The sequence below is a fragment of the Mesorhizobium sp. B3-1-7 genome (assembly GCF_006439385.1).
In the GTDB taxonomy this organism is placed as follows: Bacteria; Pseudomonadota; Alphaproteobacteria; order Rhizobiales; family Rhizobiaceae; genus Mesorhizobium.
This window is the reverse complement of sequence record NZ_VFTL01000013.1, coordinates 1-113,582: the sequence shown is the minus strand read 5'-3', so window position 1 is coordinate 113,582 and position 113,582 is coordinate 1. Positions and strand designations below refer to the sequence as shown.

At 64.6% G+C, this 113,582-nt stretch carries 109 protein-coding genes and 1 pseudogene (1 of these 110 running past the window's edge); 61 read left to right on the top strand and 49 right to left on the bottom strand.

Features of this window, described 5'->3' with window-relative positions:
* The 4 genes from FJ417_RS13210 to FJ417_RS13195 form a co-directional block, all read right to left on the bottom strand.
* Positions 1–562, bottom strand: the 5' portion of a protein-coding gene (locus FJ417_RS13210; RefSeq protein ID WP_140783755.1) for a hypothetical protein. The gene continues 224 nt to the left of window position 1, outside the view; only the first 562 of its 786 coding nucleotides appear in the window; it begins with the start codon at positions 560–562; the stop codon falls past the left edge of the window.
* Positions 563–693: 131 nt separating this feature from the next.
* Positions 694–951: a hypothetical protein gene (locus FJ417_RS13205; protein ID WP_040984202.1), complete on the bottom strand. Its 258-nt coding sequence runs from the start codon at positions 949–951 to the stop codon at positions 694–696.
* Positions 952–1,304: 353 nt separating this feature from the next.
* Positions 1,305–1,682 carry a TIGR02301 family protein gene (locus FJ417_RS13200; RefSeq protein WP_140783754.1) on the bottom strand — a complete coding sequence of 126 codons (378 nt, stop codon included), beginning with the start codon at positions 1,680–1,682 and terminating at the stop codon, positions 1,305–1,307.
* 75 nt (positions 1,683–1,757) lie between these two features.
* On the bottom strand, positions 1,758–2,177 hold the full coding sequence (locus FJ417_RS13195) for an NUDIX domain-containing protein (protein WP_140783753.1): 420 nt from the start codon (positions 2,175–2,177) through the stop codon (positions 1,758–1,760).
* A 116-nt stretch (positions 2,178–2,293) separates the two neighbouring features.
* Between FJ417_RS13195 and FJ417_RS13190 the strand changes: the two genes are divergently transcribed.
* Positions 2,294–3,055, top strand: a complete 762-nt coding sequence (locus FJ417_RS13190; protein WP_140783752.1) for an SOS response-associated peptidase — start codon at positions 2,294–2,296, stop codon at positions 3,053–3,055.
* Positions 3,056–3,168: 113 nt separating this feature from the next.
* On the opposite strand, the gene FJ417_RS13185 is transcribed toward FJ417_RS13190, so the two are convergent.
* On the bottom strand, positions 3,169–3,324 hold the full coding sequence (locus tag FJ417_RS13185; protein ID WP_140644414.1) for a hypothetical protein: 156 nt from the start codon (positions 3,322–3,324) through the stop codon (positions 3,169–3,171).
* 391 nt (positions 3,325–3,715) lie between these two features.
* On the opposite strand from FJ417_RS13185, the gene cysS reads away from it, so the two are divergent.
* The 9 genes from cysS to FJ417_RS13135 all read left to right on the top strand — a co-directional run bounded on the left by cysS (position 3,716) and on the right by FJ417_RS13135 (position 11,747).
* Complete coding sequence (cysS, locus tag FJ417_RS13180) at positions 3,716–5,158, top strand: cysteine--tRNA ligase (RefSeq protein WP_140783751.1); 1,443 nt, start codon at positions 3,716–3,718, stop codon at positions 5,156–5,158.
* A 250-nt stretch (positions 5,159–5,408) separates the two neighbouring features.
* Positions 5,409–5,759 (top strand): endonuclease domain-containing protein, encoded by a 351-nt coding sequence (locus FJ417_RS13170; protein WP_246687448.1) that lies wholly within the window; start codon positions 5,409–5,411, stop codon positions 5,757–5,759.
* Positions 5,756–6,142 (top strand): VOC family protein, encoded by a 387-nt coding sequence (locus tag FJ417_RS13165; protein WP_140783749.1) that lies wholly within the window; start codon positions 5,756–5,758, stop codon positions 6,140–6,142. Before FJ417_RS13170 ends, FJ417_RS13165 begins: the two co-directional genes overlap by 4 nt.
* Before the next feature lie 33 nt (positions 6,143–6,175).
* On the top strand, positions 6,176–6,664 hold the full coding sequence (locus FJ417_RS13160) for a GFA family protein (protein ID WP_140783748.1): 489 nt from the start codon (positions 6,176–6,178) through the stop codon (positions 6,662–6,664).
* Entirely contained in the window at positions 6,664–7,140 is a 477-nt protein-coding gene (locus tag FJ417_RS13155) for a GFA family protein (protein WP_140783747.1), read from the top strand. Before FJ417_RS13160 ends, FJ417_RS13155 begins: the two co-directional genes overlap by 1 nt.
* On the top strand, positions 7,137–8,105 hold the full coding sequence (gene pip / locus FJ417_RS13150) for a prolyl aminopeptidase (RefSeq protein WP_140783746.1): 969 nt from the start codon (positions 7,137–7,139) through the stop codon (positions 8,103–8,105). Before FJ417_RS13155 ends, pip begins: the two co-directional genes overlap by 4 nt.
* Positions 8,106–8,155: 50 nt before the next feature.
* Positions 8,156–9,772 carry a citramalate synthase gene (gene cimA, locus FJ417_RS13145; RefSeq protein WP_140783745.1) on the top strand — a complete coding sequence of 539 codons (1,617 nt, stop codon included), beginning with the start codon at positions 8,156–8,158 and terminating at the stop codon, positions 9,770–9,772.
* Positions 9,773–10,071: 299 nt separating this feature from the next.
* Complete coding sequence (gene rarD, locus FJ417_RS13140) at positions 10,072–11,001, top strand: EamA family transporter RarD (RefSeq protein WP_140783744.1); 930 nt, start codon at positions 10,072–10,074, stop codon at positions 10,999–11,001.
* 59 nt (positions 11,002–11,060) lie between these two features.
* Positions 11,061–11,747: a glutathione S-transferase family protein gene (locus FJ417_RS13135; RefSeq protein ID WP_140783743.1), complete on the top strand. Its 687-nt coding sequence runs from the start codon at positions 11,061–11,063 to the stop codon at positions 11,745–11,747.
* Positions 11,748–11,758: 11 nt separating this feature from the next.
* On the opposite strand, the gene FJ417_RS13130 is transcribed toward FJ417_RS13135, so the two are convergent.
* Both FJ417_RS13130 and FJ417_RS13125 read right to left on the bottom strand, forming a co-directional pair.
* Positions 11,759–12,754 carry a transporter gene (locus FJ417_RS13130; RefSeq protein ID WP_140783742.1) on the bottom strand — a complete coding sequence of 332 codons (996 nt, stop codon included), beginning with the start codon at positions 12,752–12,754 and terminating at the stop codon, positions 11,759–11,761.
* Between the two features lie 202 nt (positions 12,755–12,956).
* Complete coding sequence (locus FJ417_RS13125) at positions 12,957–15,584, bottom strand: EAL domain-containing protein (RefSeq protein WP_226891930.1); 2,628 nt, start codon at positions 15,582–15,584, stop codon at positions 12,957–12,959.
* A gap of 267 nt (positions 15,585–15,851) precedes the next feature.
* Here FJ417_RS13125 and FJ417_RS13120 point away from each other — a divergent pair, with 267 nt between their 5' ends.
* The 14 genes from FJ417_RS13120 (at position 15,852) to FJ417_RS13055 (ending at position 28,252) form a co-directional block, all read left to right on the top strand.
* Complete coding sequence (locus FJ417_RS13120; protein WP_319022995.1) at positions 15,852–16,118, top strand: DUF680 domain-containing protein; 267 nt, start codon at positions 15,852–15,854, stop codon at positions 16,116–16,118.
* Between the two features lie 246 nt (positions 16,119–16,364).
* The gene (locus FJ417_RS13115; RefSeq protein WP_140783741.1) at positions 16,365–17,336 is read left to right on the top strand and encodes an MBL fold metallo-hydrolase; all 972 of its coding nucleotides are present in this window, start codon (positions 16,365–16,367) and stop codon (positions 17,334–17,336) included.
* Between the two features lie 36 nt (positions 17,337–17,372).
* A complete protein-coding gene (locus FJ417_RS13110) occupies positions 17,373–17,834 on the top strand; it encodes a tetratricopeptide repeat protein (protein WP_140783740.1) in 462 nt (153 codons plus the stop codon).
* Between the two features lie 147 nt (positions 17,835–17,981).
* A complete protein-coding gene (locus tag FJ417_RS13105) occupies positions 17,982–18,467 on the top strand; it encodes a DoxX family protein (protein ID WP_140783739.1) in 486 nt (161 codons plus the stop codon).
* A 73-nt stretch (positions 18,468–18,540) separates the two neighbouring features.
* Positions 18,541–19,698, top strand: coding sequence for an ROK family transcriptional regulator (locus FJ417_RS13100; protein ID WP_140783738.1), 1,158 nt, complete (start codon positions 18,541–18,543; stop codon positions 19,696–19,698).
* Between the two features lie 573 nt (positions 19,699–20,271).
* Complete coding sequence (locus FJ417_RS13095) at positions 20,272–21,351, top strand: Gfo/Idh/MocA family oxidoreductase (RefSeq protein ID WP_140783737.1); 1,080 nt, start codon at positions 20,272–20,274, stop codon at positions 21,349–21,351.
* Positions 21,351–22,178: a sugar phosphate isomerase/epimerase gene (locus tag FJ417_RS13090; protein WP_140783736.1), complete on the top strand. Its 828-nt coding sequence runs from the start codon at positions 21,351–21,353 to the stop codon at positions 22,176–22,178. Before FJ417_RS13095 ends, FJ417_RS13090 begins: the two co-directional genes overlap by 1 nt.
* Entirely contained in the window at positions 22,175–22,993 is an 819-nt protein-coding gene (locus FJ417_RS13085; RefSeq protein ID WP_140783735.1) for an alpha/beta hydrolase, read from the top strand. The genes FJ417_RS13090 and FJ417_RS13085 overlap by 4 nt, the downstream gene beginning before the upstream one ends.
* Positions 22,990–23,949: an ROK family protein gene (locus FJ417_RS13080; protein WP_140783734.1), complete on the top strand. Its 960-nt coding sequence runs from the start codon at positions 22,990–22,992 to the stop codon at positions 23,947–23,949. The genes FJ417_RS13085 and FJ417_RS13080 overlap by 4 nt, the downstream gene beginning before the upstream one ends.
* Positions 23,946–24,686, top strand: coding sequence for an ATP-binding cassette domain-containing protein (locus FJ417_RS13075; protein ID WP_140783733.1), 741 nt, complete (start codon positions 23,946–23,948; stop codon positions 24,684–24,686). The genes FJ417_RS13080 and FJ417_RS13075 overlap by 4 nt, the downstream gene beginning before the upstream one ends.
* Positions 24,687–24,706: 20 nt before the next feature.
* The gene (locus FJ417_RS13070; RefSeq protein ID WP_140783732.1) at positions 24,707–25,711 is read left to right on the top strand and encodes an ABC transporter permease; all 1,005 of its coding nucleotides are present in this window, start codon (positions 24,707–24,709) and stop codon (positions 25,709–25,711) included.
* Positions 25,712–25,785: 74 nt separating this feature from the next.
* Complete coding sequence (locus tag FJ417_RS13065) at positions 25,786–26,793, top strand: sugar-binding protein (protein WP_140783731.1); 1,008 nt, start codon at positions 25,786–25,788, stop codon at positions 26,791–26,793.
* Positions 26,794–26,843: 50 nt separating this feature from the next.
* Positions 26,844–27,326 (top strand): Gfo/Idh/MocA family oxidoreductase, encoded by a 483-nt coding sequence (locus FJ417_RS13060; RefSeq protein WP_140783730.1) that lies wholly within the window; start codon positions 26,844–26,846, stop codon positions 27,324–27,326.
* 152 nt (positions 27,327–27,478) lie between these two features.
* The gene (locus tag FJ417_RS13055; RefSeq protein ID WP_140783729.1) at positions 27,479–28,252 is read left to right on the top strand and encodes a hypothetical protein; all 774 of its coding nucleotides are present in this window, start codon (positions 27,479–27,481) and stop codon (positions 28,250–28,252) included.
* A 34-nt stretch (positions 28,253–28,286) separates the two neighbouring features.
* On the opposite strand, the gene FJ417_RS13050 is transcribed toward FJ417_RS13055, so the two are convergent.
* The 3 genes from FJ417_RS13050 to FJ417_RS13040 form a co-directional block, all read right to left on the bottom strand.
* Positions 28,287–29,069, bottom strand: a complete 783-nt coding sequence (locus FJ417_RS13050; RefSeq protein ID WP_140783728.1) for a glucose 1-dehydrogenase — start codon at positions 29,067–29,069, stop codon at positions 28,287–28,289.
* Positions 29,070–29,148: 79 nt separating this feature from the next.
* Positions 29,149–30,789 (bottom strand): ABC transporter substrate-binding protein, encoded by a 1,641-nt coding sequence (locus tag FJ417_RS13045; RefSeq protein ID WP_140783727.1) that lies wholly within the window; start codon positions 30,787–30,789, stop codon positions 29,149–29,151.
* Positions 30,790–30,816: 27 nt separating this feature from the next.
* Positions 30,817–31,860: a 2OG-Fe(II) oxygenase family protein gene (locus tag FJ417_RS13040; protein ID WP_140783726.1), complete on the bottom strand. Its 1,044-nt coding sequence runs from the start codon at positions 31,858–31,860 to the stop codon at positions 30,817–30,819.
* Positions 31,861–31,943: 83 nt separating this feature from the next.
* Between FJ417_RS13040 and FJ417_RS13035 the strand changes: the two genes are divergently transcribed.
* From FJ417_RS13035 to FJ417_RS13015, 5 genes are all read left to right on the top strand, one after another.
* The gene (locus FJ417_RS13035) at positions 31,944–32,297 is read left to right on the top strand and encodes a hypothetical protein (RefSeq protein WP_140783725.1); all 354 of its coding nucleotides are present in this window, start codon (positions 31,944–31,946) and stop codon (positions 32,295–32,297) included.
* Positions 32,298–32,309: 12 nt separating this feature from the next.
* A complete protein-coding gene (locus tag FJ417_RS13030) occupies positions 32,310–33,728 on the top strand; it encodes an FAD-binding oxidoreductase (RefSeq protein WP_140783724.1) in 1,419 nt (472 codons plus the stop codon).
* A gap of 617 nt (positions 33,729–34,345) precedes the next feature.
* Positions 34,346–35,863 carry an efflux RND transporter periplasmic adaptor subunit gene (locus FJ417_RS13025; RefSeq protein WP_246687447.1) on the top strand — a complete coding sequence of 506 codons (1,518 nt, stop codon included), beginning with the start codon at positions 34,346–34,348 and terminating at the stop codon, positions 35,861–35,863.
* 29 nt (positions 35,864–35,892) lie between these two features.
* Positions 35,893–38,994 carry a multidrug efflux RND transporter permease subunit gene (locus tag FJ417_RS13020; protein ID WP_140783782.1) on the top strand — a complete coding sequence of 1,034 codons (3,102 nt, stop codon included), beginning with the start codon at positions 35,893–35,895 and terminating at the stop codon, positions 38,992–38,994.
* Positions 38,991–42,209 (top strand): efflux RND transporter permease subunit, encoded by a 3,219-nt coding sequence (locus FJ417_RS13015; protein WP_140783722.1) that lies wholly within the window; start codon positions 38,991–38,993, stop codon positions 42,207–42,209. Before FJ417_RS13020 ends, FJ417_RS13015 begins: the two co-directional genes overlap by 4 nt.
* Before the next feature lie 6 nt (positions 42,210–42,215).
* Here FJ417_RS13015 and FJ417_RS13010 read toward each other — a convergent pair whose 3' ends face one another.
* Entirely contained in the window at positions 42,216–42,986 is a 771-nt protein-coding gene (locus FJ417_RS13010; protein WP_140783721.1) for a pyrroline-5-carboxylate reductase, read from the bottom strand.
* Positions 42,987–43,167: 181 nt separating this feature from the next.
* Here FJ417_RS13010 and FJ417_RS13005 point away from each other — a divergent pair, with 181 nt between their 5' ends.
* Positions 43,168–43,542, top strand: coding sequence for a hypothetical protein (locus FJ417_RS13005; RefSeq protein ID WP_140783720.1), 375 nt, complete (start codon positions 43,168–43,170; stop codon positions 43,540–43,542).
* A gap of 39 nt (positions 43,543–43,581) precedes the next feature.
* Here the strand turns inward: FJ417_RS13005 and FJ417_RS13000 are convergent, their stop codons facing one another.
* Positions 43,582–43,872, bottom strand: a complete 291-nt coding sequence (locus tag FJ417_RS13000; protein WP_140703091.1) for a muconolactone Delta-isomerase family protein — start codon at positions 43,870–43,872, stop codon at positions 43,582–43,584.
* 118 nt (positions 43,873–43,990) lie between these two features.
* On the opposite strand from FJ417_RS13000, the gene FJ417_RS12995 reads away from it, so the two are divergent.
* Positions 43,991–44,881 (top strand): LysR family transcriptional regulator, encoded by an 891-nt coding sequence (locus FJ417_RS12995; RefSeq protein ID WP_140783719.1) that lies wholly within the window; start codon positions 43,991–43,993, stop codon positions 44,879–44,881.
* Positions 44,882–44,912: 31 nt separating this feature from the next.
* Here the strand turns inward: FJ417_RS12995 and FJ417_RS12990 are convergent, their stop codons facing one another.
* Positions 44,913–45,524 carry a TIGR00730 family Rossman fold protein gene (locus tag FJ417_RS12990; RefSeq protein ID WP_140644448.1) on the bottom strand — a complete coding sequence of 204 codons (612 nt, stop codon included), beginning with the start codon at positions 45,522–45,524 and terminating at the stop codon, positions 44,913–44,915.
* A gap of 120 nt (positions 45,525–45,644) precedes the next feature.
* Here FJ417_RS12990 and FJ417_RS12985 point away from each other — a divergent pair, with 120 nt between their 5' ends.
* The 4 genes from FJ417_RS12985 (at position 45,645) to FJ417_RS12970 (ending at position 49,958) form a co-directional block, all read left to right on the top strand.
* Entirely contained in the window at positions 45,645–47,138 is a 1,494-nt protein-coding gene (locus tag FJ417_RS12985) for a LysM peptidoglycan-binding domain-containing protein (RefSeq protein ID WP_140783718.1), read from the top strand.
* Between the two features lie 132 nt (positions 47,139–47,270).
* Complete coding sequence (locus tag FJ417_RS12980) at positions 47,271–47,606, top strand: metalloregulator ArsR/SmtB family transcription factor (protein WP_140703111.1); 336 nt, start codon at positions 47,271–47,273, stop codon at positions 47,604–47,606.
* Entirely contained in the window at positions 47,606–49,489 is a 1,884-nt protein-coding gene (locus tag FJ417_RS12975; protein ID WP_140783717.1) for an ABC transporter ATP-binding protein/permease, read from the top strand. Before FJ417_RS12980 ends, FJ417_RS12975 begins: the two co-directional genes overlap by 1 nt.
* A 127-nt stretch (positions 49,490–49,616) precedes the next feature.
* Positions 49,617–49,958, top strand: a complete 342-nt coding sequence (locus FJ417_RS12970) for an antibiotic biosynthesis monooxygenase (RefSeq protein ID WP_140644452.1) — start codon at positions 49,617–49,619, stop codon at positions 49,956–49,958.
* On the opposite strand, the gene FJ417_RS12965 is transcribed toward FJ417_RS12970, so the two are convergent.
* The gene (locus FJ417_RS12965) at positions 49,934–50,797 is read right to left on the bottom strand and encodes an SMP-30/gluconolactonase/LRE family protein (protein WP_140783781.1); all 864 of its coding nucleotides are present in this window, start codon (positions 50,795–50,797) and stop codon (positions 49,934–49,936) included. The genes FJ417_RS12970 and FJ417_RS12965 overlap by 25 nt on opposite strands.
* Here FJ417_RS12965 and FJ417_RS12960 point away from each other — a divergent pair.
* Positions 50,709–51,707 carry a phosphatidylserine decarboxylase gene (locus tag FJ417_RS12960; RefSeq protein WP_281405921.1) on the top strand — a complete coding sequence of 333 codons (999 nt, stop codon included), beginning with the start codon at positions 50,709–50,711 and terminating at the stop codon, positions 51,705–51,707. The two genes, FJ417_RS12965 and FJ417_RS12960, sit on opposite strands and share 89 nt — an antisense overlap.
* A gap of 75 nt (positions 51,708–51,782) precedes the next feature.
* Positions 51,783–52,526, top strand: a complete 744-nt coding sequence (locus FJ417_RS12955; RefSeq protein ID WP_246687450.1) for a phosphatidylcholine/phosphatidylserine synthase — start codon at positions 51,783–51,785, stop codon at positions 52,524–52,526.
* Positions 52,527–52,554: 28 nt separating this feature from the next.
* Here the strand turns inward: FJ417_RS12955 and FJ417_RS12950 are convergent, their stop codons facing one another.
* Entirely contained in the window at positions 52,555–54,777 is a 2,223-nt protein-coding gene (locus FJ417_RS12950; protein ID WP_140783714.1) for an AMP-binding protein, read from the bottom strand.
* Positions 54,778–54,945: 168 nt separating this feature from the next.
* On the opposite strand from FJ417_RS12950, the gene FJ417_RS12945 reads away from it, so the two are divergent.
* Both FJ417_RS12945 and FJ417_RS12940 read left to right on the top strand, forming a co-directional pair.
* Positions 54,946–55,431, top strand: a complete 486-nt coding sequence (locus FJ417_RS12945; protein ID WP_140783713.1) for an antitoxin Xre/MbcA/ParS toxin-binding domain-containing protein — start codon at positions 54,946–54,948, stop codon at positions 55,429–55,431.
* The gene (locus FJ417_RS12940) at positions 55,428–55,934 is read left to right on the top strand and encodes an RES domain-containing protein (protein ID WP_140783712.1); all 507 of its coding nucleotides are present in this window, start codon (positions 55,428–55,430) and stop codon (positions 55,932–55,934) included. The genes FJ417_RS12945 and FJ417_RS12940 overlap by 4 nt, the downstream gene beginning before the upstream one ends.
* 34 nt (positions 55,935–55,968) lie before the next feature.
* Here the strand turns inward: FJ417_RS12940 and FJ417_RS12935 are convergent, their stop codons facing one another.
* Positions 55,969–56,376 carry a 4-oxalocrotonate tautomerase family protein gene (locus tag FJ417_RS12935; protein WP_140783711.1) on the bottom strand — a complete coding sequence of 136 codons (408 nt, stop codon included), beginning with the start codon at positions 56,374–56,376 and terminating at the stop codon, positions 55,969–55,971.
* Positions 56,377–56,488: 112 nt separating this feature from the next.
* Between FJ417_RS12935 and FJ417_RS12930 the strand changes: the two genes are divergently transcribed.
* The gene (locus tag FJ417_RS12930) at positions 56,489–57,340 is read left to right on the top strand and encodes a LysR substrate-binding domain-containing protein (RefSeq protein WP_140783710.1); all 852 of its coding nucleotides are present in this window, start codon (positions 56,489–56,491) and stop codon (positions 57,338–57,340) included.
* Between the two features lie 183 nt (positions 57,341–57,523).
* Here FJ417_RS12930 and FJ417_RS12925 read toward each other — a convergent pair whose 3' ends face one another.
* The 3 genes from FJ417_RS12925 to FJ417_RS12915 form a co-directional block, all read right to left on the bottom strand.
* The gene (locus FJ417_RS12925; RefSeq protein WP_246687446.1) at positions 57,524–58,441 is read right to left on the bottom strand and encodes a DMT family transporter; all 918 of its coding nucleotides are present in this window, start codon (positions 58,439–58,441) and stop codon (positions 57,524–57,526) included.
* Positions 58,442–58,481: 40 nt separating this feature from the next.
* Positions 58,482–59,375 carry a DMT family transporter gene (locus FJ417_RS12920; protein WP_140783709.1) on the bottom strand — a complete coding sequence of 298 codons (894 nt, stop codon included), beginning with the start codon at positions 59,373–59,375 and terminating at the stop codon, positions 58,482–58,484.
* Positions 59,376–59,518: 143 nt separating this feature from the next.
* Complete coding sequence (locus tag FJ417_RS12915; RefSeq protein ID WP_140783708.1) at positions 59,519–61,024, bottom strand: peptidase S10; 1,506 nt, start codon at positions 61,022–61,024, stop codon at positions 59,519–59,521.
* Positions 61,025–61,307: 283 nt separating this feature from the next.
* On the opposite strand from FJ417_RS12915, the gene FJ417_RS12910 reads away from it, so the two are divergent.
* Positions 61,308–61,949 (top strand): LuxR family transcriptional regulator, encoded by a 642-nt coding sequence (locus FJ417_RS12910; protein ID WP_246687445.1) that lies wholly within the window; start codon positions 61,308–61,310, stop codon positions 61,947–61,949.
* Positions 61,950–61,964: 15 nt separating this feature from the next.
* Here the strand turns inward: FJ417_RS12910 and FJ417_RS12905 are convergent, their stop codons facing one another.
* Both FJ417_RS12905 and aguA read right to left on the bottom strand, forming a co-directional pair.
* Positions 61,965–63,065, bottom strand: coding sequence for a polyamine ABC transporter substrate-binding protein (locus FJ417_RS12905; RefSeq protein WP_140783707.1), 1,101 nt, complete (start codon positions 63,063–63,065; stop codon positions 61,965–61,967).
* A 90-nt stretch (positions 63,066–63,155) separates the two neighbouring features.
* Positions 63,156–64,262, bottom strand: coding sequence for an agmatine deiminase (gene aguA, locus FJ417_RS12900; protein ID WP_140703138.1), 1,107 nt, complete (start codon positions 64,260–64,262; stop codon positions 63,156–63,158).
* 304 nt (positions 64,263–64,566) lie between these two features.
* On the opposite strand from aguA, the gene FJ417_RS12895 reads away from it, so the two are divergent.
* Complete coding sequence (locus FJ417_RS12895; protein WP_140783706.1) at positions 64,567–65,073, top strand: OsmC family protein; 507 nt, start codon at positions 64,567–64,569, stop codon at positions 65,071–65,073.
* Positions 65,074–65,123: 50 nt separating this feature from the next.
* On the opposite strand, the gene FJ417_RS12890 is transcribed toward FJ417_RS12895, so the two are convergent.
* The 13 genes and pseudogenes from FJ417_RS12890 to rpsF form a co-directional block, all read right to left on the bottom strand.
* A complete protein-coding gene (locus FJ417_RS12890) occupies positions 65,124–65,348 on the bottom strand; it encodes a hypothetical protein (RefSeq protein ID WP_041008353.1) in 225 nt (74 codons plus the stop codon).
* 135 nt (positions 65,349–65,483) lie between these two features.
* Entirely contained in the window at positions 65,484–65,702 is a 219-nt protein-coding gene (locus FJ417_RS12885; RefSeq protein WP_246687444.1) for a hypothetical protein, read from the bottom strand.
* 188 nt (positions 65,703–65,890) lie between these two features.
* Positions 65,891–66,631, bottom strand: coding sequence for an SDR family NAD(P)-dependent oxidoreductase (locus FJ417_RS12880; RefSeq protein ID WP_140783705.1), 741 nt, complete (start codon positions 66,629–66,631; stop codon positions 65,891–65,893).
* 27 nt (positions 66,632–66,658) lie between these two features.
* Positions 66,659–68,140 carry an amidophosphoribosyltransferase gene (gene purF / locus FJ417_RS12875; protein WP_140783704.1) on the bottom strand — a complete coding sequence of 494 codons (1,482 nt, stop codon included), beginning with the start codon at positions 68,138–68,140 and terminating at the stop codon, positions 66,659–66,661.
* A 100-nt stretch (positions 68,141–68,240) separates the two neighbouring features.
* Positions 68,241–68,921, bottom strand: a complete 681-nt coding sequence (locus FJ417_RS12870) for a CvpA family protein (RefSeq protein ID WP_140644467.1) — start codon at positions 68,919–68,921, stop codon at positions 68,241–68,243.
* 42 nt (positions 68,922–68,963) lie between these two features.
* Positions 68,964–70,367, bottom strand: coding sequence for a DNA repair protein RadA (gene radA / locus FJ417_RS12865; protein WP_140644468.1), 1,404 nt, complete (start codon positions 70,365–70,367; stop codon positions 68,964–68,966).
* A 222-nt stretch (positions 70,368–70,589) separates the two neighbouring features.
* Positions 70,590–72,080: a replicative DNA helicase gene (locus FJ417_RS12855; protein ID WP_140644469.1), complete on the bottom strand. Its 1,491-nt coding sequence runs from the start codon at positions 72,078–72,080 to the stop codon at positions 70,590–70,592.
* A gap of 293 nt (positions 72,081–72,373) precedes the next feature.
* Positions 72,374–73,341 (bottom strand): annotated as a pseudogene (locus tag FJ417_RS12850) (small ribosomal subunit Rsm22 family protein).
* Between the two features lies 1 nt (position 73,342).
* Entirely contained in the window at positions 73,343–73,666 is a 324-nt protein-coding gene (locus FJ417_RS12845) for a YnfA family protein (RefSeq protein ID WP_140783703.1), read from the bottom strand.
* A 67-nt stretch (positions 73,667–73,733) separates the two neighbouring features.
* Positions 73,734–75,020, bottom strand: a complete 1,287-nt coding sequence (locus tag FJ417_RS12840) for a cyclopropane-fatty-acyl-phospholipid synthase family protein (protein WP_140651780.1) — start codon at positions 75,018–75,020, stop codon at positions 73,734–73,736.
* Positions 75,021–75,263: 243 nt separating this feature from the next.
* On the bottom strand, positions 75,264–75,848 hold the full coding sequence (gene rplI / locus FJ417_RS12835) for a 50S ribosomal protein L9 (protein ID WP_140651782.1): 585 nt from the start codon (positions 75,846–75,848) through the stop codon (positions 75,264–75,266).
* A gap of 210 nt (positions 75,849–76,058) precedes the next feature.
* The gene (rpsR, locus tag FJ417_RS12830) at positions 76,059–76,307 is read right to left on the bottom strand and encodes a 30S ribosomal protein S18 (protein ID WP_006203718.1); all 249 of its coding nucleotides are present in this window, start codon (positions 76,305–76,307) and stop codon (positions 76,059–76,061) included.
* Entirely contained in the window at positions 76,307–76,804 is a 498-nt protein-coding gene (rpsF, locus tag FJ417_RS12825; protein WP_140644474.1) for a 30S ribosomal protein S6, read from the bottom strand. Before rpsF ends, rpsR begins: the two co-directional genes overlap by 1 nt.
* A 1,028-nt stretch (positions 76,805–77,832) precedes the next feature.
* Between rpsF and FJ417_RS12820 the strand changes: the two genes are divergently transcribed.
* Positions 77,833–79,461 carry a pilus assembly protein gene (locus FJ417_RS12820; RefSeq protein ID WP_140783702.1) on the top strand — a complete coding sequence of 543 codons (1,629 nt, stop codon included), beginning with the start codon at positions 77,833–77,835 and terminating at the stop codon, positions 79,459–79,461.
* Positions 79,462–79,614: 153 nt separating this feature from the next.
* Here the strand turns inward: FJ417_RS12820 and FJ417_RS12815 are convergent, their stop codons facing one another.
* From FJ417_RS12815 to FJ417_RS12795, 5 genes are read right to left on the bottom strand one after another with little or no spacing between them, the layout of a single operon-like run.
* On the bottom strand, positions 79,615–80,736 hold the full coding sequence (locus FJ417_RS12815) for an ABC transporter permease (protein WP_140783701.1): 1,122 nt from the start codon (positions 80,734–80,736) through the stop codon (positions 79,615–79,617).
* A 3-nt stretch (positions 80,737–80,739) separates the two neighbouring features.
* The gene (locus FJ417_RS12810; RefSeq protein ID WP_140703156.1) at positions 80,740–81,453 is read right to left on the bottom strand and encodes an ABC transporter ATP-binding protein; all 714 of its coding nucleotides are present in this window, start codon (positions 81,451–81,453) and stop codon (positions 80,740–80,742) included.
* Positions 81,454–81,469: 16 nt separating this feature from the next.
* On the bottom strand, positions 81,470–82,045 hold the full coding sequence (locus tag FJ417_RS12805) for an ABC transporter substrate-binding protein (protein ID WP_181175231.1): 576 nt from the start codon (positions 82,043–82,045) through the stop codon (positions 81,470–81,472).
* Between the two features lie 38 nt (positions 82,046–82,083).
* Positions 82,084–83,292, bottom strand: coding sequence for a sulfotransferase (locus FJ417_RS12800; protein WP_140783700.1), 1,209 nt, complete (start codon positions 83,290–83,292; stop codon positions 82,084–82,086).
* Positions 83,292–84,308, bottom strand: a complete 1,017-nt coding sequence (locus FJ417_RS12795; RefSeq protein ID WP_226891925.1) for a type III polyketide synthase — start codon at positions 84,306–84,308, stop codon at positions 83,292–83,294. The genes FJ417_RS12800 and FJ417_RS12795 overlap by 1 nt, the downstream gene beginning before the upstream one ends.
* Positions 84,309–84,652: 344 nt before the next feature.
* Between FJ417_RS12795 and FJ417_RS12790 the strand changes: the two genes are divergently transcribed.
* Both FJ417_RS12790 and FJ417_RS12785 read left to right on the top strand, forming a co-directional pair.
* Entirely contained in the window at positions 84,653–85,357 is a 705-nt protein-coding gene (locus FJ417_RS12790) for a class I SAM-dependent methyltransferase (RefSeq protein ID WP_140703163.1), read from the top strand.
* Positions 85,354–86,526: an NAD(P)/FAD-dependent oxidoreductase gene (locus FJ417_RS12785; RefSeq protein ID WP_140783699.1), complete on the top strand. Its 1,173-nt coding sequence runs from the start codon at positions 85,354–85,356 to the stop codon at positions 86,524–86,526. The genes FJ417_RS12790 and FJ417_RS12785 overlap by 4 nt, the downstream gene beginning before the upstream one ends.
* Before the next feature lie 101 nt (positions 86,527–86,627).
* Here FJ417_RS12785 and FJ417_RS12780 read toward each other — a convergent pair whose 3' ends face one another.
* A complete protein-coding gene (locus tag FJ417_RS12780) occupies positions 86,628–88,556 on the bottom strand; it encodes an LTA synthase family protein (protein WP_140783698.1) in 1,929 nt (642 codons plus the stop codon).
* 277 nt (positions 88,557–88,833) lie between these two features.
* Between FJ417_RS12780 and fabD the strand changes: the two genes are divergently transcribed.
* The 8 genes from fabD to gmk all read left to right on the top strand — a co-directional run bounded on the left by fabD (position 88,834) and on the right by gmk (position 95,734).
* Positions 88,834–89,775: an ACP S-malonyltransferase gene (gene fabD, locus FJ417_RS12775; protein ID WP_140783697.1), complete on the top strand. Its 942-nt coding sequence runs from the start codon at positions 88,834–88,836 to the stop codon at positions 89,773–89,775.
* Positions 89,776–89,805: 30 nt separating this feature from the next.
* Positions 89,806–89,994 carry a hypothetical protein gene (locus FJ417_RS12770; RefSeq protein ID WP_140783696.1) on the top strand — a complete coding sequence of 63 codons (189 nt, stop codon included), beginning with the start codon at positions 89,806–89,808 and terminating at the stop codon, positions 89,992–89,994.
* Between the two features lie 10 nt (positions 89,995–90,004).
* Positions 90,005–90,742 carry a 3-oxoacyl-[acyl-carrier-protein] reductase gene (gene fabG, locus FJ417_RS12765; protein WP_140783695.1) on the top strand — a complete coding sequence of 246 codons (738 nt, stop codon included), beginning with the start codon at positions 90,005–90,007 and terminating at the stop codon, positions 90,740–90,742.
* Between the two features lie 198 nt (positions 90,743–90,940).
* Positions 90,941–91,177, top strand: coding sequence for an acyl carrier protein (locus FJ417_RS12760; protein ID WP_006203723.1), 237 nt, complete (start codon positions 90,941–90,943; stop codon positions 91,175–91,177).
* 34 nt (positions 91,178–91,211) lie between these two features.
* Positions 91,212–92,474 (top strand): beta-ketoacyl-ACP synthase II, encoded by a 1,263-nt coding sequence (fabF, locus tag FJ417_RS12755; RefSeq protein ID WP_140783694.1) that lies wholly within the window; start codon positions 91,212–91,214, stop codon positions 92,472–92,474.
* 168 nt (positions 92,475–92,642) lie between these two features.
* Positions 92,643–93,917 carry an endolytic transglycosylase MltG gene (gene mltG, locus FJ417_RS12750; protein WP_140783693.1) on the top strand — a complete coding sequence of 425 codons (1,275 nt, stop codon included), beginning with the start codon at positions 92,643–92,645 and terminating at the stop codon, positions 93,915–93,917.
* Positions 93,918–94,164: 247 nt separating this feature from the next.
* The gene (locus FJ417_RS12745) at positions 94,165–95,055 is read left to right on the top strand and encodes a YicC/YloC family endoribonuclease (protein WP_140651805.1); all 891 of its coding nucleotides are present in this window, start codon (positions 94,165–94,167) and stop codon (positions 95,053–95,055) included.
* Between the two features lie 4 nt (positions 95,056–95,059).
* Positions 95,060–95,734, top strand: coding sequence for a guanylate kinase (gene gmk / locus FJ417_RS12740; RefSeq protein WP_140651807.1), 675 nt, complete (start codon positions 95,060–95,062; stop codon positions 95,732–95,734).
* Between the two features lie 28 nt (positions 95,735–95,762).
* Here the strand turns inward: gmk and FJ417_RS12735 are convergent, their stop codons facing one another.
* The 8 genes from FJ417_RS12735 to lptF all read right to left on the bottom strand — a co-directional run bounded on the left by FJ417_RS12735 (position 95,763) and on the right by lptF (position 104,254).
* A complete protein-coding gene (locus FJ417_RS12735; RefSeq protein WP_140783692.1) occupies positions 95,763–96,056 on the bottom strand; it encodes a type II toxin-antitoxin system RelE/ParE family toxin in 294 nt (97 codons plus the stop codon).
* Positions 96,053–96,361, bottom strand: a complete 309-nt coding sequence (locus FJ417_RS12730; protein WP_140783779.1) for a type II toxin-antitoxin system RelB/DinJ family antitoxin — start codon at positions 96,359–96,361, stop codon at positions 96,053–96,055. Before FJ417_RS12730 ends, FJ417_RS12735 begins: the two co-directional genes overlap by 4 nt.
* A 141-nt stretch (positions 96,362–96,502) precedes the next feature.
* The gene (gene rsmA, locus FJ417_RS12725) at positions 96,503–97,348 is read right to left on the bottom strand and encodes a 16S rRNA (adenine(1518)-N(6)/adenine(1519)-N(6))-dimethyltransferase RsmA (protein ID WP_140783691.1); all 846 of its coding nucleotides are present in this window, start codon (positions 97,346–97,348) and stop codon (positions 96,503–96,505) included.
* 7 nt (positions 97,349–97,355) lie between these two features.
* Entirely contained in the window at positions 97,356–98,387 is a 1,032-nt protein-coding gene (gene pdxA / locus FJ417_RS12720) for a 4-hydroxythreonine-4-phosphate dehydrogenase PdxA (protein ID WP_140783690.1), read from the bottom strand.
* Between the two features lie 36 nt (positions 98,388–98,423).
* Positions 98,424–99,347, bottom strand: coding sequence for a peptidylprolyl isomerase (locus FJ417_RS12715; RefSeq protein ID WP_140783689.1), 924 nt, complete (start codon positions 99,345–99,347; stop codon positions 98,424–98,426).
* A gap of 214 nt (positions 99,348–99,561) precedes the next feature.
* On the bottom strand, positions 99,562–101,973 hold the full coding sequence (locus FJ417_RS12710) for an LPS-assembly protein LptD (protein WP_181183209.1): 2,412 nt from the start codon (positions 101,971–101,973) through the stop codon (positions 99,562–99,564).
* A complete protein-coding gene (gene lptG, locus FJ417_RS12705) occupies positions 101,973–103,055 on the bottom strand; it encodes an LPS export ABC transporter permease LptG (protein ID WP_140644493.1) in 1,083 nt (360 codons plus the stop codon). Before lptG ends, FJ417_RS12710 begins: the two co-directional genes overlap by 1 nt.
* 2 nt (positions 103,056–103,057) lie before the next feature.
* Positions 103,058–104,254: an LPS export ABC transporter permease LptF gene (gene lptF, locus FJ417_RS12700; RefSeq protein WP_140651818.1), complete on the bottom strand. Its 1,197-nt coding sequence runs from the start codon at positions 104,252–104,254 to the stop codon at positions 103,058–103,060.
* 377 nt (positions 104,255–104,631) lie between these two features.
* On the opposite strand from lptF, the gene FJ417_RS12695 reads away from it, so the two are divergent.
* A complete protein-coding gene (locus tag FJ417_RS12695) occupies positions 104,632–106,152 on the top strand; it encodes a leucyl aminopeptidase (RefSeq protein ID WP_140783778.1) in 1,521 nt (506 codons plus the stop codon).
* A 3-nt stretch (positions 106,153–106,155) separates the two neighbouring features.
* A complete protein-coding gene (locus tag FJ417_RS12690; protein ID WP_140783687.1) occupies positions 106,156–106,605 on the top strand; it encodes a DNA polymerase III subunit chi in 450 nt (149 codons plus the stop codon).
* A 6-nt stretch (positions 106,606–106,611) separates the two neighbouring features.
* Here the strand turns inward: FJ417_RS12690 and FJ417_RS12685 are convergent, their stop codons facing one another.
* Positions 106,612–107,178 (bottom strand): T6SS immunity protein Tdi1 domain-containing protein, encoded by a 567-nt coding sequence (locus FJ417_RS12685; RefSeq protein ID WP_140783686.1) that lies wholly within the window; start codon positions 107,176–107,178, stop codon positions 106,612–106,614.
* 138 nt (positions 107,179–107,316) lie between these two features.
* Between FJ417_RS12685 and FJ417_RS12680 the strand changes: the two genes are divergently transcribed.
* The 6 genes from FJ417_RS12680 to FJ417_RS12655 are packed head-to-tail and all read left to right on the top strand — an operon-like array spanning position 107,317 to position 113,500.
* Entirely contained in the window at positions 107,317–108,306 is a 990-nt protein-coding gene (locus FJ417_RS12680) for a 3-oxoacyl-[acyl-carrier-protein] synthase III C-terminal domain-containing protein (protein ID WP_140783685.1), read from the top strand.
* A gap of 2 nt (positions 108,307–108,308) precedes the next feature.
* On the top strand, positions 108,309–109,292 hold the full coding sequence (locus FJ417_RS12675; protein WP_140783684.1) for an NAD(P)-dependent oxidoreductase: 984 nt from the start codon (positions 108,309–108,311) through the stop codon (positions 109,290–109,292).
* The gene (locus tag FJ417_RS12670) at positions 109,289–110,113 is read left to right on the top strand and encodes an MBL fold metallo-hydrolase (RefSeq protein ID WP_140783683.1); all 825 of its coding nucleotides are present in this window, start codon (positions 109,289–109,291) and stop codon (positions 110,111–110,113) included. Before FJ417_RS12675 ends, FJ417_RS12670 begins: the two co-directional genes overlap by 4 nt.
* Positions 110,110–111,366: a F390 synthetase-related protein gene (locus FJ417_RS12665; RefSeq protein ID WP_140783682.1), complete on the top strand. Its 1,257-nt coding sequence runs from the start codon at positions 110,110–110,112 to the stop codon at positions 111,364–111,366. The genes FJ417_RS12670 and FJ417_RS12665 overlap by 4 nt, the downstream gene beginning before the upstream one ends.
* Positions 111,363–112,508, top strand: coding sequence for a GNAT family N-acetyltransferase (locus FJ417_RS12660; RefSeq protein ID WP_140783681.1), 1,146 nt, complete (start codon positions 111,363–111,365; stop codon positions 112,506–112,508). The genes FJ417_RS12665 and FJ417_RS12660 overlap by 4 nt, the downstream gene beginning before the upstream one ends.
* Positions 112,505–113,500, top strand: a complete 996-nt coding sequence (locus tag FJ417_RS12655; RefSeq protein WP_140783680.1) for a Rieske 2Fe-2S domain-containing protein — start codon at positions 112,505–112,507, stop codon at positions 113,498–113,500. Before FJ417_RS12660 ends, FJ417_RS12655 begins: the two co-directional genes overlap by 4 nt.
* The last annotated feature ends 82 nt before the right edge of the window (positions 113,501–113,582 follow it).

The following is a 113,582-nucleotide window of genomic DNA, read 5'->3' as shown; positions in this document are numbered from 1 at the left end:
CCGAAAGCACCTCTTCCAGGATGGCGAGGATTTCCTGGCCGTCGCCGTCGCCCGAGAGGCTCTTCAGGAAGGTGATCGGGTCGCCGTCGATGTCGCCAAGCGACAATTGCGTCATGGAATCGCCCTTGCCGATCAGCGATCTCAGCTTCTCGATGTCACCGGTCCGGCAGGCTTCGATGATCAGCCCATGCATGCGCTTGACCGGTTCGGGAAGCGTGTTGAGGTCGTAGACGACCGCAGGCGGCGGAGCGTCCGGATCGGCGCGCGGGCTGGTGATGCCGCCATTGGCGGGCGGCGTCTCCGGCTCCGACTTGTCCGTATCGTCGGCAGGTTGGTCCGAGGGCTTGGTGCCGGGCGCCTCCGGCATCGGCACGGTGGTGCCGGGCGCGGCGCTGTCGCCAGTTGCGGGCGGGGTGCCCGGCGAAGGCAGGTCCTCGCGCTGGATTTCGCTCAGCGCGTAGGAAGGCGTGCTCGTGAGGCACAGGGGCAGCGTCAGGCAGGAAGCGGCGATCAGGATGCTGAGGGCCAGCCCGCGCGGCCGGCCTGACATCGAAAATCTCACCGCTTGCCTCTCCATGGTTCCCGGGTTCGGCCCCGGCCGGCGCTCCGAGCGTCCAGGCGCATGGACATGATGCCCAAATGGCGTGTCGCCGTCAAAACTCGTGGTCAAAAAGTCGCTGTCAAAACAGGTGGCTAATGCTTCAGCCGTTCGGGCTCGAAGGCGCCGGCGATCACCTTTTCCCGCATGCGGTCGAGGAGCGCGAGCGCAGAGGTCTCGCCATTGGCGCGCAACATCTCGCCGAAAGCGGTCTCCAGCGCTGCCTCGGCGATGATTTCCGGCTCGATGCCGGCCGATAGGCCTTCGGCCCACGCTTCGCTGTGACTCTCCACGGCGGTCAGCCGCTTTTCTTCCCTGACCAACGCGTCGATGTCGCTGACGCCATGTTCCATTGCGATGTCCACTTCTGCAAGCATCGATCCGACGAGGGATCAGGCTTGGTCTGTCAGTTCGTCCGCAGCCTCATTTAAGTCTTTGTAAATACGACATTTTTACGGTCGCAATCTACATTCCGATCGGGACTGCGCATCAATCGATGCCGAGCTTAGCCGATTAGACCGGCTTGGGGCATCAAAACCTTCAGTTTGAGTTAATTCCACAATCGCGCGCTAACGTTTCATTAACGCTGTTGCGCAAGTGCAACACATGATTGCACCAGAGCGGGACAGGACACAATAAGGCACGTCACATTGGCGCCAATTGCCCGCAAAAAATCTGCGCAAAACGCGCAGCGGCCGAGCCGGCCTCAATTCCCGTAGCGGGAAGCGATGTCGCGCGACAGCGTCTCGCCTTCCTTCATGTAGCGGGCGATGGCCTCGGTCGCCGACGGCGTGCATTGGGTGTAGGTACCGCTGAAGGAGCGGTAGCCGCGGTTGAACGATGCGATGAAGCGGGCGCGCCGGTCGGGATCGGGATTTTCCGATTCGAGCAGCTTTTCCATCTCGGCCCGCCACTGGTCGCCCCTCTCGCCGCACAGGTTGCGCAGGAAATGCAGCGATCCGAGCACTTCCGCCAGCCGCATCAGGCCGGGCTCGAACGGCGCTTCGGCGGCGGGGGCCGGGGATGCCGCGACGGCCATGCTGACAGCGAGGCACGCGGCAAGAAGAGCAGAAGCGCGGGTCATCAAAGCCTTGGCGTGAGGGAGTTAAAGCTTTGTGGCGAAACATTTTGTCGCCCGCAAGGCGATTTTTTTCGGCGTCTACGCGCCTGCGGCGGGCCGGAGCAATTCCTCGGCGACCGAGAACACGTCGCCCGCCAGCGGCATCTGCGTCATTTGCGCCAGCGTGTAGAACGCCGCCGTCTCGGCATCGTCGCTGGCCACGGGCTCGCCGCCGGCATAGGCCGCGCCGAACACCGTCAGCAGATAGTCGACCGCGTGGTTTTCACTGCTGCCGTCGATATGGATGTCGCGCAGCGGCCGGTAACCTGTCGCTTCGAGCCCGGTCTCTTCCTGCAACTCGCGCGCCGCGGCTTGGGCCAGCGTCTCGCCCGCTTCGACCTTGCCGCCGGGATAGGCGTAGAGCCCCTGCGATGGCGCCCGCGCGCGCTTGACCAGAAGCACCGTCTCGCCGCGCACGACGGCGACGGAAACGGCCGGTAAGAGCTTGCGCTGTTCCATGCGTGTCGATCTCTCCGCAGCCTTTTGTGGACCGATTGGGCGAAACAAGCTTTAGCCGTTGCGGCGTGGCGGTTCCATCGCCACTTTCATTGCACGTCAATCGAAGAGCCAGATCCATGTGCGGACGCTTTGCCCTGACCGCCACGCCGGACCAGACCGCCGCCTTCCTCGGCCTGGCCGAGCTGGAGGAATTTCCGGCGCGCTACAACATCGCGCCGACTCAGCCGGTGCTGATGGCGCTTGCCGGGCCGCAGCGGGAGCCGGGCTCGAACCTGCCGGACCGCCAGGCGATGCTGGTGCGCTGGGGCCTGATTCCTAGCTGGGTCGAGGACACCAAGGCGTTTCCGCTGCTCATCAACGCCCGCTCCGAGGGTGTGCTGCAAAAGGCTTCGTTCAAGACCGCGATGCGTCACCGCCGCGCTCTTGTGCCGGCATCGGGTTTCTACGAGTGGCAGCAGTCGGGCAGCGGCAAGGGCCAACCCTACTGGATCCGCCCGCGACGCGGCGGCGTGGTCGCCTTCGCCGGCCTGATCGAAACTTTTTCCGAGCCCGGCGGCTCGGAGATGGATACCGGAGCGATCGTCACGATCGAGGCCAATGCCGGCATCGCCCATATCCACGACCGCATGCCGGTGGTGATCGAGGAACGCGACTTCGCCCGCTGGCTCGATTGCCGCACGCAGGAGACGCGCGACGTGCTCGATCTGCTGAAGCCCGCCGAACCCGATTTCTTCGAGGCGATTCCGGTTTCCGACCTGGTCAACAAGGTCGCCAACACCGGGCCGGAGATTCAGGAGCGCGGCATCGTTTCGCCGCAGGCCGAAAAACCCGGGCGCCAGAAGCCTGGCGCGGACGAAAACCAGATGAGCTTGTTCTAGCGAAGGTTATCAGCCTTGCGAGGCTGCTTCCGGAGGCCTTCATCTCCAGGGCGCTCTCTGGCGCCCTCATCGCCGGCGTCCCCATTGTCGGGGACCGTGCCGGTCGTGCCCTTTCAGGCAACGCGCGGCGAAACGATCTTCTGCGCGGGCTTCTTCTTCTTCGCGGTGTGGAGGAGGGCCGCGACGATTGCCGCCGGGCCGATCGCGCGGTAGTGGCTGGCCAGTGCGGGCTGCGTTTGTCGGTTCTGTTCCTGCTTGGTGCGAGCCATGATTCTCTTCCCTGGTAACGGTTTCGTGTCCAGCGTTTGGCGGCCGATTCCGACCAAATCGTGACATCTGACGGTCTAGCCGGCGAATGTTTCATCACTGTGCCGACATGTTTAATAAAATGTTTCGTCCTGTCTTTACCTGTGATTCAGCCACATCTTTCCTGAGCGGAGCGACTTGACGGCAACACCTGCCAGCGCGATAAAGCCGCCCATGAAAACGTCTTTCGCCATTTGTGGCATTTGCATTATTGGCTAGCCTCGCGCTGGTCCGGACGTTTTCGCCTCATCTTTCCCCAGATCGGAAAAACGCCCCGGCCAGCAGGCTGGAGCCTGATTTGTGCCTTCGGCGCGAAGTTGGTTCCGGCAAACACAAACTAAGGACCGGGACCGCATGTCTGACGCATCGAAGGGCCTCAACCTCTACAACACGCTAACGCGGACGAAGGAGCGATTCATCCCGATCGATCCGTTGAACGTGCGCATGTATGTCTGCGGCCCGACCGTCTACGACTTTGCCCATATCGGCAATGCGCGTCCGGCGATCGTCTTCGACGTGCTTTTCCGTCTGTTGCGCCAAGTCTATGGCGAAACGCATGTCACGTATGTGCGCAACATCACGGATGTCGATGACAAGATAAATGCCAGGGCGCTGCGCGACTTCGGCGAGGCGATCGCGGCCGGCAAGCTCTCGCTCAACGATGCGATCCGCAAGGTCACCGAAAAGACCGCCGACCAGTATCACAAGGATGTCGCCGCACTTGGCTGCCTGCAGCCGACCTACGAGCCGCGAGCGACCGAATTCGTCGCGCCCCGGGCCGACGGCAAGGCCGACATGCTGTCGCTGATTTCGCAGTTGATCGCGCGCGGCCACGCCTATGTCGCCGGCGGCGAGGTGCTGTTCGACACCGCTTCGATGCCCGACTATGGCGAGTTGTCGAAGCGCAATCTCGACGAGCAGCAGGCGGGCGCGCGCATCGCCGTCGACGCGCACAAGAAGAACCCCGGCGATTTCGTGCTGTGGAAGCTGTCTTCGCCTGAGGAACCCGGCTGGGAGAGCCCATGGGGCAGGGGCCGGCCCGGCTGGCACATCGAATGCTCGGCGATGTCCGCCGCCTATCTCGGCGAGGTCTTCGACATCCATGGCGGCGGGCTGGACCTGATCTTCCCGCACCACGAGAACGAGATCGCCCAGTCGCGCTGCGCCCACGGAACCCAGGTCATGGCCAATGTCTGGATGCATAACGGCTTCCTGCAGGTCGAAGGCCAGAAGATGTCGAAGAGCCTCGGCAACTTCTATTCGATCCACGAGCTCCTAGAGACGGACACTTTCGGCGGCCGCACCTGGCCTGGCGAGGTGCTCAGGCTGGCGATGCTGATGACGCACTATCGCGAGCCGATCGACTTTTCCGTGCGCAAGCTGGAGGAGGCGGAAAACACGTTGCGCAAGTGGAAGCGCGCCGCAGACCTTGCACCGGTGGCCGCGAAGGACCTGCCGGCCGAGGTGGTGGAAGCGCTGTCGGACGACCTCGCCACCTACAGCGCCTTCCAGCGGCTCACGCAACTCGCCGGCGAGGCGGGCGATGCCGGAGGCGAGAAAGCCGCCGGGTCCTTGAAGGCGGCGCTGGCTTTCCTGGGCTTCGACGTCGGCGCGGCCAAGGTGGACGAGGAAGCGATCGCCAAGGCGATAGCCGATCGGCTCGCGCTGATCGCCGCCAAGAACTGGGCCGAGGCCGACCGCCTGCGTGATGAGTTGCTGGCGCAAGGCGTGCAGTTGAAGGACGGCAAGGACCCCGCCACCGGCGAGCGCGTGACGACGTGGGAGATCAAGCGGTGAGGGTGGATGCTCTCATAGTGGAGAGGTTTGAGCGAGGCCCCCCTCTCTGTCCTGCCGGACATCTCCCCCTCGAGGGGGGAGATTGGATGTCACGCGGGCTTTCGCCAATCGCCGACGTTGAAGACGGGGCGCCGTCGGCGAAGCTGCTGATCTCCCCCCTCGAGGGGGAGATGTCCGGCAGGACAGAGAGGGGGGCCTCGCGATGACCCATCATCGGGTATCTCCCGCCAATCGCGGCAATGCGCGCAAGATGCGCAAGGCGATGACCGATGCCGAGCTGAAGCTTTGGAATGAGGTGCGTGCTGATAGGCTGATGGGAATGGCGTTCAGGCGTCAGATGCCGATAGCTGGCTACATCGTTGATTTTGCCTGCCCCAACAAGAAGCTGATCGTCGAGCTGGACGGATCGCGACATGCTTCGCCGGAGATATCTGCTTCCGACGCCGCGCGAACCGCGAATCTTGAAGCCCTGGGCTGGACCATCCTGCGCTTCTGGAACGACGACGTGATCCGCGATATCGACAATGTCTGCCAGCACATCGTCATCGTGGCCGGCCTGGCCGTCGCGCCCGCGCCACCAACGGAGGAGTTCGTCCCGTGATCGACCATCTCGGCATCAACGTATCCGATTTCGACGCATCCAAGACCTTCTACGACAAGGCGATGGCGCCGCTGGGGGCATCGCTGCTCTACATGGTGCCTCAGGAATTTACCGGCGGCGCCAAGGTCGGCGGCTATGGCCGCGACCGGCCGGTGTTCTGGCTGAGCGACAGCACGGACAAGCCGAAATCCGCCCAGCATGTCGCCTTCACCGCGCGCAGCCGCGCCGAGGTCGACGCTTTCCACGCGGCGGCACTTGCCGCCGGCGGCAAGGACAATGGCGGACCGGGTCTGCGGCCGCATTACCACCCCAACTATTACGGCGCCTTCGTCTTCGATCCCGACGGCAACAATGTCGAGGCGGTCTGCCATGATCCGGAGTGAGCGCCAAAAGCAGCCCATGATCGGGAGTGTGTCATGAGCCTCGACAACCGGCCTGTCTACACCGGCGGCTGCCAGTGCGGCGCCGTGCGTTTCCGCGTCGAAGGGGCGCTGGGCGAAGCCTCTGTCTGCCATTGCCGCATGTGCCAGAAGGCGAGCGGGAACTTCTATCTGCCGCTGGTCTCGGTGCGTGGCGCCACGCTCGACTGGACGCGCGGCGAGCCCAAACGCTTCCGCTCGTCCAATGCCGCCTGGCGCGGCTTCTGCGCCGAATGCGGCACGCCGCTGACCTTCGAGGCCCCCGACGGCGTGGCGCTTGCGATCGCCGCCTTCGATGACCCGACCGGCATCGCGCCCACCATCCAGTGGGGGACGGAGGCAAAACTTCCCTATGTCGACGGCATCCCCAAGCTGCCGTCCGAGCACACGATGGCCGATATCGCCTCGGCGCCTTACCTCGCCGAGCTCGTCTCCTACCAGCATCCCGATCACGACACCGACCAATGGCCACCGGAGGAAAGATGATGACCGACCAAGTTCGAACCGGAGGCTGCCAGTGTGGCGCCGTGCGCTTCCGCATCAAGGGCAAGCTCGGGCGCCCCTCCATCTGCCATTGCCGCATGTGCCAGAAACAGTTCGGCAATTTCTTCGGCGCGCTGGTGACGGTGCCGAAGGACGGCGTCGAATGGACCCATGAGGAGCCGAGCTATTTCCAGTCCTCGGTCAACATCGACCGCGGTTTCTGCGCCCGCTGCGGCACGCCGCTGACCTATCGCCAGCCCGGCACGCTGGAGATCGCGATCGGCGCCTTCGACGACCGCTCCGACCTAGCGCCGCAGATCCAGGTCAACTACGCGGTTCGTCTGCCCTGGGTGGAGAAGATCTTCGAGGCGCCGATCCTCGACGATCCCGACTTCTATCGACGGCAGGAGCAGATCATTTCCTTCCAGCATCCCGACCACGAGACGGCCAACTGGCCGCAGCAGGGCTTGAAGCTATGACGGTCCACGGCAGTTCGTTGCGTATGCTCTATCCGGAGATCGAGCCGTTCGAGTCAGGCATGCTCGATATCGGCGACGGCCACACCATCTATTGGGAACGCTGCGGCACCAAGGGCGCCAAGCCCGCCGTGTTCCTGCATGGCGGCCCCGGCGGCACCATCTCGCCGAAACACCGGCGTCTGTTCGACCCGAAGCTCTACGACGTTATCCTGTTCGACCAGCGCGGTTGCGGCAAGTCGACGCCCAACGCTTCGCTCGAGGCCAACACCACCTGGCATCTCGTCGCCGATATCGAGCGCCTGCGCGAAATGGCGGGCTTCGACAAATGGCTTGTCTTCGGCGGCTCCTGGGGCTCGACGCTGGCGCTCGCCTACGCCGAGACGCATCCGGACCGCGTCAGCGAATTGGTCGTGCGCGGCATCTATACGCTAACCCGCGCCGAGCTCGAATGGTATTATCAGTTCGGCGTCTCGGAAATGTTTCCCGACAAATGGGAGCGTTTTCTGGCGCCGATCCCTGAGGCCGAGCGCGGCGACATGATGGCCGCTTATCGCAAGCGGCTGGTCGGGTCCGACCGCAAGGCTCAAGTTCAGGCAGCCCTTGCCTGGAGCCTCTGGGAAGGCGAGACGATCACGCTGCTGCCAGAGCCGGAAACCAGCACGCCGTTCGGCCAGGACGACTACGCGGTGGCCTTCGCCCGCATCGAGAACCATTATTTCGTCCATGCCGGCTGGCTGGACGAAGGGCAGCTGCTGCGCGACGCCTGGAAGCTGAAGGACATCCCCGGCACCATCGTCCACGGCCGCTACGACATGCCGTGTCCGGCAAAATATGCCTGGGCGCTGCACAAGGCCTGGCCGAAAGCGGATTTCCACCTGGTCGAAGGCGCCGGCCATGCCTATTCGGAGCCGGGGATTCTGGATCGGCTGATCCGGGCGACGGATGGGTTCGCCGGCAAGAGATGATATTACCCGGCCGCAAGGCCAGAGGAGGGTGCTGAAGCACCCACGCAGCCATGACAAAGCAACGCCTTTATCTCTTCGACACCACGCTTCGCGATGGCCAGCAGACGCCGGGCATCGACTTTTCCGTCGAGGACAAGATCGCCATCGCCAAAATGGTCGACGAGTTCGGCATCGACTATGTCGAGGGCGGTTATCCGGGCGCCAATCCGACCGACACAGCTTTCTTTCAGAAGAAGCAGACTGAGCGCGCGAAATTCGTCGCCTTCGGCATGACCAAGCGGGCAGGGATCTCGGCTTCCAACGACCCGGGGTTGGCGGCGCTGGTGCAGTCGAGGTCCGACGCCATCTGCTTCGTCGCCAAGAGCTGGGACTATCACGTGCGCGTCGCGCTCGGCTGCACCAACGAGGAGAACCTGGAGTCGATCAAGACCTCGGTGGAAACCGCTGTCGCGGCCGGCAAGGAGACGATGGTCGACTGCGAGCATTTCTTCGACGGCTTCAAGGCCAATCCGGACTATGCGCTGGCCTGCGCCAGGACGGCCTATGAAGCCGGCGCGCGCTGGGTGGTGCTGTGCGACACCAATGGCGGCACGCAGCCTTCGGAAGTGCGCGAAATCGTCGGCAAGGTCATCGCGCACGGCATCCCCGGCGACCATCTCGGCATCCATGCCCATGACGACACCGGACAAGCGGTGGCGAATTCCCTTGCCGCGGTCGAGGCCGGCGTACGCCAGATCCAGGGCACGCTGAACGGCATCGGCGAGCGCTGCGGCAACGCCAATCTCATCTCCATCATCCCGACGCTTTCGCTGAAGCCCGCCTTCGCCGATCGTTTTGAGACCGGCATTTCGGCGGAAGATCTGGCTGGAATATCCAGGCTCTCCCGCGCCTTCGACGAACTGCTCAACCGCGCGCCGGAAGCCCAGGCACCCTATGTCGGCTCATCGGCATTTGCCACCAAGGCCGGCATCCATGCCTCGGCTTTGGCCAAGGAGCCGGCGACCTATGAGCATGTCCCGCCGGAAGCCGTGGGCAACCGCCGCCGCGTCATGGTCTCCGACCAGGGCGGCAAGGCCAATTTCCTCGCCGAGCTGAAGCGGCGCGGCATCGACGTGCCGAAGGACGATCACCGGCTCGACGCGCTTATCGCCGTGGTCAAGGAGCGCGAGGCCGAAGGCTATGCCTATGAAGGCGCCGACGCCTCGTTCGAATTGTTGGCCCGCAAGATGCTGCACGGCCTGCCGGAGTTCTTCAACGTCACCTCGTTCCGCTGCATGGTCGAGCGCCGCTTCGACGCCAACGGCAATCTGAAGACCGTCTCCGAGGCGATCGTGAAGGTCGAGGTCGACGGCGAGGAGAAGATGTCGGTCGCCGAAGGCCACGGCCCGGTCAACGCGCTCGACATCGCGCTGCGCAAGGACCTCGGCAAATACCAGAGCGAGATCGCCGATCTCGAGCTCGCGGACTTCAAGGTGCGTATCCTCAACGGCGGCACCGAGGCGATCACCCGCGTTCTGATCGAATCGCACGATTCCACCGGTGCCCGCTGGTGGACCGTCGGCGTGTCGGAAAACATCATCGACGCCTCCTTCCAGGCGTTGATGGATTCGATCGTCTACAAGCTGATGAAGAACCGCGAGATGGCAGGGTTGGTGGCGGCGGAATAGGGCTCCTTTCCTCGCCCCCGCAAAGCGGGGGAGAGGTGGCCCGGCGCAGCCGGGACGGAGCGGGGGAGCGACCTGCGCGAAGCCAGAGTCCAAGAAGGAAAGGGCGCAGCAAGGTCGCTAATTCCCCATTTTCTACACTTTGCGGAAACCCCTCTCCGTCCCGGCTTCGCCAGGCCACCTCTCCCCACTGCGCGGCGCGAGGAAGCAGCGCGCAAGCCTTGAACCATCACGAAAAGTCCGTTGATCCATCATAATTTTGTGATGGTCTTGGGCGATCCGCTGGGCCATAGCGTCAGGCCATGGTCACCGCTACAGCCGATCTCGATCAGGATGCCAAGGCCCGCCGCGGTTTCCTCCTGGCGCTCGGCGCCTATTTCCTCTGGGGACTGCTGCCCTTCTACATGAAGGCGGTGGCGCATCTGCCGCTTGCCGAGGTGATCGCCAACCGCGTCGTCTGGTCGGTGCCGATCGCGGCGGCGGTGCTCATCTGGGCTGGCCGCACCGCCGACTTCAAGGCGGCGATCCGCTCGCCGAAGAGCCTTGCCATGGCGGCGCTGACGGCGGTGCTGATCTCGATCAACTGGGGCATCTATGTCTGGGCGATCGCGGTCGACCGCACCGTCGAGACCGCGCTCGGCTATTACATCAACCCGCTGGTGGTCGTCGTTGTCGGTGCGGTGCTGCTCGGCGAGCGGCTCGACCGGTTGCAGATCGCCGCGGTGGCGCTGGCCGCGGTCGCGGTGATGGTGCTCACAATCGAGTCCGGCAAATTGCCCTGGGTGTCGCTGGCGCTCGCCTTCTCCTTCGCCGCCTACGGCTTCTTCCGCAAGACACTGCCGATCGGCCCGAGCCAGGGGTTCCTGCTCGAAGTGCTTTTGCTGTCGGTGCCGGCGCTCTGCTACATCGTCTACCTGATCGCCACCGGCCAGGATCATCTGATTTCCGGCACAGGCGCCGACACCGCATTGCTGATCGGCTGCGGCCCGGTCACCGCGGTGCCGCTGCTGCTCTTTGCCTTCGGCGCCAGGCTGCTGCGCCTGTCCACCATCGGCATCATGCAATATATCGCGCCGACCATGGTGTTCCTGATCGCCGTGCTGATCTTCGACGAGCCGTTCGGCGGCACCCAGGCTGTCGCCTTTGCGCTGATCTGGGCAGCTCTGGCCATGTATAGCTGGTCGATGTTCAGGGGGCGCGAGGTCCGCCCGCCGGCTCCCGCGACGAGATAAGCAAAGTGCAAGGCGGTTTTCCGCCCGGAATTGCGTAAACGAGAAGCAGAGGGCACCCGATGTACGTTCTGCATATCGGCAACAAGAACTATTCGTCCTGGTCGCTGCGCCCGTGGCTGCTGATGCGTGTCCTCGGTATTCCCTTCGAGGAGCGGCTGACGCCGTTCCCACCCGGATCGAGTTTCGGCCTCTACCGGCAGTTCTCGCCAAATGGACGCGTGCCCTGTCTTGTCGATGATGGCTGGGCCGTCTGGGATTCGCTCTCGATCGTCGAATACCTTGCCGAACGCCACCCGGGCGTCTGGCCGTCGGAGACGAAGGCGCGCGCCTGGGCGCGCTCGGCCGCCGCCGAGATGCATTCGAGCTTCACCGCGCTGCGCAATGACTGCCCGATGAGCTGCGGCGTGCGGGTAAAGCTTTCGCCCATGTCCGGCGCGCTGAAGCACGACATCTTCCGCATGGGAGACTTGTGGAACGATGGCTTTGCGCGTTTCGGCGGACCTTTCCTGGCCGGCGACCGTTTTGGAGCCGTCGATGCCTTCTTCGCCCCCATCGCGTTCAGGGCGCAGTCCTATGGCCTGGCATTTGAAGGCGCAGCCGCCGCCTATCCGTCGCGGCTGCTCGACCTGCCGGCCATGCGCGAATGGTACGCGGCCGGACTTGCCGAGACGTGGCGCGAACCCGGCCACGAAGCCGAAGTCGCCGCCGCCGGCGCCGTCGTCGAGGATCTGCGGGCAACCGCGTAGTCCCGATTGCTTCAGACCCGCCCCAGCCGCCGCACGATCATATAGACGATGCCGGCGATGACGACCGAGATCGCCGTCACCACCCAGAATCCCAGCGGCGTGTCGACCAGCGGCAGTCCGCCGACATTCATGCCGAACAGGCCGGAGATGATCGTCATCGGCAACAGCACCGCCGTCATGACGGAGAGGATATAGAGCAGCTGGTTCGACTGCTCTGTCAACTTGGCCATCAGCTCGTCCTGCAGGAGCCTTGTTCGGGCCTGCAACTGCTCGCCGTCGTGATGCAGCGTGTGCGCCCGGTGCGATAGCCGCGTCGCCATGTCGTTGATCGGGTCCGGCAGCTCGTTGCGATGCGAATGGTCGAGGTGGCGGAAGAGGTTGGTGAGCGTCGCCATCTGCCGGTGGATCAGAACCAGCTGCCGGCGCGCATCGACCAGCGCCTGGCGCTCGCTGTGCCATGCATCGACGACGATCCGGTCCTCGATGCCGTCCAGCGTATCGCCCATCTTGTCGAGCTCGGCCGCCATGCCGTCGAGCGACTGGCCCATCACCGCCTCGATCAGCTCGGCCGGCGTGCGGAATTTTCGCGTGCCGCCCTCCACCAGCTTGCGGATCTTGTCGACCGATTCCAGCGGCTGCTTGCGGGCGCCGACCAGCATCTTGTCGTTGAAGGCGAAACGGAAATGCGTGAGCCCGCGCGCCTCGGCGAAGTCATGCCTGAGGTCGGGCAAGTCGCCATAGAGGAAGTCGTCCTCGAAATCGATCTGGCAGCCATGGCTGGGCGACAGGAAGGCATCGCGCACCGGCTGCGGCAGGGCCTGCTCGGCGCCGATCTCCTGGCGGGCGCGCATGTCGGTGATCTGGTAGCTGCGCCAGCTCCAATGCGCCTCGGCGGGATCCTTGGTGCGGGAGCCGTCGGCCTTGAAATGATAGATGAAGAACAGTCCGTGCTCGTCCGGCAGATAGGGCGAGAGGTCGGTGCCTTCGGCGGGGAGGGCGATGTTCATGGCGGCTTCGCCGGCTGTTAGTACGGTCAGGGGTCGCGGGGGGGCGGCCAGGGGCAAACCTACCATGGCGATTGCCGCCCAGTGTGACAGTTTGGTGACCGTCTTTACGGCTGCAGTCACTCTCGACAGAGCCGTCCTATCGTTGGCCGAACTGGCTGCGCAGCCGTGGCGTTGCGATCAAACGGCAGCTCGCTTCGCCTGCCTATCCAGTCGCCAGCCATTTGCGCGACATCGCGAAGGTCCTGAAAGATTTTGGGTCCATCGGACGCCCGAAAGCGTAGCCTTGCAGGATGTCGCAGCCAAGCTCTTTCAGGATGCGCGCGTGTTCCATCGTCTCGACGCCTTCCGCCACGACCCCGATGCCGAGCGATTTGCCGATCTCGATGATTGACGACACCAGCCGCCGCTGCGCCGCCGAGCCCGTTATCGGCGTGACGAGCTGCCGGTCGATTTTGAGACGGCGCGGTTGCAGTTTGAGCAGGCTGACGACGGACGCATGGCCCGTGCCGAAATCGTCGATCTCGATGTCGATCCCGAACTCCTTGATGTGCTCGATGTTCCAGGCGACAAGCTCGTCATTTTCGTCCAGGAAAATGGATTCCACGAGCTCGAACGAGACGGTTCCCTCCTTGATCGCCAGCATGCGCAGGCCGTTGATCAGGTCTTTGTCCTCCAGCCTTCGTGCTGAGACGTTGACGGAAAAGCGCGGAATGTTGAGGCCGTCGCGCGACCAGCGCTGGAAATTCTCCAGCGTTTGTTCGAGGATCGTGCGGTCGATCAGCGAGACCACATTCAATTCCTCGGCCACTTTGAGGAAGATGTCGGGGGCGAGGATGCCGCGCCGTGGATGGCGCCAGCGCGAGAGCGCCTCGACGCCGACGATCTCGAGCGTCTTGGCATCGAACTGTGGTTGATAGTAGGCGATAAACTCGTTGCGCTCCAGCCCGCTGAGGATCTCGTCAGCGGTCTGCTTGGTCCTGACGATCTCGCTCTGCAGCTCTTCGTTGAAGAACTCATAGCGGTTGCGACCGCGGCTCTTGGCTCGATAGAGCGCGAGATCGGCGTTGACCAGCAACTGCTTCGCATCGACGCCGCTAAGCGCCGCAATCCCGATGCTGACCCCAAACCGGCATTGGTGGCCTTTATAGTCGACGGGCTGGCGCATTTCTTCGATGATACGATCCGCTAGCGCGGCGAGTTCATTGTCATCGCGCCCTTGGCAAACCACAACGAACTCGTCCCCGCCGATGCGCGCCACGAAGTCGCCTGCCCGGGCGTTGGCTTTGATGACCTTCGAGGCATGCATGAGCATGGCGTCGCCCGCCGCATGGCCGAGCGTGTCGTTGATGTGCTTGAAGCGGTCGAGGTCGAGATGCAGCAGCGCAGTGCGATCCTCGGGCGAATTAGCCAGCATCTCATCGAGGTAACGGCGATTGGGCAGGCCGGTAAGTGAATCGTGCAGCGCAACATGCTCGATGCGCGCCTTGGCGGTCTTGAGTTCGGCATTCTTCGATTCCGACAATTGCCGTTCACGCACCAGATTCTCGTTGAGCAGAACGTCGCTGGTCACGTCCCATTCGGCCCCGACCATCTTCGGCGTGCCGTCGCTGTCCTGGAAGTAGCTTGCGCGCGCGCGCACATGGCGGACGGTGCCGTCTGGGCGAAGCAGTCGATACTGCGACGAGTAGGGACCTTTTGCACCCACGGCAAGGTCGAACTCGCGCCGTGCCCGCGCGACATCCTCGGGGTGGATCGCCAGTGCCCAGTCGTCATAGCCGCGCGGCTTCCCGTCGGCGGGCTTGTTGTAGATCTCATTGACGCGATCGTCCCACAGCAGCTCGTCGGTGAAGAGGTCTTGCTCCCACACGCCGATGCCTGAAGCCTCCAGCGCCAGTTCCAGCCTCCCGGACAGGCGCCTCAATTCAGCATAGTTTTTCTGCCTTTCGCCGAACAGCCGTCCGGCCACCAGGATGGGCAGCACCACCAGCACAGCGGCGAGCGCCATGAGCGCCTGCAAGCCCCGCTCGTTCTTCGGCACGGTCGGCCAACCGCCCTTGGGGATTGCTGATATGTGCCAGGAACCGAACGGCAGCTGCACGTCTGCCGTCACCGGATTGTTCTTGACGATGTCGGCGCTGCCGAAGAAGCGCTGGCCGCCACCGCCAAGCGCATCCTTTCCGATAAGCGCCACATCTATGTCGAGATCAGGGTCGGTGAGGCCGCTTGCGGCATAGAGCCGATCGATATCGATAGCCGCCGAGACAAGGCCCCAGAAGCGATCGCCGCCCCCCGCTGTCGGCACGAAGACAGGGATCCGGCCGATGAAGGCGCGCCCGCCCTGCCTGAGGTCGACGGGACCGGCAAGGACCGATATGCGCTGGTCGCGGGCCCTGAGCGCCGCCAAGCGTTGCGCCTCGTTCTTGCGGTAGTCGAGCCCGATCGCCTTCTCGTTGCCCTCCATCGGATACATCAGCGAAATGACGAGATCCGGCGCGCCGCCAACGTTGCGCAACTGCGATTTCTGCTTGAAGAGATTGGCAGCGAGGGAGGCAAATCTCTGCTGCCCCATATAGGGCTCGGTGACGATGGCCGAGACGAGGCCCTGAACCAGCTGGAGATTGCCGTTGATGTTTCCTTCCAGCTTGGCGCGGATGATATTGACCTTGTAGAGGACGTCCGCGCGCGTGAGTTGATCGGAAACCGTTTTGTTCTGCTGGTCGACGAAGATCGCGCAGATCAAGAGCACGACGAAAGCAATCGCCGCCGGCACGTTGGCGGAAGAGAAAACGGCCTGCCTGATGCGGCCGATATTGAAAATTTTCCCGGTCAATTCAACCCGAATAGCTTTTCTAGACGACGCTCCATCGATCGGAGGACGACGCCCCATCGATCGGAGTTAAAGGAAAGTGCTTAAATTAGAACTTCCATGCCAGCCTCAAATTGCGCCGTTCGCGGCCTGGAGGCTTGCCTTGAGCCAACAAACTCAAGCCATGATTAACGCCGGCCAACTGGGCCGTTCATCCCGCAAAAATCGCGATTTTCCGTTGCTCGCAAAAAATCTTCCGCGTCCGGGAATAAAGCCCGGGCCTTCCGGGTCTTGGCTGTAGCGAGGCCGTCCTCCCAAGGCACGCATCAACCAACCCGGAAGGACTACGCGTATGAACAGAACCGTCTTCACCGCTCTCGCCATCCTCGTTGCCACCGGCAGCGCCTTTGCCGGCAGCGACCGCTTCCCCGGACGAATGGCGGCCAGCAGGCCGCGTCCGTCGACTCCACCACCACTGCCTCCATCGCGAAGCCCGATATGAAGCCGGCGGCCAGGATTGCTGCGGAAGAGCCCGGCCAGGGCACCTGGGGTCGCTGAGCCGGCGGGACCGAAAGGTCCTCGCCCAGGAGGCGGGATCGAAGGACCTGATGCCGGTGTGAGGAAGGCACGCCTCGCCCTGGGTCAACGACCAGACGTCCCGATCTCCCCGGAGCCGGCCGGTCTTCAGTCGGACCGGCCGGCTCCGGTTCCGCAGCCGGCGGAGGGTCGCACCGGGCCCTCCGCCATTCTCTCATACCGCCTGAAACCTGAAGCAAACGCCCAAGCCACAAGAGGAGATTTCTGATGTTCAACATGACACGCCGCATGGTGCTCGGTTCCGCCGCCGCCGCGGCCGCCTTCGGCATTGCCGGCAAGCTGGAATTCGCGCCCGCGGCTTACGCCGAAACCCCGGTCGAGCCGCTGGTCGGCTTCTACAAATACAAGGTCGGCTCGCTCGAGGTCACCGCCGTCTATGACGGCATCTGGCGCAAGCCGCACGACCCGGCCTTCATCAAGGATGTGTCGATCGACGACACCAAGGCGGCACTCGCCAAGGCCGGACTGACCACCGAATTCATGCCGATCCCGCTCACCGTCGTGGTGCTTCAGATGAACGGCCGCACCATCATGATGGACGCCGGTTCAGGCGTCGGCCAGTGGCAGGCCAACGCCACGCATCTGCCGGCCAACATGAAGGCCGCCGGCATCGACTACAAGGCGATCGACACCATCATGATCTCGCATTTCCATCCTGACCATGTCTGGGGCCTGATGGAAAAAGGCACCAACAATCCGGTGTTCCCGAATGCCGAGCTGATCGTCAATGCCACCGAATACAATTGGTGGACGGATCCGAGCCGCCTCGCCAAGCTGCCCGAGGGCCGCAAGCCGGCGGGCAAGCGCATCGCCGAGAACTTCCCGAAATGGAAGAACTGGAAGCTGGTCGACGATGGCGCGGAAGTGGTGCCCGGCATCCGCCTCATGGCGGCGCCCGGCCACACGCCCGGCCATTCCGTCTACCATGTCGATGCCGGCTCCGAGCAGTTCCTCGTCTCGGCCGACACCATGTACGTGCCGGCGCTGCTTGCCCCGCATCCCGAATGGCAGGGCGCTTATGACCAGGATGGGCCGATGGCGATCACCACGCGCCACCGGATCATCGACCAGATGATCGCCGACAATGTCCGCATCTGCGGTTCGCACTTCCCGTTCCCCGGCACAGGCAGCTTCGTCAGGGACGGCAACGCCTACGCATTCACCCCAACCCAGATCTGATCAGAATCGGATCCTGAACAGAAAGCGACAACTCCAATGAAACACGCACTTTTCGCGGTGCTCGGCGCCATTGCGGTGCTGACCGCGACCCCCATCGCCATCGCCGTTCCGGCCTATGCGGTGGACGATATCGAGGGCGCCGACGCGCCGGACCTGACGGCCGTCAAGGCCAAGATCGAGGCCAAGGACTACAAGGGCGCGCTGGCCGACCTGCGCGACCTTGCGCAGGACACCCAGCAGGCCGACGTCTACAACCTGCTCGGCTTCACGCTGCGCAAGACCGGCGACTACCAGACCTCGCTCACTTGCTACACCAAGGCGCTGGAACTTCAGCCCGACCACAAGGCCGCGCATGAATATCTGGGCGAGCTCTATGTCGAGACCGGCGACATGGCCAAGGCGAACGAGCAGCTCGCCTCGCTGCAAAAACTCTGCCCGGCCGGCTGCGAGGAGCTTTCGGACCTCAAGCAGGCCATCGACACCAAGGTGACAAAGTAGGCGGCCCATAAGGCCTCGCCATCCTTTTGGGCGCCACGGCGGTAGCGCCCGAAAACCGGAGCCGGCGTTCCTCTCCCTCGCGCCGGCTCCGACCTTTCAACCTCGGGCGCGCGGCGCCAACCCCTTTTCCAAAGATTGGAGCCGACCATGACACCGATCGAACTTGCCGGAAAACTTCACGCCAGGGACGCGGTCCTGCTGGCCGGCCGCCTGCTTCTGTCGCTGATCTTCGTGCATGAGGGACTGGAACTGGCGACCCATTTCGAAGGCGCTCAGAAGGCGATGACCGCGCTCGGCGTCGGCACGCCGCTGCTTTTGGCCACCATCGCGCTGCAGCTCGGCGCCGGCCTCTCCGTGGCGCTAGGCATCCTGGCGCGGCTCGGCGCGATCGGCCTCGGCCTGTTCTGCCTGATGACGGCAACTCTCTTCCACACCAATTTCGCCAGCCAGAACGAATTGCTGCATTTCGAGAAGGATCTCGCCATCGCCGGCGGCATGTTCATCCTGGCGCTTTCCGGTTCCGGCAGGCTGTCGGTGGACAGGGTGTTGGCCGCCGGGCTCGCGAAGGACACCAAGATCGATCCGCCTATTGAGCAGCATCTGTCGGTGGGGGAGACGAGCCTGCCGGTTTGAGGCGGCACGGAAACCTCTTTGGATTGCTGGCGCCGGATGCTATTTGCTCGGGTCCCAAACTGAAGACGTCGCCTTGAATACGACAAGCCTACTGCGCCATATCAACGCCAGGCGTTGCCTGAGACTGCTGCAAAACGGCCGGCAGCTCTCGCGCGCCGACATGGCCCGCCAGCTCGGCCTGACAAGGGCCACGATCGGCAACGCCATGCGCGTGTTGCTCGATGCCGGCCTGGTCGTCGAGAGCGCCGAAATGTCCCCCGAAACGCGCAAGGGCCGTCCGGGCGTGGGCGTGTCGCTCAACCCTTCGGGGGCGTATTTTGTCGGCGCCGATGTCGGCACGCGTTCCTTGACCGGGGTGCTGCTCGACCTGCAGATGAATGTCGTCAGCCGCATCGTCGAGCCGACCGGTCCGCGCTACCGCGACGCCGGGCATATATCGGCAAGGCTGCTCTCCCTGATCGAGAGGCTGCTGAATGAAAATCCCGCTCTGCAGGACAAGGTGGAGGGCATCGGCATTTCGGTGCCAGGCCTCGTCGGCCGCGACGGCAGCGTGGTCCACGCGCCGTTCCTGGAATGGCGCAACTATCCCCTGCAGACAGAGCTGACGGCCAAGTCGCCGGCCGACTGGTCGGTCATGGTCTGCAACGACGCTTTCGCCTTCGCCAATGCCGAGCTTGCCGCCTCCGCCACGGCGAAGGCCGGCAGCATGCTGGTCGTTCTCCTGGCCGAGGGCATCGGCGGCGCCATCATCGATGACGGCCGTGTCGTGATGGGCGGGCACGGTTACTCCGGCGAAATCGGCCACACCATCGTTTCCGCCGGCGGACGCGTCGATACGTTCGAGATGCTGGCCGGCGCCAAGCATTTCACGCGGCTGTTCGAAGAGGGCCAGCCTGTGGCCGACGGCGTCCAGATGCTGCTTGCAAGCGTCGGCAGCAAGGACGTGGACGCCGCACTCGACGCCTGGGTCAGCGGCCTTTCCGCCGGCCTCGTCAACGCCATCCATCTGCTCGACCCCGGGCGCATCGTGCTCGGCGGCCCGCTGGCCGGACTCTATCCCAAGCTCGGCCGGCGCATCCAGGCCGATATCAAGCGGCGGCTTCTGGCGGGCTTCGCGATGCCCGAGATCAGGGTGGCGCAGTTCGGCGCCGACGGCGCCGCGATCGGCGCGGCGGCGACCATCCGCGACACGCTTTTCGCTCTCCCGGACCTCGAGGCCAGCACGCTGTAGTTCCCCAGTCGGCTATGTCTGCGTTGGCAGGTGGTATGCCTTGGAGATTGGCCGAACCGGTCCGGCCTCGTCATCCACGGGCGGAGCAAGGAGCGTAGCGACGCGCGCAGACCCGAGGATCCATTCCGTGACTCATGAGCGCTGCTGCGGTCCAGAATTCTGCTCCGCTACGTTCTTCGATCAAAGTAACCGAATGGATCCCAGGGTCCCCACGACGCCGCTTCGCGGCTGCTCCGCCCAGGGATGACGACGTTGGGGAGGCTTCCGCCAATCTCCGGCGTTTGCGCTGATTTCATGGAAATAGACGGTGAAAATCCAGTCCCTGTGCTGAGGAACTGGCTGTCATTTCCAAGGTTTTTTCTTGCACGCACTGGCGAACAGCGGGGCGCTGCGACAGTCCATTTTGGGGAGCCAACTCAAAGCACTAGCGCCGACCGCGACCATGCGAAGTCGATCCATCGTCGCATCCTGCAAAACAGCAATCGTAGAAATCCTAATCAAGCGCCTTGACGTGGGGCGGTTTGTGATATTTGTTTTTGTATAAGACAAAAACAAATATCAGGGAGCGAGCCTGTGCCCGTCAAGAAAGACGCCCGTTGTCTGCGCATCGGTATCCTCGGCTGCGGCCCGATCTCGCAATTCGCGCATCTGGAATCGGCGCAGAAGGGCAGGAACGTCGTCCTCCAGGCCGTCTGTGATGCCGATGTCGATCTGGCGCGGCGGTTCGGCTCCTTCTACGACGCGACAAGCATCTACAACGACTACGACCGCATGCTCGCCGATCCCGAGGTCGAGGCGATCGTCATCGGCATTTCAGATGCCTTCCATGTTCCGGCGGCGATCAAGGCTCTCTCAGCCGGCAAGCACGTTCTTTGCGAAAAGCCGATCGCCATGTCGGTCGAGGAGGCGGAGGAGCTGAGAGGCCATGTCGAGCGCACCGGCCTGGTGCTGCAGATCGGCCATATGCTGCGTTTCGATCCAGGCATCCAGGCAGCGCACGAATTCGCCACCAACGAGATGGGCTCGCTGCTGGCGCTGAAGGCCTGGTACTGCGATTCCACCCATCGCTACACCATGACCGATGCAGTGCAGCCGGTGCCAAGGACCGGCGCCAAGGCGCTAAAGCCGGCCGGCGACCAGAAGGCCGATCGCCAGCGCTATTTCATGCTGGCGCATGGCAGCCATCTCGTCGATCTCGCGCGCTATCTGGCGGGGCCGATCAAGTCCGTCCAGGCCCGCCTGCTCGAGCGCTTCGGCGCCCATTGCTGGTTCGTGGACACGGAATTCGAAAATGGCGCGCTCGGCCATCTCGATCTGACGCTGCCGGTCCGGATGGATTGGCACGAAGGCTTCCAGCTCTATGGCGAGAACGGCAGCGCCATCGGCAAGATCTTCAATCCCTGGTACTACAAGTCGAGCGAGGTCGACATCTTCCGCGAGAGCAGCGCTTCCTCCGAGCGCGTACTGGGCGCCGACGGGCATTTCTACCGCCGCCAGCTCGAAGGCTTCGCCGACGTCGTGCTCACCGGCGTGCCGATGAACGGCGCTTCGGTCGAGGACGGCGTCGCTTCCATCCGCGCCATGGTGGCGATCGGCCAGTCGGTCCGCAGCGGCAAGCCCGTCGATCTGGCGGACGCCTCGGGGCCGGTCTGATGTATCCCGCAATCTTTGCCCGAACCTATCCGCTCGGCCCCGTCGACCAGCTGCTCTGGGCGATCGGGCAAGACGGCTATGAGGGCATGCAGTTCAACCTGTCATGCCTGGGATTGGCCAGCCTTCCGGACACCGTACCGGCCGCCGAGCTCACGGCCTTCGCCGAAGCCGCCCGCGCGCAGGACCTGGCGATTGCCGGCCTCTCCGGCACCTACAACATGGCTCATCCCGATGCGGCGGTGCGCCGTGCCGCCCGCGCCCGCTTCGCCAATGTCGTCGCCGCAGCGCCGCTGCTTGGCGCGCCGATCGTGACGCTGTGCACCGGCTCGCGCAACGCCGGCGACATGTGGGCAGCCCACCCCGACAACGCCTCGCCGGCCGCCTGGGCTGATCTGCGCGCCGAGCTCGATGCGGCGCTCGAGCTTGCCGAGAAGCACGACGTCAGGCTCGGCATCGAGCCCGAGCCCGGCAATGTCGTTGCCGACGCCGTTCTCGCGCGGCGGATCCTCGACGAGGTCAGGAGCCCGCGCCTCGGCATCATCCTCGACGCCGCCAATCTTGTCGGCGACCGACTGAGCGATCAGGCCCGCGTCATGGAAGAGGCGGTGGACCTGCTCGGCGAGCACATCATCCTGGCGCATGCCAAGGACATCGACCGGGCCGGCACGGTTGTGGCCACCGGCGCCGGCGCCGTCGACCTCCACCGGTTCCTGCGGCTGCTGCGCTCCTGCGGCTACGGCCAGGCGGTCGTCGCGCATGGCTTCGAGCATAAGGATGCGGCCGCGTCGGGCGCGGCTCTGCGCACGCTTCTTGAGGACGTGTCGTGACCGCCGGCACCTTCACCACCGCTGACGGCTGTGCGCTTGCCTTCGATGCCGCGGGCAAAGGATACCCGGTGCTCTGGCAGCACGGGCTCGGCGCGCCTCTCGACCAGCCGGTCGAGGTGTTTTCCGAAGACACCGGTCTGCAACGCGTCACGCTGATGTGCCGGGGCCACGGCGCCTCCGCGCTTGGCGATCCGTCGCGCCTCTCGATCGCGCAGTTCGCCGACGATGCCTTGGGGCTGCTCGACCATCTCGGCATCGAGCAGGCTGCGGTCGGCGGCATCTCGCTGGGCGCGGCGATTGCGCTGCGGCTGGCGAACTTTCATGCTTCGCGCGTGGCGAAGCTGGTGCTGGCGCGGCCGGCCTGGGTGGATGGGCCTTCCATCGAGCGCCTGCACGGCTATCACGTCGCGGCGCAATATCTCGAAAAATACGGCGCCGAAGAAGGCGCGGAGCGTTTTCGCGTATCGCCGGAGTTCCTTGAGGTCCTTGCGGCCTCGCCGGACAATGCGGCCTCGCTCATCGGCTTCTTCAAGCGACCGCGGCCCGATACCACAATCGCGCTTCTGACGCGCATTCCGCTCGACTGGCCGGGCGTGAGCCGCGCCCAAATCGCGACGATCCGGCAGCCGGTTCTGATCATCGGCAACGACCAGGATTACGTCCACCCTCTGGCCTATGCGCGCGAGCTGGCCGGTCTCATCCCGGGTGCCCGGCTGGCCGAGATCACGTCGAAGACGGTCGATCGCGCGGCCTATGTCGCCGAGTTCCGCAACGCCTTGGCAGACTTCCTTTCGGACAGGGGAGGTGATCGATGACGCGAGCCTCGATCCGCTCGATCCTGGTCGTCGATGTCGGCGGCACGTCGGTCAAATGCGGCATGGTCGTCGACCGGGTTCCGCAGGCCGGCGAGCGGCTCTTCCCGTCCGCCTTGATGCGCAACGCCGATCCCGTCGGCAGCTTCGCCAGGCTCGTCAGGGAGTTCTGCGCCGAGGCGGGCCTCACCCCCGACCTGATGGTCTCGACCGTTCCCGGCTTCATCGATACCGACGGCGACCGCGTTCTGTTCGCCGGCAATGTCCCCGAGCTCAACGGCCATCATCTGGCGAGCGAGCTTGGCGCGCTGCTTGGCTTCCCCGTCATCATCGAACGCGACTCCGTCCTTGTGCTGGCGGGTGAGGTGATCGCGGGCGCTGCGAAAGGCGCCGACAGCGTGCTTGGCCTGTTCTTCGGCACCGGTGTCGGCGGCGCTTTCCTGCAGGGAGGCGAGGTTTTTCGCGGCGGCGGCTGGGCGCTGGAGATCGGCCATATGCCTTTCGGCAATGAGGGCAGGACGCTGGAAGGACTGCGCACGGACTGCCTGGAGACCTACGTCTCCGGCCGTGCTCTGGAAGTCATTGCCGCCAGGCACGGCGTTCCAGTCACCGAGGTTTTTGTCCAGTCCCGGCGCATCCCCGGGCTTGGTGCGGACGTCGACCGGTTCGTGCGCGATCAGGCGCTCGCCATCGGCACGGCGGTGGCGCTGTTTTCCCCGGCCACGGTCGTGCTCGGGGGAGGGGTCTGCGCGATCGAGGAATTTCCGCGCCGGCAATTGGAGGAACTGGTGGCGCTCCGGGCGCCCTTCGCCGAGACGGGCCGCCCGATGGACCTACGCTGGGCCGGGCTCGGCTGGCGCGCCGTCCTCTATGGCGGCCTCAAGGCCGCCGACGACTATGCCGCGGCTCGATCGATGCCTGCATCCGAAGCGAAGCAAGAACGGGAGTCCCTGCCATGAGCCTGTTGGAGCTGAAGACCATCTCGCGCCAGTTCGGCGCTATCCACGCCGTCGAGGACGTGTCGTTCAAGATCGAGCCCGGCGAGATCGTCGGCCTGATGGGCGACAACGGCGCCGGCAAGTCGACGCTGGTCAAGATGATCGCCGGCAACTTCCCGGCCTCGTCCGGCAAGATGGTGTTCGACGGCAAGGAGGTGCAATTCAACCAGCCGTCCGACGCCCGCCGCGCCGGCATCGAGATCGTCTACCAGGACCTGGCGCTTTGTGACAATCTGAGCGCCGCTGCCAACGTCTTCCTCGGCCGCGAGATCATGCGCTCGGTCGGCCCGTTCAAATTCCTCGACCATCGCAAGATGCGCGAGCGCGCCGCCGAGCTGTTCCGCGAGTTGCAATCGGAGACGCGGCCGCGCGACGTGGTCAAGCGCATGTCGGGCGGCCAGCGCCAGGCGGTCGCGATCGCCCGCACCCGCCTGGCCGACGCCAAGCTGGTGCTGATGGACGAGCCGACCGCCGCGATCTCGGTGCGCCAGGTCGCCGAGGTGCTGGCGCTGATCAAGCGCCTCAAGGAGCGCGGCGTCGCCGTCATCCTGATCTCGCACCGCATGCCCGACGTGTTCGGCGTGTGCGAGCGCATCATGGTGCTGCGGCGCGGCCACCTGGTCGCCAACAAGCTCGCTTCGACCAGCTCGCCCGAGGAAATCACCGCCTTGATCGTCGGCGCCAAGGCCGCAGCCTGAAGGCAACAGGGGAGGATGGAATGAACAAGTCTCCGGACGCCAGCAACCTGGATTCGGTCTTCAACCTGTCGGAACGCAGCAAGCTCGGCGAGATGCTGCGCAGCCAGGAATTCTGGATCGTCATCGCGGTGCTGATCATCGGCGCCGTGGTGGGCATGATCGCGCCGCGCTTCCTCACCGGCGCCAACATGGCCAACATACTGCAGAATTTCTGCTTCACCGCGCTGATGGCGATCGGCATGACGCCGGTGATCATGACCGGCGGCATCGACATCTCCGTCGGCTCCACGCTGGGCCTGACCGGCGTGCTGCTCGGCCTGTTCTGCGCCAGCGGCTACCCTTTCGCCGTCGTCGTGTTGTTCGTGCTTCTCGTCGGCGCCTTCGTGGGCATCGTCAATGGAGTGCTGGTCTCGTACCTGAAGCTGCCGCCCTTCATCGTCACGCTCGGCATGATGAGCCTCGTGCGTTCGCAGACGCTGGTCGTCACCAACAACCAGGTCGTCTACGATTTCGGCCGCGCCGGCGACACGCTGCTGGCGCTTGGCAGCGGCTCCTTCCTCGGCGTGCCGAACGTGCTGTGGGCGGTGATCGTTTCGGCCGTCGTCATGCAGTGGCTGCTGTCGATGACCAAATGGGGCCGCTACGTGCGCGCCATCGGCGGCAATGAAAATGCCGCGCGTCTTTCCGGCATCCCGGTCGATCGCGTCAAGGTTTCGACCTACGCGCTGCTCGGCGCCATGACCGGCATGACGGCGATCTTCCTCGTCGGCTGGATGGGCGCCGCCACCAACGCGCTCGGCCAGGGCCAGGAGCTGCAGGTCATCGCCGCGACCGTCATCGGCGGCGCCAACCTGCTCGGCGGCTTCGGCACGTCCTTCGGCGCCGTCATCGGCTCGGTGCTGATCGAAGTGATCCGCAACGCCCTTTTGCTCGCCGGCGTGAACCCGTTCTGGCAGGGCACCTTCGTCGGCCTCTTCATCCTGTTCGCGGTACTGCTTGAACGGTTCCGCTCCAGCCGCGTCTAGAACCTGTCCGGACAGGGGGCCTGTCCGGAAGGTTCGCGCACTTTCGTGCACATAACATCAGAGAGGAGAAAACCATGAGAAGCATCGACAGACTGACCGCCCGAATGGGCGCGACCGTGATCGCGGCGGCATTCGCCGCGGGCATCAACGCGGCGCCGGCTTCCGCCGAGACCTATGCGGTGATCGTCAAGACGGTGAACGACGTCTTCAGCGCCCCGGTCAAGGAGGGCTGCGAGAAGGCCGCCAAGGACCTCGGCGTCGAGTGCTACTATATCGGCCCGTCGGAGGTGAACGAGGCTCAGCAGCTTCAGGTCATCAACGACGTGCTGACCAAGGGCGTCGACGGCATCGCGGTGTCCGCGACCAATCCGAAATCCGTGGCCCGGCTGCTGGCGAAGGCGAAAGCGGCCGGCATCCCGATCGTGACCTTCGACGGCGATCTGCTGCAGGAAGACGCCGGCCTGCGCTCGACCTTCATCGGCACCGACAATTACAATTTCGGCGTCGAGCTGGCCAAGAAGGTCGTCGAATACAAGCCGAAGGGCGGCACGGTCTGCATCCAGACCGGCACGGCCGGCTCGCTCAATCTCGACCTGCGCGTCCAGGGCATTCGCGACACGCTGGCCAACGTCTCCAAGGACAAGCCGGTGAAGCGCCTGGCCGGCGAGAACGGCTGGACCGAGGTCGACGGCTGCCCGATCTACAACAATGACAACATCAGCCTCGCCGCCCAGCAGATGAACGACGTGCTAGTCGCCAATCCCAAGCTCGACGCTTTCGTCGCCGTCGGCGGCTGGGCGCAATATGCGCCGTCGGCCTACCGGCAGGCGGTCGGGCGCGTGAAGGACCGCGTCGATTCCAAGGACCTCGTCATCTCCTTCGGCGACGCCTTCGCGCCGCAACTGCCGCTGCTCAAGGATGGGCTTGCCCACTACCTTGTCGGCCAGAGCCCGTACAATATGGGCTACAAGTCGATCGAGGCCCTGCATGATTTGAAGCAGGGCAAGACGGTGCCGCCCTATATCGACACCGGCTTCGTCAAGTGCACGCCCGACATGGCCGACACCTGCGGCAAGAACTGATCTTTAGACGGGCCGGCGGGAATCCCGCCGGCCCTTTCCAGGATGGCGCGGTGAAGAAGCTCAGGCTTGCCGTCCTCGGCACCGGAATGATCGTGCGGCGGGCCCACCTTCCCGCATTGCTCGGCGATGCCAGGGTCGACGTGGCGGCGATCTATGGCCGCAACAAAAAGACAGCCAGCGAGCTCGCCGCCGAATTCGGGATTCCGGCGATTGCCGAGACCATCGAGGACGCGGTGAACATCGACGCCTCGATGCCGTGGCCGTCGCCTTGCCGAATTTCCTGCATCGCCATGCGGCCGAACTACCTGTTGCTCGACCGCGCTCCCTGGTCCGGCCTTGCCCGCCTGTTCGACCTGACGGTGTTCCTCACCGCGCCGCGCGCCGAGTTTGAACGAAGGCTGCTGAAGCGCTGGACGGACCTGAGCTACCCGGATGAATATGCGGTGGCCAAGGTTCGCGGCAACGACATGCCCAATGTCGACCTCGTACTGGAGCACAGCATGCCGGCGGATGTGACGTGGGAGTCGGGGTGAGGGCTGGAGCGAGCCATGGGGCTACGAAGGACCGACACTGCGACCTGGCGCACTGGTGGAGTGTATTTTCATGTTGCTGAAGCATTGCGTTGTACTTGTGTCTCTTCTTGATGCATCCCATATCTTGCTTGGGCATTTAACGGGGGCGACGAGTGGCGGACGAGGCACCAACAAAAGTAGTGGACGTGACCGAGGCGCTCCCGTTGCCTCCTGACGAGATCAGCTTTCGCAATTACGTTGAGGGCCAATGGAGGTCGATCATCAAAAGTTGGAAACGTGGATGGGCTGCGGAATCAACTTTATCTTCGCTTGAAAATACAATTGAATTTAACAGGTCCCAGATATTTGACAAAAAAGTAATCGATGCAAGGCCGTACGATTGGGAACGAGATTGGTTAATTGCAAAAAATATCCACATGAATCATTTAGATCTTGTGAAAAACAATAAGCAGCATATCGACGATCTTAAAAAGATGTGGATGGAGTGGTCTGATCGGAGTTACAAGTATTTTGAAGATCTCAGCCTTGAGGCTCTTCGCTCTATGGTTTTGATCAATGGAGCGGCTATCATCGCTGCGCTTACGGTTCTCTCGGGTCAGATAAGTCAGCCATGGCCTGCTGCGGTTCTTGTCGCAAAGCTCACAGTTTTTACATCGGTGATAAGTTTGCTAATGATGGGTGCTGGACACTCCTTTTTGTTTCTAAGAATTAGCGATCTTGTTGGAACCGTTCGAGGAATGCTGGTCGGGCACACCAAGCACCACAAGCTTTATGCCGTAGGTCGATACCTTAGGAGATATGCTGATCGTTTTATAAAGTTGGCCAACGCGATGATCTTCGGTTCTATCGTGGTTTTTGGCCTCAGTGCATTATTCTCAGCGTTGATTCTTCTGTTTTCTGCAGGGCCTTCCGCAGTGCAGCCCTAGCTGGCACTGTAGTCTTGCGTAGCCTCATTTGCCTCTACAACACGCTCGTGATCCCGCCATCCACCAGCAGCGTCTGTCCAGTGACAAAACTCGCGGCGTCCGACGCCAGGAACACCGCGGCGCCCGCCAGTTCCTCGACATCGCCCCAGCGCCGCATCGGCGTGCGGCCGGTGAGCCAGGTGGAGAATTTCTCGTCGGCGACCAGTGCGGCATTCAGCTCGGTCTTGAAATAGCCCGGCGCGATGGCGTTGACGCGCACGCCGTGCTCGCCCCATTCGCCGGCCATCGACTTGGTCAGCATGGTAATCGCCCCCTTGCTGGCCGCGTAGGGCGCGATCGAGGGCCGAGCGAGCGCGCTCTGCACCGACGACACGTTGATGATTACGCCCCTGCGGCGTTGGATCATACCTTTCACCGCGGCGCGGCTCACCTTGAAGACGCCGTCGAGATTGGTCGCCATCAGCGCGTCCCAGTCGGCATCGGAAAAAGTCTCGAGCGGCGCGCGGCGCTGGATGCCGGCATTGTTGACCAGGATGTCGATCGGTCCGGTGCCGGCTTCGCTCGCCGCAATCGCCGCATCGACCGACCGCGTGTCGGTGACGTCGATCAATGACTCCGCGACCGTGTAGCCGTTGCCGCGTAGCCTGTCGCCGGCGGCCTTGAGCTCGTCGGCCTTGCGGCCGCCTATGGTGACGCGCGCGCCGGCGGCGGCCAGCGCCTCCGCGAAGGCGAGGCCCAGCCCGCGGCTGGCGCCGGTGATGAAGGCATGCCTGCCTTCGAGGCCGAAGAGACGGCCGAGATAATCAGTCGAACGCAATTTGCACCTTCATCGATGTGTCGACGGGCATTGTCACCCTGCCCAACAGCTCAAGCAAGCGCAAGGCGTCGGCCCTGCCTCAAGCGGCGAGCCACACGTCGGTGAAATCCAGCTCGTATGTCGGATGTGCGTGGCGGTTCATCACCTGCTTGGCCGAGTGGCAATAGAGCTTCATCCAATAGGGCTGGATGATCACGCCGGACCGCTGCAGGATCGTCTCGACGTCCGTCATCACCGCCTTGCGCTTCTCGACATCGGCGGTCTTCAGCGCCTCGTCGAGCTTGGCGTCGAATTCCTTCGAGGCGAAGCCGCTCTCGTTCCACGCCTCGCCCGTGCGGTAGGCGAGGGCCAGCACCTGCACGCCCAGCGGGCGCATCGCCCAGTTGGTGGTCGAATAGGCGAATTTCGCCCAGCCGTTCCAGTAGGTCGAGGCCGGCAGCACAGTGCGCTTCACCTTGAAGCCGGCTTCGCGCAACTGCGAAGCGATCGCGTCGGCGGTGTTCTTGCGGTAGTCGTCGTCGATCGAGAACAGCTCGTGCTCGTAGCCCATCTGGCCGGCCTCGGTCATCAGGCGCTTGGCCTCGTCGAGATCGCGCTTGATCGGCGGCAGCTCCGCATATTCGGGATGGATGCGGCAGACATGGTGGTTCTCGCCCACTTCGCCGGCGCCGGCCAAGCCGAGTTTCAGCACCACCGAATTGTCGACGGCAAGCTGCAATGCGCGCCGCACGCGCTCGTCCGTATAGGGCGCGGTCGTCGCATTGGCGCGGGCGACCACCGTCGAGGCCGACAGGATCTCGCTCTTGGTCAGACCCATGCCGTCGAACACCGCGATGAAGTCGCCATTGCTGTCGAGATTGGTATGCACCTCGCCGGCCTCGAAGGCGCTGACCAGCGCGTTGGGATCGACGCCGTAATCGATCATCTCGATGCCGTCGAGCAGCGCTTCGCCGCCCCACCATTTGCCGTTGGCGCGGCGCTTGAACACCGCGCGCTGGCCGACATCGAGCGAGACCAATTCGAAGGCGCCGGTGCCGATCGGATGCTTGGCGAGATCGCCGCCGCTGGCGTCGAAATCGCGATGCACGAGCAGCGCCGGATAATCGGCGAGATTGGGGATCACCGTCACGTCCGGCGCCGAGAGGTTGAGCACGATCGTGTGGTCGTCGACCTTCTCGATGGCGCCGGCGCGCAGCCTGCCGCTGTCGCCCTCGGTGAGGCCGGCAAAGCGCCGCGCCATCGAATTGCCGGCGGCCGCGGTATCGCACCAGCGGGTGAAGTTGAAGATCACGTCGTCGGCGCTGAAGGCATTGCCATTGTTCCAGGTCGCGTCCTTGCGCAGATAGAGCGTGTAGCGGGTGGCGTCGTCATTCACCTCCCAGCGCTCGGCAAGCATCGGCTTGAAGGTGAAGGTTTCCGTGTAGCGCACCAGCGGCTCGAGGAACTGCCGGCCGATATTGCCAAGGTCGGAGGAATCGAACGTGCGCGGATCCTTCAGCCCCGGCACCAGCATCGCAACTTTCAGCACGCCGCCGCGCTTCGGCTCGTCGGCTCGTGCCTCGGTCGGAGCGACAAGGCCCGCCATCGCATAGGCCGCTGCGGTGGAGGCGCCGAGCGCGCTGGCCACCGCCAGGAACTCGCGACGATCGACCCTGCCTTGTCTCACCGCGGCCTCCCATCCGCCGAGGATGGATGGCAATTTGCGCGTTTCGGTGCTCATTGTTTGGTCCCCTGTTGGTTGGTGCGCTCAAGCGGCGGCCGCCCGCCTTGGCTTCCGCAAAGTCTTGACGCCGGCCATTTCGACGAAGTTGGTCGCCGACTCCCACAGATAGTCGCCGTAGAGGAACGACGCGAAATCGCTGGCGCCCTTGATCGGCAGCGGCGCGATCTCGGCGTCGACGCGCGGCTCGTAGAAGAAGGGGATGGAGTAGCGCGCCGTCTTCGGCGCGATCACCCGATGGCGCGTCGCCTGCACCACACCGCCCGTCCAGCGCTCCAGCAACTGCCCGAAATTCACTGCCAGCGTGCCGTCTGCGGGCGGCACATCGATCCATTCGCCGGCATGGTTCCTGGCCTGCAGGCCTTCGACGCCGTCCTGCGCCAGCAGCGTCACGAAGCCGGAATCGGCATGCTCGCGGCCGATGACCAGCCGCCGCTCGCCCTTGTGCATGACCGAATATTCAGGCTTCGACAGGTCGACCGCGCCATCCTCGGTGCGCAGCGGATAGCGGATCAGCCTGAGCGTCGAGATGCCGCCCTGGAAATGGCCGTCGAAAATGTCGTCATCGAGCCCGAGGCTGCGCGCGATCGAGGCCATCAGCGCCGCGCCGACCTTTTCCATCGAGCGGTAGTAATGCGCTGCCGCCGCCTTCCATCCTGGAACATCGTTCTCGGCCGGCAGCGGCGTGCGTTCGAGCAGCGGATCGTCGGCCGTGAATTCGGCGTCGGCATGCGCGATGTCCGGCCCCATGTCGATGCCCTCCTTGTAGGACACCGCGGTCGGCTGCAGCGGGAACCAGCCGCGATAATAGTTCGATTTCGACGGATCGAAATTCCAGCGCAGCAGCTTCTGCTTTTCCGCGTCCGGCAAGTCGAAGATCTTCAGCAACTCGCCGCGCCGCTCGCGCGTCAAAAGCTCCGCGCCCGGAAAGCCGCGCGCGGTCATGAAGCCGATGCCGGAGGCAGCAGTGAAGATATGGCGGTCTGCCTCGTCGCGGGCAGGCGACGGCGGGCTGAACAGCGGCGCGATGTCGATGGCGGGGATGCCCCCGGTGGTGGTGTCGTCGCTCATCTCATGATCCTTGCGATGCTTGGGACCGGGCGTGCCGCAGTCGAATCCGCCGACAGGCGCGAGCACGCCATGAGGCGCGGCCCTTGCTCATTGTCTGGAAGGATTTCTGGATTGCCTGGCATCGCGATCCGTTTCGTTCCGACGCCTTGCCGGTCGGAGAAAAGCGGCTCGAACCCGGTGCCATGGTGGGAATAAACGTCCAACAGGCAGGCAGCTTTGTCAAGCGTGGGCTGGGGGTTGACAGACCGTCCGGCCTGAACGACAGTCACGCCACCCCATGGCACAGGGCTTTCAAGGGAACGAGCCGCAATTCGACAGGTCGCAGCGCGACCCAGCGGAGAAGCGAGATGCTCGACGAAAGCCGTATCGATCCAACCAACTGTGATTTTCGCGGACGCCCATTGGCACGTGTTCGTTTCGCTGCGAACCAACGTTAGGCGAGGGCGTTCATGTCCATCTCAGGCAAGAACGACATCGACTGGCAGGCCTTCGCCAAGGCGCTCGATGGCATCGAAACCTTCGACACGCCGTCGATCGTCAAGAAGCGCTCGCGCGATTTCTTCTGGTACAGCCCGATCCTCAGCCGTGAATTGTCGTCCTGTTTCGGCGATCTCGTCGCCGCGCCGGTTACGCTGGACGAACTGGCGCGCTGCCTGGCGGTGGCCGCCGAATGGCGGGTACCTGTCGTCATCCGGGGCGGAGGCACCGGCAATTATGGCCAGGCGGTGCCGGTGGATGGCGGGCTGATCGTCGACATGACCGGCATCTCGCGCGTGCTGGAAATCGGTACCGACACGGTGCGCGCCGAGGCCGGCGCCCGCATCGGCGATATCCACGCCGCACTCGGGCGCCACGGTCGCGAGCTGCCGATCGTGCCCTCGACCGAAGCGGTCGCCACCATTGGCGGTTTCATCGCCGGCGGCTCCGGTGGCATCGGTTCGATCCGCCACGGCATGCTGCGCGATGGCAAGAACATCCAGGCGATCGCGGTGCTGTCGATGGAGAAGCTACCGCGGCGCCACGTCTTCACCGGCCCCGAAATCCTCGCCATCCATCATGCCTGGGGGCTGAACGGCGTCATCACCGAGGTGACGCTCGGCACCGTCGCGTCGCCGCGCTGGCGCAACATCATCGCTTCGTTCGACACTTATCGGCAGGCCTTCGAGGCCGGCATCGCGCTCGGCAACGCGCGCTCGCTGAACCTCAAGCTGCTGACAACGATAGACGGCCGCATCGCGGCTTCGATAACCAAGCTCGGGGAACTCGCAAGGCGCCGGCGCGACCTCGCCATCGTCATCGTCGCCGAGCCGGATGCGGCGGCGGTTCGCGACGTGCTGCGCGACCATGGCGGCACGGTCGAGATCGACCTCGACGCGGATGGCATCGCTGCCCCCGGCCTGCCGGCGCTCTCCGAATTTTCCTACAACCACACCACGCTGCAGGTGTTGAAGCAGGATCGCACTGTCACCAACCTGCAGGTGACTTGTCCTGCGCCGCTCGATAGCGGCCTGATAGAGCCGCTGCAGGAAATCTTCGGCGACGAGGTGCTGATGCATCACGAATTCGCGCTGCTCGACGACCGGCTGGTCGCCTTCGACCTGCCGATCCTGCGCTACACCGAAGACGCGCGCCTGACGGAAATCACAGCCATCTATGAAGCGCATGGACTGGGCACTTCAAACCCGCATGTTCCCTATGTCGAAGGCGGCAGCATGAAGCCGGATTTCAAACATCTGGCGTGGAAGAAGCGGCTCGACCCGGACGGTCTGCTCAACTCGGCGAAATCGCGTTTCTGGAACGAGGTGAAGCATTTGTCGGCCGAAGAGATCGAGGCCTTGCCTCGCCGGCGGATGAAGGATCGCAAATAGACTGGTTTTGGCGCCTGCGCGACTTGTGCCGCGCAGGCAGGTTCCGCTGCTAGTGCAAGTAACCGAGCAGCCAAAGAATAAGGATGACGGGCAAAGGTATCCCGATAAGCCAAAGCAATCCGCCTCGCAGCATGACGATCTCCAAAATGTTGCTATGTGAGGCAACGCTAATGCGCGATCTTGGTTCCTCGCCCGCGTTTCGTACGCTCGCGGCTGGCAGATATTCACACCTTCGCGAGAATCGTCTCGGCGATCCGGAGTTGGTCGTGAAGCCGCTACGCCGCAGCAGCGCGCCGCCGTTAGCCGTTTGTGCTGACCCCCTAAGACCTTGTGGCCATTTGTCTAAAGGCGATGAGAAGCCCGCAATTTCGTCCTTGAAAATCGCCTCTTTTTTCTCGCGGAGACGAAGCTGATTTATGGCTCTAACCCATTCAATTTCTTACAGGAATTTAATGTCTGCCGGAATTGCACGATAAAATCCGCGCGCCTATGCTTCGAATAGGATCGCGCCATTGTACCTGCCTTGGGCATGTCTGACGGCGCGATCGGCGAGGGTTCGACAAGCGGCTCTGCGCGGCGAACCTTCCTGGATGCGGCTCGAAGGACAGGTGAGAGAAGTGGACGACGAAGTCGTCAGCAGGCGCAAGCGCCGCAATGTGCCCGCGCCCCCGAGCGAGCCGCTGGCCGAGGTCCGGCCGCCGGTCGCGCGCCGCTCGCGGCGCGGCTGGATTGTCGCGCTGCTCTTGGTCGTTGCGGCGGCCGGGGTCGCGTTCTGGCTGCATCCTGTTCAGGTTCAGCAGCAAGGCCGCCACCGTGGCGGCCGTTTCCGCGGCGGCGATCTTGCGCAGCCGGTTGCCGTTGCGCCCGTGGCGCAGGCCGATATTCCGATCGTGCTCGAGGCGCTGGGCACCGTCACCCCGCTCTCGACCGTGACGGTGCGCGCGCAGGTCAGCGGCCAGATCACCCAGATCGGCTTCACCGAGGGCCAGAACGTGAAGAGAGGCGATTTCCTCGCCCAGATCGACGACCGCACGCTGAACGCCTCGCTGCATCAATGGCAGGGCCAGCTGGAGCATGACCAGGCGCTGCTTGCCGATGCCAAGCTCGACCTCGACCGCGATTTGAAGCTCACCTCCAACGCCATCACCCAGCAGGCGGTCGACCTGCAACGCGCGACGGTGCAGTCCGACGAGGGCACGGTGATGTCCGACCAGGCGCAGATCGAGGCCGTGCAGGTCAACATCGCCAACAGCCATATCACCGCGCCCGCCGACGGCCGCATCGGACTGCGCCTGGTCGATCAGGGCAACTACGTCACGCCGGGCGACGCCACCGGCATCGCGGTAATCGCTGAGATGCAGCCGATCTCGGTTCTGTTCTCGCTGCCCGAGGACAGCCTGGCGCAGGTGCTGGAGCAGACGCATGGCAATGCCGGGCTCAAAGCCACCTTGTTCGACCGCAACGACACCAAAGAGATAGCCGAAGGCACGCTGCAGACGATCGACAACCAGATCGATCCGACCACCGGCACGGTGAAGCTGCGCGCCGTCTTCCCCAACACCGACGGCGTGCTCTATCCCAACCAGTTCGTCAACGTGCATCTGCTGGTGCGCACGCTGACCGGCGTCAGCGTGCTGCCCAACGCGGCCATCCAGCACGGCGCGCCAGGCACTTTCGTCTACCAGCTCAACGACGACAGCACCGTCTCGGTGAAGACCGTTATGCTCGGCCCGGGCAACGCCACCGTCACGCAGCTGCTCTCCGGTTTGGCGCCAGGTGCCAAGGTCGTGGTCGACGGCGTCGACCGGCTCAAAGACGGCGCCAAGGTTACGGTGCCCGACAATGCCGCGCCAGCCTCGGGAACAGCGCCGGCCGCCGGCGCCGCGCCCGCGCAGCCGCAAGCAGCTGCGGCGAGCAGCCCGGCTGCCGGCACGCCGCCGGCCAGCTCCGGCAACACGCCCGCCAATTCCGGCAACGCCGCCGCGGTCACCAATGGCCAGGGCGGCCGGGCAGGCGAGGGCGCGGACGCATCGGGCGATGCTTCCGGCCGTAAGCATCACCGCCATCATCGCCGCGACGGCGGCGCCAATGCCGGCAGCGGCGACAATGGCGGCGACAATGGCCAAGGCCAATGAGCACGCCGAGCGGCCTCGTCTCCGGCTGGTTGAACCCGTCGCGGCCGTTCATCCTGCGGCCGGTGGCCACCACGCTTGTCATGGCGACCATCCTGATCGTCGGCATGATCGCATACTTGTTCCTGCCGCTCTCGGCTTTGCCCGAGGTCGACTATCCGACGATCCAGGTTCAGACCTTCTATCCCGGCGCCAGCCCGGAGGTGATGACGACATCGGTCACGGCACCGCTGGAGCGCCAGTTCGGCCAGATGCCTGGGCTGGAGCAGATGTCGTCGGGCTCTTCCGCCGGCGCCTCGGTCATCACGCTGCGCTTCAGCCTCGACCTCAGCCTCGACATCGCCGAGCAGGAGGTGCAGGCGGCGATCAACGCGTCGGGCAATCTTCTGCCCGCCGACCTGCCGGCGCCGCCGATCTACGCCAAGGTCAACCCGGCCGACGCGCCGATCCTGACGCTGGCGATCACCTCGAAGACGCTGCCGCTGACGCAAGTCGAGAACTATGCCGAGACCCGGCTGGCGCAGAAGATCTCGCAGCTTCCCGGCGTCGGCCTGGTCAGCATCTCCGGCGGCGAGCGGCCGGCCGTTCGCGTGCAGGTCAAGCTCAAGGCGCTGGCCGCCATGGGCCTCAACATCGACGATCTGCGCACCACCATCGGCACGCTCAACGTCAACACGCCGAAGGGCAGCTTCGACGGGCCGGCGCGCTCCTACACCATCAACGCCAACGACCAGGTCGCCGATCCCAAGACCTATGCCGACATGGTGATCGCCTATCGCAACGGCGCGCCGGTGCGGCTGGGCGAGGTGGCCGACATTATCGAAGGCCCCGAGAATTCCAGGCTGGGCGCCTGGGAAAACCGCACGCCGGCAATCATCCTCAACATCCAGCGCCAGCCGGGCGCCAATGTCATCCGCGTCGTCGACGGCGTGAAGGCGCTGCTGCCGCAATTGCGCGCCGGCCTGCCGGCGGCGCTCAGCGTCGAGCCGCTGACCGACCGCACCACCACCATCCGCGCCTCGGTCGACGACGTCCAGTTCGAGCTGGCGATGGCGGCGCTGCTGGTCGTCCTCGTCACCTTCCTGTTCCTGCGCAACATCCCGGCGACGATCATCCCCAGCCTGTCGGTGCCGCTCTCCTTGGTCGGCACTTTCGCGGTGATGTATCTGTGGGGCTTCAGTCTCGACAATCTGTCCTTGATGGCGCTCACCATCGCGTCCGGGTTCGTCATCGACGACGCCATCGTCATGATCGAGAACATCTCGCGCTTCATCGAGCATGGCGACGATCCGGTGACCGCCGCGCTCGAAGGCTCGGCCCAGATCGGCTTCACCATCATCTCGCTCACCGTCTCGCTGATCGCGGTGCTGATCCCGCTTCTGTTCATGGGCGACGTCGTCGGCCGCCTGTTCCACGAATTCGCCATCACTCTAGCCATCGCCATCGTCATTTCGGCCATCGTCTCGCTGACCTTGGTGCCGATGCTCTGCGCCAGGCTGTTGAAGCCGCCGGCCGAGCGCAGGCCGGGCGCGCTGTCACGCTGGAGCGAGGGCGCCTTCCACGCGGTCGCCAATGGCTATGGCGCTGCGCTGCGCTGGGTGCTCGACCGCCAGGCGCTGACATTGCTGGTGGCGGTCGCAACGCTGGCGCTCACCGTCTATCTCTACATCGCCATCCCGAAGGGCTTCTTTCCCGTGCAGGACACCGGCGCCATCTCGGCCATCACCGAAGCGGCGGGTTCGGCTTCCTATGCCGACATGGCGGCGCACCAGCAGGCGCTGGCCGACGCGATCCTGAAGGATCCCGATGTCGCCAGCCTGTCGTCCTTCATCGGCGTCGACGGCCAGAACATGACCGCCAACAGCGGCCACATGCTGATCAATCTGAAACCGCGCGACGAGCGCACTGACGACGCCAGCGCCATCATCCGCCGGCTGACGCAGGAGACGGCCCAAGTCACCGGAATAGCGCTGCACATGCAGCCGGTGCAGGACCTGACGGTCGATTCCACGATCAGCGCTTCGCAATACCAGTATGTGCTGCAGGATTCCGATCCGGTCGAGCTGGCGGCATGGACGACCAAGCTGACCGACAGGCTCACGGCGCTTCCGGAACTCGCCGATGTCGCCAGCGACAGCCAGCAGAGTGGGCTTGCCGTCGACGTCACCATCGACCGCGCCACGGCGGCGCGCTTCGGCATCACGCCGGCAACGGTCGACAATGCGCTTTACGACGCCTTCGGCCAGCGCATCATCTCCACCATCTTCACCCAGTCGAACGAATACCGCGTCATCCTCGAAGCCGATCCATCGGTCGGCCAGACGCCGGCCTCGCTGGGCTCGATCTATTTGCCGTCCTCGGGCGCCGGCCAGGTGCCGCTGTCGGCGATCGCCAGCATCAATGTCCGGCAGGCGCCGCTGCTGGTGAACCACCTGGCGCAATTCCCGGCCGCGACCATTTCGTTCAACCTTGCCCCCGGCGTCTCGCTCGGTGATGCCACCGCGGCGATCACCGCCGCCGAGAAGGACATGCAGCCGCCCGCCGGCCTGACGACCGGCTTCCAGGGCGCCGCCCTTGCGCTGCAGAGCTCGCTGTCCAACGAATTGCTTCTGGTGCTGGCGGCGGTCGCCACTGTCTATGTCGTGCTCGGCGTGCTCTACGAAAGCTTCATCCATCCGCTGACCATTCTGTCCACGCTGCCCTCGGCGACCGTCGGCGCGCTGGTCGCGCTGATGCTCGCTGGCCATGACCTCGATGTCATCGGCATCATCGGCATCGTGCTGCTCGTCGGCATCGTCAAGAAGAACGCCATCATGATGATCGACTTCGCGCTGCAGGCAGAGCGGCTGCAGGGGCTCGATCCGCGCGAGGCGATCTACGAGGCGTGCCTGCTCAGGCTCCGTCCGATCCTGATGACGACGTTCGCCGCGCTCTTCGGCGCGCTGCCGCTTCTGGTCGGCGGCCTGGCCGGCTCGGAATTGCACCAGCCGCTCGGCATCACCATCGTCGGCGGCCTGATCGTCAGCCAGGTGCTGACGCTGTTCACCACGCCGGTCATCTATCTTGCCTTCGACCGGCTGACGCGGCGCGGCTCCGGCGTCGTCGAAGCCTCCGCCGGCGGGTCCGCGCCGTGAACCTCTCGGCCCCGTTCATCGCGCGGCCGGTCGCCACGACGCTGCTCGCGATCGGCCTCGCCGCCGCCGGCCTGATCGCCTATTTCAATTTGCCCGTGGCACCTTTGCCCAAGGTCGATTTCCCCACCATCTCGGTGCAGGCCTCGATGGCGGGCGCCAGCCCCGACACGATGGCGACCGATGTCGCGGCGCCGCTGGAGCGCCATCTCGGCCAGATCGCCGGCGTCTCCGAGATGACCTCGCGCTCCGGCACCGGCTCGACCAATGTCGTGCTGCAATTCGACCTCGACCGCGACATCAACGGCGCCGCGCGCGACGTCCAGGCCGCCATCAACGCCGCGCGCGCCGACCTGCCGTCGGACCTGCGCAGCAACCCGACCTATCGCAAATACAATCCCGCCGACTCGCCCGTGATGATCCTGGCGCTGACCTCGCGCACGTTGACGCCCGGCCAGCTCTACGATGCCGCCGCGACCGTGCTGCAGCAGCGCCTGTCGCAGGTCGAGGGCATCGGCAATGTCGACCTCGGCGGCTCGTCGCTGCCGGCAGTGCGCGTCGAGCTCAATCCCGGCGCGCTGTTCGACTACGGTATCGGCCTGGAGGATGTGCGCGCAGCCCTTGCCTCGGCCAATGCGCGCAGCCCGAAAGGTTTCGAGGAAGACGGCGCGCTGCGCTACCAGCTCTACACCAACGACCAGGCGAGCCATGCCGCCGATTTTCGCGATCTGGTGATTGCCTGGCGCAACGATGCGGCGGTCAGGCTGCGCGACATCGCCGATGTCGAGGATTCCGTTGAGGACGTGCGCAATCTCGGCCTCGCCAATGGCGAGCCGGCGGTGCTTCTGGTGCTCTACCGCGAGCCCAACGCCAACATCATCGAGACCGTCGACCGCGTCCGCGCCCTGATCCCGACGCTGCAGGCCTCGGTGCCGGCCGACGCGCGGCTCGGCATCGCGACCGACGGCTCGACCACCATTCGCGGTTCGCTGCACGACACCGAGCTGACGCTGGTGCTGGCGGTGCTGTTGGTTATCCTCGTGGTGTTCTGCTTCCTGCGCGACTGGCGCGCGGCGCTGATCCCGAGCGTTGCGCTGGTGGTCTCGATCCTCGGCACTTTCGGCGCCATGTACCTGCTCGGCTTCACGCTCGACAATCTGTCGCTGATGGCGCTCACGATCGCCACCGGCTTTGTCGTCGACGATGCCATCGTGGTGCTGGAAAACATCACGCGCCACATCGAGGACGGCATGCCGCGCGGCAGGGCGGCGCTGGTCGGCGCCAGGGAAGTCGGCTTCACGGTGCTGTCGATGAGCGCCTCGCTGGTCGCCGTCTTCCTTCCGATCCTCCTGATGGGCGGCATACTCGGCCGCCTGTTCCAGGAATTCGCCCTGACGCTGTCGCTCTCGATCGCGATTTCGCTCGTCCTGTCGCTGACGGTGACGCCGATGATGTGCGCGCATTTCCTGCGTCCGGGCGCGACCCCGTCGACCGGACGCTCGATCCTTGCCCGCTTCGGCGAAGGCGTCTTCGAACGCGTCCGCGCCTTCTATGGCCGCTCGCTGGCCTGGTCGCTCGACAATTCGGAAATCATGCTGGTGGTGCTTCTCGCGGCCATCGTCTTCAACGTCTATCTCTATACGGTGGTGCCGAAGGGCTTCTTCCCGCAGCAGGACACCGGCGAGCTGATGGGCGGCCTGCGCGCCGACCAGGCTATCTCCTTCCAGCTGATGCGCCAGAAATTCGAGCGGCTGGAATCGATCCTCAAGAGCGACCCGGCGGTCGAGAACGTGGTCGGCTATATCGGCGGCCGGCAGACCAATTCCGGCTTCGTCCAGGTCGCGCTGAAGCCGAAGGGCGAGCGGGCGCCGCTGCAAATGGTGCTGACCCGGCTGCGCGCGCAACTCGGGCAGTTGCCCGGCGCGGAGCTCTTCCTCAATCCGCGCCAGGAGATCAGGGTTGGCGGCCGGCAGAGCCTTGCGACCTACCAGTACACGCTGCAGGCCGACACCACCGCTGATCTCGACGAATGGACGCCGAAGCTGGTCGATCTCCTCAAGCAGTCGCCGGAGCTCACCGACGTCAACTCCGACCGCGACGAGGCCGGGCTCGAAACCAACATCACGGTCGATCGCGAGAGCGCTGCGCGTCTCGGCCTGACCCCGGCCAGCATCGACGCCACGCTCTACGACGCCTTCGGCCAGCGCCAGGTGTCGACCATCTTCAACGCCCGCAACCAGTACCATGTCGTCATGGAGGTGGCGCCGCGCTATCTGCAGGATCCGAGCGCGCTGAACGGCATCTATGTCAGCACCTCGGGCGCTGCGGCCAGCGGCACGCAACAGACCAACGCGCTTGCCGGCAGCCTGACGGGCTCGCTGCGGAACCAGGCTACCAACGCCATCGCCGTCACCGGCCATGGCAGCGCCTCGAGCGGCGCGGCGGTCAGCACCTCCGCCGAAAAAATGGTGCCGTTGGCCGCCTTCAGCACCTATGGACCGGCGACCATGCCTTTATCGGTCAACCACCAGGGCCATTTCGTCGCCACGACCATTTCGTTCAATCTCGCCGACGGCGCGACGCTCGGCGACGCCTCGGCCGCGATCGACCGCGCCATGGCCGAGCTGAAGATGCCGGTCACGATCCATGGCTCACTGGCCGGCACAGCGCTCGCCTTCCGCGCCAACCTGCTCAACGAATTGCTTTTGATCGCAGCCGCACTTGCCACGATCTATGTCGTGCTCGGCGTGCTCTATGAAAGTTATGTCCACCCGATCACCATCCTGTCGACGCTTCCTTCGGCCGGCATCGGCGCGCTCTTGGCGCTCATCGTCACCGGCATGGAGTTCGACGTGATCTCGCTGATCGGCATCATCCTGTTGATCGGCATCGTCAAGAAGAACGCCATCATGATGATCGACATGGCCTTGCAGGCAGAGCGGCTGGAAGGGCTCTCGTCCCGCGACGCCATCCACAAGGCCAGCGTCCAGCGCTTCCGGCCGATCATGATGACGACCTTCGCGGCGCTGCTCGGCGCGCTGCCGCTGGCGATCGAGACCGGCACGGGCGCGGAACTGCGCCAGCCGCTCGGCGCGGCGATCGTTGGCGGCCTCATCGTCTCGCAGTTGCTGACACTCTACACGACGCCGGTCGTCTATCTCTATCTCGACCGTCTCAGCGCGAGGAAGCCATCGCTGCGACTCGCTCCGGCGGAGTGATCCCGATCACTCGCCGGTGATGCGCCGGTGCACGCGACCGAGGCTCTCCGCGAAGGCCTCGAACGTGCCCCGCTCGGTCAGTTCGCGCAGCACCTGCTCGTTGATGCCGCCGCGCGTCGCATAGTCCTGCGCAAGATGCATGAAATCTTCGTCCGGCGCCGTATCCGGCGCGTTGGCCAGCGCCTTGTAGATGCTGGTGATGTAGTCGCGGGCCTTCTCGCCCGGCACACCCTGGCCGCGCACCCAGGTGTGGATCGTGTCGAGATATTTGAAATAGCTGGCATAGGTCGCGGTGACGACGCTCAACGCATCGAACTCGCTTTGGTCCTCGACTTCGATCACGCCGCCCAGCCGGCCGAAGAACGCCGCCATGATCGGGTCCGGCGGACAGACGATCGTCGCGCCCTGCAGGCTGGCGATCATCGGCATCGGCAGGGCCTTGCCGACATGCGCAGCCGGCGCCACCAGCGCGGCGATCTCCTCGCGCGATATCGTGGCGATCAGGCTGACGACATGATGGTCCGGCCGGAACCGCAGTTCCTTCAGCACCTCGTGCGCGATCTGCGGCCGCACCACAAGCATGACGGTGTCGCACTGGTCGAGCACGGCCTGGTTGTCGGCGGCGATGCGCACGTCCGGAAAGCGCCGGGCAAGCTCCGCGGCGATCTCTTCGTTGCGCGGCGAAACCGCCACCGAGGTCGTCTCCCCCGGCAGCGATTTCAGCCCGGTGACGATGGCCGAGCTCAACGCGCCCGTGCCGACAAAGCCAAGTCTCATGGAAGTTTTCGTCCTGTTTCGGATTGCCGCCGACAATAGCGACGGTTCCGTTGCCGGCAAGGGGAGGCGACGTTCCGGCCATGCCCGCGGCCGGACCGCGCCTTGAAGATGGGCCTGGGCTGTTACCCGCGATTAAGGCCGGACTGATACATTCCGCCGCGTTCGATCGGGGAATGTGGCCGTGAGCCAGCGCGCGTTCATCACTCTGCTCATTCTGATGGCGGTGCTCGTGGCACTGTCGGCGACATCGTTCCCGGGCGCCCTGATCGGCTTCCTCTTCGGCATCGCCATTGCCTTCTTCGTCGCCGGGCCGGTCATGCTGATCGGCAAGGTGCTCGATAATAACGGCATTACGATATCCGGTCAGACAGCCCTGTGGGTGCTCGCCGGCTTTTATGCGCTGCTCGTTCTCGCCGCGGCATTCCAGATCTGGCGCCGGCTTCAGCGTCAGGAACCCGATCAGGCGCGATCCGCGGGGCTGCGGCTGGGGCTGCTCGTCGCACTCCCCGCGATGGCGTGGCTGTCGGTGAACGCGATGAAGGACGCCTGGCCTTGAGGCTGCCGCAACTGCGGCAACCTCATTGACGGGCTCGGCTCACCGCTTCGGTCCAAAGCCCGGATAGGGGTTGAGCGGCACAACGGCCGCGATGTCCATCATGCCGGCCTCGATCAGCGGCAGCGTGGCAAGGTGGCCGCGCACTTCGGCGTCGTCCGCCGCCTCGAACATGATGCCGGTGCCGGGAATGTCGCCGCGGTTCCAGATCTGGCGCACGGCGCCTTGCGCGTAGAGCGTCTTGCGTTGCTCGGATTCGGGCGGCAGCAGCGGCGCGAAATCGGCGTCGCTGAACTTTTCGGTGTTGCGGGTGAGCAGGGCAAAGAACTGCATGGCGGTCTCCTTTGTGGCAAGTTGATGCCGGCAGGTATCGCGCTGGCTGGCCAGACTGTCCAAGACTGATTAGGCTATAGTTGAGACTGAAAAGGTCTTGACCGTTGAAGGCGAAAAAATGCTCGACCTGCGCCAGATCAGATACTTCGTCGCCGTCGCCGAGGCTGGCAATGTCGGCCGCGCCGCCGCGCAATTGCACATCTCGCAGTCGCCCTTGAGCCGGCAGATCATCCAGCTCGAGGAGCAGCTCGGCGTCGCCTTGTTCGAGCGCGCGAAGCAGCGCGTCCATCTCAACGCCGAGGGCAGGGCCTTCCTTGCCGAGGCCCGCGCCTTGCTTGCCAATGCGGCGCGGCTGGAAGAGCTCGGCCGCAACCTCGCCAGCGGCGCGACCGGCAGCCTCGCCATCGGCTATGTCGAGGGCGCGGTGCATTCCGGGCTGGTCGCCGCGATGCTGCGGGATTTTCGCAGAGAGCGGCCGGATTTCCATCTGCAATTGCGCAGCCGGCGGACAGCGGCGCAGTTCGAGGATCTGCGCCAGCGCGCGCTCGACCTCGGCTTCGTCTATTCGCCAGCGCCGGAAGGCGACCCCGATCTTGCAAGCATGCTGGTGCGGCGCGAGCCGCTGGTGCTGGCAATGCCGGAGGGTGATCCGCTCGCCGATGTCGCCGACATCCAACCTAGCCAGCTCGACGGCCGCGTCTGGATCACTGTCGTGCGCCAGCCTGGCGACACCAACCGCGCGCAGTTCCTGGCGGCTTGCGCCGAATCCGGCTTCATGCCCGATATCGCCTATGAGACGGCCGATCCCTTGACCTCGCTCGGCCTGGTCAGCGCCGGCCTCGGCCTCGCCACGGTCCAGCAAAGCCTGCGAAGCGCGACACCCCCGGGCGTCGTCTTCCGCGACCTGCCGTGGTTCAAACGCAGCGTTTCGATCCACCTCGCCTGGCGGCGGAATGACCGGCGGGCGGTGATTGGGGATTTGAGGAGGGCAGTAGGCAGTAGGCAGTAGGCATGCTTGCCTATTGCCTATTCCCTACTGCCTACATCTTGTCTATCAACGACCGCACGCCTTCCGTCGGCGCGTCGACCGACGATCCGGCCACCATGATGGCGGCGACGATCGCCTCCGGGTCGTCGACGACCAGCGGTTTTACCCGCTGCGCGGTGTGGATGAAGCCTTCGGCCGCCATGTGCTCGATCAGCGCCAGCATAGGGTCCCAGAAACCCTTGACGTTGGCAAAGACGATCGGCTTGCGGTGATGGCCGAGTTGCGCCCAGGTCATGATCTCGACGATCTCCTCCACCGTGCCTATGCCACCGGGCAGCGCCACAAAGGCGTCGGATTTCTCGAACATGCTGTGCTTGCGCTCGTGCATGTTGTCGGTGATCAAGAGTTCGTCGAGCTTGTCGAGCGCGGTCTCGGTCGCCTCCTTGTTGATCAGGAAGCGCGGGATGATGCCGGTGACCTTGCCGCCGGCCTTGAGCGCGCCGTCGGCGACAGCGCCCATGATGCCCTTGGTGCCGCCGCCATAGATGAGGCGCAACCCGGATTTGGCAAGCGAGCGGCCGAGCGTGTGGCCGGCCTTGATATAGGCCTCGTCGCGGCCCGGAGACGAGCCGCAATAGACGCAGACGGATCGAATCGTGTTCATGGCGATGATTGGTGATGGGGACGGTTGGCCGGGTCAAGCCCGCGGACGGGCTTTTTCTTGTCGGACTCGGGAAAACAGGCTAGACCGGGCGTTAGGTGGCTAAGGGGGCAATACGGAATTATGGCTATCAATCCTTCTAAGGCGTTTTTGTTCGCGGCGGGCGGCGTTGTCGCCGTCGCGGCGGTCGCCTACGGCTCGGGCGCGCTCGACCCTTATATCAACAACCAGAAGCCGGCGCAGGTCGCGACGCTGCCGCAGACCGCTGCGAAACCGGCTGAATCCTCGAGCACGAGCACAGAGGCGCGTGTGCCCCAGGCTCCTTCAAACACAATGGCTCCGGCGAACACGATGGCGCCCGCCAATAAGATTGCGCCGGCCAACAACGCCATGGCGTCGGCCGCCCAGGCGCCCGCCGCCGCCGGTCCGACGCTGCCGACCTTCGATGTCGTGCGCGTCGAGGGCAATGGCTCGATCGTCGTCGCCGGCAGCGCAGCGCCCAACGCCAAGGTCGAGATTTTGAATGAGGGCACGGTGCTCGGCTCGACCGATTCCGGTCCCGACGGCGCCTTCGCCATCGTGCTCGACGATCCGCTGAAGCCGGGCGACTATACGATCACCCTGCGCCAGACGGTTGGCGGCACGACCGTCGCCTCGGCCCAGACCGCCGTCGTCTCAGTGCCGCAGAGCCCGACCGGCCAGGTGCTGGCCATGGTCGAGGAGCCGGGCAAGGCCTCGCAGTTGATCACCGTTCCTGAGGCCGAGACCAAGCCGGCGGCGCCGGCCGCTAGCGATCAGGCGGCGGCGCCCACGGAGCAGGCTCCGGCACCGACCGCGTCCAGCACGGCGCCGACCGCGCCCGCCGCCACCGACCAGGCTCCGGCGACCGCGCCGGCTGTGGCCGCCGCGGCGGAGCCCAAGATCGCCGTCGAAGCGGTCGAGATCGACGGCAGCAAGATCTTCGTCGCCGGCACGGCCGATCCCGGCCGCAAGGTGCGCGCCTATGCCGACGCCATCCTGCTCGGCGACGCCAAGACTTCGGCCGACGGGCATTTCCTGATCGAAGCGACGCGCGACATTCCGGTCGGCAGCTACACCATCCATGTCGATGGCCTGGACAATGATGGCGTCAAGGTCGTCGCCCGCGCTGCCGTCCCGTTCGAGCGCGAGCCCGGCGAGTCGGTCGCCGCCGTCGCCCCAAGCGAGACAAAGCCGGCGCAGGCCAAGCCGGCCGAGACCAAGACCGCCGAAACCACGACCGAGACAGCAACGGCCGAAGCGGCCAAGCCCGCCCCGGCCGCCGGGGCTGCTGCCAAGGTTGCCGAGGCGGCGCCCTCGACCGACGTGCCCGAAACGGTCGCGCCGAAGCTCGAACATGCCGACGGCTCCGTCATCATCCGCCGCAACGACACGCTCTGGCGCATCTCGCGCCGCGTCTACGGCCATGGCACTCGCTTCTCGACGATCTATCTGGCCAACAAGGACCAGATCCGCGATCCCGATCGCATCTGGCCGGGCCAGGTGTTCAAGGTGCCCTCGACTTCGAAGGAAGGCGAGGCCGCCGACATGAAGGCCATGGGCGAGCAGATGACAGCCACGCCGGCGAAGACGGAGTAGGCGATTAGCTGATCTCCCTCCTTGCGGGGGATGCCCGGCAGGGCAGAGGGGGGTGCTGTCCCGCCAGCACCTCAAATCTACCCATCCGTCCAGCTTGCCCCATTCCCCTTCATCGTCTATCGCCGATGGACGATGGCCGAATCCTCCGAAATCCGCTGCAGCGACAGCCACGCCATGGCGCTCCGCCTGGCAGCGCTCTCGCATCCGGCGCGCATCGAGATCCTGAAGCGCCTTTCGGCCAGCCGCTGCTGCTCGTGCCGTGAGGTGGTCGACCATCTCGACCTCGCACAGTCGACCGTCTCGCAGCATCTTAAGATCCTGGTCGAGGCCGGGCTCGTCAGTTTCGAGGCCGACCGCCAGCGCTCGCGCTATGCCGTCGACCACGCCGCGCTTGAGGGCGTCTCGGCCTCGCTCACCCGACTCGTCAACTTCTGCTGCCCCAGCGGTTTACCCAAAAGGCAAGACTAGTGGCCGAAAAGACCGTATCCGCCGAAGCCGGCACCCTCACCACGCTACGTAATCTGTGGCCCTATATGTGGCCGGCCGAACGCGCCGATCTCCGAGCCCGCGTCACCTGGGCGACGCTGCTTCTGGTCGTCGCCAAGCTGACGCTGGTCGCCGGCCCCTATTTCTTCAAATGGGCGACCGACGCGCTGGCCCACGCCTCGAAGACGCCGCCGCCGCTGCCGTCCTTTTTGCTGGCGCCGGTGGCGCTGGTCATTGCCTACAACGTCCTGCGCCTGATCCAGCTCGGCTTCAACCAGCTGCGCGACGCGCTCTTTGCCCGGGTCGGCCAGTATGCGGTGCGCCAGCTCGCCTTCCGCACCTTCGTCCACATGCACCAGCTGTCGCTGCGCTTCCATCTCGAGCGCCGCACCGGCGGCCTGTCGCGCATCATCGAGCGCGGCACCAAGGGCATCGAGACGATCGTGCGCTTCATCATGCTGAACACGGCGCCGACGATCCTCGAATTCGCGCTGACCGCCGGCATCTTCGCCTTCACCTACGGCTGGAAATATGTGGCCGTGGTGGCGCTCACCGTCAGCCTCTATGTCTGGTTCACCGTCAAGGCCAGCGACTGGCGCATCTCGATCCGCCGCGACATGAACGACAGCGACACCGACGCCAACACCAAGGCGATCGACTCGCTTCTTAACTTCGAGACGGTCAAATATTTCACCAATGAACGCATGGAGGCCGAGCGTTTCGACCGCTCGATGGCGCGCTACGAGATCGCCGCGACGAAAACCTGGACATCGCTCGGCTGGCTGAACTTCGGCCAGGGCGTCATCTTCGGTCTGGGTACCGTCATCGTCATGTGCATGTCGGCGCTGGAGGTGCAGGCCGGCAGGCAGACGGTCGGCGATTTCGTCTTCATCAACGCCATGCTGATCCAGCTTTCGGTGCCGCTCAACTTCATCGGCTTCATCTACCGCGAGATCCGGCAAGGGTTGACCGACATCGAGCACATGTTCGACCTGCTCGACGTGCCGCAGGAGATCGTCGACAAGCCGGATGCGAAGCCTTTGAAGGTCGGCCCCGGCAAGGTCGAGTTCCGCGACGTGCATTTCTCCTATGATCCCAACCGCAAGATCCTGAAGGGCGTCTCCTTCGAGGTTCCGGCCGGCAAGACGGTGGCGATCGTCGGCCCGTCCGGGGCCGGCAAGTCGACCATTTCCAGGCTCCTATTCCGCTTCTACGACGTGCAGGGCGGCCAGGTGCTGATCGACGGCCAGGACATCCGCGACGTCACGCAGGAGAGCCTGCGCGCCGTGCTCGGCATGGTGCCGCAGGACACTGTGCTCTTCAACGACACCATCGCCTACAACATCCGCTACGGTCGCGTCGGCGCCAGCGAGGAGGAAGTGCGCAAGGCGGCCGAGCTCGCCCAGATCGGGCCGTTCATCGACAAGCTGCCCGAAGGCTACCGCGCGATGGTCGGCGAGCGTGGGCTTAAACTGTCGGGCGGCGAGAAGCAGCGCGTCGCGATCGCCCGCACCATCCTCAAGGCGCCGCTGATCCTGATGCTGGACGAGGCGACCTCGGCGCTGGACAGTCACACCGAGCAGGAAATCCAGGCAGCGTTGGACCAGGTCAGCAAGGGCCGCACCACCATCGTCATTGCCCACCGGCTGTCGACGGTGGTCTCGGCCGACGAGATCATCGTGCTCAAGGACGGCCAGATCGCCGAGCGCGGCACCCATGCGGCGCTGCTGGCCAAGCACGGCCTCTACGCCTCGATGTGGGACCGCCAGCGCGAAGCGACCGAAGCCGAGGAGCGCCTGCGCATCGCCCGCGAGAGCGACGAGCTTGGGGTGATTGTGCGCAGGAGGACTTCGGAGGTTGGCTGAGGCCTCTTCCTTCTCCTGCAGGGTGAGAAGGAAGAGCCAAATTCCCCTTGACCTCAACTTACCTTGACCTTGCAAACCGTCTCCGAGCCTCCTGCCAAGCAACCCTTCCAAACGGAGATGGATCGAAATGAGCACCAGAAATCACCGCACCGGTAGCGTGTTCCGGGTCGACAAATTCGTCGTGCCGGCGGAGGCACGCGCGGAAATCCTCGGCAAGGTCTTCATGACGCACGAACTGCTGCGCCAGCAGGATGGCTTCGTGCAGGATTTCCTGCTCGAACAGTTCTCCGGCCCCGGCGAGTTCAACATCGTCACCATGGTCGAGTGGGAAAGCCAGGATGCCGTCGACAAGGTGGTGCCGATCGTCAGGGCCGCGCATGAACGCATCGCCTTCAGCGCGCAGGAAACCATCGCGCGCCTCGGCGTCAAGGCCGACATCGCCAACTACCAGCGCGTACCGGAGCTGTAAGGCCATCCGGCTCCGGACACGGAGACAGCGGCGCTCAGCACCTGACCGGTGCGGGCGTCGCTGACCATATGCTCGAAGCCCCGCCATTCGGCGGCGGTGATGAACAGCGTCCTGCCGTCGGCGCCGCCCAGCATGCAGGCAAAGCAGCCGCGATCGGTCGCGATCCCGTCGAGCTTCACGCCGCCCTCGCGCACACGCACGCAGTGCCGGTTGGGCACATCAGCGTACCAGACACAGCCTTCCGCATCGATGCAAATGCCGTCGGGATAATCGTTCCCGAGGCGCGCCCAGACGCGGCGGTTGAAAAGGCCGCCATCGGTGGCGATGTCGAAGGCGGTCAATCGGTTAGCGTGGGATTCGGCGACGATCAGTGTCTTGTTGTCCGGCGTCACCGCCATGCCGTTGGCGAAGGCGATGTCCTCGGCGACCTGCCGCACGCTGCCGTCCGCTGCGACCAGCACGATCGTGCCCGGCCCGAAATGCTCGCCCGGCGCCGGCGCCGGACCGCCTCCATTGACGTAGCCGCGCCCGTCGACGACGATTTCGTTCCAGGGGTTCTTCGACAGATGTCTGAGATCGGCATGGGTGACGAGCGTCCCGTCTGCTTCCTGCCTGAGCAGCAGGCCTTCCCGGCCCGAGACGATAAGCAGCCGGCCATCCGGCAACCAGTCGATCGAATAGGGCAGGATGGCCGGCACGGTGAGCATGACTTCGCTCTGGCTATCCTCGTCGACAGCGACGATCTCGCCGGTGCCCCAGTTGCAGAGCCAGAGCCGGCCATCATGCCAGCGCGGCGACTCGCCGAAGGCGAGGCCTGTTGTGACGATCTTGGCACTCATTGCAGGCGATTTCGGCGAAGGCATTGCGGGCTCCTTGGGTGTCCTCTCGCCAAGGACGCGTGGCGGAGCCGAGTTCCGACAGCAGGAGCAAAAGTCAGGTTTGCGCGCCGGCGCTGCCGTCCAGGCTTGTCCTCCCTCCATTGTTGCGTTGCGGGGAGGGGGGCTTTCCGCTATTGAGGCGCAACCTGAAACAGGGACCGTCCCAAGCCCTATGACGCTTCTCGACTCGGTCAAGAATACGTTCGTTCCCATCCATCGCGAAGGCTATCCCTTTATCGCCGCCTTCGCCGCGGCGACGCTGTTTCTCGGCTATTTCTCCTCGATCCTGTTCTGGATCGGGCTGATCCTCACCGCCTGGTGCGTCTATTTCTACCGCGATCCCGAGCGCGTCACGCCGGTCGACGACCGGCTGGTGGTGAGCCCGGCCGATGGCGTGATTTCGGCGGTCGGGCCCGCCGTGCCGCCGAGCGAGCTTGGCCTCGGCTCCGGCGAAATGACCCGCATTTCGGTGTTCATGAACGTGTTTTCCTGCCACATCAACCGCGCCCCGGTGCGCGGCCGGATCACGCGCATCGAGCACAAGCCCGGGAAATTCCTCAATGCCGAGCTCGACAAGGCAAGCGCCGAGAACGAGCGCAACGGCCTGGTCATCGACAGCCCGAACGGCACGATCGCCGCCGTCCAGATCGCCGGCCTTGTGGCGCGCCGCATCGTCTGCTGGGCCGAGACCGGCGGTACGATCGCGATCGGCGAGCGTTTCGGCCTGATCCGCTTCGGCTCGCGCGTCGACGTCTTCCTGCCGTCGGGCGCCGTGCCGCGCGTCGCGGTCGGCCAGACGGCGGTCGGCGGCGAGACCGTGCTTGCCGAATTCGGCGGCACCGCGGTCACGCCCTTGGTCAGGATTTCCTGAGCGTTGGGCGCGCCGTTCAAGAAATTCGAGGCGCATGCCAGCGGCGGTCCGCGCATCCGCGAGATCCCGATGCGCATGGTGCTGCCCAACCTGGTCACGGTGCTCGCCATCTGCGCCGGCCTTTCCGGCATCCGCTTCGCCTTCGAGAACCGCTTCGAGATCGCGGTGGTCATGGTGCTGCTTGCCGCCTTCCTCGACGGTATCGACGGGCGGCTGGCGCGCATGCTGAAGGCGACCTCGAAATTCGGCGCGCAGATGGATTCGCTGGCCGACATCGTCAATTTCGGCGTGGCGCCGGCGCTGGTGCTCTACGCCTTCCTGCTCGATCGCGCCGGCTCGCCCGGGTGGATCGCAGCACTTCTCTTCACCATCGCCTGCGGCATGCGGCTTGCCCGTTTCAACGTGCTGGCCGACGACACCGACCAGCCGGCATGGCAGACCGAATATTTCGTCGGCGTGCCGGCCCCGGCGGGTGCTGTGCTGGTCATGCTGCCGCTCTATCTTTATTTCCTGCGGCTTGGGCTGGAGCCCACCCGGCCGGCCGCCTTCATCGCCTCGGGCTTTACCGTATTGGTGGCGTTCCTGCTGGTCAGCCGCCTGCCGGTCTATTCGGGCAAGAGCGTCAAGATACCCGGCGATCGGGTGCTGCCGGTGATCCTCGGCGTCGTGCTCTACATCCTCTTGTTGATGGCCTATCCCTGGTACACGCTGACGGCTTCCGTCGCCGGCTATCTGCTTTTCCTGCCACTCTCGGTGCGCGCCTATTCGAAGCGGGCCATGCGCGAAGGCGAGAAGGTGCCGCCGTCGGATATCGGGTAGCTGGTAATCTTCCCCCTTGAGGGGGAGATCAGGCAGCGGCGCTCAGCCCCAGCCGGTCGATCGCCAGCTTGCGCGCCGATATGTAATCCGTCTTGCCCGAACCCAGCACCGGGATCTCGTCCACCTTGATGATGTCGTTCGGCACCATCAGCTCGGCCGCGCCGGCCTTCTTGCCGAACTGACGCAACTCCTCGGCGCTGGCGTCGTCGGCCGTGGTCACCAGCACAATGCGTTCGCCGCGCCTTTTGTCCGGCACGGCCACCGCCGCGTGGCGCTCTTCCGGCCATAGCGACTGCACCAGCATCTCGACGGCGCCCAGCGACACCATCTCGCCGGCGATCTTGGCGAAGCGTTTGGCTCGGCCACGAATGGCGATGAAACCCTCGCGGTCGATCGAGACGATGTCGCCGGTGTCGTGCCAGCCTTCCAGCGGCTGCAATTCGCCCGGCCTGTCGGCGGTCATGTAGCCCATCATCATGTTCGGCCCGTCGAGCCACAGCCGGCCGCCTTCGGCGATGCCGTCGACCGGCTCCAGCTTCATGCGGATCGCCGGCAGCGGCCGCCCGACCGTGCCGTCGCGGCCGTGGATGGCGGTGTTCACCGCCACCACGGGTGCGGCCTCCGTCAGCCCGAAACCTTCGACGATCGAGGCCTGGAAACGGTCGCGATAGGTGCGCCGCGTCTCCGGCTTCACCGCTTCGGCGCCGGCCACGACGAAGCGCAGGCTGGAGAAGTCGCCGTCCTTGGCGGTTCGGGCATAGTTGGCGAGGAAAGTGTCGGTGCCGAACATCACGGTCGGCTTCACCTTGCGGGCGATCTCGGGGATGATCTTGTAGTGCAGCGGCGAGGGGTAGAGGAACAGCTTTACGCCCAGGACCAGCGGCAGGATGGTGCCGCCGGTCAACCCGAAGGAATGGAACGCCGGCAGCACGTTGAGCAGGATGTCGGCCGGCGAGACGGAGACGCGTGCCTCGGCCTGCATGACATTGGCAAGCAGGTTGCGGTTCGACAGCACCACCGCCTTCGGCGTGCCTTCCGAGCCGGAGGTGAACAGGATCACAGCTGGTTTGCCCGCCTGCTGCCGCTGCAGCGGGAAGCGCCACAAAAGCGCGGCCGCGACCTTGTCCAGGGCCGTCACGCCGGCGCGCACATCCTCCAGCCACAGCATCTTGGCGCCGCCCGCTTCGACCGCGGCGACGATGTCGTCGATGGCGGCCTTTTCGATGAAGGGGCGGGATGAGACCACGGTGCGGATCACCGCGGTGCGGACCGCCGCGGTCACGCTCGCCGGACCGGCGGTGTAGTTGATCATCGCCGCGACGCGGCCCGCTGAGATCAGGCCGACGAAGGTGAGCACCACGCCATTGGCGTTGGGTAGGAGCACGCCGACCGCTTCGCCGGGCGCCGTCACCACCTCGAAATGGCGGCCGAGGACGCGCGCGCCGATGAACAGCTTGCGATAGCTGAGCGAGCCGGAAATCACGTCCTCGATGATCGGATGCGAGGGGCCGACGCGATCGGCGGCATCGCGCATGGCAAGGAACAGCCCGCGGTCGAGATTGGTACCGTAGAGCCGCGCTTCGGCGAAACGGTCGAACAGCGCGTTGGTGTTGGAGGCCATGTCCGGGTTGCGCGCCACCAGCTCGGCGATGGTCATCGGCTCCAGCACGCTCACCGAAAGCCGCGGGAACCAGTGGCGCGGCGCTTTCTCCTTCGGCGTCAGCGACACCGGCAGGTCGCGCGTGCCGGCGACGAAGATCGGCACGATGCGTGCGTCGGCCTGCATGGCGATGCGGGTGATGGCGCGAAACAGCCGGAAGGATTTGACGTCCGGCTCGACATCGTCGGGCAGGTAGACGGCGAGCCGCCCCTTGCCCTTCAGCACGCGCACCAGCCGCCGGCTGACGAAGACATGCTCGGCGTTGAAGGCGATGGTGCGGGCAAGCTCGCGCCAAGGCTCCAGCCAGGGCGAGCCTGCCGAGGCTTCGTCCAGGATATGCAGCGTGTCGTCGGGAAGCAGCGACAGCATCAGCGCCGGCTCGATGCGCGACTGGTGCGAGACCACATAGATCACCGGCGTCTTCGCGCTGCGGGCAATGCGGATGCGGTTGTCGGCGACGCGATAGGCGAGCTTGAACGGCACATAGAGCAGCGCCTGGGTGAAGCGCAGATCGAGCCGGAACCGTTCGATCACCGCGATCAGCAGCCAGGCAAGGACAAGGCCCGCCAGCAGCGCCAGGGTCAGGATCATGCCGCTCTCTCCCAGTCTCCTCGGCGCGGCTCTTGAGCGGCCGCTTCGGTGGCAGAGGGTAGCGGAAGTGGGGGCAAGGTCAATGCGGACTGAAGCAGTGCCTCCATCTCCACTTGAAAGGCTCTGACACATGTCGTAAATAAAATGACACGTGACGGAGAGGTAGAGATGGCCAGTTTCCCGACGGGGTTTGCCGAAGCACCACACATGGAGCCGGAGTTCGAACGGCTGATCGACCTGTTCGGCGGGCCGAAGGTTCTTGGATCCTCGGTATCCAGCCCGCTCGAGGCGCATGAAATGATCCTGCATGGAATTCCAAGCCAGGCTCTGGAAAGCCTCGTCAGGCAACTGACCGTCATCGAAGCAGATGCCTTCGAGGCGGCATTCGGCATGAGCGAGCGGACATTTCAGCGGCACAAATCGGATCACTCCCGGACGCTCAATCGGGAGCAAGGTTCAAGAACCTGGAATTTCGCCAGGGTTCTCACCAAGGCCACGTCTGTTTTCGGAAACCAGGAAGCGGCCGAGAAATGGATGATTGAGCCCGCCATGGGGTTGGACAACAGGCGACCGATCGATCTCTTGGCCACAGCGGCGGGTACCATACTTGTGCAGGAATTTCTCGAACGGCTCGACTACGGTGTCTACGCGTGACGCCTTTGCCAGGTTCTCTCGGAACGGGCGATGTCCTCGGCTGGAGACTTGATCACAAACGCTTCCAGGCAAGCTCGGACAGCGGCGAGGGAGCCTTCAAACTCGGGGGAAGGTGGAACAGCAAAGGCGTCAGGGCCGTATATGCGTCCGTTGACCCTTCGACCGCCATTCTCGAGATGGCGGTCCACAAGGGATTTCGCACGCTCGATACAGTCCGCCACGTGCTGACGGCATTCGAGATCGCCGATCCTTCGAAAATTCATGTGGTGGAAATCGGCGATATTCCAAACGCAAACTGGCTTCGGCCAGGCATTCCAAGCGCAGGGCAGCAACAGTTTGGCGACGGTCTCTTAGCGGAGCACCCCTTATTTCTGATTCCGAGCGCCGTGTCCCAGCATAGCTGGAACCTGGTGTTCGATCCCGGCCGCGCGAGCGGCCTCTACAAGCCGCGCCTGCAGGAGGATTTCGCGCTGGATACCAGGCTTCATCCTCCCGCGAGATAGCGTACCGTGCAGACAGGCGGCGGAGCGAAACACCCTATACTGCCTTCAGCCTCCCGCTGATGAACCGGAACTCCTGGCTCTTGCCGCCATAGCCATAGGCCGCCGCCGGCACCTCATGCACGAAGGCATAGCTTTCCTCATGCACACCGCCAAGCAGCCGGCCGAAAGCCTCGAAGATCGCCTTCAGATAGGCTTCGAGCTCGAGCTTGGTGTTGGTGCCGTCGACGACCTTGATGTCCAGCCAGAACGTGTTGGCGCCGTGCTCGGCCAGCGACTTGCCGCCGGCGAACCAGTGCTGCGGGTCGATGTAGTTGACCGCGACCGCGGTGATCGTCGGATCCTTGCGCAACTCCCTGGCGGTGATGTCGGTGGCCTCCTTGGCGATTGCCGCGGACAGCTTGGCGTCGGGCTTGCCGGTGATGCTGATGTTGATGATCGGCATGTCTTCTCTCCTTCGGTTTCGCGCGTCGCGCCTTCGATGGGAGAGATATGGGCGTATCCATTCGTCAATAAAATCGAATTGTTTTTGATAATTACTTCGATATTGTCGAAGTATGGAAACGCTCGATCCCGATCTTCTGAAAACCTTCCTCGCTTTCGTCGACGGCGGCTCGCTGGCCAGGGCCGCGTCCACTGTCGGGCGCACGCCGTCGGCGGTGACCGCGCAGATGCAGCGGCTCGAAGAGATCGTCGGCGAGCCGCTGCTCACCCCGCAGGGCAGGGGACGCGGGCTGACCCCGGCCGGCGAGGACCTCGTCGGCCATGCGCGGCGCATCCTTGCCGTACACACCGAGGCCTGGCTGGCGCTGAAGGGCGCGCGCGCCGGCGGCCGCATCGCCATCGGCACGACGCAGGATTTCGCCGATCAGGGCCTGCCGGACCTGCTCAGGGCCTTCGCCGTCAGCCATCCGCGCGTCAGGATCGAGCTGCGCGTCGGCCGCTCGCTGGAACTCGGATCGGCGCTGCAGGCGGGCCAGTTGGACCTCGCGATCACGATGCGCCATGCCCCGTCGCCGGATGAAACGGCCGTGATCAGCGAGCCGATGCTGTGGCTCTGCTCGGAAAAAGGCCTAGCAGCGCGGCCCGAAGCGGTGCCGCTGGCGCTGCTCGATCCCTATTGCGGCTTTCGCGAAGCCGCGCTCAATGCGCTCGACGCGGCCGGCCGCCGTTATCGCATCGCCGCCGGCAGCGCCAGCCTTGCCGGCCTGCGCAGCGCGGTCAATGCCGGCATCGCGCTGACGCCGCGCACCCGGCGTTTCGCCCATTCCGGCATCGTCGAGGCATCCGCCGATCTCGACCTCCCGCCGCTGCCGATGGCCGATTTCGCCATCCGGCTCGGCCGCGAGGCTCCTCGCCCGGCGCGGGATTTGGCGCAGCTTCTCGGCGACGGCCTGGCTTTGGCCTGAATGGAAACCGTGCCGCCATGTCCCGGGAGTTCCCCGAAGCAAACAATTCCCAAAGAAAAAGCCGACCTTTTTGCGGGTCGGCTTCTAGTCGGACGGGTCGAGGGGTTTGGGGGGACTTGGGGGGTGACCCGTCGAACCAACAATGCCTGACTCGGATGATGGTTCCATGACTGCGAAAATAATTTACGATCGCGCCGATTTCGCCTTCAACCAGTCGCGGCCGGCATGCGCGAAGACCGCGCAAAGCACGATAGCGCCGCCGATGATGCTGGCCATCGGCGGGATTTCGCCGAGGAACAGCAGGGCAAAAAAGATGGCGAACGGCACCTCGGCCGAGCCCAGCAGCCCGGCTTCCGCCGACGGGATGAGCCGCGACCCTTCCGTCCACAGGATCGAAGCCAGCGCGAAAGAGCAGCCGAAAGTGGCGAGCAGCGCCATGTCGCGGGTGGACACGGCCAGCGGATCGGTGACGAACCAGCCGAGCACGAAAAGCAGGACGGCCGAGACAGCACCCGCCCAGACGACCGGCGAATCGCGAAAAGCGCGCACCATGATCATGTAAAGCGCGCTGCCGGCGGTCATCAAAAGCGCCAGCCCATCCCCGAACAGATGCCCGTTGCCGAGGCCGGCGCCCACCATGATGGCGACGCCGCAAAGCGACACCGCCGCCGCCAGCATCGTCTGCAGCCGGAATTTCTCCCGCACCAACAGGAAAGCGAGCAGCGCCGCGATGAAGGGCGAGGTCGCGTAGATGACGGCGACATTGGCGACATAGGTGAATTTGAAGGCCGAGATGAAGGCGATGCTGGCCGCTGCCCCTTCGACTGCCAGCAGCCAGCCGCGCCAGCCGAGTTTCAGGCTTTCGCGCCTGCCTGAGCGGCGCCGGCGCCACAGCACGTAGAAGCTGATCAGGATCGAGCCGAAAAAACCGCGCCAGCAGGTAATGGTGAGCGGATCGGCATGGATCGACTTGGTCAGCACGCCGGTCAGCGCGAAGGCGATCGCCGAGGCCGACACCAGGATGATGCCGAGCGTGCGCTCGGCGGCGGCCACGTCGGCGGCAGGCGCAAGCTTTTCCGGCATGTCGAGCGTGTCGGTCATGGCGCCGGCTTACCCCATTGCTCCTGACAGCCTTCTGTCATCAGGCCTGCTCCCGTTTGCGGAAACGCTCGTTGCCGACGATGAGCAGGCCGGCGCCGATGATCAGCGCCGCGCCCATGAACACTTCCGTGCGCGGCAGGTCGCCCCAGATGGCGTAGCCCAGCGCGAAGGCCCAGACCAGCGATGTGTACTCGAACGGCGCCACGATCGACACCGGCGCGCGCTTCATGCCTTCGAACAGCATGTATTGCGCTACGCCGCCGAGCGCGCCGACGCTGATGAGCAAAAGGAACTGCGTTCCGTCCGGCATATGCCACCAGATCAGCGCCGGCACGGTCGAAAAGAGCAGGAAATAGAAATTGTTGAGCACGAGCTGGATCATGGTGCGCTCCTGCATGGCGGTCTTGCGCAGCAGCACGACGGCGATCCCCCAAAGGACGGCCGCCGCCAGCACCAGGAGCACCGGCAGCGAGAGGCCGAGCCGGGTTGGATCGCAGGCGATGAAGACGCCGACGAAACCGATGAACACCGCCAGCCAGCGCAGCAGCGGCACCGTCTCGCCCAGGATCAGCACCGACAGCACGGTGACGATGATCGGTGCTGCGTAATAGATGGTGGTGAGCTCGGCGAGCTGCAGCGAGCGCGCGGCGTTGTAATAGCAAAGCCAGGCGGCCAGCGTGAAGGCGCTGCGCACCAGCATCGGCTTGACGATCGGCGAGTCGATCGTTTCGGCGAACAGCCGCCTGCCGCCGATCGCGCCGCAGGCGACGAGCACGGTGATCGAGCGGACGAACATGATCTGCCAGACCGTCATGCCGACGACCAGGAGCTTGATCGAGGCATCCTGCGCCGAAAACAGGAAATAGGCGGCGGCCGTGAACAGGATCCCGGCCAGCACCCTTTCGCGGCTTTCGAGGACGACGATATCGGCCATGCGGTTTCAGCGTGGTTGCGTGGAAAGCGGTTCCGCACCAGTCGGGACCGTTGCTCCAGCTATACGGGCGAAAGCTTGCACGGCGCTGCTCCACCGCAGCACTTGCGTTGGCGCAGGTCGTTCGCCGAAGGCCGCTCGGGGGACTACTGGGTCGCTTGATAGAGCTCCGATGCCGCGTCCTTCAGCGCGCGTCGCCCGTCCGGCCGCAGATACATCATGTGGCCGCCCTCGACGACGTCGAGGCGGATCGGCTTGGCGTCGGCGAGCGAGGGAACCTGGTTCACCAGGTAGCGCGAGGCGAGATAGGGTGTGACGAGGTCGGTGTAGCCGTTGACGATGACGACGCCGAGGGCAGGGTTGAGCGAACGCGCCCGCTGCAGGTCGTTCATCACGCCGGCATAACCCTGGCCCGATGTGCCGTAATCCCAACTGCGGCTGATCTCGCCGTTGAGCAGCCGGTAGCTGACATCGGTGCGGTAGTTGAGCTCGTCGCGAGCATAGGCGACGAAGGCGGATGTCAGCGCTGGAATGCTGCGGTCGAGCACCGGGTCGGGGCCCACGTCACGCGCGCTTTGCGGCGCGATGTCGGCGGTGCCGATGGTGGCGTCGTAAGGGCTGAGCACCTTGCCCGTGGCGCGCTGGAATTCCTTGGCGAAAAGCCCGATGGGGATGCGGGCGAAATTGCGTTGGACGAGCTCGAGCGGCAGGCCGGTGATCTCCGAAACGCGACCGCTGGCGAGCTTGCCGCCTTGCTCCAGCCCGCTGTTCAGCGCCGTCAGGTAATCGCCGAGCGCGTAGTGCTCGACCTCGGCCAGCCTGTCGCGCAACGCATCACCGCTGACGCCGTCGCCCCTCAGGCGTGTCGCCGCCAGCGAAGGCAATTCCAGCGCCCAATGCAACTGGTCGAACTGGTCGGGGCGCACCAGCATGAATTCCAGCGCCGGCGAGATCAGCACGACGCCGCTGGGGCTCAACCCAACATCCTCCTGCAGTGTGCGGGCGAGCAGCGCGGCGCGAAAACCGCCATAGCTCTCGCCGGCGAGGAACAGCGGCGATCCGGTGCGGCCGTTCTGCGCCAGATAGAGGCGGATGAAGGCGCCGACCGAGCTGGCGTCGGCGTCGACGCTCCAGAATTCCTTCGGCTCATGCCCCGGCGCCTCGCGGCTGTAGCCGGTGCCGACCGGATCGACGAAGACGAGATCGCTCATGTCGAGCCAGCTGTCGGGATTGTCGATGAGCTTTTGCGGCGGCCGCAGGAACTCGCCGTCGGCGGCGGTCTCGACGATGCGCGGGCCGATCGCGCCGAGATGCAGGTAAGCCGATGCCGCGCCCGGTCCGCCGTTGAAGACGAAGGTGATCGGCCGGTCCTTCGCCGGCGCAGGCGATTGCTGCGTGTAGGCGACATAAAAGATCTCGGCGGTGACCTCGCCCTTGCCGGACAAGAGCGACAGCGTGCCGGCCTTGGCCTGGTAATCCAGCTTGCGCCCGGCGAGCGTGATCGAATGCTCGGTCACCTGGGGCGGCGGCAGGAGAGAAAGCACACCACCCTCGGGCGCCGGGCGCTCGGGTGCTTCGGCGGCGAAGGCCGGCTGTGAGAAGGCGGCGAACGCCAGCAGGATGAAGGGGACGAGTCTCAGCTTGGACCTCATGATGCCTCCGCAAAGGGGTTTCGCAATAGGTATGGCCTGGGTCTGTGAAGTCAAAGCAACTACTCGCTCTCGCGATCCGTCACGGTGCCTGAGGCAGCCATACCGGTCCCCGCCTTGCCGCCATTTCGCCAGGTTGAACTTGCGGCGGCATGCGCTAGGCTAGGCGCGAATGCTCGCGAATTTTTCCCTGGACCGATTTGCAAGCTGGAGCGGCGGCGTCGCCGCCGCGGCCGGCGCTGCAACGCCCGAGGAATTGTCGGCTCGCTTCACCGCGGCGGCAGGCGTGCTGCTCGGCTCCGATCGCGTCTATGTCGGCTTCTATCGCCGTGACATCACCTCCCTGACGATCGATGACGCCGGCCCCGATCGCTGGAACCGCGACTACGACGCCCGCGTCTACCGGCTGGATCCCTTCTTCCAGCGGTTCGCCAGCAGCCGGCAGGATTTCCTGTTGCCGTTATCGGCTCTCCGCAGCGGCGATTTTCAGCGCTCGCCCTATTACCGCGAATTCTATGGCCCCTCCGACAGCTTCGACGAGATAACCGGCGTGTTCAATCTCGACAGGCTGACCGCTGGTTATGTCACCTTTCTGCGGCGCAACGGCGCGCCGCCCTTTGGCGAGCAGGACCTTGCGCTCGCCTGCGCCGCGGGCGGAGCAACGAAGCTGGTTCTGGAAAGATTGTTTCACTTGTGCCGCCTCCGGGACAAGGGCGGGGCAGTCGAGGCCGCGCGGTCCCTGCTCAGCGCGCGCGAGAGCGAGATCGCGCGGCACCTGATCGACGGCGGCAACGCCAAGACCATCGCGCGGAGCCTTTCCATTTCGCCGGGCACGGCCCGCAACCACATCAAGCAGGTCTACCGCAAGCTCGGTGTGCACTCCCAGGTGGAACTGCTGGCAGCCGTTCGCGAGGCCGCGCGCAACTGATGTTGCGCGCCGGTCCTACTGCCCCGTCACCACACGCGTCCACATACGATTTTGAGACCGCAGCAGCTTCGCGTCGCTGTTGTCGACCACGAACAGCTTGGCCTTTACATCGTCGGGAGGAAAGACGCCGGGGTCGCTGGCTATTGCCTTGTCCATCAGCGGCAGGGAATCCGGTATCGCGTTGGCATAGGAGACATAGCTGGAGTTGGTCGCGGCGATATCGGGCCGCAGGTTGAAGTTGATCCAGGCCATAGCGTTGTCGCGGTGCGGCGCATCCTTCGGTACCGCCATCGTATCGAAGTTGATGAGCGTGCCTTCCTTCGGAATGGAATAGGCGATCTCCAGCTTCTTGGTGGATTCGGCGGCACGCGTCCTTGCCTGAAGTATGTCGCCCGACCAGCCAAGCACGACGCAGATGTCGCCGTTCGCCAGGTCGTTTATGTATTTCGAGGAGTGGAAATAGCGGATGTAGGGCCGCACCTTGGCCATCAGTTCCTCGACCTTGGCAAGGTCGTCGGGACTGGTCGACCGGGGGTCGATATGAAGATAATTCAGCGCCATCGGAATGACTTCAGCCGGCGCGTCGATCATCGCCACGCCGCAATCGGAGAGCTTCTTGACGACGTCGACGTCGAAGACCATGGCGAAGGAATTTGTCGGCGCGTCCGGCAGCCGCTGCTTCACCGCGACGACGTTGTAGCCGATGCCGTCGGTGACGGCCATATAGGGCACGGCGTGCTTGTTTTGCGGGTCCGCGCCGGCGATCAGCGAAAGAGCCTGCGGATCGATCTTCGCGTGGTTTGCGAGCTTGGACGTGTCGAGCTCCAGGAAGGCCCCCGCCTTCACCTGGTTCTTCAGGAACGGATAGGCCGAAGGATAGACCACGTCATATCCGGAGCCGCCGGTGAGCAGCTTTGTCTCGAGCACCTCGTTGCCGTCATAGACATCGTAGCGAACCTTGATGCCCGTCTCCTTCTCGAACTTCTCGGCGGTGTCCGGCGCGATGTAGTCCGACCAGTTGTAGACGTTGACGACTTTTTCCTCGTCCGCCGAAGCCATGCTGGCGATGCCGCAGGCGAGGCCGGTAAGCAGCGTTGACAGGATCAGGGCGCGCATGAATCTCCTCCTTTTCGCCTGGGCTGGCACCGATGGATCGCTCAGCCCTCAGTTCCGTTTCGCGGCCGGTTAGCCGGCGTTGGCCTTCGCTCAACGTCGTTGTGGGGCATAGACCGGCAAGGTGATGCAGGCGACATTGCCGCCACCCAGCAAAATCTCGCGGGAGTTCTCGATGCCGACTATTCTGTGGTTGGGGAACAGCTCGGCCAGCTTTGCCTTTGCCTTCACATCGAGGCCGGAGCCGAACTCTGGCACGACCACGACGCTGTTGCCCGGATAGTAGTTGATGTAGCTCGCCGCGATCCGGTTGCCAGCCGGTCGCGCCCAGGTCGAATCGAGCCGATCCAGGCTCTCGCTTTCTTCCGGCGTCATCTCGATCGGCATGGGATGAGGCAGACGATGCACCTCGAGGGCATGGCCACGCGCGTCGCGGGCCGAGCGCAGCACTTCCTCGGCTTCCCGCACGATCTCATATTGCGGATCGTCGCGATTGTCGGTCCAGCTCAACGCGACCACGCCGGGGCGCACGAAGCAGCAGACATCGTCGACATGGCCGTCCGTCTCGTCGAAGGCAAAGCCGCGGGGCAGCCAGATGATGGTGTCGACGCCGAGATAGTCGCCCAGTTGCCGTTCCACCTCGGCCTTGCCGAGATGGGCGTTGCGATTTCGATTGAGCAGGCATTGCTCCGTCGTGATGAGCGTGCCCTGTCCGTCGCATTGCAGGCCTCCGCCCTCGGCGATCAGCGGCGCGCGATAACGATCCATCCTCTCGATTTCGAGCACCTTTTGCGCCGCCAGGTCGTCCAGGTCCCATGGCGCGTAGAGCCCGCCATCGAAACCGCCATAGGCGTTGAAGGTCCAATCGACGCCACGCACGGAGCCTTGATCGTTGACGACGAAATTCGGGCCGCTGTCGCGCAGCCAGGAATCGTTGGTGGACATCTCCACCACGCGCACATGCTCAGGCAACCGGGTCCTGGCGTTCTGCCACTGCCGGCTGGATGCCGCCACCGTCACCGGCTCGCTTTGCGCGATCGCCGCGGCGACATTGGCAAACAGCTTCTGTGCCGGCTTGGCGCCGAGGCGCCAGGTGTCCGGCCGCTCCGGCCAGATCAGCCAACACCCCGATTTGGGCTCGAACTCGCCGGGCGCGCGAAATCCGTCCTGTTTCGGCTTCGTCGAAAGGGTACGTGGCATGTGGGGGCACCGGAAAATGGCGGACGACACTCGCCCGGATCAGACTTTTTCGGGGCGTCGTCCGTCAATGTCCCATTTGGGATAGCCGGATGCCGGCTGGAACAAGTCCAGCAGAGGGAATGGGGGGTGTTTTCGCGGATTGCCACGGACCAAGCAAGCAAGGCCGCCCGCCGTTTCCTGCAATGGCGAAGACCTGGGCCGGAACGGCGGCGGGATAAATGCATTGCCTTGCCGATCGATCGGGGCAAATCTCGATCGGACGGCGAATGCCGATGCAGCAACAAGTCGACGAAAAGGACAGGCAATGGACGCGACCGCACTCAAGGCCATGCAGGCTCCGCTGAAGGAAGCCTATCGCGACGACGCCGCCAAGGCGCTGATCACGCTCAAGGCGCGCGGAACGCTCGACGACCAGTCGATCGCCTGCAAGGTGGAGACGGGCAGGGCGCTTGCTGTCGCCGGGCTTCATCCGGCCACCGGCGGCTCGGGCCTCGAGCTATGCTCGGGCGACATGCTTCTGGAAGCGCTGGTCGCGTGCGCCGGCGTGACGCTGAAAGCTGTGGCGACAGCGCTGGAGTTCAAGCTCGGCAACGCCACGGTCGAGGCCGAGGGCGACCTCGATTTCCGCGGCACGCTCGGCGTCGCCCGCGACGCGCCGGTCGGTTTTCGCGAGATAAGGCTGAAGTTCGATCTCGACACCGACGAGCCGCAGGAGCGCATCGATTCGCTCATGAAGCTCACCGAGCGCTATTGCGTGGTGTTCCAGACGATCAACAACAAGCCGGTGTTGGGTGTGAGCGCAGGGCGTTGACACTGCTGATCTCCCCCAAGGGAGGAGATCAGCAGCGCCGACGCCTCGCGCTACTGAGCCGACGGCGTCTCCGCATCCCCTTCATCGGTGAAAGGCGAGGCGCTCGGCACGCATTGCACGGCCCAACCCTGAGGCGTCGGCTGCTTCTGATATTCGGTGATCGCGTTGGTGCACTGTTCGCGGGTGTCGAAGGTGCTGGGCAGCACCACCATGCCGCCTTGCGGGCCGGCAATCACCAGATACCAGACCAACGCTACGCTGGGAGTAGCAGCCATGGGAATTCCTCGCTTTGCTGAAATGTCGGAGTCGGACCGATCCTAGCAACTCCCTTGGGGCGGCGAAAGCGGGGCGGCGGCACACGCTTTCGCCGCCCCGGTCACAGACCCGTGAATAGAGGGTCGCGACCCGGCTCACTCGACCGCGAAGCAGTAGAACAGCCCGTCGCCACCGGTGCCCTTGAGCGCCTCCTGGCTGCAGCCGCCGCGCGAGGCGCGCGAGGAATTCCACGACTTCGCCGCCGCCGAATCGTCGAGCCCGGTGCGATCGTGATGGCCCATCATGGCGGCGCCCTGGCGCCGCTCATCGTCCAGTCGCCTCCTGGCGCCGTCTGGCTTGGAGCCGGTCAGCATGTCGTGGCGGTTCGGCGTGTCGCCGCGGCCGTTGATCGTCTCGCCCTATTCAGTCAGCGCCGTCTGCTTGGTGATGCCGGCGGTGGCGGCAACGAGAAGAAGTCTGCGCATGTCGGCACTCCGGCTTCGAATGTTCTACATTCGAAGAACGTAGCCGCAGCGCTATTTCATCCGCCTAACACTCAAGGTTATTCCGGCTGACGGTAGGCGACGAAGCGGTTGTGCTTGGCCTGGAAGATCAGCCCGGTTTCCTTCAGTTCCGGGCTTGCCAGCGGCACGATGCGCCTGGCGATCTCGGACGGATGCGGCAGCGTCTCCGGGTCTTCGCCGGGCATGGCCTGCGCGCGCATCGCGGTCCGGGTCGCGCCCGGATCGGCGGCGTTCACCCTCAGCGGCAGGGTCTCGGTCTCATGCGCCCACGAACGCATCATCGTTTCGACCGCCGCCTTGGAAGCCGCATAGGGCGCCCAGAAGGCGCGCGCCGAATGCGCCGTGTTGGAGGAGAGAATGATGGCGCGGCCGGCATCGGAGAGCCTGAGCAGCGGGTCGACCGAACGGATCAGCCGCCAGGTCGAGGTGACGTTGATGGTCATCACCTTCTCGAAGGTCTTGGCTTCGACATGGCCGATCGGCGAGATCACGCCAAGCACGCCGGCATTGGCAACCAGGATATCCAGCTTGCCCCAGCGCTCGTGGATGGCGCCGCCCAGACGGTCGATGCCGGCCATGTCGGCAAGATCGAGCGGCACCAGCGTCGCCTGGCCGCCATCGGCCTTGATCTGATCGTCCAGCTCTTCCAGCCCGCCGACCGTGCGCGCCACCGCGATCACATGCGCGCCGGCTCCCGCCAGTTCCCTGGCGATGAAATAGCCGATGCCGCGCGAGGCGCCGGTTACGACCGCGACGCGGCCGGAAAGGTCGAGGGTCATGCAGGCAGTTCCGTAAGGTGATGCGGCCTACGCCCCGCTATTCGCCAGCAGCGACAGCGTGCGCACATTGTCGTGGCCTTCGAAGTCGAGCAGGCGGGTGGGGTATTGTCCGGTGAAGCAGGCGTCGCAGAATTGCGGTTGCTCATTGTCGCGGCCGGCCTCGCCGACGGCGCGGTAGAGCCCGTCGATCGACAGGAAGCCGAGCGAATCGACGCGGATGAACTCGGCCATCTCCTCGACCGACATGCGCGATGCCAAGAGCTTCGACTTCTCCGGCGTGTCGACGCCATAAAAGCAGGACGCGCTGGTCGGCGGCGAGGCGATGCGCATATGCACTTCCCTGGCGCCGGCATCGCGCACCATCTGCACGATCTTCTGGCTGGTGGTGCCGCGCACGATGGAATCGTCGACGAGCACCACCCGCTTGCCCTCGATCATGCGGCGGTTGGCGTTGTGTTTCAGCTTCACGCCCATGTGGCGGATGGAATCGCCCGGCTGGATGAAAGTGCGCCCGACATAATGGTTGCGGATGATGCCGAGCTCGAAGGGAATGCCCGCGGCTTGGGAAAAACCGATCGCGGCCGGCGTGCCGGAATCCGGCACCGGCACGACAATGTCGACCTCGACCGGGTTTTCCTGCGTGAGTTCCGCCCCGATGCGCTTGCGCACTTCGTAGACATTGCGGCCTTCGACCGACGAGTCTGGCCGCGCGAAATAGACATATTCGAAGATGCAGAAGCGGGTCTTCTGCGGCTCGAACGGGAACAGGCTCTCGATGCCCTTGGCGGTGATGACCACCATTTCGCCCGGCTTGATGTCGCGCACGAAGCGGGCGCCGATGATGTCGAGCGCGCAGGTTTCGGAGGCGAGGATCCAGGCGCCGTCGAGGTCGCCCAGCACCAGCGGCCGGATGCCGAGCGGATCGCGGCAGCCGATCATCTTCTTGGCGGTCATCGCCACCAGCGAGAAGGCGCCTTCGACCTGCCGCACCGCGTCGATGAAGCGCGAGTTGAGGTCGCGCTCCTTGCTGGTGGCGACCAGATGCAGCAGCGTCTCGGTGTCGGAGGTCGAGGAGAAGATAGCGCCTTGCTTCTGCAACGCGCGCTGCACGGTCATGGCGTTGGTCAGATTGCCGTTATGGGCGACGGCAAAGCCGCCATCGGCAAGCTCGGCGAAGAAGGGCTGGATGTTGCGCAGGCCGGCGCCGCCCGTGGTGGCGTAGCGCGTGTGGCCGATGGCGCGGTTGCCCTGCAGGCTGTCGATGACGCGCTGTTTGGTGAAGGTATCGCCGATCAGGCCGACATGGCGTTCGACATGGAACTGCGTGCCGTCATAGGAGACGATGCCGGCGGCTTCCTGGCCGCGGTGCTGCAGGGCGTGCAGTCCGAGTGTGACGATGGCTGCCGCGTCCTGCCGGCCGAAGATGCCGAACACGCCGCATTCGTCGTGGAAATGGTCGTCGGCCTCGGCGGAAAGGACTTTGCCTCTATCTGCCGTTGAGTCTGCCATCTGGTGCTCAAGCTCCGCTAAAGCCGCCATATAAGGCGATCGCGCGCCGAACGCAACGCACGCTTTCTCGCATTCACAACCGGCACAGGCCGGCTCGCGATCAGTTTGCCGGCGCTGGAGCCGGGGCAGGGGCTGGCGCGGGGCTGGCCGGCTCGTTGTCGGCCGGGGCATCCCCTTCGCTGTCGTCGGGCGCCGGCGCGTTGTCGTCACCGGCCGCCGGCGGTTCTGCGGCGGGCTGGTCGCCAGTGGCCGGCGCGCCGGCCTGCGGCGTGCCCTTATGCGTGTATTTGTTGACCAGTTCCTCGGTGTTTTCCGGCAGCACGCTTTCGAGCTTGGCGCCGATCGTCTCGAGCAGCGGTCGCGACTTGGCGTTGGCGATCCAGGCAGGCGCCTTGGCGCCGGCCAGCCAGTTGAAGAACAGCAGCGCCACCGCGACCACCAGGATGCCGCGCGCCGCGCCGTAGAGGAAGCCGAGGGTGCGGTCGAGCGCGCCGATGCGCGAATCGATGATCCAGTCGGCGAGCTTCATGGTGATGACGGAGACGACGATCAGCGCGATGAGGAAGACGACGCCCGCCGAAGCCGCCATCGCGATCTTGTCGTTGTCGACATAGGGCTGAACATAGGGCAGGACAGGCTTGTAGAAGAAGAACGCCGCGGCCGCCGCCGCCGCCCAGGAAACCACGGAGAGCACTTCGCGGGAGAAGCCGCGCACCATGGCGAGCATTGCTGAGACCAGGGTGAAGCCGACGAGGATTCCGTCAAGCAGCGTAATCGGCATGGTTCTCGCCCCACTTCCTGTCTTACGGCCCGACGAGCCGCATCACTCCGCGTCGTCGGCACGGCCGCGCCGTGAGCCGGCTATGCGCGCCACAAGGTCGGCAAGCTCGGTGGGCTGAAACGCGCCGGCCCCGATCCCCCCGGCAAGTTCCTCGCTGCCGAGCGGCAGCACCGCGCTTCCAAAACCCAGCTTTTCGGCTTCCTTGAGGCGCTGCTGCGCATGCGCAACCGGCCTCACCGCGCCCGATAGGCTGATTTCGCCGAAATAGACGCAATCGGCGGGAAGGGCAAGACCGGTGAGCGATGAAACCAGTGCGGCGGCGACCGCGAGATCGGCCGCCGGTTCCGAGATCCGGTAGCCGCCGGCGACGTTGAGATAGACGTCGTGCTGGCCGAAGCGGACGCCGCAATGCGCCTCGAGCACGGCGAGCACCATCGACAGCCGCGCGCCGTCCCAGCCGACAACGGCGCGGCGCGGCGTGCCGAGCGAGGAGGGCGCGACCAGCGCCTGGATCTCGACCAGCACCGGCCTGGTGCCCTCCATGCCGGCGAAAACCGCGGCGCCCGGCGATTTCGAGTGGCGTTCGCCTAGAAACAGCTCGGATGGATTGGAGACCTCGCGCAGGCCCTTGTCCGACATTTCGAACACGCCGATCTCGTCGGTCGGCCCAAAGCGGTTCTTCACCGTGCGCAGGATGCGGAAGTGATGATTGCCCTCGCCCTCGAAATAGAGCACGCCGTCGACCATGTGCTCGACGACGCGAGGGCCCGCGATCTGGCCTTCCTTGGTGACATGGCCGACGAGCACGATCGCCGCGCCTGTGGATTTCGCGTAGCGGATCATCGCCTGGGCGGCGGCGCGCACCTGGGTGACGGTGCCCGGTGCCGAATCGGCAAGGTCCGTCCACAGCGTCTGGATCGAATCGAGGATGACGAGGTCCGGCCGCTTGCCGTCGGCGATGGTCGCGAGGATGTCCTCGACATTGGTTTCGGCGGCAAGCTCGACCGGCGTCGAGGCGACGCCGAGGCGTTGCGCTCTCAGCCTGATCTGCGCCACCGCTTCCTCGCCCGAGACATAGACGATGCGATGGCCCTTCGAGGCAAGTGCCGCGGCCGCCTGCGTCAAGAGCGTCGACTTGCCGATGCCGGGATCGCCGCCGACCAGAAGCGCCGAGCCGCGCACGAAGCCGCCGCCGGTCGCGCGGTCGAGCTCGCCGATGCCGGAAACGATGCGCGGCGCGTCCTCGATGTCGCCCGACAGGCTGGTCAGCACCACGGCGCGGCCCTTGCGGGCGTTGCGCGCGTTGGCCGGCCCCGAGCCGATGCCGCCTGACGTGCCTTCCTCGACGAGCGTGTTCCACTCGCCGCAGGCATCGCATTTACCGGCCCAGCGCTGATGCACCGAGCCGCAATTCTGGCAGATGAACTGGACGCGGGACTTGGCCATTAGGGGCGCCAACCGTCGAAGGTCGGCGTTCCTTCACACCCCCCTCTGTCCTGCCGGCCATCTCCCCCGCAAGGGGGGAGATCAGCAGCTTGGCCGCCGGCATTCTTCTTGCAACGCCGGCGATTGGCGAAAGTCGTGGCGACGGTCAATCTCCCCCCTTGCGGGGGAGATGTCCGGCAGGACAGAGGGGGGTGTGACAGAGCGCGACGGTGGGTCAAAAACCTACTCAAACCTCTCCGGCAGATGGTGCTCCTCGGCCAGATCCGAGAACCGCGTGAACTCGCCGTGGAAGGCGAGGCTGACGGTGCCGGTCGGTCCGTGGCGCTGCTTGGCAACGATGCACTCGGCCTTGCCGCGCGCCTCGTTCATCTCGTTTTCCCACTTGACGTATTCCTCGGTGCCGATCTTCGGTTCGCGGTTCTTGAGGTAATATTCCTCACGATAGACGAACAGCACCACGTCGGCGTCCTGCTCGATGGAGCCGGATTCGCGCAGGTCCGACAGCTGCGGGCGCTTGTCGTCGCGGCTTTCGACCTGGCGCGACAGCTGCGACAGCGCGATGATCGGCACGCCGAGTTCCTTGGCCAAAGCCTTCAGGCCAGTGGTGATCTCGGTGATTTCCTGCACGCGGTTCTGCGAGGCGCGGGCGGAGGAGCCCTGCATCAGCTGGATGTAATCGATGACGATGAGGTCGAGGCCGCGCTGGCGCTTCAGGCGCCGCGCGCGGGCGGAAAGCTGCGCGATCGAGATACCGCCGGTCTGGTCGATGAACAGCGGGATCTTCTGCATCGTCTGCGAGCAGGCGACGAGCTTCTCGAAATCCATCTCGGTGATCTCGCCGCGGCGGATTTTTGACGACGAGATCTCGGTCTGCTCGGAGATGATGCGGGTGGCGAGCTGCTCCGACGACATTTCGAGCGAGAAGAAGCCGACGACGCCGCCATTGGCGGCCTTGAAGCTGCCATCGGCCTGCTGCGCCGGAACGTAAGCTTCGGCGATGTTGAAGGCGATGTTGGTGGCCAGGGAGGTCTTGCCCATGCCCGGACGTCCGGCGAGCACGATCAGGTCGGAGGGCTGCAGGCCGCCCATGCGGCGATCGAGATCGCGCAGGCCGGTGGCGATGCCCGACAGATGGCCGTCGCGCATATAGGCGGCGTTGGCCATGTCGACGGCGGTCTTGACCGCGTCGTTGAAGCTTTCGAAGCCGCCGTCATAGCGGCCGGTCTCGGCGAGTTCGAACAGCCGCCGCTCGGCGTCCTCGATCTGGTCGGAGGGCGACATGTCGACCGGCGCGTCATAGGCGATGTTGACCATGTCCTCGCCGACGGTGATCAGCGCGCGGCGCGTCGCGAGGTCGTAGATGGCGCGGCCATAGTCGGTGGCGTTGACGACGGTGACGGCCTCGACAGCAAGCCGCACGACATATTGCGCCACCGTCATGTCGCCGACCTTCTCGTCGGCCGGCAGGAAGGTCTTCAACGTGATCGGCGTCGCGATCTTGCCCATGCGGATGAGCTCGGCCGCGACCTCGAAGATGCGGCGGTGCAGCGGCTCGTGGAAATGCGCCGGCTTCAGGAAATCCGAAACCCGGTAGAACGCGTCGTTGTTGACGAGGATGGCGCCGAGCAACGCCTGCTCGGCCTCGATGTTGTTCGGTGCCTCGCGATAAAGCGGCGTTTCCGCCGCGCCGAATTTCAGTGCCGCCTCTGCCATGATATCCCCGATTTCGATCCCGCTTTCCTCGATACCAGAACGGGAAGATTCGGTGCTGACCTTTCTGCAACACTCCTCGGTCCAACCAGCTTGATGCCCCAATGTTCACAGGATCAGCAAACCATCCACAGGACAGTATTCCGGTGGCCCGATTCCATTTGACTCGGCAAGCCGTGATTCCTATCGGCGGTTGCCGAACAAAGCAAGAACAATTTCATCGAGCAAGATCGCATGGGGGCGCGCCTGCCAGTGGCTCAGTGGTTCGACGACGCGGTGCCGTCGGCCTACGCAGCTCAGTCCAGCGTGTCGCCCCAGTCAGCCCGCCGCGCCGCCTTGAAGGCATCGCCGTCGCGCTTGCTGAACAGGCGCTCGCCGGCGCTGCCGTCAGGCGCCGGCACAGTTTCAGCACCACCTTGCCGGAGCCGCCTTTAGGCGGCGCGATCACCCGTGCGGCGCGCGCCGGCGCCGGCTGCCGGGAAGCGGCGAGATAAATGAACTTCTCGTCTTCCCACGGCACCTCGGCTTCCTTGACGAGACGATGCAGGCGCGAACGCGCGACGCGGCGTGCGAAATGGCACCAGTCGGGCGGCGTGAGCGGGCAGGGCACCGCATGCGGGCAGGGCACCAGCAGGTGCGCTCCCGCCTCGATCAGCTGTTGCCGTGCCGCAAGAATGCGCCGCCAGCCGGCAGGCGTGCCGGGCTCGACGAGGATGAGCGTGTCGGCCGTGAGCCGCCAGAGGCGGTCGATGAGCTTCGGCAGCGACAGAGGCACGATCTCGTCCAGCACATAGGCGGCGCTGACGAGGTCGGCGGGCATGATGCCGTCGAGATCGATGGTGACGTCGCCGGCGATCCATTCGGTGCGGGCGGTAATTGCGCCTTCCGCGAGCGACTGGCCGACCTTGCGCACGGCAGCGCTTGCCTCGACCAGCACCGCCCGTTCCAGTTCAGGCCAGGCGTCAGTCGTGGCCCAAAGCATGGTGCCAGGTCCGGCGCCAATGTCGAGCAGGCTCGCCGGCCGAAAGTCGGGGCGGGCCTCGCTCAACGCCTCGAGGCTGGCGCGCACGGCGGCATAGGTGGCGGGCAGCCGAGTCGCCAGATAGGCCTTGACCGCCATCTCCTCGCCCATATGCAGGCGGCCGTCGCGCAACTCGGCGCGGTAGCGATCCGACAGCGTCTTGGCGGCCTGCTTGAGCGCCGGCAGCGGCACCTTCTCGAGCAAGCCGTCGACGCCTTGCCGGAGCGGGGCGGGCAGTTCCATCTCAGGCTCCCCGCGGCGCGAGCAGGATGACCGAGGCTCCGGCGATGCAGAGCGCAGCGCCGGCCAGATCCCAGCGGTCGGGGCGCACGCCCTCGACCAGCCACAGCCAGCCGAGCGAGGCGGCGATGTAGATGCCGACATAGGCGGCATAGGCGCGGCCCGCCGCATCCGTGTCGGCCAGCGACAGCAGCAACGCGAACAGCGCCAGCGAGGCGAGGCCGGGGAGAAGCCAGAGCGCCGACTTTTCCAGCCGCCACCACGCCCAGAAGGAAAAGCAGCCGGCGATTTCGGCAAGCGCGGCTGCGATGTAGATGAGATAGGTCATGAAAAAGGTCTCGCGAACGAGACCTTTTTCATGGCGTCAGGCCGCAATGGCAAGCGGCAATGCGTGTCTACTCCACCTTCTTGCGGCGGGTCGGCTTGGAGGGCGCCGGCGCCGCCGGCTCCTTGTGCCCGATATCGCGCAGCTCCAGGGCTTTCTCGCATTTGGCCATGTAGTCGCGCGTCACCGGCAGCGTGTCGTTCACCTTGGCGAGTTGGAACTGGAAGATCACCAGGTCCTGCCAGCGGAAGGCAGCTTCGGAGGCGGCGAGATAGAACTCCCACATGCGGCAGAAGCGTTCGTCATAGATCGCCTTGGCCTTGTCGCGGTTGGCGGCGAAGCGCTCGCCCCAGTGCTTGAGCGTGTCGGCATAGTGCAGCCGCAGGATTTCGATGTCGGTGACGACGAGGCCCGATTTCTCGATCGCCGGCATCACCTCCGACATCGCCGGGATGTAGCCGCCTGGGAAGATGTATTTGCGGACGAAGGCGCTGGTCGCCCACGGCACACCGGAACGGCCGATCGTGTGCAGCAGCATCACCCCGTCCGGCTTGAGCAGAGTTGAGGCCTTGTCGAAGAAGGTGCGGTAGTGGTTGACGCCGACATGCTCGAACATGCCGACCGAGACGATGCGGTCGAAGCGTTCGTTCAGCGCGCGGTAGTCTTTGAGCTCGAAATGCACCCGATCCTGGAGACCCAGCGCGTGGGCGCGGTCGGTGGCGACACCATGCTGTTCGGTGGACAGCGTGACGCCCTGCACGTCGACGTCGAAAGCTTTGGCGAGATAGAGGCCGAGGCCGCCCCAGCCGGAGCCGATGTCGAGCACGGTCTGGCCTGCCTTGAGCCGGAGCTTGGCGGCGATATGGCGTTTCTTGGCGGCCTGCGCTTCGTCCAGCGTCATGTCCGGCTGCTCGAAATAGGCGCAGGAATATTGCATGTCCTCGTCGAGGAAGAGCTTGTAGAGTTCGCCGGAGAGATCGTAATGGCGCTGCACGTTGCGGCGCGAGCGTGTTGCCGTATTGATCTGCTGCAGCCGGCGGAAGGCGTGGCGCAGCCCCTCGATCGCCTTCGACCACGACACGTCGATGCCGCTCGAGCCCATGTTCTGGAAAGCGATGCGCATCAGCCCGAGAACGCCGCCCTCGGGAACATCCAGTTCACCGTCCATATAGGCTTCGGGCACCGCCAGCATCGGATCGAAGGTGATGGCGCGCTCGGCATGCATGGTCTTGATATGGATATGCACCGGCTCGCCGCTGCCGTCGCCGAATTTGTGCGTCGTGCCCTTTGGGCCGGTCACCTTGAGGTCGCCGACCCGAACCAGGCGTTCGAGAACGTGTTTCAACAGGATATTCATGACCAAATGTCCCCTCAGTCGGATCACCCGGTAATCGGACTGGAATGCCAGATCGAATGCCTCAGCGCGTCGCCCGCGTCCAATCGACGCGCCACGCTGTAATGTGCACAAGATATAGGGTGTCGAAAAGTTCCTTTTGGCACAAAAAAGCCCGGGTCGGAGACCCGGGCGTTGGTCCAGAAATCCTGGACGCCTGCGAACCGAAGCGACGCTTCGGAGGATGTGCTGGTCAGACCCCGAAAATCAGGCGTTCTCTTCGCCGCCTTCGAATTCGGCGTTCGGGTCGAAGAAATTCTCCGGCCGGGCGTTGTCGTTGATGTCGTCACCATAGATGGCTTCGGCTGTGGTCAGCATCTCGCCCTTGGACTGGCGCTCCGCCTCGTCGGCCGAACGGGCGACGTTGAGCGTAACGGTGACCTCGACTTCTGGATGTAGCGCGATCGCCACATTGGAGAGGCCGATGGTCTTGATCGGCTGGTTGAGCTCGATCTGGTTGCGGTTGACGGTGAAGCCTTCGGCGATCAGCAGATCGGCGATGTCGCGCGTCGACACCGAGCCGTAGAGCTGGCCGGTCTCGCCGGCCGAGCGCACGACGATGAAGCTCTTGCCGTCGAGCTTCTCGGCGACCTGCGTGGCTTCCGACTTACGCTCCAGGTTGCGGGCTTCGAGCTGGGCGCGCTGGCCCTCGAACTTCTTCTTGTTGGCTTCGTTGGCGCGCAGCGCCTTGCCCTGCGGCAGCAGGAAATTGCGGGCGAACCCGTCCTTGACCTTGACGGTCTCGCCCATCTGGCCGAGGCGGGAAATGCGCTCGAGGAGAATGACTTCCATGGTTTCGTTCCTTCGGTTGGCGCCGGCCGAAAGACTGGCGCAATGATCTGGAACAGGTCAGGAAGCTTGGTGCGGCATAGCCGCTCTTGTCGCTGTCCTGCCTGTCTGGGCAGTTAGAGGCAATTGGCCCCAACTCGGGATTTGATGCTCAATCCGACACGCCCGTCGCGCCGGTGAAAAGAGCGGGCGGCTAACCGCCCGCTCGAAATATCAGCGAACCACGTAGGGCAGCAGGCCGAGGAAGCGGGCGCGCTTGATCGCCTTGGCGAGCTCGCGCTGCTTCTTCTGGCTGACGGCGGTGATGCGCGAGGGCACGATCTTGCCGCGCTCGGAAATGTAGCGCTGCAGGAGACGCACGTCCTTGTAGTCGATCTTCGGAGCGTTGGCGCCGGAGAACGGGCAGGTCTTGCGGCGGCGATGGAACGGACGCCGGGTCGGGATCTGGTTGATGTCGACCATTATTCTGCAGCTCCTTCAAAGCCTTCGCGCGGACGGCGCGGACCACGATCGCCACCGCCATCGCGGTCGCCGAACGAACGCGGACCACGGTCGCCGCGGTCGCGGTCGCCGAAGGAACGCGGGCCGCGATCGCCACGGTCGCGGTCGCCGAAGCCGCCGCGCTCGGAGCGCTCTTCGCGCTTCTGCATCATCGCCGAGACGCCTTCCTCATGCGCTTCCACCTTGATGGTGAGGAAGCGAAGGACGTCTTCCGACAGGCCCATCTGGCGCTCCATTTCGTTGAGCGCGGCCGGCGGGCAGGTGATGTCCATCAGCGTGTAGTAAGCCTTCCGGTTCTTCTTGACCCGGTAGGTGAGGGACTTCAGCCCCCAGTTCTCGATCCGGCCGACCGATCCGCCATTCGCCGTGATGACGCCCTTGTACTGTTCGACAAGCGCATCAACCTGCTGCTGCGACAGGTCCTGCCGGGCAAGAAACACATGTTCGTAAAGAGCCATTATGTTTTAGTGCCTTTCTTCGTTTCTCTCACACCGGCCCTCGCGGCTAAGCCTCTGCAACTTGTCTGACCCGGTCGCGAAAGAGCGGGGAAGAAAGGAGCATCACGAGACGGTCGAGAGCGGAGACACGGGAGGCTGGAAGCCCTTCTGGCTTCGTGTCGCGACCTTCGAAAAGGCCACGGCCCTCCGTTCAGCCCCCAGCAAGGACCGGCAGATTGCGCGGGTCTATACAGCAATTTCCAGCGAAGGCAAGGCCACGTAGTGCCTCAGCCTTAAGCGGGGGCCGTTGCCGAAGCCGGGAACGCGCGGTCCTGCAAAAGCGAGTTGCCGAGTGACGGCAGCCGATCGGACCTATGCGCCTATCGATGCGACCTCAGTATAAATATTAGCAATCCATAATATGCTATAGGCAAAATGTGAGGGCCTGAAATCCATGGGGCGGCTGCAACGGCGTATCGCCTTTATATGTCTTACTTTGGTGGGCGACGCCAACGCCCATAGCTGGTATTCGGGTAAGACTGATCCTGTTCTTAATCTCAAATGCTGCGACAATCATGATTGCCGTCCTATCGCGTCAAGCGATGTCAGATCTGCCAGACAGGGCTATTACGTCAAGCAACCCGAGCCTTACTCTCGGAACGATCCGCCTACAGGCGAGTGGTTCATTCCATGGAACCGCGTGCAGGCAGCGCCTGATGACCAGTACCATATCTGCGAAAATCTCTACCCGACATTTCGCGTAGGCGGATATCGAATGAGATGGACGTGCTTCTTTGCACCGCGAGCGACGGGTTCAATTTCAGACTGAGGCACTGGCCACAGTCGGGAGTTCCCTGCATGGCTGGAGAAGGCGCCGCAGTTTCGGAAGACGCCGGCCGTTGTCCGATTTTATCGATTTTCCAGTAATCGAACTTTAACCACCCCCATAAGGTTGTAGCGGGTTGTAACCACCCGTTTATCATGAAAGGCGCATGAGAGGCACGCGGGCCGCAAGGCGGCGGAAAATCGAGCAATTCCAGGGGTAGGGAATGCTTCTCAGGCAGTTTTGGCGCTCAAGGCGCGGCAATTTCTCGTTGATGCTGGCGGTGGGCGTGCCGGCCATGCTGGGCGCGGTGGCGTTTGCCACCGACGTCTCCACCCTGATGCGTGCAAAAAGCAATCTGCAGAACGCGCTGGACGCCGCGAACCTCGCCTCTTCGCATCTCGGCGACGCCGAGACGACACGCAATGATGCCTTCAACAGCTATTTCCAGGCCAATGTCGCCAGCCACGGTGAACTCTCCAACGCCAAGGCCACGCTCACCGTCGACAGGGGCGTCAACTTCGTCAAGACCAGGGCCACGGCCTCGGCCGACGTCAATCTCAACTTCGCGTTCCTGTTTGGCGCCGAAAAGCATATCAGCGTCGACGCTTCGGCGGTCGAATCGAACAATCAGCTCGAAGTGGTGCTGGTGCTCGACAACACTGGCTCGATGGCCGGCGCGCGTATCGCCGCGCTCCGGACGGCGACCAAGTCGCTGCTCGATTATCTCGAGGCGGTCAAGTCGCCGACCCGGTCCGTGCGGGCCTCGCTGGTGCCCTTCGTCACCGCCGTCGACGTCAACGGCCCCGAATTCGATCCGTCCTGGATCGATATGGACGGCAAGTCGTCCACCAACGGCGTCAACTTTCCGGTCATCGACGGCAAGCGGCCGAACCACATGGCGCTGTTCAAGCAGCTCGGACAGACGGGCGGCTGGAACAATACGGGCTGGAAGGGCTGCGTCGAGGCGCGGCCCGGCGCCTTGAACATTTCCGATACGCCGCCGGACCCGTCGAAGCCCGATACGTTGTTCGTGCCCTATTTCGCGCCGGACGACCCGGACGTCGCCAGGAAGCCGTCGGCCTCGTATGGCAATTCGTCGACCGGCTACAACAATTCCTATCTCAACGACACTATCGATAAGACCAAGCTGAACCAGAACATACTGGGCATAGATCTGAGCGGGCTGCTGACGGGCGTGCTCAACGCGCTGCTCAACGCGGATTTGACGACGATCGCCAAATACGTCGCCTCGACCGGCAAGGAAATCACCGAGGCCGGCAATCCGATCACCATCGGCCCGAACCGCGCCTGCCCGACGCCGATCATTCCGCTGACCGACGACTTCGACAAGCTTCGCCAGGCAGCGAGCCAGATGAGCGAATGGAACGGCTCCGGCACCAACGTGTCGGAGGGCTTGAGCTGGGGCCAACGAGTGCTGTCGCCGCAGCCACCCTACACCGACGCCGCCCCCTATAAGACGGCGGGCGTCACAAAGGTGGTGATGCTTCTGACCGATGGCGAGAACGTCGTCTACGGCGCATCGAACACGCCGCAAAAATCGGACTACACTTCCTATGGCTACCTCGCCAGCGGCCGTTTCGGTTCGAGCAACCAGACGGCGGCGGCGCGCAATGTCGACGGCTGGACCAAGGATGTCTGCACACAGCTGAAGAACCAGGGTGTGCAGATCTACACCATGGTGCTGCAGGCCGACACGGCGGCCAACCGTTCGCTCTACAGCGCCTGCGCTTCCGACCCGAGCGACTATTACGCCGTCGAGGACCCGGCCAAGCTGCCCAACGTCTTCCAGACCATCGCCAACAAGTTCTCCAGGCTGCAGCTCACCAACTGACGAGGGTGGGCGCCGCGGCACGGGAACGGTCGTATACCGATCGCTTCTGTGCGCCCGTCCGGCGAACAGAGCCAGACCTCCGCCGGACAGGTCGATGCTTTTGCCGGCGCCATCGGCACCGGAACGCCCTCCCGGCCGACAAGGCAAGTCGCGTCAGAGCCTGCGGAGCGCTTCAGCGGGGAGAAGGCGCGTGGCGCGCCAGGCAGGGTAGAGCGCGCCGAGCGGCCCGGCGATGAAGACGAAGATCAGCGCCTGCGCGATCGACCAGCCTGAAAAATAAGGGACGATTAGGCCCGCCGCGAACTTTGTCTTCGCCGCCAATTCCATGGCAAGGGCGCCGAGAATAATGCCGATGACGCCGCCGGCTGCGCTCATGAAAACGCCTTCGATGAGAATGAGCCGAAGAATCCGCCCCGGTGACCAGCCCAGTGCTGCGAGAACCCCAATCTCGAACGTCCGTTCGTTCACGGCCATCAGAAGTGTGTTGGCAACGGCGACAGAGGCCATCATCATGACAACCAGTGAAATTGTCCGGGCAATCGCCTGAAGCAGATCGAAGATGCGAATGCTGTTGGCAAACTGCTCGGTGTCGCCCACCTCGAACCCCGGTGCGGCTGCGATAAGCCGGGTGCGGGCAACAGCGATGTCGGTGTTGTCGAGCGGGCGCTTCAATCTCACCTCGAACAGAGTGAACACATCCTCCCGCGACAGGAGTTGCTGCAGCCCTTCGAGCGGAACGATGGCGCTGTTCTGGTTCAGCATGGACGAGAACGACGCGATGCCGACGATCTGATAGGGCTGGAACTGCAGCTCGACGGTTTCGCCGACCCGCTTGCCCAATGCGCTGGCAATGGATTGGCCAAGGACCACCGGCCACTGGTCCCCCGGCGCGGGGATTCGCCCCGCCACGAGGGGTACGCCTTTCCATAGGAAGCTGCCGCTCGGCCAGCCGGCCATCACGATATTCGCGTCCTCGTCGGCGGTGGTGATGTTGAGGAGAACGCCCGACACGGCCTCGACTTCAGGCACAGCGGAAAGCGCCGGGCCTAGCGACCTGGGCACGGTGCTGCTCACCAGGTTGAACGAGCTGCGCTGGCTTACCACCAGGTCCGCACCGTTCTCGTCGATTCCCGACGCAAACGATCGCTGGACGCCGGCGGTCAGGCCGGTAAGTGCGACAAACCCGGCGACCGCCAAAGCGATGCCGAGCACCGTGAGCAGGGTGCGAAGCGGACGCGCAATAAGACCGCGCAGGGGAAGTGTCAGCTCTGTCATGGCTTAGCGGATCCGCGAAGCCGGCGCAGGCGCCGACATCGCCGCCATTCGGCTGTCCGAACGGATGCGTCCATCCGAGATCTCGACGCGCCGGCCGCACAATGCGGCCACGTCCTCGTCATGGGTCACCACGATCACTGCGGTCCCGAATTCGCGATGCGCATCGCCGATGATGCCCATGACCGATTGGCCCGTCTGCACGTCGAGGCTTCCTGTCGGCTCGTCCGCAAGGAGAAGCTTCGGACGGTTGCCAAGCGCCCGCGCAATTGCAAGCCGCTGGCGTTCGCCGCCGGAAAGCTCGGCCGGCCGTAGCGTAGCGCGATCGGCAAGACCGAAATGCGCCAGCAGTTCCAGCGCGCGAACGCTGCGCTGCCGCGCTCCGCCGAGGTTTCCCAACAGCGCCACCTCGATGTTCTCGCGGGCCGACAAGGACTGGAGCAGGGAGAAATTCTGGAAAACGATACCGATCCTGCTGGCCCGGACGGCTGCCCAGGCAGCCCTTCCATTGACGGCCCGTCCTTCGAACCGGACTTCGCCGCGGGTCGGCCGGTCGAGCCCGCAGATAAGGTTCAGGATTGTGGACTTGCCGCTGCCACTGCGGCCGACAATGGCGACGGTCTCGTTGGTCCCGATGGCCAGCGACACATCCTCAACGGCGACAATGCGGCCGCCGTCGAAGTCGCGGCCGACGTTGCTCAATTCGACGAGGGCGGACATGAGCACCGGCGAGGAGTCATACTCGGCCTTTCCTGAGATCGGCGACAAGCGCGGGGATCGAGCCGCCATTGCCGGCGAGCAACTGGCCAATGCGATCCCGCTGCTGCACAGTCACCGAGCCGCCGTCGACAAAGACATCGCCGATGCACAATTGTCCGCGGCAGTGGCGCACACGCCAGTCCACGGAGGTCGGGCCGTGGAGCGGCCGGCGGAATTCGCTACGCACGAGGATGTCGCCGTTGGCCAGGGCCTTTGTGCCGAGCACGGTGAAACTCTTGTCCTGCGTCCGCTCGAGCTTGTCGGCCAGCCTGTGGGCGATGGCATAAAGCAGCGCATCGACCACGGCGGCGCGGTCGTCCGCACTGGCGCTGCGCCAATGCGCCCCGAGCACGGCTTGGGCGATCCCCTTTCCGTCGAAGGCAGCGGAGATCGAACGCAACTGCGCCTTGGCGGGTCCACCGTGCCCAAGCACAATCGCCGCCTGGCGCACGGTCTCAACCAGCTTGGCAGCATCGCTCTGCTCATCGGCAGATGCCGAAAGCGGTGGGGCGCAGATGGCGAGCAACAAAGGGACAACCAGCAGCCGCGCCAAAGCTGCCCAGCTTGTCTGCGACCATAGGCCTGCTGTCATCATCCCATGTCACCCAATGCGCGGTTGACTGTCAATATTGAGCGCGCATCCCCGAAGCTGGAAGCGAGCGGTTCGAGGCGGGCTACGCGCGCTTTCTGCCCTTCCGTCAGGTCGGGATGGCGGTTGCGCAGCTGTTTGCCAAACGTCGCGGCGACTTGCAGCATGCGCTCCTCGCAGCCGCGGGAAAATGGCAGGTCCAGTTCGCGGTAGATCCGCTTCATCTCGCCCATCGGGTCGGCAATGAGATCCTGTAGCCGCACCTCTGCGAAGTCGGCGGCTGGAATCCGGGCTCTATCTGCCAGATAGTGCATCTCCGTCGCGAGATAATCGCGCGTGATGATCTCCTCCTGCTCGTCCTCGGGCAGCGGCGACTGAAGGGCGAATGCCCGTTGCAATTCTCGCACCAGAAAGATGTTGGACCGGAATACCGCTTCCGGCGAACGGGAGATGTGGACAAACTTGGCGCCCGGGAACAGTTCCAGCAGGGTGCGGACGCGGGCCGTATGGCTCGGCGACTTGAGCAGAAGTCGCCGCCCGCCTGCGACGAGAGTGAGCTTTTGGACGAATGCGAATTGATGTGAGCGCCAGCGGCTCAGCTCGTCCGCCGAAAGCGCGTCGAGATCGTGATATCGATTGAAGAAGGCTTGCCGGCGGGGAAGCACGGCGCGTCCAGCCAGGATCGACATCCCACCCAGATTGTTCAATGCGAAGTCGTCCTCCGCCGGCAGCCTGGCGCCCACCGGCACGACCGCGTCGAGGCGCGTCAACGGCAGCAAGGGCACGAAAAGAGTGCGCAGGAGAGCCCAGCCAAGGACGAATGTCTGAGGCGCCAGGACCTGCGGCCAGCTCGGCGATCTCAAACTTGGGTCTGCTGCCAGCAGGTTCTGCAAAAACGTCGTCCCGGATCGGAAGTAACCAAGGACGAACACGGGCGCGTTGTCCCGCTCCATCCGGGGAGGCCGCAGCCGCAGCCATGCTGCAAGGATCAGGCGCTCCGGCAGGGAGGCGATCGTGTTGATGCCGGAAAGCAGAAGCAGGAGCACCAGGCGGGGCCAGTAAGCGGGAGGGAACTGGCCTTCCGCGCGCCACAAGACCCGCAATACGGCGTCAAGCGGCGCTACGCACATGAAGTGCGGATACGGCAAGTAGGGCACCAGCCAGCGGGCTGCGGAAGCACGGACGCGGTGCCGGATAGTGTTCGACTTCATCAGGCAGTCCGGAACATCATGGTCTCTGTCGTCAATCCGGGCCCGAACGCCATGCCGCAGCCGAGCAAGCCCGACGGCTCCTTCAGCATTTCGGCCATCACGAACATCACGGTTGCTGACGACATGTTGCCGTATCGCCGGAGCACTTCGCGCGATGCTGCTAGCGCGGTCGGCTCCAGTTTGAGTGCCCGCTCGACTGCGTCGAGCACCGAGCGGCCGCCAGGATGCACCGCCCACAAATCGATCTCCTTGGCGGGCCTGCCGCCGAGGATGGCCGGATGCTCGTTGCGCAGCGTCTCCCGGACGGCGCCGGGAACCTGGCCGGACAGCACCATGTCGAACCCGTCGTCGCGGATGTGCCAGCTCATCAGCTCCTTGCGCTCCGCCGCCACGATGGCGTGGAAGCTTTCGAGCAGGATGCCATGCGGTTCGGCCGTCACCAGCGAGGCCGCGCAACCGTCGCCCCATAGGCAGAACGAGATCAGCTTCTCGAGCTTCGTGGCTTCCTTGAAATGCAGCGTGCACAATTCGATGTTGACGACCAGCACGCGTGCGCTCGGATCCGAGCGCACGATGTGGCGTGAAAGCTTCAAGGCATTGATGGCGGCATGGCATCCCATGAAGCCGACGATGGTACGCTCGACCGACGTCGACAGGCCGCATCGCTGCACCAGCTCCAGGTCGATGCCAGGCGCCGAAAAGCCAGTGCAACTTGTCACGATCAAATGCGTGATCAGCGAGCGGTCGTCGTTGGCCAGAAGTTTGTCGACGGCCTTTTGCGCGAGTTCCGGCGCGGCGGCTTCGTACATCCGCATACGGATTGCGGTGCTGGCGAACGAGCCTTTGACCGAGGTGCCGTCGCGGTCTATTGCCCCGCCGTGCGGATCGTCGGCAGGCGCAAAGCAGGAATAGCGATGTTCGATCCCGGCCAAAGCGACCATCCGCTCGAAGAGCGCAAGGCCTTGCGCATCGTTTTCAAGCAGCGAGGCTCCATAGCCGAGGAAGAATTGATGCACGTCGTGTTCGGGGACACACGTGGCAATGCCATTCAGATACGCTTGAGGGGACAAGATAGCTCCGAGAATGAGCCCAATCGGGTCTCATAAGAGGTCTGCGTATTGGGGAAGCGTTCATAAGGTAAACGCCTGCATAGGGCATTTTATTGCGCGGCGCCGATATTTCTCATTAGCAAACTGTGATATCAGCCTCCGATCTTGCATGAAGGGACCGACCTTCGCTTCGCCATCCGGGTTGAGTTCACATGCGAGTTCCGCGATGAACAGTGCGCGCGGCCATGAAGGTACGACCGAATTCTATTGCCGGATTGCCCCGCCGAGGCCCTAGATTTCCGATCCAGCGCATGACCGACATAAACATCCGGCATCTAGAGCCAGAACTCCTTGACGGCCTTCCCGCCGATGATCCCCGTGCGATTGCATCCCGTCGCGACCTCGTTCGCATCAATGCATTGATGTTCCAGGCCAGGATCATGGCATCGCTGATGCGAGCGAACGTGCAAAAGCCACCGCTGCGCATCCTCGAAATAGGCGCCGGCGATGGAAAGTTCATGCTGACGGTGGCGCGGCTGATGGCGCGCTATTGGCCCGACGTCGAGATCGTCATGGTCGACAGGATCGGCCTGATAGGCGAGGACTTGCGCAACTCTTTCGCTGAATTGGGTTGGCGGGCGCAACCCGTAACTGCAGATCTGTTCGATTGGACACAGGACAGGCCCTTCGACCTTGTTTGCGCCAACCTTGTCCTCCATCACTTCGATGACATGCGCCTGCTGGAGCTATTTTCTCGGATCATGACGATGGCCCCAATACTCGTCGCGACGGAGCCATTGAGAGCCAAGGTGCCACTTGTGGCGACACGGTTCCTGCGATTGATCGGCGCTTGCGCAGTAACGCTGAACGATGCGGCGCAAAGTGTCCGCGCCGGTTTTCGCGGCACGGAACTTTCACAATTGTGGCAACTGTCAGGTGGAACGCCTGTGATGGAGGGCCGCAGAGGCCTGTTCACGCAAGGTTTTGTCGGTGGCAGCATGCACGACACGAAATGATGCATGACGCAATTGTCATCGGCGCCGGCCCTGCCGGCAGCTCCACCGCCATTGCGCTCGCCCAACGGGGTTGGTCGGTGGCAATGGTGGAGAAGGTGGTATTTCCTCGCCGAAAGGTCTGCGGCGAGTTTATGTCAGGCACCAGCCTTGCCTTGCTCGATCAGTTGGGCGTTGGCGAGAGCTGGCGCGCGGAAGCCGGCCCCGAAATACGTCGGGTCGGGTTCTTTTCGGGCGATGTCTCTGCGCAGGCCCGAATGCCGACCGCCAGGACGGGTCTTGGCCGCGCGCTCGGCCGCGATCGTCTGGACACCATCCTGCTGCAGGCCGCCGAACGTGCGGGCGTCGAAATTCTCCAACCTTGCAAGGCGGTCGCGGTTCGTCGGCGCGATGACTTGCAATTTGTGACTGTGGAGTCGGGCCAGCAACAGAAGGTCCTCAGCGCAGCTGTCATCATTGCCGCGCACGGATCCTGGGAAAGCGGGAAACTCCCGAGCCAGCTTGAAAGAACGAGCCAACCTTCCGACCTTTTCGGGTTCAAGGCGCATTTTACCGGCGCCGCGCTGGCGCCCGACCTGATGCCGCTGCTCGTATTCCCAGGCGGATATGGTGGGATGGTGACGGCGGACCATGGCCGGGTTTCAATCTCCTGCTGCATCCGCCGCGATGTTCTATCCGGGCTTCGCCAGCGCTTTGGAAATATTGCGGCGGCGGATGCGGTATCGCGCCATGTCCTGGCCTCATGCCGAGGCGTAGCAACTGTGCTGGCCGGTGCCGAATTGGATGGCCCCTGGCTGGCTGCGGGACCGATTCATCCCGGTATCCGGGCCGGCTACGATCAGGGCATCTTCCGCGTCGGCAACATCGCAGGTGAGTCGCATCCCGTCATCGCCGAGGGGATTTCGATGGCGCTGCAATCGGGCTGGCTGCTTGCGCGAGAGCTGATCGCATCGGGCAAAGGTCACGAGGACCGCGACGCCGCCGGTCATCGCTACGAACGCGAATGGCGGCGGCAATTCTCGACGCGTCTGCGTGCCGCGGCCTTGATTGCCCGGATAGCGCTTGGGCCAGGTGGCGCGACGGCCATGCGCGCCGTGATCAAGAGTTTTCCGGCGGCTTTGACGATTGGCGCGCGACTGAGTGGAAAGACCCAGCCCGTTCCAGGCTTTTGACGTCCAGATTGCGGCGGCGAAACCTTCCGAGGCTCCGGAATTGGAGCATCGCTTCCCGCCAATGGCCGGGATGGCTGTGATCAGCTTTGACCGCCTTCGCCTCAGCTCGTATGCGCGACCAGCTTGTCCACCGTCTCGGGGAAGAAGTCGGGCGCCGAGCGGCGCTTGCCGAACATCATGTCGTATTGGATGAGCCGGAAATCGTTGATCTTCGGGTCGATCTGCTTCTGCCTCGCCCAGTCCGGGGTGGCTTCGCCCGAGGGCGACAGGAGCAGGTTGCGGTCGACCACCCGGTAGTGTTCGCGCAGCGCGCCGAGGAAACCGGTGTAATAGGGGTGGGTGATGCCCGCGGTGGTCAGGATATGGTAGGGCAGGAAGGCCGGGCTTACCGAGCCCAGGTTCTGCACCGGACCGGAGCGGTTCGACCAGATGACCAGCGGCGTGTCGTGATGCTCGATCGCGGCGCCGGCGTTAGGTTCCCTGCGCGGCGCGACATTGTCCTTGAGATAGCCCGTCTCGACATAGACCGGTCCCAGCGGCGGCAGATGGTCGCCGAAGAAGGCGATGATCGTCGGCCGCTGGCGCGCCTTCGCCCAGTCGATCAGGCGCTTAAGGCCATGGTCGGCGTCGGCCGAGCCTTCGGCATAGGAGAGCAGCGATTCCCGCGCCCAGGAGCTGATCGGCGCATCGACCGAATGCGTCGGGTTGCTGTAGCGGTAAGGCTCGTAAGGCCCATGGTTCTGCAGGCTGACCGCAAAAAAGAACACCGGGTCGTCGCTGGCATCGGCCTCGCGGATGATCTCGTCGGTCATTGCCGCGTCGGAGGCAAGCGGGCCGCGCTTTTCCATCGACGGCAGCGTCTCTTCAGACTTGAAGTCCTTGAAGCCGAAATCGGCATAGACCGCGCCGCGGTTCCAGAACCAGTTGGTGCCAGGATGGATGGCACGCGCATAGTAACCTTCGCTCTTCAGGAAGGTGGCCAGCGACGGGGTCGGGGTGCGCACATATTGCTGATAGGGGATCGAGCCGGCCGGCAGGAAGGCGTTGGAAAAGCCGGTCAGCGCCTCGAACTCGATATTGGCGGTCATGCCGCCGAACTCAGGCGAGAACATCGAGCCGGAGCGCAAGGCGCGCACTGTCGGGATCGGGTCGGGCTTGATGGTGACGCCGGGCAACTGCGTCGGATCCCAGAAGGATTCGCTCATCACCACCACGATATCCGGCTTCTCGTCCGGCACCGAAGCGGCGACGTCGGGGCGCTGGATCGCGGCCATCGCCTTTTCGGTGTAGCCGGGCGGCGCCGAGACATGCGCCATCGGCACATTCATCGCGAAAGCCAGCGCAAAACCGTTGGAGGCGTAGTTTTCCTTCTGGTCCCACATGATCGGGATGATCTGCAGCCGGTCGCGCGTCCACGAGAAGGTGGCATAGTCCATGATCGAGACGAAGAAGGCGAGCAGCGGCACGGCAAGCGCCAGCCGCGCCAGGCGGCCTTTGCGGCTGAGGATCGGCACCCGCCTGCGCCAGGTCCGCCAGCCGTAGACAAGCAGCGTCAGCCCGCCGACGATGCCGACCGCCAGCATGACGGCCGTCCACGGCCGCTCGCGCACCAGAAGCGGCATCAGCGCCACGATCTGGCGGGCGAACAGGAAATCCGTCGGATAGAGCGGATCGCCGAGATAATGCGATTTCTGGTGGCCGACAAAAGCCAGCGCCAGCGTCAGCGGCGCCACGATCATCAGGCTCTGGTGACTGCGCCCGAGTATGGCGTCCAGCCCGACCAGCACCAGGGCGAAGACGATGATGGTGGTCCAGCCCGGCTTGAACGGCTGCAGGAAGAAATCGACCGTGCCGAAGAAATCGCCGCGCACGATCAACTCGATCGCGAATACGAGCAGGGCGGAGACGAGAAGCGTCGTCAGGCCGTAGCGTACAGTCGGCCAGGCCCGTCCCGGCAGGTAGCCGGTGGACGGATCGTCTTCCAAAAACTGCGGCACGGGCTTGGCCGCGCCTTTTCTGATCCTTGCCACTCTACTTCCCCCGGCCAACGCGACACGCCTTCCACGCCCGTCACGCTTCTGTCATCGAAATGTCACGCAAAGCTAGCGCCTGTGGCGGAAATAAGAAGAGCCAGCAAACTAAACGTGAGCGGTTTTCATCAGGTGTGATCGCCAAAAAGCCTTTCGGAACAGGGAGTCAGCTGGGTTTTCCGGCTGAAATGCTGGCTGAAGAGGCGCCGGCGGGCTTGACTTGGCTGTGCGCCTTGCGCCAGAGGCAGGGAAAAACCAGCCTCTGGAGAGACCCAAAATGGCCGTCGCATTCACCTTTCCGGGACAGGGCAGCCAGGCCGTCGGCATGGGCAGGGACCTCGCCGATCAATTCCTCGAAGCGCGCCGCGTCTTCGAGGAAGTGGACGCCGCGCTCGGCGAAAACCTGTCGAAACTCATCTGGGAAGGACCGGAAGAGACGCTGACGCTGACCGCCAACGCCCAGCCGGCGCTGATGGCGGTGTCGCTGGCGGCGATGCGGGCGCTTGAAGCGCGGGGCTTCTCGCTGAAGGACAAGGTGGCCTATGTGGCCGGTCATTCGCTGGGCGAATATTCCGCGCTTGCGGCGGCCGGCTTCGTTTCGGTCGGCGACGCCGCCAAGCTTTTGCGCACCCGCGGTAACGCCATGCAGGCTGCGGTGCCGGCCGGGGAGGGCGCCATGGCCGCCATCATCGGGCTGGAGCAGGTCGATGTCGAAGCGGCTTGCGCGGAAGCGGCCAAGGGCTCCGTCTGCCAGGTCGCCAACGACAATGGCGGCGGCCAACTGGTGATTTCGGGCGCCAGGGCGGCGGTCGAACTGGCGGCGAAGCTGTGCACCGAAAAGGGCGCCAAGCGGGCGCTGATGCTGCAGGTGTCCGCGCCTTTCCACTCGGCGCTGATGGCGCCGGCGGCAGATATCATGCGCGAGGTGCTGGCGGGTGTGGCGAAGCAGGCGCCGGTGGTTCCGGTCGTCTCCAACGTGACGGTGACGCGGACCAGCGACCCGGATGAGATCGCTCGCCGCCTGGTCGCGCAGGTGACCGGCCGCGTGCGCTGGCGCGAGACGGTGGAATGGTTCGGCGCCAACGGCGTCGCGACGCTTTACGAGGTCGGCGCCGGCAAGGTGCTGTCGGGCCTGGCGCGCCGCATCAACCGCGACATCGCCACCGGCGCCATCGGCACGGCGGCGGAAGTCGAGGCGGCACTGGCGGCGCTTGGCTAAGGATCGCTCGAACGTTACCGGGGGTGTCGAATGTCTCCTTCGAAGATTGGTCGAAGCAAAACCGAGCACATGGAGGAGGACTATCGCATTGCAGCTGAGGTTGTGGAACGCATTCGGCGCGGTGACGAGGATGTCCTGACGACCGAAGATTTCTGGCATGGCCTGGATAATTTGACGTATACGGAACCGGGATCGCCCGCGGCGCATTCGGAAAAATGAGGTTGAGAAAATGTTCGAACTGACCGGCCGCAAGGCGCTCGTCACCGGCGCATCGGGAGGCATCGGCGAAGCGATCGCCAGGGTGCTGCACAGCCAGGGCGCTATCGTCGGCCTGCACGGCACGCGCGTTGAAAAGCTCGAGGCGTTGGCCGGCGAGCTCGGCGATCGTGTAAAACTGTTTCCGGCGGACCTGACCAACCGCGACGCGGTCAAGGCGCTCGGACAGAAGGCTGAAGCCGACCTCGAGGGCGTCGATATCCTGGTCAACAATGCCGGCATCACCAAGGACGGCCTGTTCGTGCGCATGTCGGACGCCGACTGGGATTCTGTGATCGAGGTCAACCTCACCGCCGTGTTCCGGCTCACCCGCGAACTCACCCATCCCATGATGCGCCGCCGCCATGGCCGCATCATCAACATCACTTCGGTGGTCGGCGTCACCGGCAATCCCGGACAGACCAATTACTGCGCATCCAAGGCCGGCATGATCGGCTTTTCCAAGTCGCTTGCGCAGGAAATCGCCACCCGCAACATCACCGTCAACTGCGTCGCCCCGGGCTTCATCGAATCGGCCATGACCGACAAGCTCAACGACAAGCAGAAAGAGACGATCATGGCCGCGATCCCGACAAGACGCATGGGCACCAGCGTTGAAGTGGCGTCGGCCGTCGCCTATCTCGCCTCCAACGAGGCGGCCTACGTGACCGGCCAGACCATTCACGTCAACGGCGGCATGGCGATGATCTGAGGCATGGGCGGGCGCCTGTGAAAACAGCCATTTCGGCTTGGACGCCCGCCATTTTTCGTGTAATGCGGCCCGCAACCCGGCGGTTCGGGCAAAAACCGGTCCTGTTGCGTGCGTTGCTCGCAAGACCATCTTTCAGCTTGATTAGCGGCATTCCGCCCGCTAACGAAGATAGACAACTTAAGACGAGGATTGCCCCAAATGAGTGACACCGCAGAGCGCGTCAAGAAGATCGTCATCGAGCATCTCGGCGTCGACGCCGACAAGGTGACGGAGCAGGCGAGCTTCATCGACGACCTGGGCGCGGACAGCCTCGACACGGTCGAACTCGTCATGGCGTTCGAAGAAGAGTTCGGCGTCGAGATTCCGGACGATGCGGCCGAGACCATCCTGACCGTCGGCGATGCCGTGAAGTATATCGACAAGGCCTCGGCCTGAGTTCTTTCGCAGGCATTATCGGGGAGGACCTGCGATGAGGCGTGTCGTCGTCACGGGCCTTGGCCTGCTTTCGCCGTTTGGCATGGGCGTCGAGCACAGCTGGCGGGAATTGCTCTCCGGCCGCAGCGCTTGCCGCCGCGTCACCGAATTCGAGGTGGACGATCTTGCCTGCAAGATCGCCCACGTCATCCCGCGCGGCGACGGCTCGAACGGCACCTTCAATCCGGAGGCCGTGCTCGAGCCGAAGGAACTGCGCAAGATCGGCGAGTTCATCCTCTATGGCATCGCCGCCGCCGACGAGGCGCTGGCCGATTCCGGCTGGAAGCCCCAGACGCATGAGGACCAGTGCGCCACCGGCGTGCTGATCGGCTCCGGCATCGGCGGCATCGACGGCATCGCCGAAAACGCGATGATCCTGAAGGAACGCGGCCCGCGCCGCATCAGCCCCTTCTTCATCCCTGGACAGATCATCAATCTAGTCTCGGGCCAGGTCTCCATCCGCCACGGCCTGAAAGGCCCGAACCATGCGGTCGTCACCGCCTGCTCGACCGGCGCGCACGCCATTGGCGACGCCGCCCGGCTGATCATGTGGGGCGATGCCGATGTGATGCTGGCCGGCGGTGCCGAGGCGCCGATCACCCGGCTGTCGATTGCCGGCTTCGCCGCCTGCCGGGCGCTCTCCACCGAGCGCAATGACAGCCCCGAAACAGCTTCGCGTCCCTATGATCGCGACCGCGACGGCTTCGTCATGGGCGAGGGCGCCGGCGTTGTCGTCCTGGAAGAGCTGGAGCATGCCAAGGCGCGCGGCGCCAAGATCTATGCGGAAGTCACCGGCTATGGCCTGACCGGCGACGCCCATCACATCACCGCGCCGGCCGAAGACGGCGATGGCGCCTTCCGCTGCATGACGGCGGCGCTTAACCGGGCGAAGCTCTCGCCGGCCGACATCGACTACATCAACGCGCACGGCACCTCGACCATGGCCGACACGATCGAGCTCGGCGCGGTCGAGCGCCTGGTCGGCAATGCCGCCTCGAAGATCTCGATGTCGTCGACCAAGTCGTCGATCGGCCATCTGCTGGGCGCCGCAGGTGCCGCGGAAGCGATCTTCTCGATCCTGGCCATCCGCGACAACATCGCGCCGGCGACCATCAATCTCGACAATCCGGAACGCGAGACGGCGATCGATCTTGTGCCGAACAAGCCACGCCAGCGCCAGATCGACGTCGCGCTGTCGAATTCCTTCGGCTTCGGCGGCACCAACGCCTCGCTCGTGTTCCAGCGTTACAATGGCTGAAGGGCCAGCCGGAGCAATTCCAGGAAAAGTGCGCAGCGGTTTTCTACCCGGGATTGCTCAGAGACAGACAACCAGCCGGCAGTTCCGCCACCTGCCGTCATTTTTGCCAAATTCTCCCCTAGCTTTTTGCCGGGGGATTCGTTGCAAGATCAGACGGTAGGGCGCGCCATGAGCACAAATCCGGGCAGCACAAATCCGGGCGGCGACGGGGAATTCGGACGGCAAGGCACAAAGGGGCCGATCAGGCCGAAGACCGCGGCTGAGGCGTTGCGCCCGGAAGCCGGCACGCCGCCGCCGTCGAAGCGCTCGCGCGCCTCGCGCAGCCAGGTCGTCGTCTTCCTCAATTTCTTCCTCTCCATGGTCATCCTGGTCGTGCTCGCCTCGGGTGTCGCGCTCTATTTCGGCATGCAGGCTTTCGTCGAGCCCGGCCCATCCGCCAATGGCGACACCTTCCTGATCAAGCCGAGCACCGGCGTGCAGGAGATCGCCGACCAGTTGGAACGCCGCAATCTGATCAGCGATGCCCGCGTCTTCCGGCTGGGCGTGCGCGCCACGGGCAATGAATCGGCGCTGAAGGCTGGCGAGTACGCCATCAAGCCGCGCGCCTCGATGCGCGACATCATGGAGCTCTTCAAGAGCGGCAAGTCGGTCATGTACTCGCTCACCATTCCCGAAGGGCTGACGGTCGAGCAGGCGCTGCAGCGCGTCGCCGATCAGGAGGCGCTGACCGGCGATATGCCGCCGGCCTTGCCGCCGGAGGGCAGCATCGCCACCGACACGCTGCGCTTTACCCGCGGCGCCACAAGGCAGCAGATGGTCGATAAGCTGATCGCCGACCAGAAGAAGCTGGTCGACGACGTCTGGTCGCACCGCGCGCCCGACCTGCCGATCGCCAACATCGACGACTTCGTCACGCTCGCCTCGATCGTCGAAAAGGAGACGGGCAGGAGCGACGAGCGCTCGCGCGTCGCCGCGGTGTTCCTCAACCGCCTGGCCAAGGGCATGCGGCTGCAGTCCGACCCGACCATCATCTACGGCCTCTTCGGCGGCAAGGGAAAGCCGGCGGACCGGCCGATCTACCAGTCGGACCTCGACAAGCAAACGCCCTACAACACCTACATGATCAAGGGCCTGCCGCCGACGCCGATCGCCAATCCGGGTCGCGCGGCGCTCGAAGCGGTCGCCAATCCGTCGAAGACCGACGACCTCTATTTCGTCGCCGACGGCAATGGCGGCCATGTCTTTGCGGCGACGCTGGAAGAGCATAACCAGAACGTTGCCCGCTACCGGGCGCTGCAGAAGAAGCAGGCGGACGCCGCCGCCAAGGCTTCCGGCCAGACGACGGCGCCGGCCGCTCCCGATGGCAACGGCGACAGCGGCGATGCCGGTGCCAATGGCGGCAGCGGCGAGAACGGCGACGCCGGCGGCGGCGACGCGCAATAGGCGCAATGCATGTCGCCCAAAAGTGCGCAGCGGTTTTGGGAAAACGACTTGCATCAAACGCACTGCATGTCGCTCAAAAGTGCCTAGCGGTTTTGGGAAAACGACATGCATCAAACGGAAGTACGCGTCCTTTGACGCGAGGCCGTATTCATGTTTTGAGGGGGCGCCGGCCTTTCGTCCGGCGATGTTTGGCGCGCGCAGCGCTGGGCCAAGCATGCCTTGGCTGTGACAGGGGGACGACAGGGCAATGAGCCTGCAAAGCATGACCGGTTTTGCGCGGTCCGCCGCCGAAAGTGATGGCACCTCGATCGCCTGGGAGGTGAAATCGGTGAACGGCAAGAGCGCCGAGGTGAGGCTGAGGTTGCCGCAGGGTTTCGACCGGCTGGAGACGGCGGTCCGGCAGACGATTCAGAAGGGCTTTGCGCGCGGCAACTTCCAGGCGACGTTGACCGTCGGCCGCGCCGCCGCCAGGCAAGTCCAGCCGGTGGTCAACGAGGCGTTCCTCAAGGATCTGGCGGGGTTGGCCAAGCGTTTGCAGGATCAGTTCGGCACCGAGCCCGCCACCGCGGATGGCCTGCTTTCCCTGCGCGGGGTGCTCGACATCCCCGAGGCCGTGGAGACCGAGGAGGAGCGGGCTACCCTCGATGCCACGATCCTGTCGGCGCTCGAGGCGGTGCTCGCCGGCCTTGAACAGGCGCGCCTCGGTGAGGGCGCGGCACTTGGCGCGCTTCTTTCCGGCCATGTCGACACCATCGAGACGCTGACGCTGAAGGCGGAGGCCGACCCCTCGCGCGAACCCGCGGCGATCCGCGCGCGCATCGCCGAGCAGATGCGTCTGTTGATGGATGCCTCGGCCAATCTCGATGCCGTCCGGCTGCACCAGGAAGCGGCCTTCCTCGCCACCAAGGCCGATATCCGCGAGGAGATCGACCGGCTGAAGACACATGTCGCTTCGGCGCGGGCGCTGCTCAAAAGCGGTGGCGCCGTTGGCCGCAAGCTCGATTTTCTCGCGCAGGAATTCAACCGCGAATCGAATACGTTGTGCTCGAAGTCCAACGCCGCCGCGGTCACCGCGATCGGGCTGGAGCTCAAAGCGGTGGTCGACCAGTTTCGCGAGCAGGTCCAGAATCTGGAGTGACGGGATGGTTGCCAAGGAACCGACGGCCGCCAGGGATCTGGGGTCCCGCATCCGCCGTCGTGGATTGATGCTGGTGCTGTCGTCGCCGTCAGGCGCCGGCAAGTCGACGATCGCGCGCAATCTTCTGGAAAGCGATGGAAGTCTCGAGCTTTCGGTCTCCGTCACGACAAGGCCGCGCCGCGGCTCGGAAATCGAGGGCGTCCACTACCATTTCCGCACCATGCGCGAGTTCGAGCGGTTGCGCGACTCCGACGCGTTGCTCGAATGGGCCGAGGTGCACGGCAATTGCTATGCGACGCCGCGTGAGCCCGCGGAAATCGCGCTGGCCGAAGGCCGCGACATGCTCTTCGACATCGACTGGCAGGGCGCCCAGCAGCTCAAGGAGAAGATGCGCGCCGATATCGTTTCGATCTTCATCCTGCCGCCGTCGATGAAGGAATTGAAGGCGCGCCTGAAGCGTCGCGCCGAGGACCAGGAATCCGTCATCGAGACCAGGCTGAAGAACGCCCGCCTCGAGATCGAGCATTGGAAGGAATACGACTTCGTCATCGTCAACGACGATCTCGACCGCGCCTTCGCCGAGGTCCGCGCCATCGTGACGGCGGAGCGGCTTCGGCGCGACAGGCGCCCTGGCCTGTTCGATTTCATTTCGGGGTTGCTGGACGAGAAGACGACATAGGCTGGCCGGACAAGCCGGATAAATAGCGTCAGCTGTCTGCAAGATCGTCCGGCCAGCGCTGTGCTCCATGAAGCACACGCAGGATTCGAATCCTGCTCTCAGCTATCTGATAGGCCGCGACATATGGCGTGCCGACGATGACAAGCTCTCGTGTTCCTGAAAGCCTGCCGGTACGGCCGCTCTCGGGAAAGTCACGGAGACGGCCTATCGCGGCGACAATCCGCTCATCGATCGCGACCGCGGCGGCAGGGTTGTCAGCCTCGATATGCGTGAATATCCCATCGCGATCCGAAAGTGCGAATGCCGACCATACTATCTTCAAGATCTAGGCTCGTTGACCTTGCGACGTGCTGCAACGCGTCTTTCGGCAAAATGCGCCTCGACTTGCTCGTCAGGAATGTCGGCTCGGGTGTCGTCCAGAGCCTCGCGCACCTTGGCGCGAAACCACACATCGTAAGCCTCACTGTTTGCGAGCAGATCGATGGGCAACGCGCCCTCGTTGGCGGTTCGGGTAAGAAGTATCCGCACCGCATCCGAAACCGTGAGTCCCATGCTTTCGAGCACCGCGGAAGCCCGATCCCGGATATCGGCGTCGATACGCGTCTGGACAAGTGCGTTCGTTGGCATGGCCATCTCCTTGCCATGAATGTAATGCGTTTGAATGACGGTTGCCAGCGCAACTTTCCCCTTAGGAGCGCCATACTGCAGGTTCGCGCCGCCCCTCATCTGCCTGCCGGCATCTTCTCCTCGTAAACGGGGCGAAGAGAACTACACCGCGTTCGTCAACCTGACGAACTCCTCGACGCTCAGCGTTTCCGCCCGACGCGTCGGGTCGATGCCGGCGCGGGTCAGCAGCGCCTCACCACCCAGGCTCTTCACGCTTTGCCTGAGCATCTTGCGGCGCTGGCCGAAGGCGGCCTCGGTGACGCGGCCCAACTTTCTGGCGTCCACGGGCAGGGGAGATGGGCGAGGCACCAGATGCACCACCGATGAGGTGACCTTCGGCGGCGGCGTGAACGCCTGCGGCGGCACGTCGAAGGCGATCCTCGCCTCGGTGCGCCAGCCGGCAAGCACGCCGAGCCGGCCATAGGCGTCACTGCCAGGAGCCGCGGTGATGCGCTCCGCCACCTCGCGCTGGAACATCAGCGTCATCGATTGGTAGAAGGGCGGCCAGTCGGCCACCGTCAGCCAGCGGATCAGAAGCTCCGTGCCGATATTGTAGGGAAGGTTGGCGACGATCTTCACAGGCGCGCCGTTCGCCGCGCCGGCGAGGGCGGCAAAATCCGTCTTCAGCGCATCGCCGGGAATGACCTCGAGCCGGCCGGGATAATGGCTGGAAACCTCGGCCAGCGCTTCGAGGCAGCGCTCGTCGCGCTCGATGGCGATCACGCGCCGCGCGCCGTTAAAGAGCAGTGCCCGCGTCAGTCCGCCCGGGCCCGGACCGACCTCGATCACTGTCGTCTCGCCGAGATCTCCGGCGGCGCGCGCGATCCTGCCTGTCAGGTTGAGGTCGAGCAGAAAATTCTGCCCGAGCGCCTTCTTGGCCTGCAGGCCATGCCGCTCGATCACCTCGCGCAGCGGCGGCAACCCGTCGATTGTGGTGCGTCCGCTCAATGCATCCTCACCCGGCGGCCTGCCGTCCGCTGTCGGCCAGCCGGCGCGCCAGCCTCAACGCGGCGATCAGGCTGTCGGCGCGCGCGATGCCCTTGCCGGCGATGTCGAAAGCGGTGCCGTGGTCGGGCGAAGTGCGGATGAAGGGCAGGCCGAGCGTAACGTTGACCGCCTCGTCGAAGGCTAAAGTCTTGGCCGGGATCAGCGCCTGGTCGTGATACATGCAAAGCGCCGCGTCATAGCCGGCGCGCGCGCGCGGATGAAACATCGTGTCGGCCGGCAGCGGTCCGATCGCGTCGATGCCTTCCGCCTGCAACATCTCGACGGCGGGAGCGACGATCGCTGCATCCTCCAGCCCCATGGCGCCGCCCTCGCCGGCATGCGGGTTGAGCCCGGCGATCGCAAGCTTTGGCCGCGCGATGCCGAAGCGGCTCTTGAGATTGGCGGCGGTGATGCGCGCGGTTGCGACGATCAGCTCCGTCGTGAGCATTTTCGGCACGTCGGCCAAGGCGATGTGGATGGTCACCGGAACGGTGCGCAGGTCCGGTCCGGCTAGCATCATCACCGGCGTCACGTCCCTGCCGGTCTGGCGCGAGGCCAGATGCGCCAGAAACTCTGTGTGGCCCGGAAAGCCAAATCCGGCATCATAGAGCGGCTTCTTGGCGATCGGGCAGGTGACTATCGCCGCAGCGCGGCCGGCGAGGCAGTCCGCGACGGCGCGGTCGATGGCTTCGATCGTGCCTGCGGCATTGGCCGGGTCCGGCTCTCCCGGGCTGTCGACATGGCGCGCATAGAGCGGCACGACGGGCAGCGCGCGGGAAAAATGATGCGCTGCCTGTCCTGGCAGCGTCTCGGCAATCGCAACATTTGCGCCGACCAGGCGGGCGCGGGCTTCGATCAAAGCGGGGTCAGCAAGCAGGTAGAAGGGCGGCACGCCGGCGCTGTCGCCGGCCTGCCAGGCGGCGATGGCGATTTCGGGCCCGATGCCCGAGGGATCGCCGACGCTGAGCGCCAGCGGCGCATCGGTCTTCTGCGCGCTCATGCGGTGGGCCAGCTGCGGTATCGCACGCCTGTCGCTCTAGCGTTCGACGATCTTGGCCTTCTGGCGCAGCTCGGCGACATATTTCTTGCTGAGTTCGTCGGCGTCCTTGTCGTTGCTGCCTTCTGCCTGGAACACCATCTGCGCGGCCTTGTCGTCGGAAACATCGCGCGAGGAGCAGACGCCGATGAATTCGACGCCGCGCTCGGTCTCGCGGGTCGGCGTCGCGGCGCCGACCTTGGTCGCCTTGATCTGCTCGGCCCAGTCGGACGGCAATTGTGGCGCCAGAAAGCGGCCGAGATCACGCACGGTGACGTCGAGCAGGCCCTTGGCGAAGTCGCGCGTGGTGTTGCAGCCGCTGAAGCGGGCGCGCATGGCGTCGGCCTCGCGCTTGCGTTTGGCGAGCGTGGCGGCGCGCTCTGACGCGGGCACCACGAAGATCACCTGCTGCAGCATGTATTCCGTCGCGGTCGGCTTGGCGCCGCCCTTGTCCAGCATGCGCCGCACGGCATCCTGCTCGGTCACCGAGCCGCCTTCGCCGGAGCGGTAGCGCGCGCTGAGCGCCTGGTTCCAGGCCATCTGGGCACGGATGAATTCCTTGAAGTGTTCCTTGGTGACGCCCGATTGCGCCATGATCGCGTCGAGTTTCGCCAGCGGCATCTTGTTGCCCGAAGCGAAGCGCTGGTAGGCGGCGTCGACCTGCTGGTCACTGATGCGGATGCCGAGCCGCTTGGCCTCGGCCAGCCGCAGCGTCTGGTCGATCATCTCCTGCGCGGCATCGCCCTTCTTGTGCTGCAGCTTGAAGAAGGCTGCGCGGTGCGCGATGTCGCCGGTGGTGATCGCTATGTTGTTGACGACATACTTGATCTCAGCGGCGAAAGCAGGCTGCACGACAGCCGTGACCGAAACCGAGGCCGCTGCCACCAGAAGCGCGAATCCCGCTGAAAACAGGTATTTCCTCATCTTACCTTCCCAATCTTCCCCACCATGACGGCGCCGCGCGTCCTCCGAACGCCTGCGCGATGCGGTCGACCCCATTGCCCGTCTTATGCGGCGAAACGATGTCGCCGGCTCATGACGCCTAGAATCGAGCCTATACTCAGGGGATCAGGCGCCAAATCAAGACCAAACCACCATCAGCGCCGAGCGACGCACGGCTCCGTACGCCCACCCTTGGTCATTGGATGGTATCGACCGCGCTTGTTGACGAACCGAAATCGCCGAGCGTGCGGAACGACAGGTTGAAACCGATGTTCTGCGACACTTCCTTGGTGACGGTGTCACGCGTCTGCGAATACGTCATGATGTAAGTGAAGCAGGAATCGTTGTAGGCGAAGCCGACACCGTCCTTGACCAGCACATTTGTCTGGATGTCGTAAGTGCCGGTGCCGAACAGCCGCCAGTTCTGCGCCACATGGGTCGAGGCGCCGAGCGTGAGCTCATGGCGGTCGGTGGTGAAGCCATAGAGCGGCTGCGCCTCGATGAAGGCATATTTGGCGCTGAGCGATATCGGCAGGCTGGAATAGGCGGCCTTCACTTCGGCGCGCCTGACCTCGAAGGTCTGCTCGTCGAAACGCCCGCTCAGCGAGCCGGAGAAACCGCTCGGGCTGTTGAAGCCGACAAGGCCGACATAATCCGAGGTCGGCTTGTCCAGACCGGACTCGGCCCCGACATTGACGAGATCGGGCGCGGCAAAAGAGTTTTCGCCCGCGAGCTGATAGGACTGGCCGAAGATGGCGTTCGTGCCCCAGCCATTGTCATAGGCGCCCGAATAGCGGAAGCCGACATTGGCGCGCGTGCCGCCTTCTATGCGGTCGTAGCCCGAGAATTTGTCGCGCTCGAACAGCGTGGTGGCGTCGAAGACGAAGCTCTGCGCGTCTTCGTTGGGGATCGCCAGTCCGCCGACATATTGCTCGTTCGGGCGCACGAAGACCTGCGCGGTCGGTTCCAGGATGTGGCTGGAACTGGGCATCGAGAACAACAGCGGCCAGCGCGCCTCGAGCCCGAGCGTGGCCATGTAGCGGGCAAGCGACGAGCGCATGTCCACGTCCTGGCCGAGATTCGTCGCCATCTGGTTGACGGCATCGAGCGAAGCCGAATTGGCGTTGACATAGCCGGCGTCGCCGCGCAACGCGAGCAAAGGCGTCAGTTGCAGGCCGTTATCGGTGGTGAAGGTGCGCTTCCACTCGGCTTCCGCCGTCAGCCGGCTCGACTCGCCTTCGATGCCGCGCACGTTGTTGATCGAATTCGGATCGCTGCCATCGGCGAGCACGGCGTCCAGCCGGTTGCGGCTGATCACGCGCGCGTTGACGTTGAACGACAACTGGCCGCCGGCCACCGAGGTGTCGGGGATATAGGCGTAGTCGAGCGACGGCAGCACCCAGGGTTGCTTGGCAGCGCGCGCTGTCGGGTCGCTGGAGAGCGTGTCTTCCTGCACCTCGAAGCGCATGGCGCGGACGTCGAAATAATTGCGGTCGCTCAAGCCCGTCAGATAGATCGACGACTGGTGGACGAGGTCGCTGAAGCCGTCGATGTTGTAGGTGCGCGAGAATTCCTTGTCGGTCTGGAGCAACACGTCCCAGCCGAAATTCCAGCGCTCGTTGATGGCGAACTGGCCCTTGGTGCCCATCATGCCGCGGAACTTGTTCGGATCGTTGGCAGGCCCGGAATTCACATTATGGCCGGCCGAATCTACAAACGCATCGGGATCCTGCTGGTTGATGCCGGCGATCTTCAGCGTGTACTGGCCGTTGTTGAAGCGCTGGCGCCACTCGGCCTCGCCGAGGAAACCCTGCTTGGTATAGCCGCTGCCGGTGACGGTCAGGTCATAGGTCGGAGACAGCGCGAAATAATAGGGGACTTTGACGCCGACGCCGAGATGGTTGTTGTAGACGATTCCGGGGATCAGGAAGCCGCTCTTGCGCTTCACCGTCGGGTCGGCGATCTCGAAGGCCGGCAGGTAGGCGAGCGGGAAGCCGAAGAACTCGAAATTCGAGTTCTCGAAGCGGACCGTCTTCTTCTCGCCGTTCCAGATGATCTTGCGCGCCTTGACGCGCCAGGTCGGCGCTTTGTCCGGCTTGTCCTCGCAAGGTTCGCAGGCGGTGTAGACGCCGTTGTGGAAGGTGGTGAGCACGCCGCCCATGCGCTCGGCGCTCTCGGCGGCGAAATAAGCCTTGTCGATCGTCTCGACACGCAGCGCGTTGAGAAAACCGTCGGCGAAATCGTCGGTGATGTCGATATGGTCGGAATTGACCTTGGTGCCGTCGCTGTTGATCAGCTCGACGGCGCCGCTGGCGACGAGGCGCTTGGTGTCGCGATTGTAGACCACGCGCTGGGCGACCAGCTTGTTGCCGCCATAGTCGATCTGCACGCCGCCGACGGCCGTCACCGTATGCTTGTCGTTGTCATAGACAAGCGTATCGGCGGCCAGCAGCATCTGCGTGCCGGAAGGGACGGACTTGGCAGCGATCGTCTGCGCCAGCGCGGGCACCGTCGGCGCCGCACAGGCGAACAGACACGCCAAGGCGGTCGCCCCATAGAGGCGTGCCAGACCGGCCTGCCTATGGCTGCGCAAAACCGCCTCCCTCACTAGCCGTCTTCCTTGTATAGCAGAAACGTCACCCCAAAGAACATAGCCACGACAACCGGAACCCATGCAGCCACCACAGTAGGCACGAATCCGGCGACACCGAATGCCTTGACCAGTACCGAAACGACATAAAGCAGAAAGCCGGCCACGACGCCACCCAGAATCATCGTTGCCGACTGCCCCATTCGCGCAAATCTCATTGAAACCGTTGCAGCAATCAGCGTCATGGCGACGAGAAGGAACGGCAATGCCACAAGCGAATTAAATTGCATGGCGAAGGCGTTTGCCTTGAGTCCGAAGGAACGGGCGACCTCGATCTTGCGCGGCAGCTCGTAGAAGGGGATGGTTTCCGGACGCGCCAGCCGCTCCTGCACGAATTCCGGCTTCAGATTCGTCGGCACCTTGTCGGACGCCAGCGTCTGGATATTGCCGCCCTTGAAGACCTTGACGTCCTGCAATTCCCAATAGCCGTCGCGCAGGAAGGCCTTGGCGGCATCCTTGCGCTCGGTGATGTTGCCCTCATGGTCGAGGACGAAAAACACCGCATCCGCCATCTCCAGCCCCTGATTGAGGATGGCACGGGCGCCGATGATGGTGTCGCCCGATTCGGTCTTTTGCCGAAGCCACGGCGTGACATTGGTGGTGACGGCATTCGATTTGCCGGCCCGCAGGTCGTTCTCCATCTGCTCGGACCAGGAAAAGCCATGCGCGGCGATCGGGTTGATGATGGCGACCGACAGCACGCCGAACATCAGCGCGCCGACGCAGCAGGGGAACAGGAACTGCCAGGCCGAGACGCCGGCCGAGCGCGCAATCACCAGCTCGTAACGGCGGTTGAGCGACACCAGCGTCGCCATTGCCGAGAACAGCCCGACGAACGGCACCGTCTGCAGCATGATCATCGGCATCCTGAGCGCCGAAATGGCGAAGGCAATGCCGTAGGTGAAGCCGGGCAACCCGGTCGTGCGGCCGGAAAGCTCGGTAAAGTCGATCAGGAACACCAGCGCCAGCAGGCCCAGGAAGAACCAGAAGGTGATCGAGACGTAGCGGAAGAAGAAATAGCGGCCCAGCGTCCAGCCCATGGTCAGGCTCCCTGGCCGGAAGTGCGCCGGGCGAGCCAGAGCTTGAATGCCGTCCAATTGTCGCCAGTGCGCTTGGCAAGGTTCGTCAGCCAGTCGGCCCAACTGACCGGCAATTCCATGGTGCGCGAGGAAACGATGAACCAGATCGAAACCGCTGAGGCGATGATGGGTATGCCGTAGAGCAGGTAGACGTAATACCAGACCTTGTCGGCCTTGCCGGCGGCGAAGAAGCCCAGCCATCGCACGAAAAGCGCGATTGCGATCGCCGTGATCAGCGGATTGATGCGCGACTCGCGATGCGAGCGCGCATCGCCCGCGACCGCAAGCGCGATCAGCGCGAACACAAGCGAATAGGACCATTCGGCGAAGCGCTGGTTGAGTTCCGCCCGGTAGCTGCCGGGTTCGCGCTGGAACATCTTGTCGTTGGGATCCGGGTTGAGCAGATACGCCGTCGTCCGGTCCTTGGGCAAAAGCGTGATGTCGTTCGCCGCCGACATGAAGGCCGACATGTCGAAGGCGTAAGAGGTGAAGCGGATGACGGAGAGGTCGCCGGTCACCGACTTGCGGTTGATGACGCCGTCATTCATCATCAGCACCTTCTCGTCGCCCTTTTCGACGATGCTGCCGGTCTTGGCGTAATAGGTGAGGCTGGCCCCTTCCTCGCGCGAATCGGCGACGAAGATGCCGCCGAGCCGGTTGCCGGGAAGCCGTTCGCCGACCTGCAGGTAAAGGCCCTCGTCGATCTTGCGGAACGTGCCTTCCTGGATGATCAGCGACACGAGGTCGGCGCGCGAGGCCGCCACCAACTGGCGGTTTTTCTGCCTGGCATAGGGGTCGGCGGCGTTGTCGACGATGAAGGAAAACGCGCAGGCAAAAGCCGCGAGCAGCAGGATCGGCCGCGCGATCGTCCAGCGCGAGGCGCCCGCGGCGCCGAGCACGGCCAGCTCCGAATCGGTGTTCATCGCGCTCAGCGTCTGCGCCACCGCCACCACCAGGGCGAACGGCACGACGATCGGAATGATGGAGGGGATGATGAGCGCCGCGACTTCGAAGAAGGTCAGCGCCGACTGGCCGTTGTCGGTGACGAGATCGATCTTGGCCAGCACCTGCGTGGTCCACACGATCGCCAGCGTCCACACCAGCGATGCGAGGAACATCGTCAGCGCGCGGCGCATGATGTAGCGTTCAACGACCTTCATGAAGGCTTTTCTCGATTTTGCCGAACGGCATCATGCCCGCCGACAAGGTAGTGATCCGGCAACGCCCGCACAACTGGGTCATAGGCGGCTCGCTCCGGTTCGTCGCCCCACGCCGCGTGCCCCGGCGCGGCGGAGTCTCCGCGTCAATGGATAAGAAATGCAAAACATCGATGGTTAACAGCACGTTACGGCAGCAAGCTAAGGTCGTGCCGGGGCGAATCCTTTGTCTATGGTGGCGCTGATATAGACAGCGATTTCGGCCAAAGTCTTGCCAAATGGCTGAAAACGACCAAATGTCGCGCACGCTTGCCAACGCGTTGCTCGCCAAGAAATACCCTTTGCCGGCACCTTCCGGCCATCCCCGAAAGCAGGACCTGATGACGTCGAGACCTTCCATTTCTTTCGCCAAGTTTGCCGCGCCGAAAAAGGGCAGCGTCTTCGTGTTCGCGGCCGACGGCGGCGGGCTCGGCGAGGCGGCGAAGGCCTGCGATCCGGCCGGCGCGCTGGCACGCGCCTTTCCGGTCGCGGATTTTTCCGGCAAGTTCGCAAGCTCGGCAGAGGTGCTGGCGCCGGAAGGAACTTCGGTCGACCGGCTGGTGGCGATCGGCGCCGGCAAGATCTCGAGCCTCGACGACAATGCCTGGCTGAAGCTCGGCGGGGCCATTGCCGCTTCGCTGCGCAAGGCGGCCGAGGTGGCCGTCATCCTCGATCTGCCCGAACTGCAGCCCGACGGCCGCCAGGCGGCCAACCTAGCCGCCGGCATGCTGCTGCGCAGCTATTCCTTCGACAAATACAAGACCAGGAAAGACAAGGAAGACGGGCAATCTGACGCGAAGGGCGCCAAGAAGGCCGAGGCGGCGAAGCCCGCCAGGATAACCATCCAGTGCGCCGACCCCGCGGCCGCGAAGAAGGCGTTTGCGGGCGAGGAAGCCGTGACCGACGGCGTGCTGCTTGCGCGCGATCTCGTCAACGAGCCGGCCAATGCGCTCGGGCCTGTCGAATTCGCGGAACGCGTCAAGGCGCTGGAGCAGCTCGGCGTCGAGGTCGAGATCCTGGCTGAAAAAGAGATGAAGAAGCTCGGCATGGGTTCTCTGCTCGGCGTTGCGCAAGGCTCGCCGCGCGGCGCGCGCTTGGCGGTGATGCGCTGGAACGGCGGCAAGGCCAAGGACGCGCCGCTTGCCTTCATCGGCAAGGGCGTCACCTTCGACACCGGCGGCAATTCGATGAAGCCGGCCTCCGGCATGGAGGACATGAAGGGCGACATGGGCGGCGCGGCCGCCGTCACCGGCCTGATCCACGCGCTCGCCGCGCGCAAGGCCAAGGCCAATGTGGTCGGCATCATCGGCCTGGTCGAGAACGCCGTCGACGGCCATGCCCAGCGCCCCGGCGACATCGTCACATCGATGTCTGGCCAGACCATCGAAGTGCTCAACACCGACGCGGAAGGCCGCCTGGTCCTGGCCGACGCGCTCTGGTACGCCAACGACCGTTTCAAGCCGAAATTCATGATCAATCTGGCGACGCTCACCGGCGCTGTCATGGTGGCGCTCGGCCAGCACTATGCCGGCCTGTTCTCCAACAATGACGAGCTTGCCGGGCGGCTTTTCGGCGCCGGCCAGGCCAGCCAGGAGCGGCTGTGGCGCATGCCGCTCGGGCCCGAATACGACAAGCTGATCGATTCCAAGAACGCCGACATGAAGAATATCGGCGGCCGCTATGGCGGCGCCATCATCGCCGCGCAGTTCCTGCAGCGCTTCGTCAAGGACACGCCCTGGGCGCATCTCGACATCGCCGGCACCGCGATGGGCGCGCCGTCGAGCGAGATCAACCAGTCCTGGGGCTCGGGCTTCGGCGTGAGGCTGCTCGACAGGCTGGTGCGCGATCACTACGAAGGGTAGGGGATGGCCGAAATCCTGTTCTACCATTTGACCGAATCGACGCTCGAGGAGGCGCTGCCCGGCCTGCTCGAGCGCAGTGTCGAGCGCGGCTGGCGCGCGGTGGTGCAGACCGGCACCGAGGAGCGTCGCGACGCGCTCGACCAGCATCTGTGGATTTTCCGCGACGATTCCTTTCTGGCGCATGCCACCGACCGCGAGGCCTATCCGGCCGAACAGCCGGTCCTGCTCACCACGGGCCAGGGCAACCAGAACGCCGCGCAGATCCGCTTCCTGGTCGACGGCACAAGCCCGCCCGAACTATCGGGCTACGAGCGCGCCGTCTTCCTTTTCGATGGCCATGACGCCGCGCAGCTCGAAGGCGCGCGGACGCATTGGAAGACGCTGAAGGAAGCCGGCCACGCCGTGACCTACTGGCAGCAGACGCCCGACCGTCGCTGGGAGCGCAAGGCGTGAGAGCCGTCAGCGATCGCCGATCGTTACCTTGTTGATTTTCGTACCGTGCGGAAGGTCTTTTACGTGCCGGTGAATCTGGCCGGCTATGTGCGCTTTGACCACGAAGAAAGTCTTGTTGATTTGCTTAACGGACATTTCGCCACCGAGCACGGGCGGCTTTTCGAAGTCGTAACATTCGTCGACCCCCAAGACCAATCCCTTTTTTCGTGCCGTCGTCACTAATCCAGCCAGCAACAGTTCGTCGCGACGATCAGGATCATTGAACTGGGTTGTAAGTTCCGGCCACGTTTCCGACACTTGGGTCAATCGGCCTCCGACCATGTCCAGCAATTTGACGGAACCATCGGGAGCGCGGAAGAAAATGTCGCCGAACGCAGAGACTGCGCCGGGCTCCAAGCCATCAAGCCCAATCCACTTCCAGCCGTCCAGCGCTTCCCAGATATCCTTCTTTGATGGCTCGATAAACAGATGCTGGAGACCGCTCGGCCACGGGCTTCTGACAGCGTCTGCATTTGGCTTAGAAACAGAATTCCCAAAGATAAAAGAAATAAAGCGAGAAAAAGAATTAGCCATACCTCACCCCCTGGAAGCATCGCATACTTACAGCAGAATGATCGACGATCAAACATGGTCGCGCAGACGCCGATGATGGCCGTCGCCTCGAACCGCTTTTTGCGTTAGATAGGGCCAAGCTCACGCGGCGGGGGGAGAATGCGGATTAGGATCGTCGGAACCGGCAGGGCGGTACCGGCTGAGCGCCTCACCACACGCGCCCTGGAGGCGAAGCTGAGCCTTGGCGAGGGCGCGCTTGAAACCGTCACCGGTGTCGTCGAGCGCTATGTCTGCAATGCCGAATCGCAGATCGATCTCGCCTGTGCCGCCGCGCGCCTTGCGCTTGAGGATGCCGGCCTAGAGGCCGGCGCCGTGGACCTGATCGTCGGCGGCTGCGGCGTGCCCTACCAGCCGCTGCCGGCGACCGCGCCGCTGGTCATGCAGTGCCTCGGGGTGGCGGACGGCTCGGCCGCCGCCTTCGACGTCAACAGCACATGCCTTGGCTTCCTCACCGCCTTCGAGACCGCGGGCCGCATGATCGAGGCAGGGCAGTGCGAGACGGCTCTGGTCTTCTCGTCCGAAGTCGCCTCGCGCGCTTTGCCATGGCAGGACGCGCCGGAGATCGCCGCGCTCTTCGGCGACGGCGCGGCGGCGGCCGTGCTGCGCAAGGCCAAGCCAAGCGAGGGAAAGGTGGCGGCGAGCCTGATGCGCACTTATCCGTCGGGCTGGGAAGCCTGCGGCATTGGTTCGGGCGGCACGCGCTTCGATTTCCGCAAGGAGCGGGAAGCGTTTGCCGCGCACAGCCTGTTCCACATGGACGGCAAGGAACTGTTCCGGCTTACCTCGCGCCACTTCAACGGCTTCGTCGATGCTCTGCTCGGGCGCGCCGGCTGGCGGCATGACGATGTCGATCTCGTCGTGCCGCATCAGGCGAGCCCCTTCGCGCTTGCCCATATGGCGCGCCAGACCGGTTTTGCGCCGCAAAAGCTCGTCGACATCTCCACCCGCTTCGGCAACCAGATCGCGGCTTCCATTCCCTTCGCGCTCGACGTCGCGCGCCGCGAGGGGCGCGTCGCGCCAGGCATGAAGCTGCTCTTCCTCGGCACGTCGGCCGGCGTCTCCTTCGGCGGCATGGCGCTGGAGACCTAGGGATGGCTGTGCTCGTCACCGGCGCCAGCGGCTTCCTCGGTGCTCATGTGCTCGAGCGGCTTGCCGCGTCCGGCACGCTGGCGCTCGGGCTCGGCCGCGATGAAGCGCGCTGCGCCGCGCTGGAGGCCGCCGGCCATCGCATCGTCCGCCACGATCTCGCGCAGCCGCTCGATGGCGCGCTCGATCCGAGACTTGGCAGGGTCGAGCGGATCATCCATTGCGCAGCGCTCTCTTCGCCTTTCGGACGCCTCGCGGATTTCGAGGCGGCCAATGTCACGGCGACACGGAACCTGCTCGACTTCGCCGAGCGGCAAGGCGTCGGCCGCTTCGTCCACATCTCCAGCCCGTCCGTCTGCTTTGCCTTCCGCGACCAGCTTGGGCTCGCCGAGGATATGGCCTTGCCGGAGCCCGTCAATCATTATGCCCGCACCAAGCGCGAGGCTGAAAAGATCGTGCTCGGCCAGCCCGCCATCCATCCGGTGGTGCTGCGGCCGCGCGGCATTTACGGCGCCGGCGATCGGGCGCTGCTGCCGCGGCTGATCAAGGCCGCGAGGAGCCGGCCTTTGCCGCTGTTTCGCAATGGCCGGGCGGCCATCGACCTCACCCATGTCGACGACGTCGTCGACGCGGTGCTGGCGGCGCTTGCCGCGCCCAGGGAAGCGGAGGGCCAGGTCTTCAACATCTCCGGCGGCGAAATGCTGCCGATCCGCCGCATCGCCGACGAGGCCTGCAGCCGCGCCGGTCTTAAGGCGCGCTGGCGGCCGACGCCGCTCATGCCGGCGATGCTGGCGGCCGGCCTGATGGAAGCGGTGGCGCTTCGGTTACCCGGGCGGCCCGAGCCGCCGGTCACCCGCTATGGGCTCGGTCTCTTCGCCTATGCGCAAAGTCTCGATCTTTCCAAGGCGAAGCGGATGCTCGGCTGGGCGCCGAAAATCTCGTTCGAACAAGGGCTTGATCGCACGTTTGCCGGCGAGGCCGGGCCATGAGGATCGTCTTCGCCAACAGCGCCTGGGTGAGCGCCGCCGAGCGGCTGATCCTGCGCGGCGGCGGTTGGCAAAGTGTCAGGTTGCGTGTCCGCTACGGGCTGATTTTTCACCCGGTTGCCGGGCCGGTGCTCATCGATACCGGTTATACGCCGGAAGCACTGACAGGCGAGGGGCGCGGGCGGATGCTGCGGCTCTATGGTGCGCTGCTGAAACCGCAGCTCAACACCGCGGAGCAGGTCCTGCTGGTGCTCAAGCTCTTCGGCCTGTCGCCCGATGACATCCGCACAATCGTCGTCACGCATTTCCACGCCGACCACATTTCGGGCCTGTCGCTGTTCCGCAACGCCCGCTTCATCGCCAGCGATGCCGCCTGGGCGCGGGTCAAGGCGCGCAGCCCGAGGCACAATCTGCGCCATGGCGTCTTTGCCGAACTCTTCCCGCTGGATTTCGAGGCGAGGCTGGAGGGCCTGTCCGCGAAGCGGAGGGTCGAGTCGCGCGAGGATGTACCCGGCGGCGCCGATCTCTTCGGCGACGGCAGCGTGATCGCGGTCGATCTGCCTGGACATGCCGATGGCCAGTTCGGCCTGCTGTTCAACGGCCTGGAGCGGCCGCTGCTTTATGCCGTCGACGTGCAATGGCTGCTCGCAGCCTTGACCGAAAACCGCGCGCCGGGTTTCCCGGCCACGCTGATCGCTGAGGATGCCGCGGCGATCGAGCCGACCAGCGCCATGCTGCGCCGCTTCCTCGCCGTCGGCGGCGAGGTGATGCTCTGCCATGATCCCGCTCCGACATCTTATGATCTCGCGCCGGAGGCCGCATGAACGGGCTGGCGGAAGCGGCAGGCTGCTTCGCCCTGACACACTGGGTCTCGCGCAAGACCCGGCCCGGCTTCGAGCGCTGGCAGGCGGCCGCCTTGCGGCGCTTCCTTGACCGCGACCTGCCGCGCGCGTCCTTTTACGGCAAGGCGCCGGCGCACCTCACCGACTTGCCGATCACCGACAAGGCGCTGCTGATGGCGCGCTTCGACGAATTCAACATCCACGGTCTCACCGCCACGCAAGCCTGGGCGGCCCTGGCGCGCGATGGCCGCGCCGGATCGCTCACTGTCGGCGCCAGCACCGGAACATCGGGCAATCGCGGCTTGTTCGTGATTTCCGGGGCCGAAAAATACCGCTGGCTGGGCGCGATTCTGGCCAAGGCGGCGCCGGATCTTCTGTGGCGCGGCATGCGCGTCGCCGTCGTCCTGCCGCAGAACACAGGGCTTTACGACAGCGCCCGCAAATCGCGCCTGATCCAGCTCGCCTTCTTCGATCTGACCGCAGGGCCGGAGAGCTGGCGCGGCGCGCTCGAAATGTTCGACCCGACGGTCATCATCGCGCCGCCAAAAATCCTGCGCCATTTCGCGGCCGAAAACTTCCGGCTCCGGCCGAAGCGGGTTTTTTCCGCCGCCGAGACGCTCGATCCGGTCGACCGTCCGGTAATCGAAAATTTCTTCCAACTGCCGCTCGACCAGATCTACATGGCGACCGAAGGCCTGTTCGCGGTGACCTGCCGGCAGGGCGGACTGCATCTTGCGGAAGACTCCGTCTTCTTCGAATTCGAGCCGGCGGGCGAGGGGCTGGTGACGCCGCTGGTGACGGCCTTTCGGCGCCAAACCCAAATCATGGCGCGCTACCGGATGAATGACCTTTTGCGCCTGTCCGGACAGGCCTGCGGCTGCGGCTCGCCGCTGCGCTGCGTCGTTGAGATCGTCGGCCGCATGGACGATGTCTTCCGTCTTATGTCGCAGGATGGCCCGATCCTTGTCACGCCGGATGTGCTGCGCAACGCCGTGCTCAAGGCCGACCGCCGCATCGACGATTTCCGCCTCGTCCAGACCGGGCCGGACAGGGTCGAGCTCCGGCTTCCACCAACGCTCGCGGAGGAAGCGGCGGAGGCCGCTCATCAGGCAGTCCGCGCGCTGCTGGAAATGCGAAAGGCGGTCGCCACCGTGACGCTCATCCGCGCGCCGCTGCCGCTGGAAACAGGCCGTAAGCTGCGCCGCGTCGAATGCCGCCTGGAGCCGGCGCGATGAGCGGCGCGGCGACGGCGGAAAGGCCTGCGCAGCAGGCCGACCGGGTCAAGAACAAGCCGGCAAAGGTCGAGGCTTTTGTGAGGCTTTTCAACGAGGTGTCGGTGCGCGATCTCATCGCCAACCTGAAGACGAAAGTCGAGACGTTCGAAGTCGCCGGGCGTATTTTTCCGTTGACGCTGAACGACGCCGATGAAGCGCCCAACTGCTATGTCTGCTGCCCGACCTGCGCCTATATCGACTATGCGATGGACGAGACGCGCAACTTCGCCGCCCATCCGCTGCTGCAACGCGCGCTCAACGCCCTGATTGGGGCGTGCGCGCCGCTTGTCAGGGCAAGCGGCCTCGACCATCAGGCGCAGGTCAACAACTGGCTCTATTCGACCAACCCGGTGCCGCTGCTCGACCGGCCGGCGGTCGCGTCGCTGCGCGCGGCCCTGACCGCGCGTTTTCCCGATCGCGCCATCGTCATCCGCTCGTTGAACGATATCGCCGATCCAGCGACCATGGCCGCCTTGAAGGCCGAGGGGTTCCGCATGCTGGCGGCGCGCCAGATCTACATCTTCGCCGACCGCAGCGCATCACCCGCAATGACGCGCGACATGAAGCGCGATCGCGCCCGCCTGCGCGCGACGCCGTTCGAGCGGGTCGGCAATGGCGATTTCACCGAGGCCGATTATGCGCGCGCCGAGCAGCTTTACAATCTGCTCTATCTCGACAAATACACGCCGCTCAATCCGCACTACACGGCTCGCTATATCGCTGAAATGCACCGGCGCGGCATCATCGGCCTGGCGGGGCTGCGCAGGCCGGGCGGCGAGCTGGTCGCCGTCACCGGCCTGTTCGAAAACGGCGGTACGCTGACCCAGCCGATCGTCGGCTACGACACGGGCTTGCCGGTGGCCGACGGGCTTTATCGCATGATGATGACGATGGCGCAGGACCACGCCACGGCGCGCGGCCTGTTCTTCAACATGAGCGCGGGTGCCGCCGATTTCAAACGCTGGCGCGGCGCGGTCGCCGCGATCGAATACAACGCCGTCTATGCCGGGCATCTTCCGCTTCGCCGGCGCCTGGCGATCCGCGTCATGGAGACCGTGCTGGCGCTGGTCGGCATTCCCCTGCTCAGGAGGTTCGAATTGTGAGCGAGCGGCGTGGGAAGGATCATTGGCAGGCGGCGGCGCTGTCCGCCGATATCGGCAAGCGGCCGAAGCGCATTCTGTTCGACGGCGCGCCGGTGGTGCTGTTCCGCTCGGCGCAGGGCATCGCCGCGTTGTTCGACCGCTGTCCGCACCGGCTGGTCGAGCTGTCGACCGGCAAAATCGTCGGCGGCGAGATCGAATGCCCCTATCACGGCTGGCGTTATGACGGCGAAGGCCGCTGCACCGCGATCCCCGGCCTTGTCGGCGCCATGCCGCACTACCGGGTCCGCCGCTACGCGGCGATCGAGCGCGACGGCGTCGTCTTCATCTCGTCCGGCACGCCGCGGGGCGAGCCTTACCTGCACTGCATGCAGGGCAGGGACATCATCGCGCGGCGGGTGCGCTCATCGACGCAGTCGACGGTGATCGACGCCGCCGAGAACATCCTCGACGCCACGCACACCCACTTCACCCACAAAGGCCTGCTGCGCGGCCTCAGCTCCAAGCGCCATCTGGTGCGGGTCGAGGTGACCGGTGGCGAGGGCTGGGTCGAGGCCAGCTACACCGGCGAGGACCGCCAGCAGGGCCTCATCAGCCGGCTGCTCGAAGGCGAGCGCGCGAAAACGATCGGCCGCTTCCGCCATCCCGGCATCGCCGAGCTCGAATATTGGGGCAAGGACGGGCTGGTCCTGGCCACCACCTTTCACCTCCGCCAGGCCGACGAACGCACCGTCGAGGGCGTCGGCTGGCTTATCGGCCGGCGCCAAGGCTTGTTCGGCGAACTCAAGGCGCTGGCCTTCAAGCCGCTCTTCACCGTCGCGCTGCACCAGGACCGCCGGGTGCTGAAATCGGCCAGCGACAACGCTCGGCTGCCGCCGCAGGCCCTGCCGGTGATCGGCCCGCTTGATTTCCTGCGCCGCGACATCGCCGCGATCATGGAGGGTAAGATGCCGGCGGCGGCAGGTGAGGCAAGGGTGCATGAGATTGAGCTGTGATTGTTTGCCGATAAGGCGGCAGGTCGCGTTCCTTCGCGCCCCCCTCTGGCCTGCCGGCCATCTCCCCCACGAGGGGGGAGAT

Excerpts from the sequence above, each read along its gene's own strand:
- FJ417_RS13205 (WP_040984202.1), bottom strand. The coding sequence starts at position 951 with ATGGAACATGGCGTCAGCGACATCGACGCGTTGGTCAGGGAAGAAAAG.
- FJ417_RS13200 (WP_140783754.1), bottom strand. The coding sequence starts at position 1,682 with ATGACCCGCGCTTCTGCTCTTCTTGCCGCGTGCCTCGCTGTCAGCATG.
- FJ417_RS13195 (WP_140783753.1), bottom strand. The coding sequence starts at position 2,177 with ATGGAACAGCGCAAGCTCTTACCGGCCGTTTCCGTCGCCGTCGTGCGC.
- FJ417_RS13190 (WP_140783752.1), top strand. The coding sequence starts at position 2,294 with ATGTGCGGACGCTTTGCCCTGACCGCCACGCCGGACCAGACCGCCGCC.
- FJ417_RS13185 (WP_140644414.1), bottom strand. The coding sequence starts at position 3,324 with ATGGCTCGCACCAAGCAGGAACAGAACCGACAAACGCAGCCCGCACTG.
- cysS (WP_140783751.1), top strand. The coding sequence starts at position 3,716 with ATGTCTGACGCATCGAAGGGCCTCAACCTCTACAACACGCTAACGCGG.
- FJ417_RS13170 (WP_246687448.1), top strand. The coding sequence starts at position 5,409 with ATGCGCAAGGCGATGACCGATGCCGAGCTGAAGCTTTGGAATGAGGTG.
- FJ417_RS13160 (WP_140783748.1), top strand. The coding sequence starts at position 6,176 with ATGAGCCTCGACAACCGGCCTGTCTACACCGGCGGCTGCCAGTGCGGC.
- FJ417_RS13155 (WP_140783747.1), top strand. The coding sequence starts at position 6,664 with ATGACCGACCAAGTTCGAACCGGAGGCTGCCAGTGTGGCGCCGTGCGC.
- pip (WP_140783746.1), top strand. The coding sequence starts at position 7,137 with ATGACGGTCCACGGCAGTTCGTTGCGTATGCTCTATCCGGAGATCGAG.
- cimA (WP_140783745.1), top strand. The coding sequence starts at position 8,156 with ATGACAAAGCAACGCCTTTATCTCTTCGACACCACGCTTCGCGATGGC.
- rarD (WP_140783744.1), top strand. The coding sequence starts at position 10,072 with ATGGTCACCGCTACAGCCGATCTCGATCAGGATGCCAAGGCCCGCCGC.
- FJ417_RS13135 (WP_140783743.1), top strand. The coding sequence starts at position 11,061 with ATGTACGTTCTGCATATCGGCAACAAGAACTATTCGTCCTGGTCGCTG.
- FJ417_RS13130 (WP_140783742.1), bottom strand. The coding sequence starts at position 12,754 with ATGAACATCGCCCTCCCCGCCGAAGGCACCGACCTCTCGCCCTATCTG.
- FJ417_RS13115 (WP_140783741.1), top strand. The coding sequence starts at position 16,365 with ATGTTCAACATGACACGCCGCATGGTGCTCGGTTCCGCCGCCGCCGCG.
- FJ417_RS13110 (WP_140783740.1), top strand. The coding sequence starts at position 17,373 with ATGAAACACGCACTTTTCGCGGTGCTCGGCGCCATTGCGGTGCTGACC.
- FJ417_RS13105 (WP_140783739.1), top strand. The coding sequence starts at position 17,982 with ATGACACCGATCGAACTTGCCGGAAAACTTCACGCCAGGGACGCGGTC.
- FJ417_RS13090 (WP_140783736.1), top strand. The coding sequence starts at position 21,351 with ATGTATCCCGCAATCTTTGCCCGAACCTATCCGCTCGGCCCCGTCGAC.
- FJ417_RS13080 (WP_140783734.1), top strand. The coding sequence starts at position 22,990 with ATGACGCGAGCCTCGATCCGCTCGATCCTGGTCGTCGATGTCGGCGGC.
- FJ417_RS13075 (WP_140783733.1), top strand. The coding sequence starts at position 23,946 with ATGAGCCTGTTGGAGCTGAAGACCATCTCGCGCCAGTTCGGCGCTATC.
- FJ417_RS13070 (WP_140783732.1), top strand. The coding sequence starts at position 24,707 with ATGAACAAGTCTCCGGACGCCAGCAACCTGGATTCGGTCTTCAACCTG.
- FJ417_RS13065 (WP_140783731.1), top strand. The coding sequence starts at position 25,786 with ATGAGAAGCATCGACAGACTGACCGCCCGAATGGGCGCGACCGTGATC.
- FJ417_RS13045 (WP_140783727.1), bottom strand. The coding sequence starts at position 30,789 with ATGAGCACCGAAACGCGCAAATTGCCATCCATCCTCGGCGGATGGGAG.
- FJ417_RS13040 (WP_140783726.1), bottom strand. The coding sequence starts at position 31,860 with ATGAGCGACGACACCACCACCGGGGGCATCCCCGCCATCGACATCGCG.
- FJ417_RS13030 (WP_140783724.1), top strand. The coding sequence starts at position 32,310 with ATGTCCATCTCAGGCAAGAACGACATCGACTGGCAGGCCTTCGCCAAG.
- FJ417_RS13010 (WP_140783721.1), bottom strand. The coding sequence starts at position 42,986 with ATGAGACTTGGCTTTGTCGGCACGGGCGCGTTGAGCTCGGCCATCGTC.
- FJ417_RS13000 (WP_140703091.1), bottom strand. The coding sequence starts at position 43,872 with ATGCAGTTCTTTGCCCTGCTCACCCGCAACACCGAAAAGTTCAGCGAC.
- FJ417_RS12995 (WP_140783719.1), top strand. The coding sequence starts at position 43,991 with ATGCTCGACCTGCGCCAGATCAGATACTTCGTCGCCGTCGCCGAGGCT.
- FJ417_RS12990 (WP_140644448.1), bottom strand. The coding sequence starts at position 45,524 with ATGAACACGATTCGATCCGTCTGCGTCTATTGCGGCTCGTCTCCGGGC.
- FJ417_RS12985 (WP_140783718.1), top strand. The coding sequence starts at position 45,645 with ATGGCTATCAATCCTTCTAAGGCGTTTTTGTTCGCGGCGGGCGGCGTT.
- FJ417_RS12980 (WP_140703111.1), top strand. The coding sequence starts at position 47,271 with ATGGCCGAATCCTCCGAAATCCGCTGCAGCGACAGCCACGCCATGGCG.
- FJ417_RS12970 (WP_140644452.1), top strand. The coding sequence starts at position 49,617 with ATGAGCACCAGAAATCACCGCACCGGTAGCGTGTTCCGGGTCGACAAA.
- FJ417_RS12965 (WP_140783781.1), bottom strand. The coding sequence starts at position 50,797 with ATGAGTGCCAAGATCGTCACAACAGGCCTCGCCTTCGGCGAGTCGCCG.
- FJ417_RS12955 (WP_246687450.1), top strand. The coding sequence starts at position 51,783 with ATGGTGCTGCCCAACCTGGTCACGGTGCTCGCCATCTGCGCCGGCCTT.
- FJ417_RS12950 (WP_140783714.1), bottom strand. The coding sequence starts at position 54,777 with ATGATCCTGACCCTGGCGCTGCTGGCGGGCCTTGTCCTTGCCTGGCTG.
- FJ417_RS12945 (WP_140783713.1), top strand. The coding sequence starts at position 54,946 with ATGGCCAGTTTCCCGACGGGGTTTGCCGAAGCACCACACATGGAGCCG.
- FJ417_RS12935 (WP_140783711.1), bottom strand. The coding sequence starts at position 56,376 with ATGCCGATCATCAACATCAGCATCACCGGCAAGCCCGACGCCAAGCTG.
- FJ417_RS12930 (WP_140783710.1), top strand. The coding sequence starts at position 56,489 with ATGGAAACGCTCGATCCCGATCTTCTGAAAACCTTCCTCGCTTTCGTC.
- FJ417_RS12925 (WP_246687446.1), bottom strand. The coding sequence starts at position 58,441 with ATGACCGACACGCTCGACATGCCGGAAAAGCTTGCGCCTGCCGCCGAC.
- FJ417_RS12920 (WP_140783709.1), bottom strand. The coding sequence starts at position 59,375 with ATGGCCGATATCGTCGTCCTCGAAAGCCGCGAAAGGGTGCTGGCCGGG.
- FJ417_RS12915 (WP_140783708.1), bottom strand. The coding sequence starts at position 61,024 with ATGAGGTCCAAGCTGAGACTCGTCCCCTTCATCCTGCTGGCGTTCGCC.
- FJ417_RS12905 (WP_140783707.1), bottom strand. The coding sequence starts at position 63,065 with ATGCGCGCCCTGATCCTGTCAACGCTGCTTACCGGCCTCGCCTGCGGC.
- aguA (WP_140703138.1), bottom strand. The coding sequence starts at position 64,262 with ATGCCACGTACCCTTTCGACGAAGCCGAAACAGGACGGATTTCGCGCG.
- FJ417_RS12895 (WP_140783706.1), top strand. The coding sequence starts at position 64,567 with ATGGACGCGACCGCACTCAAGGCCATGCAGGCTCCGCTGAAGGAAGCC.
- FJ417_RS12890 (WP_041008353.1), bottom strand. The coding sequence starts at position 65,348 with ATGGCTGCTACTCCCAGCGTAGCGTTGGTCTGGTATCTGGTGATTGCC.
- FJ417_RS12885 (WP_246687444.1), bottom strand. The coding sequence starts at position 65,702 with ATGCTGACCGGCTCCAAGCCAGACGGCGCCAGGAGGCGACTGGACGAT.
- FJ417_RS12880 (WP_140783705.1), bottom strand. The coding sequence starts at position 66,631 with ATGACCCTCGACCTTTCCGGCCGCGTCGCGGTCGTAACCGGCGCCTCG.
- purF (WP_140783704.1), bottom strand. The coding sequence starts at position 68,140 with ATGGCAGACTCAACGGCAGATAGAGGCAAAGTCCTTTCCGCCGAGGCC.
- FJ417_RS12870 (WP_140644467.1), bottom strand. The coding sequence starts at position 68,921 with ATGCCGATTACGCTGCTTGACGGAATCCTCGTCGGCTTCACCCTGGTC.
- radA (WP_140644468.1), bottom strand. The coding sequence starts at position 70,367 with ATGGCCAAGTCCCGCGTCCAGTTCATCTGCCAGAATTGCGGCTCGGTG.
- FJ417_RS12855 (WP_140644469.1), bottom strand. The coding sequence starts at position 72,080 with ATGGCAGAGGCGGCACTGAAATTCGGCGCGGCGGAAACGCCGCTTTAT.
- FJ417_RS12845 (WP_140783703.1), bottom strand. The coding sequence starts at position 73,666 with ATGACCTATCTCATCTACATCGCAGCCGCGCTTGCCGAAATCGCCGGC.
- FJ417_RS12840 (WP_140651780.1), bottom strand. The coding sequence starts at position 75,020 with ATGAATATCCTGTTGAAACACGTTCTCGAACGCCTGGTTCGGGTCGGC.
- rplI (WP_140651782.1), bottom strand. The coding sequence starts at position 75,848 with ATGGAAGTCATTCTCCTCGAGCGCATTTCCCGCCTCGGCCAGATGGGC.
- rpsR (WP_006203718.1), bottom strand. The coding sequence starts at position 76,307 with ATGGTCGACATCAACCAGATCCCGACCCGGCGTCCGTTCCATCGCCGC.
- rpsF (WP_140644474.1), bottom strand. The coding sequence starts at position 76,804 with ATGGCTCTTTACGAACATGTGTTTCTTGCCCGGCAGGACCTGTCGCAG.
- FJ417_RS12820 (WP_140783702.1), top strand. The coding sequence starts at position 77,833 with ATGCTTCTCAGGCAGTTTTGGCGCTCAAGGCGCGGCAATTTCTCGTTG.
- FJ417_RS12815 (WP_140783701.1), bottom strand. The coding sequence starts at position 80,736 with ATGACAGAGCTGACACTTCCCCTGCGCGGTCTTATTGCGCGTCCGCTT.
- FJ417_RS12810 (WP_140703156.1), bottom strand. The coding sequence starts at position 81,453 with ATGTCCGCCCTCGTCGAATTGAGCAACGTCGGCCGCGACTTCGACGGC.
- FJ417_RS12800 (WP_140783700.1), bottom strand. The coding sequence starts at position 83,292 with ATGAAGTCGAACACTATCCGGCACCGCGTCCGTGCTTCCGCAGCCCGC.
- FJ417_RS12790 (WP_140703163.1), top strand. The coding sequence starts at position 84,653 with ATGACCGACATAAACATCCGGCATCTAGAGCCAGAACTCCTTGACGGC.
- FJ417_RS12785 (WP_140783699.1), top strand. The coding sequence starts at position 85,354 with ATGATGCATGACGCAATTGTCATCGGCGCCGGCCCTGCCGGCAGCTCC.
- fabD (WP_140783697.1), top strand. The coding sequence starts at position 88,834 with ATGGCCGTCGCATTCACCTTTCCGGGACAGGGCAGCCAGGCCGTCGGC.
- FJ417_RS12770 (WP_140783696.1), top strand. The coding sequence starts at position 89,806 with ATGTCTCCTTCGAAGATTGGTCGAAGCAAAACCGAGCACATGGAGGAG.
- fabG (WP_140783695.1), top strand. The coding sequence starts at position 90,005 with ATGTTCGAACTGACCGGCCGCAAGGCGCTCGTCACCGGCGCATCGGGA.
- FJ417_RS12760 (WP_006203723.1), top strand. The coding sequence starts at position 90,941 with ATGAGTGACACCGCAGAGCGCGTCAAGAAGATCGTCATCGAGCATCTC.
- fabF (WP_140783694.1), top strand. The coding sequence starts at position 91,212 with ATGAGGCGTGTCGTCGTCACGGGCCTTGGCCTGCTTTCGCCGTTTGGC.
- mltG (WP_140783693.1), top strand. The coding sequence starts at position 92,643 with ATGAGCACAAATCCGGGCAGCACAAATCCGGGCGGCGACGGGGAATTC.
- FJ417_RS12745 (WP_140651805.1), top strand. The coding sequence starts at position 94,165 with ATGAGCCTGCAAAGCATGACCGGTTTTGCGCGGTCCGCCGCCGAAAGT.
- gmk (WP_140651807.1), top strand. The coding sequence starts at position 95,060 with ATGGTTGCCAAGGAACCGACGGCCGCCAGGGATCTGGGGTCCCGCATC.
- FJ417_RS12730 (WP_140783779.1), bottom strand. The coding sequence starts at position 96,361 with ATGCCAACGAACGCACTTGTCCAGACGCGTATCGACGCCGATATCCGG.
- pdxA (WP_140783690.1), bottom strand. The coding sequence starts at position 98,387 with ATGAGCGCGCAGAAGACCGATGCGCCGCTGGCGCTCAGCGTCGGCGAT.
- FJ417_RS12715 (WP_140783689.1), bottom strand. The coding sequence starts at position 99,347 with ATGAGGAAATACCTGTTTTCAGCGGGATTCGCGCTTCTGGTGGCAGCG.
- lptG (WP_140644493.1), bottom strand. The coding sequence starts at position 103,055 with ATGGGCTGGACGCTGGGCCGCTATTTCTTCTTCCGCTACGTCTCGATC.
- lptF (WP_140651818.1), bottom strand. The coding sequence starts at position 104,254 with ATGAAGGTCGTTGAACGCTACATCATGCGCCGCGCGCTGACGATGTTC.
- FJ417_RS12695 (WP_140783778.1), top strand. The coding sequence starts at position 104,632 with ATGACGTCGAGACCTTCCATTTCTTTCGCCAAGTTTGCCGCGCCGAAA.
- FJ417_RS12690 (WP_140783687.1), top strand. The coding sequence starts at position 106,156 with ATGGCCGAAATCCTGTTCTACCATTTGACCGAATCGACGCTCGAGGAG.
- FJ417_RS12685 (WP_140783686.1), bottom strand. The coding sequence starts at position 107,178 with ATGGCTAATTCTTTTTCTCGCTTTATTTCTTTTATCTTTGGGAATTCT.
- FJ417_RS12680 (WP_140783685.1), top strand. The coding sequence starts at position 107,317 with ATGCGGATTAGGATCGTCGGAACCGGCAGGGCGGTACCGGCTGAGCGC.
- FJ417_RS12675 (WP_140783684.1), top strand. The coding sequence starts at position 108,309 with ATGGCTGTGCTCGTCACCGGCGCCAGCGGCTTCCTCGGTGCTCATGTG.
- FJ417_RS12670 (WP_140783683.1), top strand. The coding sequence starts at position 109,289 with ATGAGGATCGTCTTCGCCAACAGCGCCTGGGTGAGCGCCGCCGAGCGG.
- FJ417_RS12665 (WP_140783682.1), top strand. The coding sequence starts at position 110,110 with ATGAACGGGCTGGCGGAAGCGGCAGGCTGCTTCGCCCTGACACACTGG.
- FJ417_RS12660 (WP_140783681.1), top strand. The coding sequence starts at position 111,363 with ATGAGCGGCGCGGCGACGGCGGAAAGGCCTGCGCAGCAGGCCGACCGG.